94 protein-coding genes, 5 tRNA genes and 2 riboswitches (1 of these 101 cut by a window edge) are annotated in these 99,497 nt (G+C 71.8%); of the genes, 59 read left to right on the forward strand and 40 right to left on the reverse strand.

Annotated features, from left to right (window positions below; all coding sequences use genetic code 11):
* From IE237_RS29960 to IE237_RS29985, 7 genes are all read left to right on the forward strand, one after another.
* Positions 1-353: the 3' portion of a M67 family metallopeptidase gene (locus tag IE237_RS29960; RefSeq protein ID WP_189805260.1), read on the forward strand. Its footprint begins 73 nt before the window's first position; only the last 353 of its 426 coding nucleotides appear in the window; its start codon lies off the left edge, out of view; it ends in the stop codon at positions 351-353.
* A gap of 78 nt (positions 354-431) precedes the next feature.
* A riboswitch (cobalamin riboswitch) is annotated at positions 432-505 on the forward strand.
* Positions 506-564: 59 nt separating this feature from the next.
* Positions 565-1,539, forward strand: coding sequence for an ABC transporter substrate-binding protein (locus tag IE237_RS29965; RefSeq protein WP_189805261.1), 975 nt, complete (start codon positions 565-567; stop codon positions 1,537-1,539).
* Complete coding sequence (locus tag IE237_RS29970) at positions 1,536-2,606, forward strand: FecCD family ABC transporter permease (RefSeq protein ID WP_189805262.1); 1,071 nt, start codon at positions 1,536-1,538, stop codon at positions 2,604-2,606. The genes IE237_RS29965 and IE237_RS29970 overlap by 4 nt, the downstream gene beginning before the upstream one ends.
* A complete protein-coding gene (locus tag IE237_RS29975) occupies positions 2,603-3,388 on the forward strand; it encodes an ABC transporter ATP-binding protein (RefSeq protein ID WP_189805263.1) in 786 nt (261 codons plus the stop codon). The genes IE237_RS29970 and IE237_RS29975 overlap by 4 nt, the downstream gene beginning before the upstream one ends.
* A 44-nt stretch (positions 3,389-3,432) precedes the next feature.
* Positions 3,433-3,549 (forward strand): putative leader peptide, encoded by a 117-nt coding sequence (locus IE237_RS41645; protein ID WP_323809276.1) that lies wholly within the window; start codon positions 3,433-3,435, stop codon positions 3,547-3,549.
* A 91-nt stretch (positions 3,550-3,640) separates the two neighbouring features.
* The gene (locus tag IE237_RS29980; protein ID WP_189805264.1) at positions 3,641-3,919 is read left to right on the forward strand and encodes a MoaD/ThiS family protein; all 279 of its coding nucleotides are present in this window, start codon (positions 3,641-3,643) and stop codon (positions 3,917-3,919) included.
* A 5-nt stretch (positions 3,920-3,924) separates the two neighbouring features.
* Positions 3,925-4,875 (forward strand): PLP-dependent cysteine synthase family protein, encoded by a 951-nt coding sequence (locus IE237_RS29985; RefSeq protein WP_189805265.1) that lies wholly within the window; start codon positions 3,925-3,927, stop codon positions 4,873-4,875.
* Positions 4,876-5,017: 142 nt separating this feature from the next.
* Here IE237_RS29985 and IE237_RS29990 read toward each other — a convergent pair whose 3' ends face one another.
* On the reverse strand, positions 5,018-5,521 hold the full coding sequence (locus IE237_RS29990) for a type II toxin-antitoxin system PemK/MazF family toxin (RefSeq protein ID WP_189805266.1): 504 nt from the start codon (positions 5,519-5,521) through the stop codon (positions 5,018-5,020).
* A gap of 203 nt (positions 5,522-5,724) precedes the next feature.
* Here IE237_RS29990 and IE237_RS29995 point away from each other — a divergent pair, with 203 nt between their 5' ends.
* Positions 5,725-6,477: an MBL fold metallo-hydrolase gene (locus IE237_RS29995; RefSeq protein ID WP_189805267.1), complete on the forward strand. Its 753-nt coding sequence runs from the start codon at positions 5,725-5,727 to the stop codon at positions 6,475-6,477.
* Positions 6,478-6,537: 60 nt separating this feature from the next.
* Here IE237_RS29995 and IE237_RS30000 read toward each other — a convergent pair whose 3' ends face one another.
* Together IE237_RS30000 and IE237_RS30005 are read right to left on the reverse strand one after the other, a co-directional pair.
* Entirely contained in the window at positions 6,538-7,803 is a 1,266-nt protein-coding gene (locus IE237_RS30000; protein WP_189805268.1) for a PTS transporter subunit EIIC, read from the reverse strand.
* Positions 7,804-8,091: 288 nt separating this feature from the next.
* A complete protein-coding gene (locus IE237_RS30005) occupies positions 8,092-9,399 on the reverse strand; it encodes a PTS transporter subunit EIIC (RefSeq protein WP_189805269.1) in 1,308 nt (435 codons plus the stop codon).
* Between the two features lie 213 nt (positions 9,400-9,612).
* On the opposite strand from IE237_RS30005, the gene IE237_RS30010 reads away from it, so the two are divergent.
* The 4 genes from IE237_RS30010 (at position 9,613) to rdgB (ending at position 11,767) form a co-directional block, all read left to right on the forward strand.
* Positions 9,613-9,846 carry a PTS sugar transporter subunit IIB gene (locus IE237_RS30010; RefSeq protein WP_107439586.1) on the forward strand — a complete coding sequence of 78 codons (234 nt, stop codon included), beginning with the start codon at positions 9,613-9,615 and terminating at the stop codon, positions 9,844-9,846.
* A gap of 84 nt (positions 9,847-9,930) precedes the next feature.
* Complete coding sequence (gene rph / locus IE237_RS30015; protein WP_189805270.1) at positions 9,931-10,662, forward strand: ribonuclease PH; 732 nt, start codon at positions 9,931-9,933, stop codon at positions 10,660-10,662.
* Between the two features lie 65 nt (positions 10,663-10,727).
* Positions 10,728-11,135, forward strand: a complete 408-nt coding sequence (locus IE237_RS30020) for a hypothetical protein (protein ID WP_189805271.1) — start codon at positions 10,728-10,730, stop codon at positions 11,133-11,135.
* A 23-nt stretch (positions 11,136-11,158) separates the two neighbouring features.
* Positions 11,159-11,767, forward strand: coding sequence for an RdgB/HAM1 family non-canonical purine NTP pyrophosphatase (rdgB, locus tag IE237_RS30025; RefSeq protein WP_189805272.1), 609 nt, complete (start codon positions 11,159-11,161; stop codon positions 11,765-11,767).
* A 49-nt stretch (positions 11,768-11,816) separates the two neighbouring features.
* On the opposite strand, the gene IE237_RS30030 is transcribed toward rdgB, so the two are convergent.
* The 3 genes from IE237_RS30030 to bcp all read right to left on the reverse strand — a co-directional run bounded on the left by IE237_RS30030 (position 11,817) and on the right by bcp (position 13,535).
* A tRNA-Leu gene (locus IE237_RS30030) sits at positions 11,817-11,900 on the reverse strand.
* 20 nt (positions 11,901-11,920) lie between these two features.
* The gene (locus tag IE237_RS30035) at positions 11,921-12,889 is read right to left on the reverse strand and encodes an HNH endonuclease signature motif containing protein (RefSeq protein WP_229842977.1); all 969 of its coding nucleotides are present in this window, start codon (positions 12,887-12,889) and stop codon (positions 11,921-11,923) included.
* 178 nt (positions 12,890-13,067) lie between these two features.
* Positions 13,068-13,535, reverse strand: a complete 468-nt coding sequence (gene bcp / locus IE237_RS30040) for a thioredoxin-dependent thiol peroxidase (RefSeq protein WP_189805274.1) — start codon at positions 13,533-13,535, stop codon at positions 13,068-13,070.
* A gap of 131 nt (positions 13,536-13,666) precedes the next feature.
* Between bcp and IE237_RS30045 the strand changes: the two genes are divergently transcribed.
* The 3 genes from IE237_RS30045 (at position 13,667) to IE237_RS30055 (ending at position 14,843) form a co-directional block, all read left to right on the forward strand.
* Complete coding sequence (locus IE237_RS30045; protein WP_189805275.1) at positions 13,667-13,987, forward strand: DUF3618 domain-containing protein; 321 nt, start codon at positions 13,667-13,669, stop codon at positions 13,985-13,987.
* A gap of 46 nt (positions 13,988-14,033) precedes the next feature.
* Complete coding sequence (locus tag IE237_RS30050) at positions 14,034-14,372, forward strand: GroES family chaperonin (protein WP_030554720.1); 339 nt, start codon at positions 14,034-14,036, stop codon at positions 14,370-14,372.
* Between the two features lie 56 nt (positions 14,373-14,428).
* Positions 14,429-14,490: riboswitch (guanidine-III (ykkC-III) riboswitch) on the forward strand.
* A gap of 32 nt (positions 14,491-14,522) precedes the next feature.
* Positions 14,523-14,843, forward strand: a complete 321-nt coding sequence (locus IE237_RS30055; protein WP_189805276.1) for a DMT family transporter — start codon at positions 14,523-14,525, stop codon at positions 14,841-14,843.
* On the opposite strand, the gene IE237_RS30060 is transcribed toward IE237_RS30055, so the two are convergent.
* Complete coding sequence (locus IE237_RS30060; RefSeq protein ID WP_189805277.1) at positions 14,837-17,083, reverse strand: transglycosylase domain-containing protein; 2,247 nt, start codon at positions 17,081-17,083, stop codon at positions 14,837-14,839. The two genes, IE237_RS30055 and IE237_RS30060, sit on opposite strands and share 7 nt — an antisense overlap.
* Before the next feature lie 149 nt (positions 17,084-17,232).
* On the opposite strand from IE237_RS30060, the gene IE237_RS30065 reads away from it, so the two are divergent.
* The 4 genes from IE237_RS30065 (at position 17,233) to IE237_RS30080 (ending at position 21,348) form a co-directional block, all read left to right on the forward strand.
* Complete coding sequence (locus IE237_RS30065) at positions 17,233-18,033, forward strand: ABC transporter permease (protein WP_189805346.1); 801 nt, start codon at positions 17,233-17,235, stop codon at positions 18,031-18,033.
* 268 nt (positions 18,034-18,301) lie between these two features.
* Positions 18,302-19,078: an ABC transporter permease gene (locus IE237_RS30070; protein ID WP_189805278.1), complete on the forward strand. Its 777-nt coding sequence runs from the start codon at positions 18,302-18,304 to the stop codon at positions 19,076-19,078.
* Positions 19,079-19,086: 8 nt separating this feature from the next.
* Complete coding sequence (locus IE237_RS30075) at positions 19,087-20,067, forward strand: ABC transporter ATP-binding protein (protein WP_189805279.1); 981 nt, start codon at positions 19,087-19,089, stop codon at positions 20,065-20,067.
* A gap of 12 nt (positions 20,068-20,079) precedes the next feature.
* Positions 20,080-21,348, forward strand: coding sequence for a DUF445 domain-containing protein (locus IE237_RS30080; RefSeq protein WP_189805280.1), 1,269 nt, complete (start codon positions 20,080-20,082; stop codon positions 21,346-21,348).
* 72 nt (positions 21,349-21,420) lie between these two features.
* Here IE237_RS30080 and IE237_RS30085 read toward each other — a convergent pair whose 3' ends face one another.
* Positions 21,421-21,720 (reverse strand): hypothetical protein, encoded by a 300-nt coding sequence (locus IE237_RS30085; protein ID WP_189805281.1) that lies wholly within the window; start codon positions 21,718-21,720, stop codon positions 21,421-21,423.
* Positions 21,721-21,783: 63 nt separating this feature from the next.
* The gene (locus IE237_RS30090) at positions 21,784-23,550 is read right to left on the reverse strand and encodes a DUF262 domain-containing protein (RefSeq protein ID WP_189805282.1); all 1,767 of its coding nucleotides are present in this window, start codon (positions 23,548-23,550) and stop codon (positions 21,784-21,786) included.
* A gap of 504 nt (positions 23,551-24,054) precedes the next feature.
* Between IE237_RS30090 and IE237_RS30095 the strand changes: the two genes are divergently transcribed.
* Complete coding sequence (locus tag IE237_RS30095; protein ID WP_189805283.1) at positions 24,055-24,528, forward strand: hypothetical protein; 474 nt, start codon at positions 24,055-24,057, stop codon at positions 24,526-24,528.
* 26 nt (positions 24,529-24,554) lie between these two features.
* Here the strand turns inward: IE237_RS30095 and IE237_RS30100 are convergent, their stop codons facing one another.
* The gene (locus IE237_RS30100) at positions 24,555-27,692 is read right to left on the reverse strand and encodes a DEAD/DEAH box helicase (protein WP_189805284.1); all 3,138 of its coding nucleotides are present in this window, start codon (positions 27,690-27,692) and stop codon (positions 24,555-24,557) included.
* A 90-nt stretch (positions 27,693-27,782) separates the two neighbouring features.
* Positions 27,783-28,778 (reverse strand): SEC-C domain-containing protein, encoded by a 996-nt coding sequence (locus IE237_RS30105; protein ID WP_189805285.1) that lies wholly within the window; start codon positions 28,776-28,778, stop codon positions 27,783-27,785.
* Positions 28,779-28,841: 63 nt separating this feature from the next.
* On the opposite strand from IE237_RS30105, the gene IE237_RS30110 reads away from it, so the two are divergent.
* From IE237_RS30110 to IE237_RS30120, 3 genes are read left to right on the forward strand one after another with little or no spacing between them, the layout of a single operon-like run.
* Entirely contained in the window at positions 28,842-29,633 is a 792-nt protein-coding gene (locus IE237_RS30110; protein ID WP_189805286.1) for a class E sortase, read from the forward strand.
* Complete coding sequence (locus IE237_RS30115) at positions 29,620-29,790, forward strand: hypothetical protein (RefSeq protein ID WP_189805287.1); 171 nt, start codon at positions 29,620-29,622, stop codon at positions 29,788-29,790. Before IE237_RS30110 ends, IE237_RS30115 begins: the two co-directional genes overlap by 14 nt.
* A 29-nt stretch (positions 29,791-29,819) precedes the next feature.
* Positions 29,820-31,310, forward strand: coding sequence for a sodium:solute symporter family protein (locus IE237_RS30120; protein WP_189805347.1), 1,491 nt, complete (start codon positions 29,820-29,822; stop codon positions 31,308-31,310).
* Here IE237_RS30120 and IE237_RS30125 read toward each other — a convergent pair.
* Positions 31,252-32,646, reverse strand: coding sequence for an MFS transporter (locus tag IE237_RS30125; protein WP_189805288.1), 1,395 nt, complete (start codon positions 32,644-32,646; stop codon positions 31,252-31,254). The genes IE237_RS30120 and IE237_RS30125 overlap by 59 nt on opposite strands.
* A 90-nt stretch (positions 32,647-32,736) precedes the next feature.
* Between IE237_RS30125 and IE237_RS30130 the strand changes: the two genes are divergently transcribed.
* The 5 genes from IE237_RS30130 to IE237_RS30150 all read left to right on the forward strand — a co-directional run bounded on the left by IE237_RS30130 (position 32,737) and on the right by IE237_RS30150 (position 37,191).
* On the forward strand, positions 32,737-33,267 hold the full coding sequence (locus tag IE237_RS30130) for a winged helix-turn-helix transcriptional regulator (RefSeq protein WP_189805289.1): 531 nt from the start codon (positions 32,737-32,739) through the stop codon (positions 33,265-33,267).
* A gap of 197 nt (positions 33,268-33,464) precedes the next feature.
* On the forward strand, positions 33,465-33,761 hold the full coding sequence (locus tag IE237_RS30135) for a DUF6412 domain-containing protein (protein ID WP_189805290.1): 297 nt from the start codon (positions 33,465-33,467) through the stop codon (positions 33,759-33,761).
* A 98-nt stretch (positions 33,762-33,859) separates the two neighbouring features.
* The gene (locus IE237_RS30140; RefSeq protein WP_189805291.1) at positions 33,860-34,582 is read left to right on the forward strand and encodes a YidC/Oxa1 family membrane protein insertase; all 723 of its coding nucleotides are present in this window, start codon (positions 33,860-33,862) and stop codon (positions 34,580-34,582) included.
* A gap of 136 nt (positions 34,583-34,718) precedes the next feature.
* Entirely contained in the window at positions 34,719-35,576 is an 858-nt protein-coding gene (locus tag IE237_RS30145) for a fumarylacetoacetate hydrolase family protein (RefSeq protein ID WP_189805292.1), read from the forward strand.
* A 103-nt stretch (positions 35,577-35,679) separates the two neighbouring features.
* Positions 35,680-37,191 (forward strand): choice-of-anchor A family protein, encoded by a 1,512-nt coding sequence (locus IE237_RS30150; RefSeq protein WP_189805293.1) that lies wholly within the window; start codon positions 35,680-35,682, stop codon positions 37,189-37,191.
* Between the two features lie 7 nt (positions 37,192-37,198).
* On the opposite strand, the gene IE237_RS30155 is transcribed toward IE237_RS30150, so the two are convergent.
* Positions 37,199-38,287 (reverse strand): Gfo/Idh/MocA family oxidoreductase, encoded by a 1,089-nt coding sequence (locus IE237_RS30155; RefSeq protein WP_189805294.1) that lies wholly within the window; start codon positions 38,285-38,287, stop codon positions 37,199-37,201.
* Between the two features lie 76 nt (positions 38,288-38,363).
* On the opposite strand from IE237_RS30155, the gene IE237_RS30160 reads away from it, so the two are divergent.
* The 13 genes from IE237_RS30160 (at position 38,364) to IE237_RS30220 (ending at position 51,077) form a co-directional block, all read left to right on the forward strand.
* On the forward strand, positions 38,364-39,458 hold the full coding sequence (locus IE237_RS30160) for an ROK family transcriptional regulator (RefSeq protein WP_189805348.1): 1,095 nt from the start codon (positions 38,364-38,366) through the stop codon (positions 39,456-39,458).
* Positions 39,459-39,757: 299 nt separating this feature from the next.
* On the forward strand, positions 39,758-40,609 hold the full coding sequence (locus IE237_RS30165) for a hypothetical protein (RefSeq protein WP_189805295.1): 852 nt from the start codon (positions 39,758-39,760) through the stop codon (positions 40,607-40,609).
* A gap of 50 nt (positions 40,610-40,659) precedes the next feature.
* Positions 40,660-41,418, forward strand: coding sequence for a GntR family transcriptional regulator (locus IE237_RS30170; protein WP_189805296.1), 759 nt, complete (start codon positions 40,660-40,662; stop codon positions 41,416-41,418).
* Between the two features lie 134 nt (positions 41,419-41,552).
* The gene (locus IE237_RS30175; RefSeq protein ID WP_189805297.1) at positions 41,553-42,674 is read left to right on the forward strand and encodes a TIGR03364 family FAD-dependent oxidoreductase; all 1,122 of its coding nucleotides are present in this window, start codon (positions 41,553-41,555) and stop codon (positions 42,672-42,674) included.
* Positions 42,675-42,679: 5 nt separating this feature from the next.
* Positions 42,680-43,357 carry a phosphonatase-like hydrolase gene (locus IE237_RS30180; RefSeq protein WP_268253763.1) on the forward strand — a complete coding sequence of 226 codons (678 nt, stop codon included), beginning with the start codon at positions 42,680-42,682 and terminating at the stop codon, positions 43,355-43,357.
* Positions 43,354-44,406 carry an ABC transporter ATP-binding protein gene (locus tag IE237_RS30185; RefSeq protein ID WP_189805298.1) on the forward strand — a complete coding sequence of 351 codons (1,053 nt, stop codon included), beginning with the start codon at positions 43,354-43,356 and terminating at the stop codon, positions 44,404-44,406. Before IE237_RS30180 ends, IE237_RS30185 begins: the two co-directional genes overlap by 4 nt.
* A 91-nt stretch (positions 44,407-44,497) precedes the next feature.
* Complete coding sequence (locus tag IE237_RS30190) at positions 44,498-45,304, forward strand: 2-aminoethylphosphonate ABC transporter permease subunit (RefSeq protein ID WP_229842978.1); 807 nt, start codon at positions 44,498-44,500, stop codon at positions 45,302-45,304.
* Positions 45,291-46,088, forward strand: a complete 798-nt coding sequence (locus tag IE237_RS30195; protein WP_189805300.1) for an ABC transporter permease — start codon at positions 45,291-45,293, stop codon at positions 46,086-46,088. Before IE237_RS30190 ends, IE237_RS30195 begins: the two co-directional genes overlap by 14 nt.
* Positions 46,089-46,122: 34 nt before the next feature.
* Positions 46,123-47,181: a 2-aminoethylphosphonate ABC transporter substrate-binding protein gene (locus tag IE237_RS30200; RefSeq protein ID WP_189805301.1), complete on the forward strand. Its 1,059-nt coding sequence runs from the start codon at positions 46,123-46,125 to the stop codon at positions 47,179-47,181.
* A gap of 131 nt (positions 47,182-47,312) precedes the next feature.
* The gene (locus tag IE237_RS30205; RefSeq protein ID WP_189805302.1) at positions 47,313-48,854 is read left to right on the forward strand and encodes an alkaline phosphatase family protein; all 1,542 of its coding nucleotides are present in this window, start codon (positions 47,313-47,315) and stop codon (positions 48,852-48,854) included.
* Between the two features lie 80 nt (positions 48,855-48,934).
* Positions 48,935-49,714, forward strand: a complete 780-nt coding sequence (locus tag IE237_RS30210; RefSeq protein ID WP_073807786.1) for an HAD-IIA family hydrolase — start codon at positions 48,935-48,937, stop codon at positions 49,712-49,714.
* Positions 49,715-49,788: 74 nt separating this feature from the next.
* Positions 49,789-50,400, forward strand: a complete 612-nt coding sequence (locus tag IE237_RS30215; protein WP_189805303.1) for a hypothetical protein — start codon at positions 49,789-49,791, stop codon at positions 50,398-50,400.
* 2 nt (positions 50,401-50,402) lie between these two features.
* The gene (locus IE237_RS30220; protein ID WP_189805304.1) at positions 50,403-51,077 is read left to right on the forward strand and encodes a class F sortase; all 675 of its coding nucleotides are present in this window, start codon (positions 50,403-50,405) and stop codon (positions 51,075-51,077) included.
* A 317-nt stretch (positions 51,078-51,394) separates the two neighbouring features.
* On the opposite strand, the gene IE237_RS30225 is transcribed toward IE237_RS30220, so the two are convergent.
* A tRNA-Lys gene (locus IE237_RS30225) sits at positions 51,395-51,468 on the reverse strand.
* A gap of 184 nt (positions 51,469-51,652) precedes the next feature.
* Here IE237_RS30225 and IE237_RS30230 point away from each other — a divergent pair.
* The 6 genes from IE237_RS30230 to IE237_RS30255 all read left to right on the forward strand — a co-directional run bounded on the left by IE237_RS30230 (position 51,653) and on the right by IE237_RS30255 (position 59,996).
* Entirely contained in the window at positions 51,653-53,122 is a 1,470-nt protein-coding gene (locus IE237_RS30230; protein WP_189805305.1) for a peptidoglycan-binding protein, read from the forward strand.
* 481 nt (positions 53,123-53,603) lie between these two features.
* The gene (locus tag IE237_RS30235) at positions 53,604-55,346 is read left to right on the forward strand and encodes an SPFH domain-containing protein (protein WP_229842979.1); all 1,743 of its coding nucleotides are present in this window, start codon (positions 53,604-53,606) and stop codon (positions 55,344-55,346) included.
* A gap of 126 nt (positions 55,347-55,472) precedes the next feature.
* Complete coding sequence (locus IE237_RS30240) at positions 55,473-56,066, forward strand: lytic polysaccharide monooxygenase auxiliary activity family 9 protein (RefSeq protein WP_189805306.1); 594 nt, start codon at positions 55,473-55,475, stop codon at positions 56,064-56,066.
* A gap of 39 nt (positions 56,067-56,105) precedes the next feature.
* Positions 56,106-57,767, forward strand: coding sequence for an AMP-binding protein (locus tag IE237_RS30245; protein ID WP_189805307.1), 1,662 nt, complete (start codon positions 56,106-56,108; stop codon positions 57,765-57,767).
* Between the two features lie 328 nt (positions 57,768-58,095).
* Entirely contained in the window at positions 58,096-59,403 is a 1,308-nt protein-coding gene (locus IE237_RS30250; RefSeq protein WP_189805308.1) for a sensor histidine kinase, read from the forward strand.
* Complete coding sequence (locus IE237_RS30255; protein WP_189805309.1) at positions 59,334-59,996, forward strand: response regulator; 663 nt, start codon at positions 59,334-59,336, stop codon at positions 59,994-59,996. The genes IE237_RS30250 and IE237_RS30255 overlap by 70 nt, the downstream gene beginning before the upstream one ends.
* Before the next feature lie 56 nt (positions 59,997-60,052).
* On the opposite strand, the gene IE237_RS30260 is transcribed toward IE237_RS30255, so the two are convergent.
* Positions 60,053-60,126, reverse strand: a tRNA-Lys gene (locus IE237_RS30260).
* A 76-nt stretch (positions 60,127-60,202) separates the two neighbouring features.
* Positions 60,203-60,961, reverse strand: coding sequence for an IclR family transcriptional regulator (locus IE237_RS30265; RefSeq protein WP_189805310.1), 759 nt, complete (start codon positions 60,959-60,961; stop codon positions 60,203-60,205).
* A gap of 327 nt (positions 60,962-61,288) precedes the next feature.
* Here IE237_RS30265 and IE237_RS30270 point away from each other — a divergent pair, with 327 nt between their 5' ends.
* Both IE237_RS30270 and IE237_RS30275 read left to right on the forward strand, forming a co-directional pair.
* Entirely contained in the window at positions 61,289-62,401 is a 1,113-nt protein-coding gene (locus tag IE237_RS30270; RefSeq protein ID WP_189805311.1) for an LLM class flavin-dependent oxidoreductase, read from the forward strand.
* 246 nt (positions 62,402-62,647) lie between these two features.
* On the forward strand, positions 62,648-64,348 hold the full coding sequence (locus IE237_RS30275) for a glycosyl hydrolase family 18 protein (protein ID WP_189805312.1): 1,701 nt from the start codon (positions 62,648-62,650) through the stop codon (positions 64,346-64,348).
* A gap of 90 nt (positions 64,349-64,438) precedes the next feature.
* Here the strand turns inward: IE237_RS30275 and IE237_RS30280 are convergent, their stop codons facing one another.
* Complete coding sequence (locus IE237_RS30280) at positions 64,439-66,316, reverse strand: putative bifunctional diguanylate cyclase/phosphodiesterase (RefSeq protein WP_189805313.1); 1,878 nt, start codon at positions 66,314-66,316, stop codon at positions 64,439-64,441.
* A 354-nt stretch (positions 66,317-66,670) separates the two neighbouring features.
* On the opposite strand from IE237_RS30280, the gene IE237_RS30285 reads away from it, so the two are divergent.
* The gene (locus IE237_RS30285; RefSeq protein WP_189805351.1) at positions 66,671-67,921 is read left to right on the forward strand and encodes a M6 family metalloprotease domain-containing protein; all 1,251 of its coding nucleotides are present in this window, start codon (positions 66,671-66,673) and stop codon (positions 67,919-67,921) included.
* Between the two features lie 50 nt (positions 67,922-67,971).
* Here the strand turns inward: IE237_RS30285 and IE237_RS30290 are convergent.
* The 7 genes from IE237_RS30290 to IE237_RS30320 form a co-directional block, all read right to left on the reverse strand.
* A tRNA-Lys gene (locus IE237_RS30290) sits at positions 67,972-68,045 on the reverse strand.
* A complete protein-coding gene (locus IE237_RS30295; RefSeq protein ID WP_189805314.1) occupies positions 68,036-68,665 on the reverse strand; it encodes a hypothetical protein in 630 nt (209 codons plus the stop codon). The genes IE237_RS30290 and IE237_RS30295 overlap by 10 nt, the downstream gene beginning before the upstream one ends.
* Before the next feature lie 130 nt (positions 68,666-68,795).
* Positions 68,796-69,152 carry a DUF8844 domain-containing protein gene (locus IE237_RS30300; RefSeq protein WP_189805315.1) on the reverse strand — a complete coding sequence of 119 codons (357 nt, stop codon included), beginning with the start codon at positions 69,150-69,152 and terminating at the stop codon, positions 68,796-68,798.
* A gap of 139 nt (positions 69,153-69,291) precedes the next feature.
* Positions 69,292-70,623 carry an AAA domain-containing protein gene (locus IE237_RS30305; protein ID WP_189805316.1) on the reverse strand — a complete coding sequence of 444 codons (1,332 nt, stop codon included), beginning with the start codon at positions 70,621-70,623 and terminating at the stop codon, positions 69,292-69,294.
* 34 nt (positions 70,624-70,657) lie between these two features.
* Entirely contained in the window at positions 70,658-72,247 is a 1,590-nt protein-coding gene (locus tag IE237_RS30310) for a hypothetical protein (protein WP_189805317.1), read from the reverse strand.
* Positions 72,238-73,362 carry a hypothetical protein gene (locus IE237_RS30315; RefSeq protein ID WP_189805318.1) on the reverse strand — a complete coding sequence of 375 codons (1,125 nt, stop codon included), beginning with the start codon at positions 73,360-73,362 and terminating at the stop codon, positions 72,238-72,240. The genes IE237_RS30310 and IE237_RS30315 overlap by 10 nt, the downstream gene beginning before the upstream one ends.
* Entirely contained in the window at positions 73,295-74,134 is an 840-nt protein-coding gene (locus tag IE237_RS30320; RefSeq protein WP_189805319.1) for a phosphatase PAP2 family protein, read from the reverse strand. Before IE237_RS30320 ends, IE237_RS30315 begins: the two co-directional genes overlap by 68 nt.
* A gap of 142 nt (positions 74,135-74,276) precedes the next feature.
* On the opposite strand from IE237_RS30320, the gene IE237_RS30325 reads away from it, so the two are divergent.
* Entirely contained in the window at positions 74,277-74,873 is a 597-nt protein-coding gene (locus tag IE237_RS30325; protein WP_189805320.1) for a histidine phosphatase family protein, read from the forward strand.
* An 18-nt stretch (positions 74,874-74,891) separates the two neighbouring features.
* Here IE237_RS30325 and IE237_RS30330 read toward each other — a convergent pair whose 3' ends face one another.
* Positions 74,892-76,181, reverse strand: a complete 1,290-nt coding sequence (locus IE237_RS30330; protein WP_189805321.1) for an NsdA family TPR-like regulatory protein — start codon at positions 76,179-76,181, stop codon at positions 74,892-74,894.
* A 224-nt stretch (positions 76,182-76,405) separates the two neighbouring features.
* On the opposite strand from IE237_RS30330, the gene IE237_RS30335 reads away from it, so the two are divergent.
* Positions 76,406-76,849 carry a hypothetical protein gene (locus tag IE237_RS30335; RefSeq protein ID WP_189805322.1) on the forward strand — a complete coding sequence of 148 codons (444 nt, stop codon included), beginning with the start codon at positions 76,406-76,408 and terminating at the stop codon, positions 76,847-76,849.
* A gap of 43 nt (positions 76,850-76,892) precedes the next feature.
* Positions 76,893-77,759, forward strand: a complete 867-nt coding sequence (locus tag IE237_RS30340) for a spermidine synthase (RefSeq protein WP_189805323.1) — start codon at positions 76,893-76,895, stop codon at positions 77,757-77,759.
* 42 nt (positions 77,760-77,801) lie between these two features.
* Here IE237_RS30340 and IE237_RS30345 read toward each other — a convergent pair whose 3' ends face one another.
* Positions 77,802-78,377, reverse strand: coding sequence for a hypothetical protein (locus IE237_RS30345; RefSeq protein WP_189805324.1), 576 nt, complete (start codon positions 78,375-78,377; stop codon positions 77,802-77,804).
* Between the two features lie 87 nt (positions 78,378-78,464).
* Between IE237_RS30345 and IE237_RS30350 the strand changes: the two genes are divergently transcribed.
* The 3 genes from IE237_RS30350 to IE237_RS30360 all read left to right on the forward strand — a co-directional run bounded on the left by IE237_RS30350 (position 78,465) and on the right by IE237_RS30360 (position 82,218).
* Positions 78,465-79,166, forward strand: coding sequence for a response regulator transcription factor (locus IE237_RS30350; protein WP_189805325.1), 702 nt, complete (start codon positions 78,465-78,467; stop codon positions 79,164-79,166).
* Positions 79,163-80,536, forward strand: coding sequence for a sensor histidine kinase (locus IE237_RS30355; protein WP_189805326.1), 1,374 nt, complete (start codon positions 79,163-79,165; stop codon positions 80,534-80,536). The genes IE237_RS30350 and IE237_RS30355 overlap by 4 nt, the downstream gene beginning before the upstream one ends.
* 164 nt (positions 80,537-80,700) lie before the next feature.
* Entirely contained in the window at positions 80,701-82,218 is a 1,518-nt protein-coding gene (locus IE237_RS30360) for a glycoside hydrolase family 18 protein (RefSeq protein WP_189805327.1), read from the forward strand.
* A gap of 237 nt (positions 82,219-82,455) precedes the next feature.
* On the opposite strand, the gene IE237_RS30365 is transcribed toward IE237_RS30360, so the two are convergent.
* From IE237_RS30365 to IE237_RS30390, 6 genes are all read right to left on the reverse strand, one after another.
* A tRNA-His gene (locus IE237_RS30365) sits at positions 82,456-82,528 on the reverse strand.
* 116 nt (positions 82,529-82,644) lie between these two features.
* A complete protein-coding gene (gene orn, locus IE237_RS30370) occupies positions 82,645-83,247 on the reverse strand; it encodes an oligoribonuclease (RefSeq protein ID WP_189805328.1) in 603 nt (200 codons plus the stop codon).
* A 66-nt stretch (positions 83,248-83,313) separates the two neighbouring features.
* A complete protein-coding gene (locus IE237_RS30375; RefSeq protein WP_189805329.1) occupies positions 83,314-84,249 on the reverse strand; it encodes a hypothetical protein in 936 nt (311 codons plus the stop codon).
* A gap of 110 nt (positions 84,250-84,359) precedes the next feature.
* On the reverse strand, positions 84,360-84,779 hold the full coding sequence (locus tag IE237_RS30380; protein WP_189805330.1) for a peptidase inhibitor family I36 protein: 420 nt from the start codon (positions 84,777-84,779) through the stop codon (positions 84,360-84,362).
* Positions 84,780-85,033: 254 nt separating this feature from the next.
* Positions 85,034-86,194, reverse strand: coding sequence for a helix-turn-helix domain-containing protein (locus IE237_RS30385; protein ID WP_189805331.1), 1,161 nt, complete (start codon positions 86,192-86,194; stop codon positions 85,034-85,036).
* A 421-nt stretch (positions 86,195-86,615) separates the two neighbouring features.
* Positions 86,616-86,969, reverse strand: a complete 354-nt coding sequence (locus tag IE237_RS30390) for a hypothetical protein (RefSeq protein WP_189805352.1) — start codon at positions 86,967-86,969, stop codon at positions 86,616-86,618.
* Between the two features lie 342 nt (positions 86,970-87,311).
* Between IE237_RS30390 and IE237_RS30395 the strand changes: the two genes are divergently transcribed.
* Both IE237_RS30395 and IE237_RS30400 read left to right on the forward strand, forming a co-directional pair.
* Complete coding sequence (locus IE237_RS30395; RefSeq protein ID WP_015033782.1) at positions 87,312-87,833, forward strand: universal stress protein; 522 nt, start codon at positions 87,312-87,314, stop codon at positions 87,831-87,833.
* 175 nt (positions 87,834-88,008) lie between these two features.
* A complete protein-coding gene (locus IE237_RS30400; RefSeq protein WP_189805332.1) occupies positions 88,009-88,578 on the forward strand; it encodes a GPR1/FUN34/YaaH family transporter in 570 nt (189 codons plus the stop codon).
* A gap of 204 nt (positions 88,579-88,782) precedes the next feature.
* On the opposite strand, the gene glmS is transcribed toward IE237_RS30400, so the two are convergent.
* Together glmS and IE237_RS30410 are read right to left on the reverse strand one after the other, a co-directional pair.
* Positions 88,783-90,600 (reverse strand): glutamine--fructose-6-phosphate transaminase (isomerizing), encoded by a 1,818-nt coding sequence (gene glmS / locus IE237_RS30405; RefSeq protein WP_189805333.1) that lies wholly within the window; start codon positions 90,598-90,600, stop codon positions 88,783-88,785.
* Between the two features lie 58 nt (positions 90,601-90,658).
* Positions 90,659-90,934, reverse strand: coding sequence for a hypothetical protein (locus IE237_RS30410; protein ID WP_030210307.1), 276 nt, complete (start codon positions 90,932-90,934; stop codon positions 90,659-90,661).
* A gap of 193 nt (positions 90,935-91,127) precedes the next feature.
* Between IE237_RS30410 and IE237_RS30415 the strand changes: the two genes are divergently transcribed.
* On the forward strand, positions 91,128-92,753 hold the full coding sequence (locus IE237_RS30415) for a beta-N-acetylhexosaminidase (RefSeq protein ID WP_189805334.1): 1,626 nt from the start codon (positions 91,128-91,130) through the stop codon (positions 92,751-92,753).
* A 65-nt stretch (positions 92,754-92,818) separates the two neighbouring features.
* Here IE237_RS30415 and IE237_RS30420 read toward each other — a convergent pair whose 3' ends face one another.
* The 6 genes from IE237_RS30420 to IE237_RS30445 all read right to left on the reverse strand — a co-directional run.
* Complete coding sequence (locus IE237_RS30420) at positions 92,819-94,588, reverse strand: IucA/IucC family protein (RefSeq protein ID WP_189805335.1); 1,770 nt, start codon at positions 94,586-94,588, stop codon at positions 92,819-92,821.
* Positions 94,585-95,115 (reverse strand): GNAT family N-acetyltransferase, encoded by a 531-nt coding sequence (locus IE237_RS30425; RefSeq protein WP_189805336.1) that lies wholly within the window; start codon positions 95,113-95,115, stop codon positions 94,585-94,587. The genes IE237_RS30420 and IE237_RS30425 overlap by 4 nt, the downstream gene beginning before the upstream one ends.
* The gene (locus IE237_RS30430) at positions 95,112-96,395 is read right to left on the reverse strand and encodes a lysine N(6)-hydroxylase/L-ornithine N(5)-oxygenase family protein (protein WP_189805337.1); all 1,284 of its coding nucleotides are present in this window, start codon (positions 96,393-96,395) and stop codon (positions 95,112-95,114) included. The genes IE237_RS30425 and IE237_RS30430 overlap by 4 nt, the downstream gene beginning before the upstream one ends.
* On the reverse strand, positions 96,382-97,821 hold the full coding sequence (locus tag IE237_RS30435) for a pyridoxal phosphate-dependent decarboxylase family protein (RefSeq protein ID WP_189805338.1): 1,440 nt from the start codon (positions 97,819-97,821) through the stop codon (positions 96,382-96,384). The genes IE237_RS30430 and IE237_RS30435 overlap by 14 nt, the downstream gene beginning before the upstream one ends.
* A 148-nt stretch (positions 97,822-97,969) precedes the next feature.
* Positions 97,970-98,821, reverse strand: a complete 852-nt coding sequence (locus IE237_RS30440) for a siderophore-interacting protein (protein WP_189805339.1) — start codon at positions 98,819-98,821, stop codon at positions 97,970-97,972.
* Between the two features lie 99 nt (positions 98,822-98,920).
* Positions 98,921-99,497 (reverse strand): acyl-CoA dehydrogenase family protein (locus tag IE237_RS30445; protein WP_268253764.1); only part of this gene is annotated, 577 nt, incomplete at its 5' end.

Genomic DNA, 99,497 nt, shown 5'->3' on the forward strand with positions numbered 1-99,497 from the left:
GCGGCGTGGTCGCGGGCCCGGTCGGCAGCGGACGCCCCGAGCGCTTCATCCCGATGCTGAACGCCGCCCGCTCGCCCACCTTCTACGAGTTCGACTCCGCGGACCTGCTCAAGCTCTACCGCGACATGGACGACCGGGACGAGGAGCCCGTCATCGTCTACCACTCGCACACCGCGACCGAGGCCTACCCGTCCCGCACGGACATCTCGTACGCGAACGAGCCGCAGGCCCACTACGTCCTCGTCTCCACCGCCGACACCGACGGCGCCGGCCCCTTCCAGTTCCGCTCCTTCACCATCGTCGAAGGCGTCGTCACCGAGGAAGAGGTCAAGGTCGTCGAGGCCTACGCCTGACCCCCCTCCCTCCGGCACCGTCCGCGAGCCGTCCCGGCCCCAGTGAGACACTGGCCGGGACCAACGGGCGGCAGGACCCAGGAAGCCGGTGCGAATCCGGCACGGTCCCGCCACTGTGACCGCCTCCTCGCGGAGACGGAAGCCAGGAACTGACCTGCCGCCTCCCACCGCCGATCGGGGACGTGGAAATCCCCGGAGGAGGCAACCCGTCATGACCCGGCCCCGCCGTGCCCTGCTGCCCGCCGCCGCCCTCGCCGCCCTGCTCGCCGGCTGCGCCGCCCCCGCGGAGCGCACCCCCGAGGCGAAGCCCGCACCGGGATTCCCGTACACCGTCACCAACTGCGGTGTGACGACCACCTACCAGGCCCCGCCGAAGCGGGCCGTCACCATGAACCAGCACGTCACCGAGGTCATGCTCGCCCTCGGCCTGGAGAAGTCGCTGGTCGGCACCGCCTACCTCGACGACGCGATCCTCCCCGCGTACGAGAAGGCGTACGACACCGTGCCCGTCCTCGCGAAGGAGTACCCCTCCAAGGAGGCCCTGCTCGCCGCGAACCCCGACTTCGTGTACGGCGGTTACGCCTCCGCCTTCGACGCGAAGGACGGCCGCGGCCGGGACGACCTGAAGCGCTCCGGCATCGACACCCGCCTCAACACCGAGTACTGCCCCTCCGGTTCGACCTCCCTCGACGACCTCTACCGCGAAGTCCGCGAGACCGGACGCACCTTCGGCGTCCCCGACCGCGCCGAGACCTGGATCCGCGGCGCGCGCACCACCGTCGCCGCGACCGGGAAGCGCCTCAAGGGGATCACCCCGGTCTCCGTCTTCGTCTACGACAGCGGCGACAAGACCGCGTTCACCGCCGGCGGCAAGGGCATCGGCAACGAACTCATCACCCGCGCCGGCGGCCGCAACGTCTTCGCCGACCTCGACAAGACCTTCGGCGACGCCACCTGGGAACAGGTCCTCGACCGGCGCCCGGACGTGATCGTCATCTACGACTACGGCACCACCACCGTCGCCCAGAAGAAGAAGCGGCTCCTCGACGACCCCGCCCTCAAGGACGTCCCCGCGATCCGGAACCGCCGCTTCGCCGTCCTCCCCCTCTCCGACACCGTCCTCGGCGTCCGGGTCCCCGCGGCCGTCGACAAGCTCGCCGCCCAGCTGCACCCCGCCGCCCGATGACCACCACCGCCGTCCGCCCGGCCCGGACCCCCGTCCGGGCCCAGGGCCCCGCGCACCCCGCCCGGTACGCCCTCGTCGTCGCCGGACTGCTCCTCGCCCTCGCCGCCGCCGTCCTCGCCGCGCTCGCCCTCGGCTCCGTCCGCATCCCGCCCGGCCAGGTGCTCGACGCCCTGACCGGGCGGGCGGGCCCCTCGCCGTACCGGACGATCGTGCTCGACGTACGGCTGCCCCGGGTCCTGCTCGGCATCGTCGTCGGCGCCGGGCTCGCCGTCGTCGGCGCCGTCCTCCAGGCCCTCGTGCGCAACCGGCTCGCCGACCCCTTCCTCCTCGGGATCTCCTCCGGCGCCTCCGCGGGAGCCGTCCTCGTCCTGGTCGTCGGCGTCGGGGGAGGGGTGACCACCACGCTCGCCCTGCCCGCCGGGGCCTTCGCCGGCGCCCTCCTCGCCCTCGTCCTCGTCTACGCGCTCGCGCGCCGCGGCGGGACCATGACCGGCGCCCGGCTCGTCCTCGCCGGAGTCGCCGTCTCCTACATCCTCTCCGCCCTCGCCACCCTGCTCCTCGTCGTCGCCGGACGGCCCGAGCAGTTCCAGGAGGCGCTGTACTGGTCGCTCGGCGGCCTCGGCAGCGCCCGCTGGGACACCCTCGCCCTGCCCGCCGCCGTCCTCACCCTCGGAGTCGGCGTCCTCCTCGCCCTCGCCCGCCCCCTCGACCTGCTCCTCACCGGCGAGGAGGGCGCCACCGTCCTCGGCCTCGACACCGCCCGCTTCCGCGCCGGCGTCTTCGTCCTCGCCTCCCTCGTCACCGCCGTCATGGTCGCGGCGAGCGGAGCCGTCGGCTTCGTCGGCCTCATGGCCCCGCACGCCGCCCGCCTCGCGGTCGGCGCCCCGCACCGCCGCCTCCTCCCGGTCGCCGCTCTCGGCGGGGCGCTCGCCCTCGTCCTCGCCGACCTCGGCGCCCGGACCGTCGCCGCACCACAGGACGTCCCCGTCGGCGTCCTCACCGCGCTCACCGGCGGCCCGTTCCTCCTCTGGCTGATGCGCCGCCGCCCCGAAGGAACAGCCCTGTGACCGAGCTCCGCCTGCACGGACTCTCGTACGAGGAACGCCTCCGCTCCGCCGACCTCACCGTCCACCCCGGCGAGACCGTCGGCCTCATCGGCCCCAACGGCAGCGGCAAGACCACCCTCCTGCGCTGCGTCTACGGCACCCTCACCCCCACCGGGGGCCGCGCCACGCTCGACGGCGACGACCTCCACGCACTCGGCCCCAAGGCCCGCGCCCGCCGCGTCGCCACCGTCCCCCAGGACAGCGCCACCGAGTTCGAGCTCACCGTCCGCGAACTCGTCGCCCTCGGCCGCTCCCCGCACAAACGGTTCTGGGAGGGCGACACCGGCGACGACCTCGCGCGCGTGGACGCCGCCCTCGCCCGCGTCGGCCTCACGGACCTCGCCGACCGCCCGTACCCCACCCTCTCCGGCGGCGAACGCCAACGCGCCCTCGTCGCCCGCGCCCTCGTCCAGGACCCGGCCCTCCTCGTCCTCGACGAGCCGACCAACCACCTCGACATCCGCCACCAGCTCGACGTCCTGGCCCTCGTCCGCACCCTGGGCACCACCAACCTGCTCGCCCTCCACGACCTCAACCTGGCGGGGGCGTACTGCGACCGTCTCTACGTGCTCGAACGCGGCAGGGTCGTCACCGGCGGAACCCCCGCAGAGGTCCTCACCCCCGCCCTCCTGGAGGCCGTCTACGGGGTGGACGCCGAGGTCATCCCGCATCCGAGGACGGGGAGCCCCACCGTCCTCTTCCAGCCCGTTCCGGCAGGCGGTCAGAAATCATCCACCATGTGAGATCACATTCCGAAACCCGGACCGGGAATCGATACGATGAGCCCATGGTTTCCCACGACGTGAGCGAAGAGACGCCGAGCACCACCCTGCTCGTGGCACGCCTGCACGTCGACCTGTGCCGCCTCGCCAGCGCGATCTGTACCTCACGCGCTGCGCTCTGAGCGACCGGCCGAGCGCCCTCACCGTACGACCCCCTCCGCGCGGGGCCACAGAAGCGCGCCCATCACGCCACTTCCGACAGGAGCCCACGCCATGGCCATCGAGGTCCGCATCCCGACCATCCTCCGCACCTACACCGACGGCGAGAAGGCCGTCGAGGGCAGCGGTGAGACCCTCGCCGCGCTCTTCACCGACCTGGAGACGCGCCACCCCGGGATCGAGGCCCGCATCGTGGACGGCGGCAAGCTCCGCCGCTTCGTCAACGTCTACCTCAACGACGAGGACGTCCGCTTCCTCGACGGCATCGACACCAAGCTCACCGACGGCGACAACGTCACGATCCTGCCGGCCGTCGCCGGCGGCATGGTCTGATCCACATGCGTTACGACTCCTCGCTGGCCGCGGTCGGCAACACGCCGCTGGTCCGCCTCCCCCGGCTCTCGCCCTCGGACGACGTCCGCATCTGGGCGAAGCTGGAGGACCGCAACCCGACCGGCTCGGTCAAGGACCGCCCCGCGCTCCACATGATCGAGCAGGCGGAGAAGGACGGCCGCCTCACCCCCGGCTGCACCATCCTGGAGCCGACCAGCGGCAACACCGGCATCTCCCTCGCCATGGCCGCCAAGCTCAAGGGCTACCGCATCGTCTGCGTCATGCCCGAGAACACCAGCGAGGAGCGCCGCCAGCTGCTCGCCATGTGGGGCGCGGAGATCATCTCGTCCCCCGCGGCGGGCGGATCGAACACGGCGGTACGCGTCGCCAAGGAGCTCTCCGCCGAGAACCCGTCCTGGGTGATGCTCTACCAGTACGGCAACCCCGACAACGCCGGCGCGCACTACGCCACCACCGGCCCGGAGATCCTCGCCGACCTCCCCTCCATCACCCACTTCGTGGCCGGCCTCGGCACCACCGGGACCCTGATGGGCGTCGGCCGCTACCTGCGCGAACACAAGCCCGACGTCAAGATCGTCGCCGCCGAACCGCGCTACGACGACCTCGTCTACGGCCTGCGCAACCTCGACGAGGGCTTCGTCCCCGAGCTGTACGACGCCTCCGTCCTCACCACCCGCTTCTCGGTCGGCTCCGCCGACGCGGTCACCCGCACCCGCGAACTCCTCCAGCAGGAGGGCATCTTCGCGGGCGTCTCCACCGGCGCGGCCCTGCACGCGGCCATCGGCGTCGGCAACAAGGCGGTCAAGGCGGGCGAGTCCGCCGACATCGCCTTCGTCGTCGCCGACGGCGGCTGGAAGTACCTCTCGACCGGCCTCTACACGGCCAAGACGACCGAGGAAGCGATCGAAGCGGTCCAGGGCCAGCTCTGGGCGTAGGGCCTCATTGTCGGCCTACGTTCCGCTAGGGCGTGGGGGTCCCCCCCCGGACGAAGTCCGGGGGAGGGTGGGCACAACGGAACGGCGCGCACAGCCGCGCCCAGGCTCTCGCGCCTGAACCCGCACCCGCCGCCCCGCACCGCTACCGCGCGAGGTGGCGGACCTGGTCCCACAGGACCGGGTCCGCCTCTCCCACTCTCCGCCGGAAGTCCTCCACCGGCACCTCCCGCAGCTCGTCCGTCTCCAGGAAGCTCGGCCGCCCCTGCGCGTCGCCCACCGCCCCCGGCGGCAGCGCGATCACCCCGGGCCGCTCGTCGTGGTACTTGCTGGTGATCTTGGCGACGAGCGCGCTGTCCCCCCGTACGACGAGCACCAGACAGGGCCGGTCCTTCGACCCGGGCCCGTCCTCGAAGGGCACGTCGGCCCACCAGATCTCGGCCGCCCGCGGCGCCCGGCCCGGCCGCGCGGGAGCCTGCCGCGGCCCGGCGGGACCTCGTGCCGGCCGCGTCGGCCGCGCCGGCGGCCGGGTCCGCCCCGCCGGCCTCCCCGCAGGGCGCCGCGAGGACCGCTTCCGCCCGTCGGCGATCACCACCACCAGCGCGATCACCACGACCGCGACCAGCGCGGGCCACCACGACGTGTCCATACCTCAAGAAGGTACCGGGGCGCGCCCCACCCCGCCGCCGCGCCCCGCCATCCATCCGAACCGGTGACAGAGCCCGTGAGTTCGCCCACAACGGGCCACCACGAAGGAGCGGCGGGCCCGCGTGCGCCTTACGCTCGACAGACCGCACAGCCTCCCCCTCCCTCAGCGCGCTTTCCGCACCCGTCCACGGAGGTTCACGCTCCATGAAGCTCACCGTCGTCGGCTGCTCCGGGTCGTTCCCGTCCGCGGACTCGGCCTGTTCGAGCTACCTCGTCGAGGCCGACGGCTTCCGGCTGCTCCTCGACATGGGCAACGGCGCCCTGGGCGAGCTGCAGCGACACATCGGTCTGTACGACCTCGACGCGATCTTCCTCAGCCATCTGCACGCGGACCACTGCATCGACATGTGCGGGTACTTCGTCGCCCGCTACTACCGGCACGAGGGCGGGCGCTGCGACGCGATCCCGGTCTACGCCCCGGAGGGTGCCGAGCAGCGGCTGACCACGGCGTACGCCGACACGCCCTCGCCCACGTCGATGAGCGAGGTCTTCGACTTCCGCACGCTGGCGTCCGGCAGCTTCGAGATCGGCCCGTTCTCCGTCCGTACGGAGAAGGTGTGCCACCCCGTCGAGGCGTACGGCATCCGGGTCGAGCACGGCGGCCGTTCGCTGACGTACTCCGGGGACACCGGGGTCTGCGACGCGCTGCACGACCTCGCCGACGGCACCGACCTCTTCCTCTGCGAGGCCTCCTTCACCCACGGCAAGGAGGACGTCCCGGACCTCCACCTCAACGGCCGGGAGGCCGGTGCCCAGGCGACCCGGGCGGGGGTGGGCCGCCTGGTGCTCACCCACATCCCGCCGTGGACGGACGGCGAGCGGAACCTGACGGACGCGCGCGAGGTGTACAAGGGCCCGTCGGAGCTGGCGCGGCCGGGCGCGGTCTACGAAGTCTGAGCACACGGGAAGGCCCCCGGAACCTGAGGGTTCCGGGGGCCTTCCGCGTACGGGCGAGGGTCACGCCTTGGTGAGGTCCTCGATCTCCTCCTCGGGCTCGCGGCCCGGGGTGGGGAGGTTGAACTTGGTGATCGCGAAGCGGAAGACCACGTAGTAGATCGCCGCGAAGACGAGACCGATCGGGATGATCAGCCACGGCTTGGTCGCGAGGTTCCAGTTGAGCAGGTAGTCGATGCCGCCGGCGGAGAAGGTGAAGCCCGCGTGGACTCCGAAGGCCCAGGTGACGGCCATCGAGACGGCGGTCAGGACCGCGTGGATCGCGTACAGGACCGGCGCGATGAACATGAACGTGAACTCGATCGGCTCGGTGATACCGGTGACGAAGGAGGTCAGCGCGAGCGACACCATCATGCCCATGACGGCCTTGCGGCGCTCGGGGCGGGCGGCGTGCGCGATGGCGATGGCGGCGGCCGGGAGGCCGAACATCATGATCGGGAAGAAGCCCGACATGAAGATTCCGGCGCTCGGGTCACCGGCGAAGAAGCGGTTGAGGTCACCGTGGACGACCTCGCCGGCGGCGTTGGTGAAGTCGCCGATCTGGAACCAGGAGACGGTGTTCACGAACTGGTGCATGCCGACCGGGATCAGCGCGCGGTTGATGAGACCGAAGAGGCCGGCGCCACCGGCGCCGAGGCCGGTCATCCACTCGCCGAAGCTGGAGATGCCCTCACCGATCGGCTCCCAGACCAGGCCGAAGACGACGCCGACGGCGGTGCCGACGAAGGCCATGATGATCGGGACGAGACGGCGGCCGTTGAAGAAGCCGAGCCAGTCCACCAGCTTGGTGCGGTGGAACCTCTGCCACAGGACGGCGGAGAGCAGACCCATCAGGATGCCGCCGAGGACACCCGGGTTGTTGTACGTCGCGGCGACGTCGACACCCTTGTTGGCGGTCGTGTTGACGACGGCCTCGGTGATGGGGAAGGCCTTCAGCACGTTGCTGTAGACCAGGAAGCCGACGAGCGCGGCCAGGGCGGTGGAGCCGTCCGCCTTCTTGGCGAAGCCGATGGCGACACCGATGCAGAAGAGCAGGGGCAGGTTGTCGAAGACCGCGCCGCCGGCCGTGGCGAACACGGAGGCGACCTTGTCCCAACCGAGTCCGTCCTTGCCGAAGACGTCGGGCTGGCCGAGACGGAGCAAGATACCCGCGGCCGGCAGAACGGCGATCGGCAGCTGCAGGCTGCGACCGACCTTCTGCAGGCCCTGGAACAGGCCGGATCCGCGCTTCTTCGCGGGAGCGGCGGCCTGGGCGGTGGCCGTACTCATCAACTTCCTCCAGTAAGGCAAGGCGCCGCCAGGGACAGTGAACACGGGGGGAGGCGACGTCTCGTGGAACGCGGTGGTCTGGACCGCGTGGTCTACACCAATGAGTGGTGTAGACCAGTTGTAGCACGTGAGACTTAGATAAGGAACCTGCGAATTCTGTGCGCTCAGCCATAGCTGGAAATGCACGACATAAGGCCCCCGGACGGTCAGGTCCGGGGGCCTTCGACGGGCCTTACGAGGGGGGGCGAAAGCCCCGAAACGGTCACCCTTCGCCGGGTGACCGGAGGGCTACTTGACGTTGTCGCGCTCGATCTCCGCCTCGACGTCGTCCGGCTCGCGGCCGGGGGTCGGGAGGTTGAACTTGGTGATCGCGAATCTGAAGATCGCGTAGTAGACGATCGCGAACCCCAGGCCGATCGGGATGATCAGCCACGGCTTCGTCGCCAGGCCCCAGTTGATCACGTAGTCGATCAGTCCGGCCGAGAAGCTGAAGCCGTCCTTCACACCGAGCGCCCAGGTCAGGGCCATCGAGACACCGGTCAGGACGGCGTGGATCGCGTACAGCACCGGCGCGATGAAGAGGAACGAGTACTCGATCGGCTCGGTGATACCGGTGACGAACGAGGTCAGGGCGACCGAGAGCATCATGCCGCTGACCGCCTTGCGGCGGTGCGGCTTCGCCGTGTGGGCGATCGCGAGCGCCGCCGCGGGCAGCGCGAACATCATGATCGGGAAGAAGCCGGTGGTGAACTGGCCGGCGTTCGGGTCGCCCGCGAGGAACATGGGGATGTCACCGTGCACCACCGTGCCGTCCGGCTTCGTGAACGTGCCGAACTGGAACCAGATGGGCACGTTCAGGAACTGGTGCAGGCCGATGACGAGCAGCGCCCGGTTCGCGACGCCGAAGATGCCCGAACCCCAGGAGCCGAGCCCGACCAGCCAGTCGCTGAAGTTCTCCAGGCCGTCGCCGATCGGCGGCCAGACCCACAGGCACAGCGAGGCGAAGGCGATCGCCACGAAGGTCATGATGATCGGCACGAGCCGGCGGCCGTTGAAGAAGCCCAGCCAGTCGACCAGCTGCTTCCGGTGGTACCGCTGCCAGAACCAGGCCGCCAGCAGGCCCACGACGATGCCGCCGAAGACCCCGGGGTTCTGGTACGTGTACCCGCTGAACGCCTGCTCGGGGGAGATGCAGCCGCCCTGGACGTCCACCGTGCCCTTCGGGCAGGTCTCGGGGAACTGGCGCAGCACGTTGTAGTAGACGAGGAAGCCGACCACCGCGGCGAGCGCCGTCGAGCCGTCCGCCTTCTTCGCCATGCCGATGGCGACGCCGATGCAGAAGAGAAGGGGGAGGCCGAGGTTTCCGTCGAGCAGCGCGCCGCCCGCGCCCGCCATCACCTTCGCGACGTTGTCCCAGCCCAGACCGTCGGCGCCGAAGACGTCCGGCTGCCCGAGCCGGTTGATGATGCCGGCGGCCGGAAGGACGGCGATGGGGAGCTGGAGGCTGCGGCCCATCTTCTGGAGCCCCTGGAAGAGCCCACCCCAGGACAGGGGCTTCTTCGGTCTGGGTGCGGCCGCGGCGCTGTCGGTGGTCATCGGCGTCCTCCCTGCCCGGAACATGCCGGGTCCGCATCTCGTTGCACACTGGTGTAGACCAGTTGCGATAGGCTCCGGGAGCCCGCAGAGGACAGGCCGCCGGTGATCGTCATCATTCGGCAGAACGGCTGCACTCGCTCGCGAAGTTGAGCCAACCGTGGGTTACCGTGACAAAGCGGACCGTCGGTGCGCAGAACGGACAGGGAGAAACACATGGCCAGCAAGGCTGAGAAGATCGTCGCCGGCCTCGGCGGCATCGACAACATCGAAGAGGTCGAGGGCTGCATCACCCGCCTGCGCACCGAGGTCATCGACGCCGGCAAGGTCGACGAGGCCGCTCTCAAGGCCGCCGGCGCCCACGGCGTCGTCAAGATGGGCACCGCCATCCAGGTCGTCATCGGCACCGACGCCGACCCGATCGCCGCGGAGATCGAAGACATGATGTGAGCGTGACCACCCCGCTCGCATCCTGAGGAGGGCCCGTTCCGGCAGGGGAACGGGCCCTCCGCCATGTCCGGCTAGGCTCGACCCATGTCTCGCATCGACGGCCGTACCCCCGAACAGCTCCGCCCCGTCACCATCGAACGCGGCTGGAGCAAGCACGCCGAGGGCTCCGTCCTCATCTCCTTCGGCGACACCAAGGTCTTCTGCACCGCCTCCGTCACCGAAGGCGTCCCGCGCTGGCGCAAGGGCAGCGGCGAGGGCTGGGTCACCGGTGAGTACTCCATGCTCCCCCGGGCCACCAACACCCGCGGCGACCGCGAGTCCGTCCGCGGCAAGATCGGCGGCCGCACCCACGAGATCTCCCGCCTCATCGGCCGCTCCCTGCGCGCCGTCATCGACTACAAGGCCCTCGGCGAGAACACCGTCGTCCTCGACTGCGACGTCCTCCAGGCCGACGGCGGCACCCGCACCGCCGCCATCACCGGCGCGTACGTGGCCCTCGCGGACGCGATCGCCTGGGCCCAGGGCAGGAAGCTCGTCAAGGCCGGCCGCAAGCCGCTCACCGGCACGGTGTCCGCCGTCTCGGTCGGCATCGTCGACGGCATCCCCCTCCTCGACCTCTGCTACGAGGAGGACGTCCGCGCCGACACCGACATGAACGTCGTCTGCACCGGCGACGGCCGCTTTGTCGAGGTCCAGGGCACCGCCGAGGCCGAGCCCTTCGACCGCAAGGAGCTCAACGCCCTCCTCGACCTCGCCTCCGGCGGCTGCGCCGAACTCGCCGAGATCCAGCGCAAGGCCCTCGAAGGAACCCTCTGACCCCTCGCTGCGTCCTGACGGGCGGGCACCCGGATAGGCTCCGAGCGCCCGCCCGTCCGCATGTCATGTACGTATCTGGGGGAGGACCCGCCTTGAAGCGCCGTCTCGCACTCGCCGTGGCCACGGCCGCCGCGCTCACCACCGTCCTGAGCGGCTGCGGAGCCCTCGACACGGCCATGGACTGCGTCAAGACCGCCGACGCGATAGCCACGTCCGTGCAGAACCTCCAGCAGGCCGTCTCGAACGCGTCCAACGACGTGACGCAGATCGAGGAGTCCCTGAACCAGATCTCCACCGAGCTGGGCAACCTCAAGAACACCACGGACAACGCCGACCTCTCCAAGGCGGTCGACGACCTCACCAAGGGCGTGGACTCGGTCCGCACGGCGGTCAAGAACGGCGACACGACCCCGGACATCACGCCGATCACGGACGCGGCCGGCGAGGTGGCCAAGGTCTGCACCCCGGGATGATCCTCCCCGGGATAATCCATGGCATGACCCGAAAGCGCCTGATCCTCGCCACCCGCAACGCGGGCAAGATCACCGAACTCCACGCGATCCTCGCCGACGCGGGCCTCGACCTCGAACTCGTCGGCGCGGACGCGTACCCCGACGTGCCCGACGTCAAGGAAACAGGCGTCACCTTCGCCGAGAACGCCCTCCTGAAGGCCCACGCCCTGGCCCGGGCCACCGGCCTCCCAGCCGTCGCCGACGACTCCGGCCTCTGCGTCGACGTCCTCAACGGCGCCCCCGGCATCTTCTCCGCCCGCTGGGCCGGCACCCACGGCGACGACCGGGCCAACCTGAACCTCCTGCTGGCCCAGCTCTCCGACATCGACGACACCCACCGCGCGGCCCACTTCGCCTGCGCGGCGGCCCTCGCCCTCCCGGACGGCACGGAGCGCGTGGTGGAGGGCCGCATGGAGGGCACCCTCCGCCACACGCCGGCCGGCACGAACGGCTTCGGCTACGACCCGATCCTCCAGCCGGAGGGCCACGAGGTGACCTGCGCGGAACTGACCCCACAGCAGAAGAACGCCATCAGCCACAGGGGCAAGGCCTTCCGGGCCCTGGTCCCGGTGGTCCAGGAACTGCTGGGCTGAGGGGCGCGCCAGCGCGAAGGGCCGCCCGATGAGGACGGCCCTTCGTGTGTGCGGCCGGTGGGACTCGAACCCACACGGGCTTTCGCCCACTGGGACCTAAACCCAGCTCGGCTGCCAGTTACGACACGGCCGCCAGTACGGCCATGGTAGCGGTCACGTGGAATCCGTCTGTGGGGTGCGTCGAAGTTTGCCGCGGCACCAGGTCTCGGTCATCGAGTGGCAGTTGGGGCATAGGTAGCGAAGGTTCTCGCGGCTGTTGTCGAGCCAGTTCCCATTGATGTGGTCGATCTGCAGGGTGATGGTCCGGCCCCGCCATGAGCCCTCGTTCCCGCACTCGACGCAGCGATACGGGACGCCCACCTCGGCGAGCGCCCGATGGAGCCGGTCGCGGTTCTCGCGGGACGACCCCTCTGGCCGCACCCGGAAGACCGTGTCCGCGATGGCCTTCGGCGCGGCGACGTGGACCGAGCCCCACGTGCGCCGCTTGAAGTGCGACGTGTCGAGGTCCAGCTCGGCCACCCGCCGTCGTACCCGGCGGTGATTCTGGTCGGTCACGGGGAGGCCGAGCGCACGCATCACATCGGCGAAGCTGCCGGCGTCCGTCAACGCCGCCCGTAGGCGTTCCTCCGGTACGTCGACGCGCCTGTGAGTGAAGTGGGCGACGTCGATTTCCCGCTCGTGGACCAGGTGCCTGAGCGCGGCGCGGGATCTGCCGTCATCGCCTACGCCCAGCAGGCGAGCCATTTCCCTGACGCTTCGCGTGGCCGCTGCGGCTGCCTTGAGCTCCTCCGTGCTGAACGGCAGGTCCGTGGTCGAGCGGTTCAGGCCGGGGAACCGGCTCACGTCGATTCCGGCTGCCGCGATCCGTCGGCTGATGTGCGAGAGCGTTCCGGTCGCCGGGGGAACGCCCAGCCTCTGCGCGACCTCGCGGAGCGTAGTGGAGGCGGCGACCGCCTCGGCGATGGCGCTGTCCGTGTACTTGCGCCATGGGCTGCGCTGCTTGAAGTGGCTCGTGTCGATGCCGTACTCGGCAACCTTCGACTGCAGCGTGCGGCGTCGGCCTCCGCTCTCCGTGACGCCGAGGCGACGCATCAGATCCGCCCACCCCTTCGACTCCGCCACAACAGCACTGAGCCGTTCCCTCGTGTACGGGCTCGTCCCCATCGATCCCCTCCCCAGTACGGATCTCGTACGGGTTAACGAGTCGAATATCGGACGGTTACGCCATATCGCGTACGGAATGCGGAACGGCCCGCACTCTCCTGTCCGGGGAGTGCGGGCCGTTCGGCGGGACGAGGGCTCAGACGCCCAGGTCTCGCATGATCTTGGCCACGTGGCCCGTCGCCTTGACGTTGTAGAAGGCGTGTTCCACCTTGCCCTGCTCGTCGACCACGACCGTCGAGCGGATCACGCCCGTCACCACCTTGCCGTACAGCTTCTTCTCGCCGAAGGCGCCGTAGGCCTCCAGGGTCTCCTTCGACGGGTCGCCGACCAGCGTGACCTTCAGGTTCTCCTTCTCGCGGAACTTCGCGAGCTTCTCCGGCTTGTCGGGGGAGACGCCGATGACGTCGTAGCCCGCCTCGGCCAGGACGTCCAGGTTGTCGGTGAAGTCGCACGCCTGCTTGGTGCAGCCGGGGGTGAGCGCGGCCGGGTAGAAGTAGACGATCACCTTGCGGCCCTTGTGGTCCGCGAGGGAGACCTCGTTGCCGTCCGCGTCGGGAAGGGTGAAGGCGGGGGCGGTGTCGCCGGGCTGCAGTCGCTCGCTCATGGCTCTCCTCGGATGGTTCGCGTACGCATCCCAGAGCCTAATGGGGGCTAATGGGGGTCTGGGGCGACCCGATCGCGGCAGAGCTGACAGACTGGCCGTCAACGACTGATTACGACTACGGAGGCAGCGCGGTGTCGGAGGCCAGGACCCCTGCGCAGATCGAGGCGGACATCGTCCGCCGGCGCGAGCAGCTCGCCGTCACTCTCGACGAGATCGGCATTCGGATGCACCCGAAGACGATCATCGGGGACGCCAAGGCGAAGGTCGCCTCGACGGTCGACCAGACGGCCGGACGCGCCTTCGTCGCCGTCAACCGGGTGGTCTCGGACGTGAAGGCCCGCTTCACCCACGAGGACGGCGCCCCCCGCCTGGAGCGGGTCGTCCCGGCGGCCGTCGTGGCCCTCGCCGTCGTCGGGCTGATCGTTTCCTCGTCCCGGAGGCACAAGGCGTGATCCCTCCCCGCGTCAGCCGTCACGGCCGGGCAGGTAGGTTCACTCCGTGAGCGAGAACACGCACGACAAGCTGCCCATCCGGATGCTCCACGACCGGGTCCTGGTCCGCACCGACTCCCCGGAGGGGGAGCGGCGTTCCGGCGGCGGCATCCTGATCCCGGCGACGGCCGCCGTAGGCCGTCGCCTCGCCTGGGCCGAGGTGGTGGCGGTCGGCCAGAACGTCCGTACCGTCGAGATCGGCGACCGGGTGCTGTACGACCCCGAGGACCGCGCCGAGGTCGAGGTGCGGGGTGTCGCGTACGTCCTGATGCGGGAGCGCGACCTGCACGCGGTGGCCGCGGACCGGTTCCAGGGCACCTCGGACTCGACCGGGCTGTATCTGTAGGCGGGAAGGCGTCGAGGCCCTGGTGACCGGAGTCACCGGGGCCTTTGCCCGTTCTTTGCTAGCCTGGAGACACCCCGACGAGACGCGCCGTACCGGGTTCACGACAAGACGACGCACCCCTGTTGATCCGTCTCGCGGAGGTGTCTCGTCATGGCCTGGGTTCTGCTGATCGTCGCCGGTCTGCTCGAGGTCGGCTGGTCCATCGGTATGAAGTACACGGACGGCTTCACCCGGCTCTGGCCGAGCGTGTTCACCGGCGCCGGGATCGTCGCCTCCATGCTGCTGCTGTCGCAGGCGGCCAAGACGCTGCCGATCGGTACGGCCTACGGCGTGTGGGTCGGCATCGGTGCGGCCGGTGCGGCGGTGCTCGGCATGGTGGTGCTCGGTGAGCCGGCGACCGCCGCCCGGATCTTCTTCGTCTGTCTGCTGCTGGTCGCCGTGGTGGGACTCAAGGCGACCAGCGGTCACTGACCTCTGACCCGAGTGGAAGCAGCGCCGCGCGGCGCGGCCCCCGGCCCGGCCTCGCGCGGCGCGGCCCCCGGCCCGGCCTCGCGCGGCGCGGCCCCCGGCCCCGCTCCCGGCCCCGCCTCGCGCGGCGCCGCACCCGGTCCCGCCTCGCCCGTCTCGTACCAGTCCTCCGGATCCTCCGGTGCCGGCGGCAGCGGCGGTGCCTCCGCGCCCGGCATCAGCCGGAGGTCGAAGTCGCGGGGCGGCGTCCCGGCCAGTGCCTCCCGGGTGAACCGGCCCCAGATCTCGGCCGGTACGCCGCCGCCGTTGACGCGGGGCAGGCCCAGGGCGCCGTACAGCGGTTCCTGCGATCCGGACTCGGGGTCCTGGCCCATCAGCGCGACGACCGTCGCGAGCTCCGGGGTGTAGCCGGCGAACCAGGCGGCCTTGTCGTCCTCGGCGGTGCCCGTCTTGCCCGCCGCCGGCCGTCCCGCCGCCTGCGCGGCCGTTCCGGTGCCGGTCTCGACGACGCTCCGCAGGATCGACGTGGTCGTGTCGGCGGCCTCGCGGCTCACGGCCTGCCGGGGTTCGACGGTCGGGAGGTCCACCTGCTCGCCGTTCCGGCTGATGTCCTCGACGAGGGTGTACGTGTCGTGCCGGCCGTGCGCGGCGAGCGTGGCGTACGCGGAGGCCATGTCGAGGACGCTGGCGGTGGCGGCGCCGAGGGCGATGGAGGGGGAGGCGGTGAGGTCGGGGGTGGTGCCGGGCACGCCGAGGGCGATCGCGGTGCGCCGTACGTCCGCGGGGCCGACGTCGACGGCCATCTGGGCGTACACGGCGTTCACCGAGAGGTCGGTGGCGGCGCCGACGGCGATCTCGCCGTAGCTCGCTTCGTCCTCGTTGGCGGGGTCGTAGGGGCTGCCGTGCCACCCTTCCACGGGGCGGCGGTTGGTGCCGTCGTAGACGGTGTACGGGGTGATGGGCAGGCCCTGCTGGGTCTGGGCGCCGCTCTGGACGGCGGCCGTGAAGACGAAGGGCTTGAAGGTGGAGCCGACCTGGTAGTCGCGGCGGGTGGCGTTGTTGACGTACTGCTGGGTGTAGTCGACGCCGCCGTACAGGGCGACGACCTCGCCGTTCGCCGGGTCGACGGCCGCGGCCCCGACCCGCACGTACCGGTCGGTGGGGGCCTTCGCCGGGTCGAGCCGGGAGACGACCCGGTCCTCGACGGCCTGGACGAGGGCCTCCTGGGTGGCGGGCTCCAGGGTGGTGGTGATGCGGAAGCCGCCGCCGGCGAGGGTCTTCTCGTCGACGATGCCGTGGTCGGTGAGGTACTCCTCGACGGCCTGGACGACGTAGCCGCGCTGGCCGGAGAGGGCGGTCGCGGCGCGGGCGGTCTGGGGGACGGGGAAGCGGGCGGCGGCGCGGGCCGCGGGGCTGAGCCAGCCCTGGGTGACCATGCCGTCGAGGACGTAGTGCCAGCGGGCGACGGCCTTGGCGCGGTTCTCGGGGTGGGTGGTGACGTCGTAGGCGCTGGGGGCCTTGAGGAGGGAGGCGAGGTAGGCGCCCTCGGCGGTGTCGAGGCGTTCGACGTCCTTGCCGTAGTAGGCGCGGGCGGCGGCCTGGACGCCGTACGCGTTGCGGCCGAAGTAGCTGGTGTTCAGGTAGCCCTGGAGGATCTCCTCCTTGCTCTTCTCGCGGCCCAGCTTGATCGCGATGAAGAACTCCTTGGTCTTGCGGGTGAGGGTCTGCTCCTGGCCCAGGTAGTAGTTCTTGACGTACTGCTGGGTGATGGTGGAGCCGGACTGGCGGCCCTTGCCGGTGACGGTGTTCCAGGCGGCGCGGACCATGGCCTTGGGGTCGACGGCGCGGGAGGTGTGGAAGTCGCGCTCCTCGGCGGCGAGGACGGCCCGGCGGACGGTGAGGGGGACCTGGTCGAGGCGGACGTTCTCGCGGTTGACCTCGCCGTCGCGGGCGAGGGGGGTGCCGTCGCGGTAGAGGTAGACGTTGGACTGGGCGAGGGCGGCGGTGTTGGCGGGCGGGATCTCCACGAGGAGGTAGCCGGCGGCGAAGGCGCCGGCGAGCAGGAGCGCGCCGAACAGGAGGAGTCCGAGGAGGGTCCGCAGGAGGCGGCGGGGGCGGCGGCGGCTTTCCGTCGGGCCCGGCAGGGTGGGGTCCCTCGGTTCCCAGCCGCTCGGGTGGGGGTCGTCGTCGCTCGTACCGTTCGCGTCGGAGCTGGTGCCGCTCGTACCGGAGGAAGGGGACATGGCATCACATACTGCATGGAATGCGCCGAAACTCCCCGGTAATCTCCCAAGCGAGCCGAAGGTGGCGCGAAAACCGCTCGCGGCGCGCCGGACGAAGCCACTAACGTCGTGCGCTTCGCCTTCCACCGCGCCGGAAAGGGACCTTCATGCTGCGGCTGTACGCGACGGTGGCCGCGGGCGGTTTCCGGCGCTTCGCCACCTACCGTGTGGCCACGGCCGCCGGTGTCTTCACCAACAGCGTCTTCGGCTTCGTCCTCTCCTCCACCTACATCGCCCTGTGGGACGAACGGCCGCAGCTCGGCGGCTACTCCGTGGACGACGCCCTCGCCTACGTGTGGATCGGGCAGGCGCTGATCACCGTCTGCGGGCTGATGGGCGGCGGCTTCGAGGACGAGCTGATCGAGCGGATCAGGACCGGCGACATCGCCGTCGACCTCTACCGTCCGGCCGACCTCCAGGCCTGGTGGTTCTCGGCCAACGCGGGCCGTTCCGCCTACCAGCTGCTCGGCCGCGGGGTCGTCCCGATGGCGGTCGGCGCGCTCGTCTTCGACTTCACCCTGCCGTCGGGGCCGGGCACCTGGCTCGCCTTCCTGGTGGCGGTGGCGCTGGGCTCGGTGGTGAGCTTCGCGCTCTGGTACCTGGTGGCGATGAGCGCGTTCTGGCTGCTCGACGGCCAGGGGGTGGTGCAGGTGGCGTGGCTGGGCGGCCTGTTCTTCTCGGGGATGCTGCTCCCGCTCAACGTCTTCCCGGGCGCGCTGGGCGAGCTCGCGCGGATGCTGCCGTGGGCGTCGCTGCTCCAGGTGCCGGCCGACGTGTACCTGGGGAGGTACGAGGGCTGGGGTCTTGCGGGGGCGTACGCCTTCCAGGGCTGCTGGGCGCTGGTCCTCCTCGGGGCGGGCCGGGCGGCGCAGGCGGCGGCGACGCGGAAGGTGGTGGTGCAGGGTGGCTAGGCCTCGGGCGGCCGGGTCACGGGGGGACAGGTCATGGGAGGACGGGCCGACGGTGGCCGGGTCATGGCCGGCCGGCCCTCGGGCGGACGGGTCATGCGGGGGCGGGCCGACGGCGGCCGGGCCATGCGGCGGGGACGGGCCGACGGCGGCCGGGCCATGGGGCGGGGGCGGGCCATGCGGCGGGGGCGGGCCGACGGCGGCCGGGCCATGGGGGGACCGGCCAACGGGCGTCAGGTCATGGCTGGGGGACTCCTGGCGCACGTACCGGATGGTGGCGGGCATGTGGATCCGCTCCACGATGACGTACCGCTCCTCCTTCGCCCTCACCCTCTTCACCAGCTTCTGCGTCACCTTCTTCGACTTCGTCGTCATCCTGCTGATGTTCGGTCAGGTGCGGGGGCTCGGCGGTTTCTCGTTCGCGGAGGTCGCCCTGCTGTACGGGACGGCCGGTACGTCCTTCGGGATCGCCGACCTGACGATGGGCTCGCTCCAGCGGATGGGGAAGCGGGTCAGGGACGGTTCGCTCGACACGTTCCTGATGCGCCCGGCGCCGCTGCTCGCCCAGGTGGCGGCGGACAAGTTCGCGCTGCGGCGGTTCGGCCGGGTCGCGCAGGGCCTGCTCGTCCTGGTCTGGGGCCTGCTGCTGCTCGACGTGGAGTGGACGCCGCTGAAGGTGCTGCTGTTGCCGGTGACGGTGGTGTGCGGGGCGGTGATCTTCAGCGCGGTGATGGTGCTCGGCGCGTCGACCCTCTTCTGGATCCAGGACGCCGCCGAGGTCACGAACTCCTTCACGTACGGAGGGAACACCCTCCTCCAGTACCCGCCGACGATCTTCGCGCAGGAGCTGGTGCGGGGGGTCGTGTACGTCGTGCCGCTGGCGTTCGTGAGCTGGCTGCCCGCGCTGTACGTGCTCGGCCGGCCGGCCCCGGCGGGCGTGCCGGACTGGGCGGCGTTCGCCTCGCCGCTGGTGGCGGCGGCCGCCTGCGGGGTCGCGGGGCTCGCGTGGCGCGCCGGAATCCGCTCGTACCGATCGACAGGAAGCTGAGTCCCTTCATGCCCTTCATCGAACTGGACGGCGTCGAGAAGGTCTTCACGGTCCGCCGCAGGGCGGGTCTGATCCGCCGCGAGAAGCGGGAGGTCCGGGCGGTCGACGGCATCGGCTTCGGCGTGGAGCGCGGGGAGATGGTCGGTTACATCGGCCCGAACGGCGCCGGGAAGTCGACCACCATCAAGATGCTCACCGGCATCCTCACGCCCAGCGGCGGCCGGCTGCGGGTCGCGGGTATCGACCCGGCGCGGGAGCGCACCCGGCTGGCCCAGCGGATAGGAGTCGTCTTCGGTCAGCGGACCACCCTCTGGTGGGACCTGCCGCTGAAGGACTCGTACCGGTTGATGCACCGCATGTACCGCATCCCCGACGCCCGGTACGCGGAGAACCTCGCCCGCTGCGTCGACCTCCTCGACCTGGGCGACCTCCTCGACGTCCCCGTACGGCAGCTCTCCCTCGGCCAGCGGATGCGCGGCGACATCGCGGCGGCGCTGCTGCACGACCCGGAGGTGCTGTACCTGGACGAGCCGACGATCGGCCTGGACGTCGTGTCGAAGGCGAGGGTGAGGGAGTTCCTCCGCGAACTGAACGCCACCCGGGGCACCACGGTCCTCCTGACCACCCACGACCTCACGGACATCGAGCAGCTCTGCTCACGGGTGATGGTCATCGACCACGGGCGGCTGATGTACGACGGGGAGCTCGCCGGTCTGCACGCGGTGGGCGAGAGCGAACGGCTGCTGGTGGTGGACCTGGAGCGGGAGCTGCCGCCGATCACGGACGTGCCGGGAGCCCGCTTCGTACGCGCGGAGGGACCCCGTCAGTGGCTCGCCTTCCCGGCGACGACGTCGGCGGCGCCGCTGGTGGCGGCGGTGGCGGCGAAGCATCCCCTCGTCGACCTCTCGGTGCGGGAGCCGGACATCGAGGCGGTGATCGCGAAGATGTACGGGGGAACTCGGGACGAGCGCCGGGAGTCCCTGATGTAGGAGGTCGAGTCGATGGTGAGTTTCTCGTACACGGCGGCGGACGAGGAGAAGAGCAGAGGCGTCCGCCGCATGAAGACCCTGGCGACGGCGCTGCTGGTGCTGGTGGCCGTGATCTACGCCCTGGCGACGTGGGCGCGCAACGCGGGCTGGGGGGCCTGGGCGGGCTATGTCGCGGCGGCGGCGGAGGCGGGCATGGTCGGCGCGCTGGCGGACTGGTTCGCGGTGACGGCGCTCTTCCGGCGTCCGCTGGGGCTCCCCATCCCGCACACGGCGATCATCCCGACGAAGAAGGACCAGCTGGGCGCGTCGCTGGGCACGTTCGTGGGCGAGAACTTCCTCTCGGCGGATGTCGTACGGGGCCGGCTGCAGGCCCTGGGCATCGGCCGCCGCCTGGGAGCGTGGCTGGCGGACCCGGCCCACGCGGACCGGGTGACGGCGGAACTGTCGACGGCCCTGCGAGGCGCTCTGACCGTCCTCCGTGACGCGGACGTCCAGGCGGTCGTCGGGGAGGCGATCACGCGCCGGGCGGAGGCGGCGGAGATCGCCCCGGGCCTGGGCAAGACCCTGGAGAAGGTGGTCGCCGACGGGGCGCACCACCGGGCGGTCGACCTGATCTGCACGCGGGCGCACGACTGGCTGGTCACCCACGGGGACTCGGTGATGGACGCGGTGCAGGGCGGCGCCCCGGGCTGGACCCCGCGCTTCGTGGACCGCAAGATCGGCGAGCGCGTGTACAAGGAACTGCTCCGCTTCATCACGGAGATGCGGGACATGCCGGGCCACCCGGCGCGCGGCGCGATCGACCGCTTCCTCACGGACTTCGCGGCCGACCTCCAGGCCGACACGGACACGCGGGCACGGGTCGAGCGCCTGAAGTCGGACCTGCTGGCCCGCCCGGAGGTCCAGGACATCATCGCCTCGGCCTGGTCCTCGGTCCGGTCCCTGATCATCGCGGCGGCGGAGGACGACCGCAGCCAGCTGCGCCTGCGCGCCCGCGCCTCCCTGATCTCGCTGGGCAGCCGCCTGGCGACGGACACCCGCCTCCAGGCGAAGGTCGAGGGCTGGGCGGAGGACGCGGCGGCGTACGTGGTGACGACGTACCGCCACGAGATCACGTCCCTGATCACGGACACGGTCGCGGGCTGGGACGCCGACCAGACCTCCCGCAAGATCGAGGCCAACATCGGCCGCGACCTCCAGTTCATCCGCATCAACGGCACGGTGGTCGGCGCCCTGGCGGGCCTCCTGATCTACACGGTGAGCCACGCGGCGGGGGGCTGAGGCCGCTCTCAGGGGCGGGCAGTCGACCCGGGGCGGCGGCTCAGCCCTTCCCGCGGGTGACGGCCCAGGAGGTCACTTCCCTCGCGTCACGGCCCAGGAAGCGGCGGCCATGCCCCCGGCCACGGAGAACACGGCCGGCCAGGCCCCGATCTTCTTGGCGAGGGGGTGGGACCCGGCGAACGCGGCGACGTACCCGGCCGTCAGCCCCACGGCGGCCTTGGCCCCACCCACCTGCTGCCACTCCCTGGCGGCCACCCCACCGGCGACAGCCAGCACCACCCCACCCAGGGGCCGCTTCTTGGTCCACCGGGCGACGGCATACCCACCGACGAGCCCGGCGGCGGCTATGGCGGGGGAGGGGATGCGGGGCATGGTGAGGCCTTTCGAGAGTGGGACGGCTACGGATCGAGCCTACGAGCCTTCCTCCTGGCGGTGTCAGAGAGCCCCATCACTTCGCGCACCCACCGGCCAGACATCAACCGCGATCTTGGCAAGGTCTGCCTGTCGCTCCTCGATTCCGCGGGCGCGCCAGCCACCGCCCTCGAAGTCCCAGAGGCGCTCGATTCCGGTCTCTTGTGTGATTAGAAGGGACGAAGAGCTGTAGGCGTCGACCTTCTCCGGGTACGCCTTGTTGGACGCAATGCGGTTCTTTCGGCCATGCAGCAGGGTCTGGTTGCCCAGCCGGTTGATCCATGTGGAGTGCTCGTCGAGTCGAAATTCGGGTTCGGGGCTTTGCGGATAGATGTGCTCAACGTGCACAGCCGTTGCACCGGCCACCACCACATCATCGACGTCCGCGTTTCGCCTCAGATGCTGCTCGATGACGGTGAGCAGGTAACGCGCCTGCGTGCTGCGCGGGATGGGTGCTTGAGCGAAGTCGGACTGGAAGGTTGCGTCATCCGGGGTCCAGTGGGTGATCTGCTCAAATGCCGCCTCGGTGGAGAGGCCGGAGCTGATCTGCTTAGCCAGGTCGAAGAGCTTCTCTTCCAGCAGGGTCGACTCACGGCGGCCGACCACCGTCCAGCGGACGTAGTAGCTGATCAGGGCTTGCGTCACCCTGACCATCTGGAGGTAGGGAACCTTGTCCGAGATGGCAAGAAGGAGAGGGTAGGCGGCGTCGGCGCTGAGGCTCCGCACCTCGTCCAGCAGGCTGTCGAGTGATTCGACGCCTGTGCTGGATGTGATGAGCTCGATGTACCGGCCCGAGGCGTTCTGGAGCTCTGCCGCGAACGTGCGCACTTCATATCGCGGGGTCGCCGCATCGAATCGGTGCGTGAGCTCTTTCCGGATCGTCGTGTACAGACTGTGCGAGCGCACGTCGCCGTGTCGAGCAACCCAGAAGTGTCGCAAGAACTTCTCTATGTCCTCGCGTCGCTCAAATCCATCGAGAAGGGACCGCCAGGCGTTGTTCACCCTCTCCTTCTCTTCGTCGTTTCGACTCTTTTCCATCAGGAAATTGCGGACAAGGTCGACGGTCGAGAGGTCCTTACCTCGGGAGTTGATGGTCTCGAAGACCTCGTTCGCATCGCTGGACGTGGGCGTCTGAACCTCGACAAATACCAAACCCTTGACAAGGCACTCAGCCAGCTCGTCCAGCCAGTCGAGGCGATCTTCCTCAGATTGGATGGGATCAAGGGCGCTGATGATGTGGTTCTTGAACGAGGTGTACGAGTCCAGGATGAGCTTGTGTGACGGCCGCGAGGGTTGTTCCGTCACGGCCATCCGGCCGGTCGCTTCATTCCAATTCTGGATGTAGTCCTTGAAGAAGTCTCGGTCGAACAGGGAGAGGGTGAGGAAGTATTGGGGGTGCGAGTGCCGGCCGTCGCGGCGCGCTATGTAGTCGCGCTGGATGTTGTTGGCTATCACTCGCGCCTCGGTTGAAGCCATCGTTCCGAGGGTGTCCCTGATGGCTGCGATGAGGATGGTTGACGTGGTGAGTCGCTGCTGGCCGTCAAGGAGGGAACGAGTGGTGATCTTGTCATCGGTGATGGTGACGATGGGGCCGATGAAGTATTCGGAAGAGGCTTGTATCCCCGTCCGGCGTGCCCGCATGAACTTCTGAATGTCAGCCCAGTACGTGTCCACCTCGCGCTTCCCCCATGCGTATTGACGCTGGCTGTCGTCCGGTACCACGACCGGTGGGTTGTTCGCTCCGATGAGCTGGCCGAGCGTCTGGCGGGCGGCGTTCTTGATGATGGCCATACTGTTCCTCCCCAAGTCTCGCCAGAGGCTATCCCGTGGGGTGGCGTCGACATTGTGGGTGGCTGAAAATGCATCAAGAGGTGTGCAGTTTGTAGTGAATTGTTCCCGAAGGGGCTCGCGTGAGGGCAAGACCTCTGCCCTGTTGCGGGGTGTCTGATAGCTTCGTTCTTCTTGCTGTCAATGCTGTGAGGGTGGGGGATGGAGACGCGGATTCCTAGGACGAGTGCCCATGGTTTGCATGAGATTCTCGTGCGGGTGTGGGAGTCGGGGGCGCAGAACTTTCGGAGTGGTTGGGCCGATTCGCTCGGTGCTGCATGGGGATCATCGGAATTCGCCCGTCGACATGCTGAGGTAACTGGCCTTCTCGCGGAAACTATTCAGCAGGTCCATGCGCTGCCCGAGGCGCAGCGGAATCGCTATTCTCGATACTTTCCACAGTGGTGGACGGCCGTTGTCCAGCCCGATCTGAACTGGGCAGACTCGGGGCGCCCGGCCCGTGTGTTGGTGACGCAAGAGACCCTCGATCACCTTGCGTCTGCGGCCGACCTGCTGCAGAGCCTGCTGGGGGGCACTTGCTCGGCTCCCACGGGAACCAATCTGGACGGGCTGAAGGAGAGCTGTGACTCCTGGCTCGAACTCCTTGCGCAGACTCCTGAAGAAGAGCTTGCGCCTGCCTTGCGGGACGAGATCGCCGCGCAGATCAGGCACCTCCTCTGGCTGATCGAGAATGCCTCCCTCTTTGGTACTGCGCGGATCTCGCGCGAGGCCTCCTCAGTCATCGGATCGATCGCGCAGGCATCGACGGGGCTCACCGGTCAGGACTTGCAGACGGGTGGGAGGTGGCGACGCGGATTTGTAGCGTTTGTTGCCGCCTCGGCCCTGCTCGCCACGGGCACGACGCAGCTGCAGACGGCCATCGAGGCAGGCTCCGGCGTGGTCAAGGAGATCACCCAGGTCGTCGAGAGCGTGGCGGGCTAGACAGCCTGTTCGCGGCCGCCGGCGTATCAGCCTGCCGCGATCGTCGAGTACGTCCACACGTCGGCGGGGATCTCGTGGTCCAGTTTCCATGTGATCCCCATCGGCTTGCTGCCCTTGTGCGACACGTACTCAGCCGGCCCGAGCAGGAGCCATGGCTGGGGACCGCCAATGTCCGTCTTCTTGTACCGGCGGACGAAGAGGAGGACGTGAGAGCCGTCTGCCTTGTGGGTCTGGTAGCGGCGGCCCGTCGCCGAGGTGTCCGACGTCCGGTTCTGGGACTCCCAGTGGAACAGGAGCTCGCTCAGGGCATAGTCGTGATACCGCGTCTGGGGGGAGAAGTCCTTCTCGTCCTTCTCGAGCGTGATGAACAGGGCATCGGTCTTGATGGCTTCGCACCACTTCACGCCCTCGCGGAAGTGGCCGGGGACGTCTCGTTCCACGAAGGACTGGCCAAGTGCGGGGAGGATTTCCTCGCGGCTGTAGGAGGCGTGGACGGTCAGGGGGAGGCTGGCGAGCCCGCCCCTCAGGCTGATCGGGACGTGGTCGAGTCGGTCCAAGGCGTAGGCCAGCACCTGGCGGAGTTCGCTTCGGAAGGCATGCTGTTGGCGGAGCGTCTCCAGCCCTTCCTCGTAGCTGGTAAAGCCGCTGAGAGGCCAGAGCGAGAAGTAGAGCATGCGGGCGAAGGCTTGCTCGCGCTCGCTCAGGTCGCTGTAGCGAGGGGCGTCATCCTCAAGGATCGCGGAGTAGCCGGCGATCCGCTGAGGATCGTCGGCATGGTGGAAGGCTGATACGCGCTTCAGGAGCACCTCCTCGCCTTCCGGAGCCTCCTTTGGCAACAACCCGGATCGGCGGAGGAGCCCCGTCCACGAGTTGCCGTTGCCGCGGTATATCTCCTTCAGCTCCCGACCGCTCTCGTGCAGGTAGTCCGAGAGCTGCAGCACGCCGTACCGCCTGACCTCCTGTGCCAGCTGAGTGACGTTGACGCTGATCTGGCTGCGGATGTTCTCGATGATCAGTTCCTTGGCCTTCGACTCAAGGATGATCTGGCAGCCGGACGGCAGCTGGGGGAAGTCGTGCTCGATGTTGGCAAGGAGGCGGTTGCGCGTCAGGTTGGTCAGCGCGCGGAACTGCTCTTCGAAGCGGAACTCCTTGCGGTGCTGCCCGATGAAGTCCAACACCGTGAGGACAGCCTTGGTCTGCGTGCGGCGCAGCCCACGGCCCAACTGCTGCAGGAACACCGTGGCGCTGGAGGTTGGGCGCAGCAAGATGAGGGTGTCGACATCGGGGATGTCCAAGCCTTCGTTGAACAGGTCCACCGAGAAGATCACTTGGATCTCGCCGGCGCGAAGGGCGGCCAAAGCGGTCCTACGCTGCTCCTGGGGTGTCTCGCCGGACAAGGCCACCGCCTTGAGGCCGGCGCGCTGGAAGAAGTCCGCCATGAACGCGGCATGGGCTACGGAGACGCAGAAGCCAAGGGCACGCATGGCGCCTGGGTTGGCCACCTTGTCCCGTACTGCCTGAACGACGAGCCGTGCTCGGGCGTCGTTGCCCGTGAACAGATTACTCAGAGCCGCTGAGTCGTAGGCCCCGCGCTTCCATGCGACAGCGCTCATGTCGGTGGTGTCGGATATTCCGAAGTAGTGGAACGGGCTCAGGAGGTCGTTCTCCAGCGCTTCCCAGAGGCGCATCTCCGCCGCGATGCGTCCGTCGAAGAACTCGTCCTGGACGTTGCGGCCGTCCATGCGCTCCGGAGTCGCGGTGAGTCCCAGAAACTCGACGGGACGGAAGTGGTCGATGATCCGCCGGTAGGTCGAGGAGACACCGTGGTGGAACTCATCGATGACAATGACGTCGAAGTGGTCGGGGGACAGCTGCTCCAGCCTCTGTGCATGCAGCGACTGCACGCTCGCGAAGACGTGCTGCCACCCATCAGGTGCGAGCCCGCTGTGCAACTCCTCTCCGAAGTTGGCGTCGACGAGCACGTCCTGGTAGGTGCGCAGTGACTGGCGCAGAATCTCCTGCCGGTGGGCGATGAACAGCAGGCGCAGATCGCGGCCGTGCTGCTGCCGAAGCTGCTTGTAGTCCAGTGCAGCCATGACGGTCTTGCCCGTGCCGGTGGCTGCCACGAGCAGGTTCCGATGCCGGTCGTGGACCTCGCGCTCCACCTGGAGGCGCTCCAGCATGTCCCGCTGGTGGGGGTACGGCCGTACTTCCAGACCAGACAGCGTGATTCTGTGTTCCGCCGCTGGGCCCTTGCCTTGGTTGGCTATCCGGAGCGCTTCGCTGAGTCGCGCGGCGTCGCGATCGGGGTCGTATGCCTCGAAAGCGGGGTCGCTCCAGTAGGCGTCGAAGGTTGCCGCGAACTTGCGGACGGCATCCGGGGTTGCCACCGACGACAGCCGAACGTTCCACTCCAGTCCGTCGAGAAGCGCCGCCTTCGACAGGTTGGAGCTGCCGACATACGCCGTGTCGTATCCGCTGTCTCGGCGGAAGAGCCAGGCCTTGGCATGGAGGCGGGTTGAGCGGAGCTCGTAGTTGACCTTCACCTCGGCGTTGAAGCGCTGAACGAGACGGTCGAGGGCCTGCCGCTCGGTCGCTCCGATGTAAGTCGTGGTGATGACGCGGATCGGGACGCCCCGCGCATGTGCCGCTTCAAGCGACTGCTCGATGACACGCAGACCGTGCCACTTCACGAAGGCGCAGAGGAGGTCAACCCTGTCAGCCGTGGCCAGCTCGGCCCGCAGCTCGAAGCCAAGGCTGGGGTCTTCCGGGGCATTGGTGAGGAGGGCAGCCTCCGCAAGCGGGGTCGCAGGGCGGATTCGATACGCGCCCTGGGCTTCCTGCTCCGCGACGGCAAGGAGCTGGCGCGGGCCGTCGGCAACGAACTCGACCCATTCACGAGCACCCTCGATGGTGTTCATGGATTCGAGGATGTGATTGGCCGCATGCACGTGTTCGGAGGCAGGCAGCCGCTCCAGGATGCGTCGCACGGTGTCGGATACGTGCTTCGCCAGTACGCGGGGGGAAGATTCGGGGCCGACGACGTCGTCGATCGCATGCCCACCACGACCTGCGAGCTCCTTCAGCTGTGCTTCGAGTCGCAGGGTTATCAACTGCTCGTAGAGCCCCGAAACCGGCCCGCTGGAGTCTGACAGCTCGCTCATCGTTTCCCCTCCCTGATCAACCGCCCCATTGGTATCAGGCGCCACCGACAGACTCTCGGTAATGCGTCAGCCTGGTGAGGGGCGAGCTGATCACTCCGCCCCGTGGCACTCCCCGTAAGTCCGTCCCGACCCGCACCAGCAGTCCGTGCCGCGGGTCGGGGGCCAGGCTGTCGCTCGGGCCCTCGCCGCCAGGGTCGTGGCGTACTGGGGGAGGAGGTCCGCGTTCGATGGTGGGGTGGATTCCGAGGCGGCGAAGGCTTCGTAGGAGGGGACCGTCGCTCGGACGATGCCGAGGTTCGGGGTGCCGGCTGCCGCGAGTTCGCGGAGGGACGCCTCGATGTCCGTCAGGTGGGCCCGGTATGTGGGGTACTCGGCCTCCAGCTCCGGGTAGGCCGCCAGGAGTTCGTCCAGTTCCGGTTCCGGCCAGTGGAGGACCGCGACCGGGAAGGGGCGGGAGAGGGCCGTGCGGTAGGTGCCCAGTTCCGAGCGGAGGCGGGTGATCTCCGCCTGGAGTTCCGCCGGGTCCGAGGAGCCGAGCGACCACAGGCGCTTCGGGTCGTGGAGCTCGTCCAGCCCGACCGTGCCCGTGTGCAGGCGGTCCGCGACGTCGTCCCAGTCGTCGTGCGGAAGCGCCAGCATGCGGCGGATGCGGTGGCGGGTCGTGAGCAGGGACTGGGTGGCGTGGGGGAGGTCCCCGCCGCCGGCCAGGAGGCCCGTCGCCTCCGTCAGGGTCGACTCCGCCGCCTCCAGCTCGTCGTGCGCCTCCAGCGTCTCCGCCGTGATCTGCCAGGGCGCCGCGTCCGACGGCCGCGCGCGGCGGACGCCCTCGATGATCGCCCGCGCCTCGGCCTCGTGGCCGTACTCCCACAGGTTCGCCGCCTTCAGCGCCCTGATCAGGTGCGGGTTCGCGGGGTCTCCGGAGAGGAGGGTGTCGTAGAGGGCCGTCGCGCCCGGGCGGTCTCCCGCCAGTTCCCGGTGGGCCGCGGCCTGGAGGTAGAGGGGTTCGCGGTCTCCGGGGTACTGCTCCGCAGTGCGCAGCAGACGCTCGGCTTCGGTGGTGTGGGCGGCAGGCGTGTCGGGGCGCATGCCCTCCACCGTACTGCTGTACGGGCCTGGAGAGTTGGCGCCTCAGCGCTTATCGTGCCCCGCGTGCGGGCCAGGGTGTGGGAGCGGGTGCCGGTCGTCGTCCAGAGGGGAGGACGATCCCGTACGGGCGCACGCGCGCTGTGGCTGGGCGCCGAGACCGCCGTCACCTGCGGGGTTCTCGTCCTGCTTCTCGTCGTCCATCAGCTCTGGTGGACGAATCGGGAGGCCCGCGCCGAGGCCCTCGGCCAGGTGCGCGTCCTGGAGCGGGAGTGGGACATCTCTCCGTCCCCCGAGTCCGAGTCCGATCCCGTATCCGAGTCCGTGTCCGAGGTCGGTCCCGAGGAGGGCGCGGCGGAGGCCCGGTCCCGTCCGCGCGCGGCCGCGTCTCCCGCTCCTTCTTCCTCCGACGCCTTCGCCGTCCTTCGGATCCCCCGGCTCGGGCTCACCGTCCCGGTCGCCGAGGGCGTGTCCAAGCGGTCCGTTCTCGACAAGGGGTACGCGGGGCACTATCCCGGCACCGCCGGGCCCGGGAGCGTCGGGAACTTCGCCCTCGCCGGGCACCGGAACACGCACGGCGAGCCGTTCCGGTACATCAACCGGCTCCGGGACGGGGACGAGATCTTCGTGCGTACGCGTGCGCGTACCTATCGCTATCGCGTCGATCTTGTTCTGCCTTCGACGTCTCCCCGGGACGTCGGGGTCATCCGGGGCGTTCCCCGGTCCCTCGTCAAGCCCTCGTACGGGTACTCCGCGCCGGGGGCGTATCTCACCCTCACCACCTGCACCCCCGAGTTCAGCAGCGCGTACCGGCTCGTCGTGTGGGCGAAGCTAGTCTCGACCGGTGATCAGACGTAGGCCCCAGTTGTTGTGGCTCCTTCTCCCGTACGTGCTGTTCGTCGCCGCGCTGCCGTTCGTGAACCGGGTGCCGTTGCTCGTCCTGTGGCTGTTCGGCGCCACCCTGCTCACGCCCGTCTTCGTCGGCCTCGCCCGGAGGGGGGACCGCCGGCCGTGACCGTCGCCCTCGTCATCCTCGGCGTCTCCATGGTGCTCACCGTCGCCCTCGGGCTCCTCGCCGTCCGCCGGCAGCAGGGCGGCGGGCTCGACGCCTGGTCGGTCGGCGGGCGTTCCCTCGGGCCCGTCTTCATCTGGGTGCTGATGGCGGGGGAGGGCTATACGAGCTTCAGCTATCTCGGTGCCGCCGGGTGGGGGTACAACTACGGCGCGCCCGTCCTCTACGTCGTCGCCTACATGTCCTGCGGTTACGCCGTGGGGTACGTCGTGGGGCCCATGCTCTGGGGGTACGCCCGCAAGCACGGGCTCGTCGCCCTCAGCGACATCGCCGCCCACCGCTACCGCAGGCCGTGGCTCGGCGCGGCCGTCGCCGTCCTCGCGACCGTCTTCCTCCTGCCGTACATCCAGCTCCAGATCACCGGCATGGGAGTGGTCGTCTCCACCGTCTCGTACGGGAGGATCGGCCTCGACCTCGCCTATTTCCTCGCCTTCGCCGTCACCACCGGGTTCGTGGTGGTGAGCGGGCTGCGCGGGAGCGCCTGGGTGTCCGTGATGAAGGATCTCCTCGTCATCCTCACGCTGGGGTTCCTCGCCTTCTACGTGCCGCAGCACTACTTCGGCGGGGTCGGGGAGTTCTTCTCCCGGCTCGTCGACGAGAAGGGCGAGTGGCTGTCGCTGCCCGGGCACGGGGGCGAGGAGAGCGGGTACGGGGTGGGGTGGTTCGCCTCCACGACCGTGCTCAACTCCCTCACCGTCGTCATCTTCCCGACCACCGTCGCCGGGTACCTCGGGGCTCGTGACGCCGACGTCCTCCGGCGCAACGCCGTCTGGCTCCCCGCCTACAACGTCCTTCTCTTCGTGCCGATGCTCCTCGGTCTCGCCGCCCTCTTCGTCGTTCCCGGGCTCACCGGCGCGGAGACCAACCTCGCCCTCTTCAAGCTGGTCACGGACTCGCTGCCGGGCTGGGCCGTCGGTGTCGTCGGGGTCGCGGCCGCGCTCTCCTCGATCGTGCCCATGGCCGTGTTCATGCTGGTGATCGGCACCATGTGGGGGAGGAGCGTGCTCAGTCTCGTGCCGCGTCTCCGGTCCCGGGAGAAGGGGCTCTCGCAGTCCGTGGTCGTCGTCGCCGGGGCGCTCGCCCTCCTCCTGACCTACACCGCCCCGAACACGCTCGTCCGCCTCTCCCTCATCTCGTACGAGGGGATGGCGCAGCTGCTGCCGATGGTGCTCCTCGGGCTGGTGTGGCGGCGGATGACCCTGGCCGGTGGGGTGTGCGGGCTCGTGGTGGGTGTGGCGATCGTCTGTGCCCTCGTGTTCTCCGGCAACGATCCGCTGTGGGGGGTGAACGCCGGGCTGCTCGCGCTCGTCGTCAATCTCGCCGTCGCCGTCCCCGTCAGTCTCTTCGGGCCGCCGGAGCGCGGCGACGACCGGGCAGACGCCGAGGTCCTCGCCCTGGAGGAGTTCACGGACGCCGCCGTCCGGCCCGTGCGCGCGGAGCCCACCACTCCAGTACGAGGGTGAGGGCCCCGCCCGTGAGCGCCAGGGCCGCCGAGACGAGCAGCGCCGTGTCCGGACCGGCCGGCACCAGGGCCAGGGTGAGGGCCACTCCGGCCGAGGAACCGATGTAGCGGGCGGTGTTGTTGGCGCCCGAGCCCATCGCCGCCCGCTCGGGCGGTACGGAGTCGACCGCGAGCCGGGGCAGCGCCGCGTTCAGGAGGCCGCTGCCCGCGCCCGCCACCAGGAGGCCGGGGAGAAGGCGCGGCCAGGGGCCTTCGAGCCCGCCGAGCAGGGCGAGGACCCCCGCCGCCGACAGGGCGAAGCCCACCGCCAGTTGGTGCGCTGCGGAGAGCCGGCCCGCGAGGCGGCGCGCCTGCAGCGCCGCCACGAAGGCGGTGCCCGACCAGAGGAGGAACAGCACCGCCGCGCCCAGCGGCGACATCCCGGCCCCGCCCTGGAGCAGCGCGGGGACCACGCTGAACAGGCCGATCACCGCCAGGCCCGTGAACAGCGCCCCGAGCGTCGACGCCAGGAACGCGGGCCTCCGCAGCAGGGCCAGGTCGACCATGGGCGCACGGCTCCGGTGCTCCACCGCGACGAAGAGGGCCGTCAGGGCGGCGGACGCGAGCAGCAGGAGTCCCACCGGGACCCGGAGCCAGCCGTCCCGGCCGAGCGTCAGGGCGGTGAGCAGCGCCGCCAGGGCCAGACCGAGGGCGACCGCCCCCGCGATGTCGGGGCGCCCCTCGCCCGCCGGGGTCCTCGCCTCCCGCTCCAGCGTCCGCGCTCCCACCGCCGCGATCACCAGCGCCGCCGCCCCCAGCGTTCCGTACGCCAGGCGCCAGTCGGCCAGGCTCAGCGCGCCCGCGAGGAGGGGGCCGAGGGCGATGCCGCCGCTGACGGACGCGCCCCAGATCCCGGTGGCCCTGATCCGGTCCCGGCCGGTCGGGTACGCGTGGGCGAGGAGGCCGAGGCTGCCCGCGAGGACGGCGGCGCTCGCCGCGCCCTGGGCGATCCGGGCCAGGGTGAAGGTGAGCGTCGAGCCGGCGAGGGCGCCGAGGGCGGTGGTGAGGCCGAGGGCGAGGGTGCCGAGGAGGAAGATCCGCCGCCGTCCGTGGGCGTCGGCGAGGCTGCCGGCCACGAGGAGGAGGACGGCGAGGCCGAGGGGGGTGCCGTTGAGCAGCCAGGCCTGCGCCGAGGCCGGGGTCCCGAAGGCGGCGGCCATGTCCGGGAGGGTGAGCATCGGGGCCGTGTAGTTCATCAGCGCGACGGCGGTGGCGGCGGCCGTGACGGCGAGGGTGGCCCGGGGGCGTCCGGCGCGGGTGGGCGGCGCCGTGCGGGCCGTGGCGGCGAGCTGGGACATGGCAGGGACCTCCACCAGTCGGTTCGGTGAATGAACTCAAGGTACCAGCTCGGTTCGTTCAGTGAACCGGGAATCGGTACGATGGGTCCCATGGCTCTCGGCAAGGACTACGCCCAGCAGCAGTGCTCCATCGCCCGCGCCCTGGAGGTCGTCGGGGAGCGCTGGACCCTGCTCGTCGTCCGCGACGCCTTCTACGGTGTCCGCCGCTACAACGACTTCCTCGTCCACCTCGGCATCCCCCGTGCCGTCCTCGCCGCCCGGCTCCAGGCCCTCGTCGAGGCCGGCGTCCTCGACCGGAGGCGCTACCAGGAGTCGCCCCCGCGCGACGAGTACGTGCTCACCGAGCGCGGTCTCGCCCTCTGGCCCGTCCTGCGCTCGCTCGGCGCCTGGGGGCGGGCCGAGGTCCCCGGAGCCGTACCGCTGCGCCACTTCCACCACGCCGACTGCGGCACCGAGCTCGGCCCGTACGGCGAATGCCCCTCCTGCCGCGTCCCGGTGCCACTGGCCGACGTCGAGATGCGGCCCGGCGCCGGGCTCGACCCGGACCCGGCGGATCCCGTCAGCCGCGCCCTCCTCCGGCCCCGCCGCCTCCTCGTCCCCCTGGAGCACACGAGTTCCTGAGGCGTACGGGACCGTTTCCCTGGGCGCGCGGGAGGGTTTCCGAGGCGCGCGGGAGGGTTTCCGAGGCGTGCGGGGAGGTTTCCCGAGGCGTACGGGAAAGTCGTGCGCGCACGCGGGAACTCCCCGGCCTCCCCGTGCGTCTTCTCCGTGAGGCGGCACCGCCTCGTGAGGCAGCGGCACCGGAAGGAGGTGGCGGGATGACGGTCAGGACCCTGGTCCTGCGCATCGTGGCGCCCCTGTTCTTCCTGCTCGCCCTCGCCGACCTGCTCCTCTCCGACGGCGCGAGCCTCTCCGCCGCCGTCGCCCTGGCCGCGACCGGCGTCGTCTGCGCCCTCTTCGGCGCCCGTACGGCCCCCGCCGTGCCGCCGACCGCCGTCCGCACCGCCATCCGTGACCGTGAGCGGCGCACCGCCTTCCTGCCCCAGCGCGACCCCGACGCCCGAGGGCGCCGCAGACCCCGCGCTCCCGGCCGTCCCCTCCCGACGGCCGCGTAGGGAGCCCGTACCACCCGTACAGCGACAAGCACCTTCCGCGGATCCGTCATGCCGAATTCCCCTGCTCCCGGCACGACGAGACCCCACGGAGGGCTCCCTTGAACGTCTTCGCTTCCCTGGTCGAGCGGCTCGCCGACCTGCTCCAGCCGCTCTTCGCCACCACCGCCACGGCCGCCGCGATCGTCCTCTTCACCGTGCTCGTGCGGCTCGCGGTCCACCCGCTCTCCCGGGCCGCCGCCCGCGGCCAGAAGGCCCGCACCCGCCTCGCCCCGCAGCTCGCAGCGCTCCGCAAGAAGCACGCCAAGAACCCCGAGCGCCTGCAGAAGGCGATCATGGAGCTGCACGCCAAGGAGAAGGTCTCGCCGCTCGCCGGCTGCCTGCCGAGCCTGCTGCAGGCCCCCGCGTTCTTCCTGATGTACCACCTCTTCTCCAGCGGGCGGATGTCCGGACACAGCCTCTTCGCCGCCCCGCTCGGCGACCACTACGCCGACGCGCTCGCCGACGGGGGCGTCCTCGGCCCGGCCGGCCTGGTCTACCTCGTGCTCTTCGCGATCGTCGGCGCCGTCGCCACCTACACCTACCTCCGGGCCAAGCGGCAGCCGATGACCGTCCCGGTCGAGCCCGGCCAGCCGGGGGCGGGGGTGGCCGCGGGCATGGCCAAGTTCCTGCCGCTGCTCTCCTTCGCGACGCTGATCTCGGTCGCCGTCGTGCCGCTGGCCGCCGCGCTCTACATCGTCACCAGCACCACGTGGACCGCCGTCGAGCGGGCCTTCCTCTACCGGGACATGCCCGGGGCGGCCGGCGTGGTTACTCCCGCGTAAGGGTCCAGTCCGTGAACGGGGTCTTGCAGAGTGACCCAACCTCTTGGAGGATCGACCAATCCTCCGATGGCCGCACTCCATCGGCCGGGGCACCTCAGGGCCTTCCCGGGCCCACCTCGACCACAGGGAGAAGACCATGAAGCTGCTGCGTGTCGGCCCGCCGGGAGCCGAGCGTCCCGCCCTGCTCGACCAGGACGGAACGCTTCGCGACCTGTCCGCCCTCGTCGACGACATCGACGGCAGCGTGCTCGCCGACGCCTCCGCCCTCGACCGCATCCGGGCCGCGGCCGGCGCCGGCGTGCTGCCCGCGCTCGACGCCACCGGGCTGCGCGTCGGCCCGCCGGTCGGCCGGATCGGCAAGGTCGTGTGCATCGGGCTGAACTACCACGGGCACGCCGCCGAGACCGGTCAGGCCACCCCCGCCGAGCCCGTCGTCTTCCTCAAGGCCGCCGACACCGTCGTCGGCCCGGACGACACCGTGCTCGTACCGCGCGGCTCGGTGAAGACCGACTGGGAGGTGGAGCTCGCGATCGTCATCGGCCGCACCGCCCGCTACCTGGAGACCGACGAGCAGGCCCTCGCGCACGTCGCCGGATACGCGGTCGCCCACGACGTCTCCGAGCGCGAGTTCCAGATCGAGCGCGGCGGCACCTGGGACAAGGGCAAGAACTGCGAGACCTTCAACCCGCTCGGCCCCTGGCTGGTCACCGCCGACGAGGTGCCCGACCCGCAGGACCTCGGCCTGAAGCTGTGGGTCAACGGCGAGCTCAAGCAGGACGGCCACACCTCGGACCAGATCTTCCCGGTCGCGGAAGTCGTCCGGTACGTCAGCCGGTTCATGACCCTGTACCCGGGCGACATCATCAACACCGGTACGCCCGCGGGCGTCGCCATGGGGCAGCCGGAGCCCAAGCCGTACCTGCGCCCCGGTGACGTGGTCGAGCTGGAGGTCGAGGGCCTCGGCCGGCAGCGCCAGGAGCTCAAAGGCGCCTGACAGCCGGGGGCGGCGGGCGCACGCCTGACCGCACGGGTGCGAAAGCGGCGGCGCTCCGCGTGGGGCGTCGCCATTTTCGTACCCTTTTTGCATATTGCCCGATATGGAACCTCTCTCGTACGAGCGTCGACGCGACCGGCGCCGCCTCGCCCTCATCGCCGCGTCCACGGTCGGGGCCACCGCCCTCGTCGGCGTGCTCGCCGTCACCGGCCACGCCGATCCGCTGCCGGGCGGCCTCGGCCCCTGCAAGCCGGGCAACTGCCCCACGAAGTACCCCGACGACAACGGCAGCGGCGCCGTCACCTACCGGGACAACAACATCAACGTCTTCGTCGGCGGCGACTTCCTCGTCCGCGAGGCCGCGGCGGAGGCCGAGGGCAAGGTCGTCGTCCTCGGTGGCTTCGACCAGAACAAGAGGGCCGGTGTCTCCGCCGTCTACAACGTCGGCGTCGCCGGCGTCGGCTCGCGCGTCCCGCCCGAGAACGGCACGGACTTCCTGACCGTCGGCAAGAACCTGACGGTCGCGAGCGGGCAGCGCCTGCTCGCCGAGGAGGGGACGACCCACGGCGTCGTACGGTACGGGGGCGCCCTCTCCGGCACGGTGAGCCCGGCGCCGGTCCACGACACCGCGGCCGCCGACCCGTACCAGGCGCTCCGGGGGCAGCTCACCGACGCGAGCCGGTGCTACGCGTACGTGAACGGGGCCTCCCGCACCCCCACCGGGACGGCCGTCGACAACGACTGGGAGACGCTCTTCACGGGTGACGGCACGTCGTCGCTCCAGGTCTTCAACGTCGCCTTCGACCTGGAGTCGGCGAGAGGCGGCCAGCAGGGCATCCGCTTCGAGAGGATCCCGGCCGGCGCGACGGTCCTCGTCAACGTCCTCGGCGCCGACCGCACCGTCGACTCGTACATCAACCAGCTGCCGGACGGCCTGCGCGAGCGGGTCCTGTGGAACTTCCCCGACGCCGTGAAGGTGAAGTTCGAAGGCACGGCGCAGTTCGCCGGCAGCGTGCTCATCGGCAACCAGGCCAGCACGACGACGGTGACGATGCCCGGCATGAACGGCCGCTTCTTCACCACCGGCAACCTGACCCATGCCTCGGAGGCCGGCGGCGGCGGCGGTCAGGAGATCCACGCCTACCCGTTCAACGGCGACCTGCCGTCCTGCACGGACCCGACGCCCACGCCGACGGACCCGACGCCCACGCCGACGGACCCGACGCCGACACCGACCGATCCGACGCCCACGCCGACGGACCCGACCCCGACCCCGACGGACCCCACTCCCACGCCGACCGACCCGACCCCGACGCCGACCCGTCCGACCCCGACGCCCACCGACCACACGAGCGGCGGGTGGACGGACGGCGGTTCGACGGACGGTGGCGGGACGACCGGCGGCTGGACCGGCGGCGGATCGTCCACCGGCGGTGACTCCGGCTACGGCGACAACGGCTACGGCGACTCCGGCGGCGACCACGGCCCGCACGGCGAGCTCTCCGAGACCGGAGCCGGCACCGGGAAGATCGTCATGGGCGCCACCGGGGTCGCCCTCGCCGTCGGCGGTGGCGCGCTGGTGTTCGTCAGCCGTCGCCGGAGGCGGGCGGACTGAGCGGTCGTCACAGGGTGACCACACGGCCCTCGCGGGCCGAGAGCCGTGCCGCCTCCAGGACGTCCAGGGCGGCGGCCGCCTCGTGCGCGGTGACCGGGTTCTCACCGGTGCCGCGCACCGCGGCGGCGACGGCCGCGTAGTACGCCGGGTAGTCGCCGGGCAGCGACTCCACCGGGGTGCCGCCGCCCGTCAGCGGTGACTCCCCGGCGCCGATCCGGCCCCACATCTCCTCCGGCTCGGTGCCCCAGACGGCGCCGGGCCCGGGCCGCAGCCCCTCGCGGAGGGTGGCCTCCTGGGGGTCGAGCCCGTACTTCACGAAGCCCGCGTGCTGCCCGAGCACCCGGAAGCGGGGGCCGAGCTGGGCGGTGGTCGCGCTCACGTACAGATGGGAGCGGACCCCGTTCGCGTGGGTGAGCGCGAGGAAGGTGTCGTCGTCGGCCTCGGCGCCCGGCCGGCGCACGTCCGACTCGGCGTACACCGAGACCACCGGGCCGAAGAGCACGAGGGCCTGGTCGACGACGTGGCTGCCGAGGTCGTAGAGCAGGCCGCCGATCTCCTCGGGCGCGCCGGACTCCCGCCAGCCGCCCTTGGGGTGCGGGCGCCACCGCTCGAAGCGGGACTCGAAGCGCTGGACCTCGCCGAGCGCGTCCTCGTCGAGGAGCCGCCGCAGCGTGCGGAAGTCGCTGTCCCAGCGGCGGTTCTGGAAGACCGACAGGAGCAGGCCGCGTTCCTCGGCCAGGGCGGCGAGCGCGCGGGCCTCGGCGGCGGTCCCGGCGAGCGGCTTGTCGACGACGACCGGGAGACCGGCCTCCAGGGCGGCCGTGGCGACGGCGACGTGCGTCTTGTTGGGGGAGGCGACGACGATCAGGTCCAGCTCCTCGGCCCCCCGCTGCCACAGCTCCTCGGGGCGGGCGACGACCCGGACGCCGGGGTGCGCGGCCCGGGCCTCGGCGGCCCGCTCGGGATTGCCGGTGGTGACGGCGGAGAGGACGAGGTCCTCGGAGGCGGCGATCAGCGGGGCGTGGAAGACGGAGCCCGCGAGGCCGTAGCCGACGAGTCCGACGCGGAGCGGGGTGCGGGGGCCGGTGCCAGTCATGGATCCACTTAAGCAACGCTGTTGCCAAAGTGCAAGCGACGGCGACAATGGGGGAGTGAGGAATGACCTGGTGGGAGTGAACGTGCCGGCCCTGCGCAGCCACAACGCGGCGCTCGTGCTCGATCTGCTGCGCACGGCGGGGGAGAGCGGGATCAGCCGCCTGGAGCTGGCCGAGCGGACCGGGCTCACCCCGCAGGCCGTCAGCAAGATCACCGCGCGGCTCCGGGCGGAGGGCCTCGCCGCGGAGGCCGGCCACCGCGCCTCGACCGGCGGCAAGCCCCGCACGGTCCTGCGCCTGGAGCCCTCCGCCGCGTACGCCGTCGGCGTCCACCTCGACCGCGACGAACTCACGGCCCTCCTGACCGACCTCGCGGGCACGGTCCTGGAGGTGCGCCGCCGCCCCGTGGACCTGGGTGCGGGTGCCGGGCCGGTCCTGGACGCGGTGACGGAGGAGGTACGCGCGCTGCTGGGCACGGCCCCGACGGGCGGGAGCGACGCGGTGGCCCCGGGCCGGAGCCGTACGGTTCCGGCCGGCGGCCGTGTGCTCGGGGTCGGGGTCGCCATGCCCGGGCCGCTGGACCACCGGGCCGGGGTGCCGGGCCGGGTGACGGGCTTCCCCGAGTGGGCCGGTCACCCCGTACGGGACGAGCTGGCCGCGCGCCTCGGCCTGCCCGTCGTCCTCGACAAGGACACCAACGCCGCCGCCCTCGGACTCGCCCTGCGCCCCGCCGCCCCCGGCTCCTTCGCCTACGTCCACCTCGGTACGGGGCTCGGCGCCGGCCTCGTCCTCGGCGGCGCGCCGCTGCGCGGGGACAGGACCGGGGCGGGCGAGCTCGGCCACCAGACCGTGCGGCTCGACGGGGAGCCGTGCGGCTGCGGCGGGCGCGGCTGCCTGGAGGCCCTGTGCCTGGCGGCCGTCGCGCGCGGCGAACTCGGCGAGGCCGCGCGGATCCTGGGCACGGGCGCGGCCAACCTCGTCCGGCTCCTCGACATCGACCAGGTCCTCCTGGGCGGTCGGGTGGTGCTCGCCGCGCCGGAGGTCTTCGCGGAGGGGGTCCGGGAGGTGCTGACCGGCCTCGGTCTGACGGCCCCGGTGGGCCTCGCGACCGGGCGGGACGGGGTGGCGGAGGGCGCGGCGTGGCTGACGCTGGCGCCGGTCTTCGGGAAGTGAGCAGGCGCCCCGGTCTTCGGGAAGTGAGCAGGCGCCCCGGTCCCGGGAAGGTGAGCAGGCGCCCCGGTCCTCGGGAAGCAGGCGCCCCGGTCCTCGGGAAGCGGGCGCCCCGGTCCTCCGGACGTGACCGCCCCGGTCCTCCGGACGTGACCGCAGTAATTCCGATCATCGGAAAGTAGGCCGATCGGGCGGATCCTTCGGTCCCGACGGTGGTCTCCCCGGTGTCGCTGCCCCGCCCACCCCCTCCCGCGTGGCAGCGTCACCGCCGTCCCCATGACCTCAGCGAAGGCAGCCGTCCCATGGCACCCGCCCCCCTGCGTCCGAGCGGCGTCCGCGCCGCGACCGTGGCCGCCGCAGCGGCGGCCACGGTCGCGATCGCCGGCCCGTCGTCCGCCGTCCCCGCCCCCGACCCGCCCGCCCCCAGCTGCGGCACCCCGGCCGACGGCGGCTTCCCGCTGGACACCCGGATCCACGGCGGTCCGGCCGACTATCCGGCGGGCGGCCCGTTCCAGGCCTGGAAGCTCGACCTCACCAACGCCACCGACGCCTCCTGCTCGGGCGTCCATCCGGTGCTCGTCCTCACCGACCGGGACCGGGCCCTGCGTCCGGAGCAGATCCGGTTCGAGTTCTACGACGCCGGCTCCTCACGCTGGCGCCCGGTGGCCTTCGAGGCGACCGAGGAGGCCGAGAACGTCGGCGCGTTCACCGGCTTCGGCGGCTTCGCGGTGCCCGCGGGCCGGACCCTCACCGTCCCCGTACGCCTCACGTTCGAGGCGGAGACGGCGCCGGACGAGGTCGTCGTCAACGCGGCGGTCGTGCAGCGCCGGGGTGAGGACGGGGACTGGATCGGAGAGTCCGGCGACTACCGCCTGACCGTGCGCCCCGCCGAGTCCGCCGCACCCACCGCACCTGACACATCCGGCCCGCCCGACCCCTCGGCGCCACCCGCCGAGGCGGCCCGCCCGCCGGCCCCGGCCGTGTCCGGCACGGCGCCCGCCCAGGACCCCGCCGACGTCGCTCAGGGGCCCGAACTGGCCAGCACGGGACGGGAGTCCGAGGGGTACGCGAGGGTCCTCGTCCCGCTCGCCGCCGGCCTGGTCCTGCTCGGCGCCGTCCTCGTCCGGACCGTCCGGCGCGCCCGGCACCGCTGAGCCATGCGCCGTACACCTTCCCGTTCATCCCCGTCTGCGACCATCCCCGGATGAACTACCAGACCAGCCCCGGCGCCCCCGTCCGCTCCGGCATCCCCGAGCACGGCCGCGTCCCCAAGTACTACGCCGTCAAGGCGAAGATCGCCCTGATGGTCGACGAGTTGGGGGAGGGCGGGCTGCTGCCCACCGAGCGCGATCTCGCCGTCCGGTACGAGGTGTCCCGCGAGACCGTCCGGCAGGCGCTGCGCGAACTCCTCCTGGAGGGGCGGCTGCGCCGCCAGGGCCGGGGCACCGTCGTCGCCGGCCCCAAGCTGGAGCAGCCCCTCTCGCTCGCCAGCTACACGGAGGGCGTGCGCCTGCAGGGCCGCCGCCCCGGCCGCAGCCTGATCTCGCTCGACCGCTTCCCCTGCCCGGAGGCGCTGGCGCCCGAGGTCGGCGCCGAACGCGGCGAGCCCGTCTGGCACATGGAGCGCGTGCTGCTCGCCGACGACGAGCGGGTCGGTCTGGAGAGCACGTACGTCTCCGAGGCCCGCGCCCCGCGCCTGGACACCGAGTTCGACCCGGACTCCTCCTTCTACGCCTACCTCCACGACCGGCTCGGCATCTCGTTCGGCGACGCCGACGAGCGCATCGAGACCGTCCTCGCGACCCCCCGCGAGGCCCTGCTCATCGGCACGCCGCCGGCGCTGCCGATGCTGCTGCTCCACCGCGTCTCGCGGGACACCTCGGGGCGGCCCCTGGAGCGGGTCCGCACGCTCTACCGGGGCGACCGGTTCAGCTTCACCACGCATCTGGGGCAGCGGGGCTGAGCGCCCGGCGCCGCGCCGACCTCCCCGTTTGATCGCGGAACGGTAACGGGTCTGGTCCAAGCTTGTCGGTCCGTTCACCGTCCCGTCGTCCGCCGGATCCGTCCGGTCCACCCACCCCCGCGACCGTCGACGTCATGAAGGTGATCGTCGTAGGAGCCGGCGTGGTGGGAACCATGCACGCCTGGCACGCAGTGGAACGCGGCCACGAGGTCGTACACATCGAGCGCGAGGCCGAGGCGCGCGGAGCTTCCCTCCGCAACTTCGGCCAGATCTGGGTGAGCGGACGGGCGGGCGGGGAGGAGCTCGACACCGCCCTGCGCGCCCGCGAACTCTGGGAGGGCATCGGCGCCCGCGTCCCCGGCCTCGGCTTCCGGGCCATCGGCTCCCTCACCCCCGTACGGAACGAGCTGGAACTCGCCGTCGCCGAGGCGGCCCTGGCCCGCCCCGACGCCGCCGCCCGCGGCTACAAGCTGCTGACGGCCGGCGAGGCCCGCGCGGTCAACCCCGCCCTGAGGGGGGCGTTCGAGGCGGCCCTCTGGTGCGAGCGGGACGCGGCCGTCGAACCGCGCCTCGCCCAGCTCGCCCTCCGCGAGGCCCTCCTCGCCACCGGGAAGTACACGTTCCTGCCGAACCGCGAGGTGCGGGACGTCGTCGGAGAGAACGCGGTCCGCGACGACCGCGGCGAGACCCACACCGGCGACGCCGTCGTCCTGTGCACCGGCGCCTGGCTCTCCGGCCTCGTCCGCGAGGTCGCCGGCGAGATACCGGTCCGCCGGGTCCGGCTCCAGATGATGCAGACCGCACCCCTCGGCGAGCCCCTCACCACCTCCGTCGCCGACGCCGACTCCTTCCGCTACTACCCGGCGTACGCGTCCCCCGCCCTGGACGCCCTCAACGCCGGCCAGGCGCAGGACCCCACCGCCGCCGCCCACAAGATGCAGCTGCTCATGGTGCAGCGGCTCGACGGCGGACTGACCATCGGCGACACCCACGAGTACGAGCACCCCTTCGCCTTCGACACCCTCGAAGACCCCTACGAGCACCTCACCCGCGTCGTCGAGTCCTTCCTCGGCCGCCCGCTGCCGAAGATCCGGCGCCGCTGGGCCGGGGTGTACGCGCAGTGCGTCGACACCAGCCGGGTCGTGCACCGCCAGCGGGTGCGCGCCGGCGTCTGGCTGGTGACCGGACCCGGCGGCCGGGGCATGACCTGCTCGCCCGCCATCGCCGAGACGACCGCGAACGAACTGGGCTGGTGAACACCGTGAAGAAGCAGAACCTCGTCGTCCTGGACATGGCAGGCACCACCGTCGCCGACGGCGGCCTCGTCGAGCAGGCCTTCACCGCCGCCGCCCAACGCCTCGGCGAAGACCCGGCCGCGATGATCGACTACGTCCGCGCCACCATGGGCGAGTCCAAGATCTCCGTCTTCCGCCACCTCTTCGGCGGCGACGAGACCCGCGCCCAGGAGGCCAACCTCGCCTTCGAGGCCGCCTACGGAGAGCTGGTCGCCGACGGTCTCATCGCCCCCGTCCCCGGCGCGGCCGAGGCCATCGCGGCCCTCCGCGACCAGGGCCGGACCGTCGTCCTCACCACCGGCTTCGCCCGCGTCACCCAGGACGCCATCCTCGACGCCCTCGGCTGGCGTGACCTCGTCGAGCTGACGCTCTGCCCGGCGGACGCGGGCGGCCGGGGACGCCCGTACCCGGACATGGTCCTCGCCGCCCTCCTCCGTACCGGAGCCGTCGACGACGTCCGCCGGCTGGTCGTCGCGGGCGACACCTCGTACGACATGCTCAGCGGCGTCCGCGCGGGCGCCGGGATCGTCGCGGGCGTCCTGACGGGCGCGCACGACGAGGCCGCCCTCAAGGAGCACGGCGCCACACACGTCCTCGCCTCGGTCGCCGAACTGCCCGGCCTGATACGGGAGTACGAGGCATGACCAGCGGCATCCGCTTCGACGGCGTCACCGTCACGTACGGGAGCAACACCGTCCTCGACTCCCTCGACCTGACCGTCGAGCCCGGCGAGGCCATGGCCCTCCTCGGACCCTCAGGCTCCGGCAAGACGACCGCGCTGCGGGCCGTCGCCGGATTCGTCCGGCCCGCCTCCGGGCGGGTGCTCATCGGCGACCGCGACGTCACCGCGCTCCCGCCGTACAAGCGCGGCATCGGCATGGTCGTCCAGCAGTACGCCCTCTTCCCCCACCTGAAGGTGGAGGCCAACGTCGCCTTCGGCCTGAAGGCCCAGAAGGTGCCGAAGGGCGAGATCCCGGGGCGGGTCGCCGAAGCCCTGGAGATGACCGGGATGGCGGCCTACGCCCAGCGCCACCCCCGCGAGCTCTCCGGCGGCCAGCAGCAGCGCGTCGCCATCGCCCGCGCGCTCGCGATCCGCCCCCGGGTGCTCCTCCTCGACGAACCGCTCTCCGCGCTCGACGCCCAGCTGCGCTCAGGGATGCTGGCCGAACTGGCCCGGCTCCACCGCGAGCTCCCGGACGTGTCGATCCTGTACGTCACCCACGACCAGGTCGAGGCGCTGACCCTCGCCGACCGGATCGCCGTCATGGACCGCGCGCGGCTCCAGGACTGCGGCACCCCGCAGGACCTCTACCGCCGTCCCCGCACCGAGTTCACGGCCTCGTTCGTCGGCAACGCGAACCTGCTGCCGGTGACGGTGGGCGCGGGCGGGGTCTCGTTCGAGGGCGTGTCCCTCGACGTCCCGGTCTCCGAGGCGCTTCCGGGAGCGGGTGCCACGCTCTGCGTCCGGCCGCACCTGGTCGGGCTCGGCCCGGGGCCGAACGCCCTGAGCGGGCGGATCGCCGAGGTGCAGTGGCGGGGGTCCACGCACCGGCTGTACGTGGAGGTGGGCGGGCACCGGGTGAAGGCGGACGTACGGGAGCTGCGGGAGACGCCTCCACTGGGGGCCGAGGTGACGCTCCACTTCGCGCCGGACGATGCGGTGCTGCTGTCCGCAGGGGTCGGCAATGACTGAAGGTCTCATGGAACGGCAGCCCGCACCGGGGGTTGTGCCCACCCTCCCCCAGACTCCGTCCGGGAGGGACTCCCACGCCCCTGGCGGACGCATGCCCACAACGGTCCCGGTCTGGCTCTGGGCGCTCCCTCCCGTCGCCGTGCTCGCCGTCGTCTTCCTCTACCCGCTCGCCCTCGTCGTCCAGGAGTCCCTCGCCCCCGGCGCGTACGCCGAGGTCCTCGCCTCCGTCTCCTTCCGCGAGGCCCTCGTCACCACCATGTGGCTGGCCGTCGCCTCCACCGTCGGCTGCCTGGTCCTCGGCTTCGTCCTCGCGCTCGTCATCGCGTTCGTGCCCTTCCCCGGCGGGAAGGCGGTGTCGAAGTTCATCGACGTCTTCCTCTCCTTCCCCTCCTTCCTGATCACGCTCGCCCTGCTGTTCCTCTACGGCACGGTCGGCATGGCCAACGGGATCTGGACCGACGTCACCGGCGACCCGGCGGGACCCTTCCGGTTCCTCAGCACCCCGTGGGGCGTGCTCCTCGCCGAGATCACGTACTTCACCCCGTTCGTGATGCGTCCGCTCCTGGCCGCCTTCTCCCAGATGGAGACCGCCCAGCTGGAGGTGGCGTCCTCGCTCGGCGCGCGGCCGCTGCGGATCGTCCGGCAGGTGATCCTGCCCGAGGCCCTGCCCGCGCTCGCCGCCGGCGGCAGCCTCGTCCTCGTCATGTGCCTCAACGAGTTCGGGATCGTCCTCTTCACCGGCGCCAAGGGCGTCACGACCCTCCCGATGCTCGTCTACGGCAAGGCGATCCTCGAATCGGACTACGCCGCCGCCTGCGTCGTGGCCGTCGTCAACGTCGCCCTGTCGGTCGGCCTCTACGTCCTCTACCGGGGGGTGAGCCGCCGTGCTGGTGCATAGCCGTACGGGCCGGTGGACCGCATGGGCCCTGTTCGCGGTCCTCTTCGTCCCGCTGTTCGCCCTGCCCCTCCTCGTCATCCTCGCCGCCTCGTTCTCCACGCACTGGTCCGGCGCCTTCCCCTCCGGACCCACCGCCGCCCACTACACGGCGGCCGTGCGCGGGGAGTCCCTCCAGGCGCTCACCACCAGCCTGATCACGGCCGTCACCGCGAGCGTGATCGCGCTGACCGTCGGCACCTGGGCCGCGCTCGCCGCGGCGGCCCTCGGCAAGAAGGGCAGGAGGGTCCTCGACGCCCTGTTCATGCTGCCGGTCGCGGTGCCGTCGGTGGTCGTCGGCCTCGCCGTCCTCGTCGCCTTCTCGCAGCCGCCGATGCTCCTCAACGGCACCCGCTGGATCGTGATCCTCGCGCACACCGTCCTCGTCACGGCGTTCGCCCACCAGTCGGTCTCGGCCGCCATCCGGCGCCTGGACCCGATGTACGAGCAGGCGGCGGCCAGTCTCGGCGCCCGCCCCTCGTACGTGCTGCTCCGGGTGAAGCTCCCGCTGCTGCTGCCGTCCCTGAACGCGGCCGCCGGGCTCTGCTTCGCCCTGTCCATGGGAGAGCTCAGCGCCACGATGATGCTCTACCCGCCGGACTGGACACCGCTGCCGGTGCTCATCTTCACCGCGACCGACCGCGGCTCCCTGTTCACCGGCTCGGCGCTCGCCGTGGTCCTCATGGCCGCGACCCTGCTGGCCCTGCTCGCCGTCTCCCGTATCCGCACCAGAGCCTCGTACCGCTGAATCCCCGCTGAGAGCATCAGGAGAGAACAACGTTATGCGTACGTACGCCAAGCCGGTCGCCGCCGTCACCGGCACCCTCGTCCTCGCCGCCGGTCTCACCGCCTGCGACGGCTCCTCCGCCGCCTCCGACGAGAAGGTCGTCACCGTCTACAGCGCCGACGGCCTCAAGGGCGAGGCGGGCGACGGCTGGTACGACAAGGTCTTCGCCGACTTCGAGAAGCAGACCGGCATCAAGGTCAAGTACGTCGAGGGCGGCTCCGGCGAGATGGTGCAGCGCGCCCTCCGCGAGAAGAGCAACACCCAGGCCGACGTCCTCGTCACCCTGCCGCCCTTCATCCAGCAGGCCGGCTCCAAGGGCCTGCTCCAGTCGTACGAGCCGAAGGGCGCCGACCAGGTGAACGGCGGCGACAAGTCCGGCGACGGCACCTGGACCTCCGTCGTCAACAACTACTTCGGCTTCGTCCACAACAAGAAGGAGCTTCCCGAGGCCCCCAAGACCTGGGAGGAGCTCCTCGACGGGAAGTACAAGGACAAGCTGCAGTACTCCACCCCCGGCGTCGCGGGCGACGGCACGGCCGTCCTCATCAAGGCGATGCACGACTTCGGCGGCAAGGAGCCGGCCATGGAGTACCTGAAGAAGCTCCAGGCCAACAACGTCGGCCCCTCCTCCTCCACCTCCAAGCTCGCCCCCAAGGTGGACAAGGGCGAACTCCTCGTCGCCAACGGCGACGTCCAGATGAACTTCGCCCAGTCCAAGTCCATGCCGAACCTCGGCATCTGGTTCCCGGCGAAGGGCGGCGGCAAGCCCACCACCTTCGCCCTGCCGTACGCGGCCGGCCTGGTGAACAAGGCCCCGCACGGCGAGAACGGCAGGAAGCTCCTCGACTTCATGCTGAGCGAGGGCGCCCAGCGCCAGGTCAGCGCGATCGGCGGCGGCTTCCCGGCCCGCAAGGACGTCAAGGCCACCGACGCCAACGCCATCGAGCTCGCCAAGCTGATGGAGGGCGTCGAGGTCTTCGAGCCGGACTGGGCCGACATCGACAAGAACCTCGCGGCGTACGTCGACGCGTGGAAGTCCGCGACCGGAAGCTAAGAGTTCACCGCACGGCTCTGGAAAGCCTCCGAACATCGCGGAAAGATAACGGGTACGGACCAACGCCCCTGGGAAATCAGGGGCGTTGCCATGCCCAGACACCTTCCACGGACTCCACGGAGGACTCCGACATGCCGATCAACGGCATCTCCCGCCGCACCGTGCTCGCCGCCGCCGGCGCCACCGCGGCCGTCGCCGCCACCGGACTCGCCACCGCCCCCGCGGCCCAGGCGGCCGTCACCGCCCCGACGCTCCCGAACGGCACCAGCAAGGACAAGGTGCTCGTCGTCGGCATGGACGGCCTGCGCCACGACCGGATCGACGCCGCCAAGGCCCCCGCCCTCAAGTCCCTGATGGCGAACGGCACCTACGGCCGCTCCCTGCTCTACGCCGACCCGATGGCCGCGACCTCCTCCGGTCCCGGCTGGTCCACGATCTCCACCGGCGTCTGGCCCGACAAGCACGGCGTGAAGGACAACACCTTCACCGGCAAGAACTACGGCCAGTACCCCGGCTTCCTCGCCCGGCTGCACCAGGTCCGCCCCGCACTCTCGCTCTTCGCCGCCGTCGACTGGCCCGAGCTCGACACCCACGGCACCGTCACCCCCGGCGCCGACGCCAAGCTCGTCTACAACAACGACTACGTCGTCAACGACAAGCTGATCACCGACATCACCGAGGACGTCCTCCGCAACCAGAACCCCGACGTCCTCTTCGTCTACTTCGGCGAGACCGACGAGATCGGCCACAACCACGGCGCCGCCAGCCCCAAGTACCTCGACGCCATCGACGTCCAGGACGGCTACCTCGGACGGCTCCTCGCCGCGATCCAGGCCCGCCCGGCGTACGCCACGGAGCGCTGGACGGTCATCGTCGCCACCGACCACGGCCACACCGACGCCGGCGGCCACGGCGGCTCCACCATCGAGGAGCGCCGCACCTTCGTCCTCGCCCAGGGCCCCGGCATCGCCGCCGGCGCCCGCCCCATCGACACCCGGCTCGTCGACGTCGCCGCCACCGTCTTCCAGCAGCTCGGCATCGCCCCCGACCCGGCCTGGGGCCTCGACGGAAAGCCGATACAGCAGCGCTCCACGGACCCCTTCGACAGCCTCTACGGGACGCTCACCGGCCGCGTCGACGAGACCGGCATCCCCGCCGGGATCCTCGGCTTCACCCACACCGCGCCCAGCGGCTGGTCCGTCGTCAACAACGCCATGGGCACCGGCGGCATGACCGAGTGGCGCGGCTGGTCCTTCGCCACCGACGAGTTCTGGTCCCGCGCCCAGCGCGACCAGTCCCGCGAGCTCAACGTCCGCGCCCGGGGCGTCTTCGCCGTCGCGGACTCCGACGAGTGGGCCGACAAGTCCTTCTCCGGTACGTACGACTCGACCCTGGTCACGCCCGCGTACACCGTCTCCGGCGCGAGCGCCGTGACGCTCGACTTCACGACCCTCTACCGCCAGGAGGGCAGCCAGACCGCCCAGATCCTCGCGAGCTTCAACGGCGGCACGCCGACAGTCGTCAGGAGCTACACCGCCGACGTCCTCTCCAAGCCCCAGTCCGTCACGGTCGCCGTCCCCGCCGGCGCCTCCAGCGTGAGCTTCCGCTTCCGCTACACCGGTTCCAACAACTGGTACTGGACGATCGACGGGGTCAAGATCAGCACATCCTGACTACCCTGGGGGCGTCGCCACAGCGCTGTCGCGGCGCCCCCAGCACACCGCACGTTTTGTACGGCAGGAGTCCCGCACCCATGGCAGAGCGCAAGCCGATCGAATCCTGGCTGACCGACATGGACGGCGTCCTCATCCACGAGGGCGTGCCGATCCCCGGCGCCGACGCGTTCATCAAGAAGCTGCGGGAGACCGGGAAGCCGTTCCTGGTCCTCACCAACAACTCGATCTACACGGCCCGCGACCTGCACGCCCGCCTCGCCCGGATGGGCCTGGAGGTCCCCGTCGAGAACATCTGGACCTCGGCCCTCGCCACCGCCAAGTTCCTCGACGACCAGCGCCCGGGCGGCACCGCGTACGTGATCGGCGAGGCCGGCCTCACCACCGCCCTCCACGACATCGGCTACGTCCTCACCGACCACGACCCGGACTACGTGGTGCTCGGCGAGACCCGTACGTACTCCTTCGAGGCGATGACCAAGGCCGTCCGTCTCATCAACGCCGGCGCCCGCTTCATCTGCACCAACCCCGACGAGACCGGCCCGTCCCTGGAGGGCCCGCTCCCGGCCACCGGCTCCGTCGCCGCGCTCATCACGAAGGCCACCGGCAAGGAGCCGTACTTCGCGGGCAAGCCGAACCCGCTCATGATGCGCACCGGCCTCAACGCGATCGGCGCCCACTCCGAGTCCAGCGCGATGATCGGCGACCGCATGGACACCGACATCCTGGCCGGTCTGGAGGCGGGCATGCAGACCTTCCTGGTCCTGACCGGCCTGACGACGCAGGCGGAGATCGACCGCTTCCCGTTCCGCCCGTCGAAGATCGTCCCGTCGATCGCGGACATCGTCGACCGCGTGTGAGGGGAAGGGCGTCCCTCCCCTGCGGATGCGAGAAGCACGGATCCGGGTGACCCTGCCATTATCAGGAGGTCACGATGCGTTCAGGTCCCATTGCTCTCCGTGCCGCAGGGGCGGCCCTGGTGCTGGTACTGGCACCGGCGGCCGGTGGCGCGTCCGCCCACGACGGGGTGAAGGCCACCGTCACCCCGTCCACCGCCTCGCCCGGCGCCGACGTCGACGTCCGCGTCCAGGGGTGCAAGGGCACGACCGGGGCCGCCACGTCCCACGCGTTCGTCGCCGACGCCGAGCTGACCGGCAGGGACGGCGGAGGTCACCCGCTCTTCGGCGACACCACGATCAGGTCCGGCCTCCAGGACGGTACGTACAAGGTCAGTGTGGTCTGCGACGGACACGAGCACCGGGACGTCGGCACCGTACGGGTCAAGCACCACCAGGAGCCCACCCACCGGCCGACCCACCACCCGAGCCCGGTCGCCCCGGTCCGGGCCGGCGGGGGAGGCACCGCCGCCTTCGCCGCCCCGGCGGCCCCCGGTGTCGCCCAGACGACCTCCGAGAGCGGCCTCGGCACCCCGTACACCCTGCTCGGCCTCGGCATGGCCGCGATCGCCGCCGTGGCGGTCGCCTTCCGCAGCACCCGCCGCCGCGCCGCGGGGCCCGGCACGGGTACCGGTACCGGCGGGGAGTGACCGTGTCGTCCGGAACCCGCCCGGCGGGCACCGGGCGCTTCGTCACCGGCGTGACCTGGGCGGTCCTGCTCTCCGGGCTCTGGCTCTGGGGCCGTGAGGCCACCGACGGCCCCGGGGGCAGCTCCGCGCCGACCACCGGCGACATCGCCGCGGTCGGCCGCCCGCCCGGAGTCGAGCTGCCCCCGGCCCGCGACCCGCTGCCGGGCCTCGCGCCCCGGCGGGTCGACATCCCCTCCCTGGGCATCAGCGCGCCGGTCGTGGCGCGCGGCCTGGACGACACGGGCGCCGTCGATCCGCCGCCGTACGCGATGCCGCACACGGTCGGCTGGTTCGGTTCCGGCACCCGGCCGGGCGCGGCCGGCGCGGCCCTCCTCGTCGGACACGTCGACACCGAGACCCGCCCGGCCGTCTTCTACGGCCTGAGCGCGGCCCGCCCGGGCGCGAAGGTCCGTGTCACCCGGACGGACGGATCGATCGCCGAGTTCACCGTCGACGACGTCCAGGTCTTTCCGCGCGAGGACTTCGACGCGGGCAAGGTCTACGGTGCCCGCGACCCCCACCGCGCCGAGCTCCGCCTGATCACCTGCGGCGGCACCTTCGACCGGGCGGCGGGGACGTACACGGCGAACGTGGTGGTCTCGGCGTACCTGACGGGATCGGGCGCGTCGAGCGGCTGAGCAGCCGAGCGGCTGGGCGGTACGGGGGCGGGGCCGGGTCTCGGCGGGCGGGGGCGACGGCGGACCGGGCCTCGGTCGGCGGGGGCCGCGTCCCGGGCCGCCGCCGACCGGGCCGGTCCTCGACCGCGGGACTCACGGGCCGCGGGAGGAGCCCGGTGCCGCCGCGGGAGGTCGGGGTTCCGCACACTGTAGAGGCCCTGCGCCCGCCCGGCCCAGGGATGTGCCGTAACTGGCCGACGACGCACGGTAGTTGAAGCGAAACGCCCGGAGAAAGACCAAGACCCCCTCACCATCGGTGAGGGGGTCTTGACTCTGCGTGCGCCGCCAGGGACTCGAACCCCGGACCCGCTGATTAAGAGTCAGCTGCTCTAACCAACTGAGCTAGCGGCGCCTGCTGACAGAGAGAACTCTACCTGACGTGAGGGTGTGCTCCTGACCAATACCGGTCGGCTCCGGCCTGTCGGATGGTCGTATGAGGCCTTCGATCCGTCAAAATGCGATTTGTCCAGACAGTTGAGACACTGACGCCCGAAACAAGGGTCAAAAAGATCTTGACGAGTGTGGAGGGGAATCGCATGAGCGTGCCGGTCTTCGAGGAGTTCGAACCCGCGGCCGACTGCGGCTGCCCGGGCTGCGCCCGGCAGCGGCGTGACCTCGCCCTGGGTCTGCCCGTCCGGGCGGGGGGCCACCCGGCTGCGCACGGCGCCCGCCGGGCGCTGGTCCTGGTGACGGCGGCGGGCGTGGTCCTGGGCGGGGGCGGGACCGGAGCGGCGACGGCCCTCACCGGCCCGTCGGGCCCGCTCGCCCCGGCGGACGCGCCGGCAGACACGCCGGGCGCGGCGCCGGAAGCGGACCCGGTGGACGGCGACCCGGTGTTCGCGGCCCCGGCGGTCCTTCTCGAGCCGGCGACGGCCCCGCCCTCCGACTCGGCCGGCGCGGTCGACACCCCCTGGCCGGGGCCCGAGACTCCGCAGGGCGGGCGGGGGCCGCTGCACGGCGCACCGGGACCCGGCCCGGACCCGGGCCCGATCGCGGTTCCGACGACCAGTCAGACCGCGACGGAGGCGCTGCGGCCGACGACCCGCGCGGAGATCATCAACCGGGCCAAGAAGTGGGTCTCCGCACAGGTCCCGTACTCGATGGAGAAGTACTGGTCGGACGGGTACCGCCAGGACTGCTCCGGCTACATCTCCATGGCCTGGAACCTGCGCAGCAACGAGTGGACCGGCAGCCTCGACCGATTCGCCGAACGGATCGACCGCACCGAGCTCCAGCCCGGCGACATCCTCCTCTTCCACAACCCGGCCAACCCGACCCGCGGCTCGCACGTCACGATCTTCGGCGGCTGGACCGACTACACCCACACCTCCTACACCGCCTACGAGCAGACGAAGCCGCGCACGCGGAAGCAGGCGACGCCCATGGCGTACTGGGAGAACTCCGACCGGTACGTGGCCTACCGCTACAAGGGCGTGGTGAGCGGCGCCACCGGCGGCGGCGCGGAGCCCACGGAGGCGGCGCCGTACCCGGGGGCGGGGAGGTTCGGCCCGGGCGCGAACAACGCGTACGTCACCCGGCTCGGACAGCTCCTCGTCGAGCGCGGCGGCAAGAAGTTCTACACCCGCGGGCCCGGCCCGAAGTGGGGCGAGGCGGACCGCCGGGCGACCCAGGCGTTCCAGCTCGCGCAGGGCTGGAAGGGCAGGGAGGCGGACGGCCTGCCCGGCCCGCAGACGTGGAAGCTCCTCGTGACCGGCGGGGGCAAGGACATCGGCGGTTCGAGTGGTTCGGGCGGTCCCAGCACGAATGCGACGGGGTTTCCCGGGCGTGGCTACTTCCGTCCGGGCCAATCCAACGCATATGTGGAGAAGCTGGGCAAACAACTGGTGAAGCGGGGCTTCGGCAAGCACTACCTGTCGGGACCCGGTCCGCGCTGGACGGAGGCGGACCGCCGCAACGTCGAGGCGTTCCAGCGGGCACAGGGCTGGCGCGGCGCAGCGGCCGACGGCTACCCGGGCCCGGAGACCTGGCGGCGTTTGTTCCGATGACCCCGAGAGCATGAGGTGGACCCGAATGACGGCATCGACCCCGAACCCCGCGGACTCCGGCGCGGCGGCCTCGCGTGACGCGGCCCGCACGGCCAGACGCCTGACGGACGGCACTCTCCCCCGCACGTCCCCACCGGAGCCGGACCAGCTCCGGGAGCGGTCGTCCTCGCCGGGCCCGGACTCCGGCCCGCCGACACCGGCGCCCGAGCCCGGACCCGTGAAGGAGACGGCACCGGAGACGCGGCCGGAGTCGGCTCCGGCTCCGGCTCCGGCCGAGACGGGGACGTCCCCGGCGGCGCCTGCGTCCGACACGGTGGGGCGGGCTGCGTCGGGACCTGTGTCCGTGACGGCGGTGTCGGCTGCCGCGGGATCCGCGTCCGGTACGGCGGTGGCGGCTGCGTCGGGGCCTGTGTCCGGTACGGCGGTGTCGGCTGCGTCGGGACCCGAGTCCGGTACGGCGGTGCCGGTTTCCGCGCGATCCGTGTCCGTACCGGAGCCGGTGTCGGTCACGCCGGGGATCGCGCGGGCTGCGGCCACGCCGGCCTCCGCCACGCCGGCCTCCGTCGGGCTCGCGTCCGGCGCGGTGCCGGTGCCCCCGGCGGGGGCTGTTTCCGGCGACACGCAGGGTCCTCCGGCGGGGACCGCCTCCGGCGCGGCGCCGACCGGGCCTGCCCGCGGTACGTCGACGGCGGCCACGGCCAAGGCCCCGGCCGCCGCCGGTTCCGGCGCGCGCCGGGAGGGCAACGGCCCCGGGGCCGTTGCCTCGGCCCCGGGCGGCGACCGCCCCACCGTGAAGACCACCGCCGAGACCGTCGGAAAGGCCACGGACAAGGCCACGGACAAGGCCACGGACAAGACCGCCGACGAGACCGCCGGTAAGGCCACGCCCACGCCCACCGCCACCGTCCCCGCCGACGCGCTCGACTTCGGGCGGATCCGTGGCGCGGGGGTCGGGGCCGTCGCGATGCCCGTCGCCGCCGTGGTCCGGGTCGCGCGGCGCAAGAACGTGATCGGGACCGAGACCACCGGCTCGATCCCGGTGCACCTGCTCTTCCGGGACGAGCCGGAGACCACCCTTCCCGTTCCGGTGGGCGACGACGGGGGGCCCGACACCATCTCCATGGCCGCGCCCACCCCTCCGGCGGTGGGCCGCAGGCCCGCCATCCCGGGCCCCTCGAAGGTCCAGGCCCCGGCCAAGCCGGACCCCGCGTCGAAGGCCGAGGCGCGGTCCAAGGGCCGGCCGAAGGACCGGTCCAAGGTCACGGCCCCGTCCCCATCCCACCCGCAGGGCGTCGCCTCGCGGCCCGCACCGACCGCCGATGCCGCGCTCGTCGAGCGGCCCGGGCCGGTGCTGCCGGGGTGGATGGGCGTGGTCGCCGGGGTGCTGGCGGTCTCCTGGTGCGCGGCGGTCGTGTGGTGGGCCGGGGCGGTGCCCGCCGAGGCGGCGCGGATGCTGCGGCTGCCGGCGCGCCCGTACCACGGCATTCATCTCGGACAGTGGGCCCTGCTGGCCCTGGGCGTGGTGCTCGCCCTGTTCTCGCTGGGCGGTCTCGGCCGCGGCCGGGTCGGCTACGCGTGGGTGCTGACCCTGTTCGGTGACTACCGCGGCACGGTCCGCCGTACGGGCCTGCTGTGGGTCAGCCCGCTGCTGCTGCGCCGCCGGGTGGACGTCCGGCTGCGGCACTGGCGGAGTGAGCCGCTGTCGGCGGTGGACGCGAAGGGCACCGCGCTCGACGTGACCGTCCTGGTGGTGTGGCGGGTGCGGGACACGGTCCGGGCGGAGCTCGGGGTCGACGGGCACGAGGACTACCTGCGGGAGCAGGTGGAGGCCGCGATGGCGCGGGTGCTCTCGCAGCTTCCGGCGGACGCCTTCCACGAGGACGCGCCGACGCTGCGGGACGCGGAGGCGGTCGGTGAGGCCCTGACGCGGATGCTGTCGGCGGAGTGCGCCCCGGTCGGTGTGGACGTGTTCTCGGCGCAGCCGACGCGCATCGAGTACGCGCCGGAGGTGGCGGCGGCGATGCGCCGGCGCCGGATCGCGGCGATCGACGCGAAGCACCGGGACAGCGTGCTGACCTCGGTGGTGGACGCGGTGGACGACGTGGTCCACCGGCTGACCAGTCGTGGTCTGGTGGAGCTGGACGACTATGAGCGCAAGGCGCTGGTCAAGGACCTGACGGTGGCGTTCTACACGGGCAGGACGGGGCCTGTAGAGGGTGCGTGACGGGGATGGACATGTTCAACTTCCCTCCATACCTTGGTACTTGGTCCAGACCAAAGTGCAAGTGAAGCAGTACCGTACGCGCGCACGGCCCACCGGAACTCCCCCACGTTCTCCTGGAGCGACAGCATGCGCAAAAAGTCAGCAGGGGCGGCGGTGGTGGCGCTCGGCGTCGCCGGCGTCACCCTCCTGGGCACCGGCACCGCCGGCAGCCACGGCTACACCGATTCGCCGATCAGCCGCCAGAAGCTCTGCGCCAACGGCACCGTGACCAACTGCGGCTCCATACAGTGGGAGCCGCAGTCGGTCGAGGGTCCGAAGGGCTTCCCCGCCGCCGGACCCGCCGACGGGAAGATCTGCTCGGCCGGGCTCTCGCAGTTCGCGCAGCTCGACGACCCCCGGGGCGGCGCCTGGCCGACGACGCAGCTCACGGCGGGGCAGAGCTACAGCTTCCGCTGGCAGTTCACGGCCAGGCACCGCACCACCGACTTCAAGTACTACATCACCAAGAACGGCTGGGACCCGAGTCAGAAGCTGACCCGGGCCGCGCTCGACCCCCAGCCGTTCCTGACCGTCCCCTACAACAACCAGCAGCCGCCGGCGACGCTCTCGCACTCCGGGACGATCCCGGCGGGCAAGACGGGCCGGCACCTGATCCTGGCGGTGTGGACGATCGCGGACACCGCGAACGCCTTCTACGCCTGCTCGGACGTCAAGTTCTGACCATTCAGTTCTGACGGCACGTCAGCTAAGGTCCGGCCCATGAGGAGCGCGGACACCGTCGCGGAGCTCGTACGGCGCCAATGGGGCGACCACCGGATCGGCCTGAGGGACGAGCACCACACCCTCACCCACCACCAGGTCGCCGCGGGCGCCGCCGCGCGGGCCGCCCTGCTCGTGGACCTGATGCCACCCGTGCCGGGGGGCGAGCCGCACCTCGGCATCCTGCTCGACAACACGCCGGAGTACCCGCTCTGGCTCAGCGCGGCGGCCCTCGCGGGGGCCGCCGTCGCCGGGATCAACCCCACCCGGCGCGGCGCCGAACTCGCCCGGGACATCCGGCACACCGCGTGCCGGGTCCTCGTCACCCAGCGCGCCCACCTGCCGCTCCTCGACGGGCTCGCGCTGCCGGGCCTGCGGATCCTGGTCACGGACACCGAGGCGTACCGGGAGCTCCTCGCCCCGTACGGGGACGCGCGCCCCGGCGACGCACAGCTCGGCCCCGTGCACCCCGACAGCCGCTTCCTGCTCTCCTTCACCTCCGGTTCGACGGGTGCGCCGAAAGCGGCCCTGTGCAGCCAGGGGCGGCTCGCGGCCGCCGGCGCCTCGCTCGTCTCGCACTTCTCCGTCGGCCCGGACGACGTCCACTACATCTGCATGCCGATGTTCCACGGGAACGCCGTGATCGCCGACTGGGCGCCCGCGCTCACCGCCGGGGCCGGGGTCGCGCTGAGGGCCCGCTTCTCGGCCTCCCGCTTCCTGCCGGACGTACGCCGTTTCGGCGCCACGTACTTCACGTACGTGGGCCGGGCCGTCCAGTACCTGCTCGCCACCCCGCCCGGCCCCGACGACCGCGCGCACCCGCTGCGGCTCGGCTTCGGCACGGAGGCGGGCGCGGTGGACGCGGCCCGCTTCCGGGAGCGCTTCGGGGTCCCGCTCGTGGAGGGGTACGGCTCCTCCGAGGGCGGCGCGGCGATCCAGCGGACCCCGGACACGCCGACAGGGGCGATCGGCAGGGCGGCCCCGGGGGACGACCTGGCGGTGATCTCCTCCGACACGGGCGAGGAGTGCCCTCCGGCCCGCTTCTCCCCGGCCGGCGACCTCCTCAACGCCACCGAGGCGGTCGGCGAACTCGTCAACCGGGGCCGCTCGCCCTTCGAGGGCTACTGGCGCAACCCGGAGGCGGAGGCCGCGCGGTTGCGCGGCGGCTGGTACTGGACGGGCGACCTCTTCTACCGGGACACGGACGGCTTCCTCTACTTCGCGGGCCGTACGGACGACCGGCTGCGGGTCGACAGCGAGAACCTGGCCGCGGCGATGATCGAACACATCCTGGCGCGCTGGGAGCGGGTGGCGGGCGTCGCGGTCTACGCGATACCGGACCCGGTGGCCGGGGACCAGGTGATGGCCGCGCTGGCCCTCCGGGACGGGGAGGTCTTCGACCCGGCGGCCTTCGCGGCCTTCCTCGCGGCTCAGCGGGACCTGGGGACGAAGATGCCGCCGCGCTTCGTCCGGGTGATGCGGGAGCTGCCCCTCACGGCCACGAACAAGATCCACCGGGTGGCGCTGCGGCGGGCCGCGTTCCGCTGCGGGGACCCGGTCTGGTGGCGGCCGGCGCAGGGGGCTCCGTACGAACCCATGACTCCGGGGGCGATGTCGGCGCTCCTGGGGGAGTACACGGCCCACGGCCGCCCCCTTCCGTAGCCGGACCCCCGGTCCGTGTGGGCAATCGTCCCGCATGGGGGTCCCCCTGGACGAAGTCCTTGGGGGAGGGACGGGTGGGCACACGGGACGGCGCCCTTCGCGGCGCCTCCGCGTTCCGTGCCTGGACCCGCACCGCCAGTGCGCCGCATGAAGGGGTGCGGGTTCAGGCGCGGGAACCTCTGGCGCCGGCACGGGCGCCGTTCCGTTGTGCCCACCCGTTCCGCCCCAGCGGAACGATTGCCCACAACGGGGGGTAGGCCCAGCCATACCTTCGCTTCGCCCGGCAGGACCATCGTGCTGCGCCCGCCCGCGCCCTAGCGTTGCCCCCATGGACCCCCGTACCCCCTGGCAGGCCCTCACCCGCCCCCGCTTCCCCCTCGGCCCCTGGCCCTGGCGGGCCGTCGGGTATCTCGCGTCCGGCGGGCTCGTCGGGGCCGCCGCCGGGATCGTGTTCCTGGTCCTCGGGGTGTTCTCGCTGTTCCTCCTCGGGCTGCCGCTGCTCCTGTTCTCCGGGATCGCCCTCGGCCGTGCCGAGCGCCTCCGGCTGAGGATCGTCGACCTCGACCCCGCCCCGGACCCGCACCGCCTTCCCTCCGCACCCGGCCTCGCCGCGTGGCTCCGGGTGCGGGCGGGGGAGCAGGCCACGTGGCGGGAGCTGGCGTACGTGCTGCTGCTCGCCACCGTCCTGTGGCCGCTCGACCTCCTCGTGCTCGCGGTCGGCGTCGGCCTGCCGCTCGCGCTGCTCAGTGCCCCCTTCCGGCTGGCCGTGGACGGCCAGGAGACCAAGGTCGTGAAGGCGTACCTGGTCACCTCGTATCCGGAGGCTCTCGGGGCCGCCCTCGTCGGTGCGGTCCTCCTCGTGGCCCTCGCCTACCCGCTCGCCGCCGTCGCCGGCGCCCGTGCCGCCCTCGCCCGGGCCCTGCTCACCCCTCGCGAGACCGAGCGGCAGGGGGTGATCGGCGAGGTCATCGCCTCGCGCGCCCGGCTCGTCGACGCCTTCGAGGCCGAGCGGCGCCGGATCGAGCGCGATCTCCACGACGGGGCCCAGCAGCGCCTGGTGGCCCTCACCATGACCCTGGGCCTGGCCCGGCTCGACGCTCCGCCGGGCGGTCCGCTCGCCGAGCAGCTGGCCAAGGCCCACGCGGAGGCCGGGCAGGTCCTGACGGAGCTGCGGGAGCTGATCCGCGGCATCCATCCGCAGGTCCTCGCCGACTACGGGCTCGGCCCGGCGCTGGCCGACGCCGCCGACCGCTCCGTCACCCCGGTGGACACGGACGTGTCCTCGCTGCCCCGGCTGCCGGCGAGCGTCGAGAGCGCCGCGTACTTCGCGGGCTGCGAGGCGCTCGCGAACATCGGGAAGCACAGCGGCGCCCGCCTGGCGCGGATCACGGCCCGGCACGGGGACGGCGTCCTGCGGCTCGACGTGGAGGACGACGGGCACGGGGGCGCCGACCCGTCCCGCGGCTCCGGGCTCACCGGACTCGCCGACCGGATCGCGGTCCTCGATGGCACACTGACGATCATGAGCCCGCCGGGCGGGCCGACCCTCCTGCGAGTGGAGATCCCGTGTCCCGCACTGTCCGAAAGCTCCGTGTCGTCCTCGCCGAGGACAGCGTCCTCCTCCGGGAGGGGCTGATCGGGCTGCTGGCCCGTTTCGGCCATGAGGTCGTCGCCGCCGTCGGTGACGCCGACGCGCTGCGCGAGGCGGTCGCCGCCCACGAGCCCGACATCGTGGTGACCGACGTCCGGATGCCGCCCGGCTTCCAGGACGAGGGCCTGCGCGCGGCGGTCGCGCTCCGCGCCGAGCGGCCCGCCCTGCCGGTCCTGGTGCTCAGCCAGTACGTGCAGCGCAGCTACGCCGCCGACCTGCTCGACGCGGGGGACGGCACCGGCGTCGGCTATCTCCTGAAGGACCGGGTCGGGCAGGTGGAGGAGTTCGCGGACGCCCTGGCGAGGGTCGCGGACGGCGGCACGGTCGTCGACCCGGAGGTCGTGCGGCAGCTGCTGCGGCGGCACCGGGATCCCCTGGAGGCGCTGACCCCGCGCGAGCGCGAGGTCCTGGGCCTGGTCGCGGAGGGGCATTCCAACGGGGCGATCGCGCGCCGGCTGGTCGTGACCGAGGCCGCCGTCGGCAAGCACATCGGCAACATCCTGGCGAAGCTGGATCTGCCGCCGGCCGAGGACACCCACCGCCGGGTCCTGGCGGTCCTCACCTACCTCCGGGCGTGACAGGAGGGCACGACAAGAAGGCCCCCTCACCGAAGTGAGGGGGCCTTCTCTGTCTGTGCGCCGCCAGGGACTCGAACCCCGGACCCGCTGATTAAGAGTCAGCTGCTCTAACCAACTGAGCTAGCGGCGCCTGCTGACAGAGAAAATACTACCTGGTCCCGAGGGGTGCTTCCGACCACCCCGCGGGACCGGTCCCGTCCGCCGCCTCAGAGGGCCAGTGAGAGGACCACCGGGGCGGCTCGCCGGTTGAGCGTGTCGGCCGCCGCGCGCAGCCGGTGGGCGTGCTCGATCGGCAGGGAGAGCGCCAGGCAGCCCACGGCCGAGCCCGCCGTCAGCGGGACGGCCGCGCAGACCGTGCCCACCGCGTACTCCTGGAGGTCGAGCACGGGGACGGTGGCCGGCTGGCTGTCGAGCTTGGAGAAGAGGATCCGTTCGCTGGTGATCGTCCGGGAGGTCAGCCGGGCGATCTTGTGCCGGGAGAGATGGTCCCGGCGGCCGTTCTGGTCGAGCTGGGTGAGCAGGCACTTGCCGACCGCGCTGGCGTGCGCGGCCGAGCGGAAGTCGACCCATTCGTTGACCTTGGGTGTGCGCGGGCCGTCGGCGAACTGGGTGATCTTCACCTCGCCGTCGATGTACCGGCTGATGTAGACCGCCGCGCCGACGGAGTCGCGGAGCTCGGTCAGGGTCTCCTGGAGCTTGGCCTCCAGGGCTTCGCGGCGGGTCAGGCCGGAGCCGAGGAGGACCAGGGAGTCCCCGATCACGTACGCGCCGTCGGCGACCTGCTCGACGTACCCCTCGCGGCGGAGCATGAGGAGCAGCGAGGTCAGGTGGGCGACGGGCAGGCCGGTCTCGCGCGCGATCTGGACGTCTGTCACTCCGCCACCGTGCCGTGAGACCGTCTCGAGGACGCGCAGGGCGTATTGCACCGAGTGGAACGGCGCGGTGGGCTCGGGCTTCAGCGCCACGGTTTCCCCCTACCAGGTTGTGACCGCAAGCTTTCGTACCACGATAGCCGCCAAGGGCCGTCTACGGGGCGGCTGTTGGCGAGAATGATGCGGAGGATCCGGCCTCTGGGCTGCGGCTCGCCACCCTGGCATATGCCCATGTCATGAGTGGTGCACAGAGTCTCAGGTCAGGGGCGTGCGCCGGGGCGCTCGGGGTCGGTGTTCGGCCACCGGCGAACCGGAGAATTTTCCGCCGCGCGACCGGAGCGGAATAAGCGGAGACACCCTCCTGTTGTTGAACGGTTGTATCTGGACGCATCCGCACGTGTGCCGAGGAGGGTCGCGAAGGTGACCGACGCTATTCGAGGAGAGGCGCGGGGGACCGCGCCCGTACCGCTGTCCGTACTGGACCTGGTGACCGTCGGCAGCGGGCGGACCGCGACCCAGGCGCTCGCCACCAGCGTCGAGCTGAGCCGGCTCGCCGAGCGGCGCGGCTTCCACCGGCACTGGGTGGCCGAGCACCACTCCATGCCCGGGGTCGCCTCCTCCTCCCCGGCCGTGATCCTCGCCCACCTCGCGGCGCACACCAGCCGCATCCGGCTCGGCTCGGGCGGCGTCATGCTGCCCAACCACGCGCCGCTCGTCGTCGCCGAGCAGTTCGGCACCCTGGAGGCCTTCGCCCCGGGCCGGATCGACCTCGGTCTCGGCCGCGCGCCCGGCACCGACGGGGCCACGGCCGCCGCCCTGCGGCGCAGCGCCACCCTCAACGAGGGGGCGGACGACTTTCCGGAGCAGCTGGCCGAGCTGACCCGGTTCCTGGACGACGACTTCCCGGACGGGCACCCGTACGCCCGGATCCACGCGGTGCCGGGGCCGGTGCAGGGCCCGAAGGGGCGGCCGCCGATCTGGCTGCTCGGCTCCTCCGGCTTCAGCGCGCGCCTCGCGGGCGTGCTGGGACTGCCCTTCGCCTTCGCCCATCACTTCTCGGCCAGGAACACGATCCCGGCGCTCGGCCTCTACCGGGAGTCCTTCCGGCCCTCGGAGGTCCTCGACGCCCCGTACGCGATGATCGGCGTCTCCGCGTTCGCCGCCGAGGAGGCGGCGCGGGCCCGCCGCGAGGTCCTCGCCGGCGCGCTGGCGATGCTGCGGCTGCGCACCGGGCGGCCCGGTCTGGTGCCGACGCCGGAGGAGGCCGAGGCGTACGGGTTCAGCCCCGCCGAGCGGGAGTTCGTGGACGGCTGGCTCGCGAACGTCGTGTACGGCGCGCCGGACGAGGTGCGCGACGGCCTGGACGACCTCCGGAAGCGGACCGGCGCGGACGAGCTGATGATCACGGCCAACGGGCACGGCGGTCCGGAGCGGGTGCGGAGCTATGAGCTCATCGCCGACGCGTACGGCCTGCCGGAGCTGCCGGAGCTGCCGGACGACCCGGCGCGGTCTCAGGAGTCCCCGGAGGCGTGAACCGCGAGAATTCGATGGCCGGTTGGTTCACTCCCGAACGAACCACCGTCCTCCCCTAAGTGAACCTTAAACCGCTCGTCACCGATGGTGGCGGGCGGTTCCGTTTTGTGCTGCACGGCTCTGACAAGGCCTTTCTCCGGCCAATTGGTCTAGTCCTCAATCTGGTTCAGACCATTGACGCGCTGTTCATGCGGCGGATATCACTGCTCCAACTTCCGTACCGCCACCCCCTCCCGGAGGCAGCACGTGCACCCCCGTAAGCCCTTGATCGCCGCGCTTCTCAGCTCGGCCCTCGCCGCCGGCGCCCTCGCCGCGACCGTCGGCCTCGGCTCCGCCCAGGCCGCCGACACGTCGACCACTGCCTCTGCGGGCAACGTGCGCATCGCGTACTACGACCAGTGGAGCGTCTACGGCAACGCGTTCTACCCCAAGCACCTCGACACCCGGGGCATCGCGAGCCAGCTGGACGTCATCAACTACTCGTTCGGCAACATCCACCCCACCAACCTCACCTGTTTCGAGGCCAACAAGGCCGCGGGTGACGACAACAACCCCAACGCGGGTGACGGTGCGGGCGACTCGTACGCCGACTACCAGAAGTCCTTCAGTGCGGCCGACTCCGTCGACGGCGTCGCCGACAAGTGGGACCAGCCGATCGTGGGCGTCTTCAACCAGTTCAAGGAACTGAAGGCGAAGTACCCCCACCTGAAGATCAACATCTCGCTCGGCGGCTGGACCTACTCCAAGTACTTCAGCGACGCGGCGAAGACGGACGCGAGCCGCAAGAAGTTCGTCGCCTCCTGCATCGACCAGTACATCAAGGGCAACCTGCCGGTCGAGGGCGGATACGGCGGCGCGGGCACGGCGGCCGGCATCTTCGACGGCATCGACATCGACTGGGAGTACCCCGGCTCCTCCGGCGGCCACCTGGGCAACCACTACGCCCCCGAGGACAAGCAGAACTTCACGCTCCTCCTCGCCGAGTTCCGCAAGCAGCTCGACGAGTACGGCGCGGCCAACGGCGGCAAGAAGTACCTGCTGACCTCGGCCCTCCCGGCCGGCCAGGACAAGATCAAGTACATCGAGACCGACAAGATCGGTCAGTACCTCGACTACGCCAACATCATGACGTACGACATGCACGGCGCCTGGGACGGCGACGGGCCGACGTACCACCAGTCCCCGCTGTACCCCTCGCCGAACGACCCGACCGACGTGATCGCGCCGGGCACGGAGAAGTACAGCATCGACTCGGCCATCGACTCCTGGATCGACGGCAACCCGACGTACGGCATCACCGGCGGCTTCCCCGCCAACAAGCTGACCCTGGGCTACGAGTTCTACTACCGCGGCTGGAAGGGCGTCCCCGCCGGGACCACCAACGGCCTCGCGCAGACCGCGACCGGCGGCTCCAACGTCCGCCCGCTGAGCCAGCAGGCCGGCATCGCGCACTACAAGGAGCTCGGCGGCATCGTCGACAACGCGGCGACCACCTTCTGGGACGACCAGTCGAAGTCCTCGTACTTCTACAAGGACGGCGAGTTCTTCACCGGCCTGAACCAGAAGTCCATCCAGGCCCGCGTGGACTACGCCAAGCAGCGCGGCCTGGCCGGCGCGATGATGTACTCGCTCCTCGGCCTGGACGACAACGCCACCCTGCTGAAGCAGATCAACACCGCGCTCGGCGGCACCACCGCCCCGCCGACCACGACGCCGCCGACCACCCCGCCGACGACGCCCCCGACCACCCCGCCCACCACGCCGCCGACCACCCCGCCCACCTCGGGCTGCGGCTCGGTCCCGGCGTACGTGGCCGGCACCATCTACAACGCGGGCAACGAGGTCTCCCACAACGGCCACAAGTGGAAGGCCAAGTGGTGGACGCAGAACGAGGCCCCCGGCACCACCGGCGAGTGGGGCGTCTGGCAGGACCTCGGCGCCTGCTGAGCGACTGACCCGCTGAACCCCTCATGACCACTGCCCCCGCCCGGAATGTCCCTCCGGCCGGGGGCAGTTCCATGCCCGAAGGGCCCCCGCTCAGACCGGCAGCGGTTCCGTGCCGATGAGTTCGGCGATACGGTCCGGGGCCACCGCCCGTGAGTACAGCCAGCCCTGCCCGGTGTCGCAGCCGATCCGGCGCAGCCTGCTCGCCTGCCCCGCCGTCTCCACGCACTCGGCGGTCACCGTGAGACCCAGCCGGTGCGCGAGGTGCACGAGCGCCTCGACGATCAGCTCGTCCGCCGGGTTGGCGTGCTCCTCGTCCTGGAAGCCGCGGACGAAGGAGCCGTCCAGCTTGAGCACGGAGACCGGCAGCCGGCTCAGATAGGCGAGGTTCGAGTAGCCGGTGCCGAAGTCGTCGATCGCGATCCGCACGCCCATGTCGCTCAGCGCCTGGAGCGCCTGGAGCGGCCGGCCGTTCGAGCCCATCACGGCGGACTCGGTCAGCTCCAGCTGGAGCAGGTGCGGCGCGAGACCGGTCTCCGCGAGGATGCCGGCCACGTCCGCGACCAGGTCCGAGTCCCAGACCTGCCGGACCGCCACGTTGACGCTGACGAAGATCGGGCGCTCGCGCGGATGGTCCTTCTGCCACTGCCGGGCCTGGCGGCAGGCGGTGTTCAGCACCCAGCGCCCCAGCTCCACGATGGAGCCGTCCTCCTCGGCGATACCGATGAACCGATTCGGCGCGAGCGAGCCGAACTGCGGGTGGTTCCAGCGCACCAGCGCCTCCACCCCGCGCACCGCTCCGTCGGCCAGGTCCACCAGGGGCTGGTACTCCAGGGCGAACTCCCCGCGCTCCACCGCCGGCCGCAGGGTGGAGGAGAGCGACTGCCGGGTCATCCGATGGGCGTTGCGCTCGGGGTCGAAGAGCGTCCAGCGGGCCTTGCCGTCCGCCTTCGCCCAGTACAGCGTGGTGTCCGCGGCCTGCATGAGGGCGGTCGCCGTCGTCCCGCTCCCCGCGCGCTCGACCACACCGATCGACGCGGAGACGGAGAGCCGCTGGCCGCCGAGGTCGAAGGGGCGCTGGAGCGCGTCGAGCACCGAGCGGGCCAGGTCCGCCAGTTGCTCCGTGCCGGTGGAGTCCTCGATGAGGATCGCGAACTCGTCGCCGCCGAGCCGCGCCACGAGGTGACTGCCGCTGCGGGTGTAGCCGTCGCGGTCCGCGCACTCCGTCAGACGGGTGGCGACGGCGGCCAGGAGCCGGTCGCCGACACGGTGGCCGAGGGTGTCGTTGACCGCCTTGAAGCCGTCGAGGTCCAGATAGCAGAGACCGATCCGCCCTGTTCTGCCATAGCCGTACGACTCGTATGACTCATGCGACTCATGTGACGGGCCTGCCGGGCCGGTGCTCGCGGCGGCGTCCTGGGCCGCGGTCTCCAGGGCGGCCGAGAGCCGCTCGAAGAACAGCGCGCGGTTGGGCAGCCGGGTCACCGGGTCGTGCATCTGGAGGTGGCGCAGCCGCGCGTGGAGCTCGCGCCGGTCGCTGATGTCCGCGATCGACAGCAGGACGCGCCGGCTGTCGGGCACGGGGGCGACGGTGACCTCGGCCCACAGCGAGCGCCCGTCGGCGTGCTTGAGGCGGCGGGTGCAGCGGAAGCGGGAGCGGCGACCGCCGAGCACCTCCCGGTAGGCGTGCCAGGTGCGTCCGTCGGAGGCGAGGTCGACGAGGTCGGCCGCCGCCTGCTCCCGGAGCGCCGTGGGCTCGGTGCCGAGGAGGGTGCCGAAGGAGTCGTTGGCGACGACCACGACACCGTCCTCGTCCACGACGGCCATGGCGAGCTGGGAGACCCGGAAGGCGGCGCGGTAGTCGCGGAGTTCGGCCGCCCGTCGCGCGAGGTGACGCTCCGTGAGTGCGGGCTCGGCCGCGTGTGTCTCCGCCGGCTCTGGGTGCACCGGTCCTTCGGGGGTTCCGCTCACCGCTCGCTCCCGTGTGCAGTCGGGCCGGTCACATGTGGTCGGGATGGTCGGCCAAGGAAGAGTGAGCCGATCATAGAGCCAGCCGGGGGAGCGTTCCAGCTTCGAGGCGTCGACGAGGGGGCCACGGCGCTGTGAGGCCCCCCACCGGGGCAGGGCGCCCGATCGTTTCTGCGCGGGTCTGACACGGGCCGTCGGGTCCATGACCGAATGTGACTTTCCGTGAGCTGAAGAGCGCTCGTGTCGCGTCGACCCCGTGGTGTCCCCTCACCCGACCGGGGCAGCGGAAACATGCGAAACGCCGCGAATCGTCACAAGGTGGGTGGGGTGTCCCGCATTCCCGATCCGGAGGTCCACGTGAGGGCTCAGCAGCCACCCGGGGGAGTGGAACGCCCACGGCTGCGTGCCGGTGCGGCGGCCTTCACCTCGCTCGCCGCCCTGGCCGCCACCGGGCTCGTCGCGGGCCCCGCCGTCGGCGCGTCCTCGGCGAGTCCCTGCGCCCTGCCCCGTACCGCCGCCCACCACTCCCTCGGCCTCGACACCTGGAACAGCGCCTATCCGCGCCCGAACCAGACCCTCGACGCCGTCATGATCTTCCTGTCCTTCCCGGACTCCGAGCCGCTCACCACACCAGCCGAACTCGCCGCCGATCACTTCCCCGCCACCAGCGAGTACTTCGACCGCGCCTCCTACGGGCGCTTCAGCCTGCGCCCGCACCCCCGGGCCGGCTGGACGCCGATGCCGCGCGACTCGAGCGAGTACGCCATACGGCGGGACTGGGACGCCGGGAAGCGGTCCGCCTACCTCCGTGACGCCATCGCCGCCGCCGACAAGGACGTCGACTTCTCCCGGTACGACATCGTCTACCTGGTCGCCGACCCCGACGCGCCCGGCGTGGACTCCGACGCGACCAAGGTCGTCAACCTGGACCACCCGCTGGAGGCCGACGGCACCGAGATCAAGCGCGTCGTCACCGTCTTCGAGCGCCACCCGCCCGACCGGAACGTCCTCGCCCACGAGACCGGCCACGTCTTCGACCTGCCCGACCTCTACCACCGCCCGGTGGACGGCAAGGGCGACTGGGACACCCACGTGGGCGACTGGGACGTCATGGGCAGCCAGTTCGGGCTCTCCCCGGACCTCTTCGGCTGGCACAAGTGGAAGCTCGGCTGGCTCTCCCGCGCCCAGGTGACCTGCGTGCAGGGCTCCGGCCCCCGGCTGGTCAGCCTGGAGCCGACCGACACCCCGCCCACGGCGGGCGGCATCCTCGGCACCCGGCTCGCCGTCGTCCGCACCGGTCCCGACAGCGTCCTGGCGATCGAGGCCCGGAGCACCGCCGGGAACGACGCCGACACCTGCACCGAGGGCGTGCTCGTCTACCGGGTCCGCAACGACGCGGCCTCCGGCGAGGGTCCCGTCGAGGTCGTGGACGCGCACCCGGACACCGAGGCGTGCGCCGAGCGCTCCGTCTACGCGCCGCTCGCGGACGCCCCCGTCGAGGAGGGCGAGACCCTGACCGTGCCCGGCACCGGCGTGCGGGTGGAGGTCACCGACCGGTCCGGGGCGGGCGTCTGGACGGTGAAGATCACCCCACCCGGCAGGAGATGACCCGGAACACGAAGAAGCCCCCCGCTTCCGCGAGGGGCTTCTTCCGTCTGTGCGCCGCCAGGGACTCGAACCCCGGACCCGCTGATTAAGAGTCAGCTGCTCTAACCAACTGAGCTAGCGGCGCCTGCTGACGTCGTAGACATTAGCATCCGGATCGGCGGGAGGAAAAATCGATACCCGCACGTCGGCGGCGGAGGCCGCCCGGACGGCCCGCACACAGGCCCAGAGCACGACCTCGGGGCCGGGCAGCCACGGGCTCCGGGTGTCCGGGGCCACCAGCCAGCGGGGCCCGGCGTCGCCCGACGGTACGAGCGGCGGCACGGTCACCGCGTCCCCGAGCCCGTGGCAGAGCGGCCGGGGGACCTCCTCCCCCCACTCCTCCCAGTCGAGGAGCGCGGGCAGCCGCTGGGCCGTCCCCGGCGCCGTGAAGAGCATCATCCGGCCCCGGTGCATCGCGACCGGCCCCGAGCCCGGGCCCTCCTCCCAGAGCCGGCCCAGCATCCGGCGCCCGAAGACCGGGTCCACGTTGACGACGTCGAAGACCGTCCCGCAGGGCAGCGCGGCCGGGGAGTCGGGCCGGGACTCCCAGCGCGTGAGCGCGGAGCCGTCGCGCCCCCCGGCGGCCGAGGCGAGCCAGGCGGCCCCGTCGGCGGTCACCCGGGCCGTCTGGTGCCGTCCCTCGTCGCCCTGCCGGAGGAACCGGAAGATGTCGTGCGGGGTCTCGTCGCGCAGCCAGGTCGTCATGGATCCAGGTCTACCGGGCGTGACGATCCGATCGCCGAGGGTTCCCGGAATCCCGGACAGGAGGGGTGGGTGAGGAGTATCGTGCCCCCTCGGCATATGCCAGGGGGGCTTTTTCGGCCAGACGTGCGACTCAGTCCTCCGACGGACGGCCGTTCGTCCGGATCAGGTCGCGGCCGAACTCGATCATCCGCCGCGCGTAGTCCTCGGTCCACTCCGCCCGCTCGGCGACGTCCGCCGCCGTCAGCCGGTCGAAGCGGCGCGGATCCGCCAGCTGCGCGGCCGCGATCGCCTGGAACTCCGTCGCCCGGTCCGTCGCCGCCCGGAAGGCGAGCGTCAGCTCCGTCGCCCGGGACAGCAGCTCGCGGGGGTCCTCTATGGACTCCAGGTCGAAGAAGTGCTCCGGGTCGGCGGTCGCCTCGGCAGGCTCGAAGATCAGCGGTGCCGGCCGAAGCCGCCGCTGTGCGCTCCGCTCCGCGGGTTCCGCCATCGTTCTTCTCCTCCTCGCACAGGCACGGCCCGGAATCCCGGGCCGTCTTCCATTGTCCCGCGCCCCGCAAGAGCGCGAACCTCGCCCCGTACGCCCCCGGTGTCTCCCCGAGCCCCGGTTTGCGCACGGCGGCAGCCGCTCACGGCGCCCAGGCCACCCGGTGTTCCTCCAGGTGGGAGAGGACCGCGTGGTTCGCCTCCCAGCCGTCCGGGAACGACACCGCGACGCCCAGCCGCACCGGATCCGTCGACGGATGCTCGTCGAGGAGCTCCGCCACACCCGCGCGGCACACCACGATGCACGCGTGCCGGTGCCGGGAGGCCAGCACGCACAGCCGGCCCGTCTCCAGATGGAAGGCGGTCGCGTCCGGGCGCCCCGACAGCGGATGGAGGACCACCGTCACGTCGTACTCGCGCCCCTGGAGCCGGTTCGCCGTGTCCACCGTCACGCCCGTCACGCCCAGGTCCGCGAGCGCCGCCCGCACCGCCGCCGCCTGGTCGCGGTGGGCGGTGCCGACGGCGATCCGGTCCGGAGTGAGCGGGACCGGGGTCTCCGAGCGCTCCGAGACCGCCGCGCCGCCCCGGTCCAGGAGCCGGCGCACGACCAGGGCGATCGCGCCGACCGCCTCGGGGTCGGTGCGCGGGGTGTGCCGGGCCGGGAGTTCGAGCAGGCCCCAGCCGGACTCGGCCGCCTCGTCGAGGACCCGGTCGGGGCCCGAACCGTCCGAGGGCACCCCGAAGGAGAGCTTCCGGTCCCCGTGCCCGGTGCCGCTGCGGAACGGCGTGTACGGATAGAAGGCGTCCGACACCAGCGGCGCCGCCGAGGCGGGCAGCCGCCAGGAGACCGGCAGCCGGTGCTGCGGCAGCTCCGGATTGTGCGCGAGCAGCGTGGAGACGGCGCTCGCCGACGGGTCGTACGTGAGCCCCGCCCACTGCTCCGCGCCCACCACCGAGAACGGGTCGAGCTGCCCGGGGTCGCCCACGAACAGCGCCCGCTCGAAGAGGCCCGCCACCGCGAGCAGCGCGTCCGACCGCATCTGGTACGCCTCGTCGACGATCGCGTGCGCCCACGGCTCGACGTTCTTCACGTGCCCCCACTTGGCGGCCGTGGACAGGACGACCGGCACCCCGGCCAGCTCGCCCGCCTTCGCCGACTTCCGTACGTGTTCCAGGTCGTCGAGCGCCTTGTCGTACGGGTCGGAGTCGTTCGAGTGCAGCCGGCCGATCTCCAGCCCCGGCTCCTTCTCCGCGAGCCGCAGCACCAGGTCGTCCACCTGTGCGTTCGTCTGGGCGACCACCATCAGGGGCCGCCCGGCGGCGGCCAGTTCGAGGGCGGCCCGGACCACGAGCGTCGACTTGCCGGCGCCCGGCGGGGAATCGACGACGACGCCCCGCGCGGTGCCGTGCAGGGTGTCCGCCAGGATGGCGGAGGTCGCGCGGGCGGCCTCGGCGGACGGGTCGAACACGGTCACAGCACGTCCTGGGGGGTCGCGGCGTCGAACAGGGTCACAGCACGTCCTCGGGGGTCACGGCGTCGGGCAGTTCCACGGCGTCCGCCCGGGGCGGACCGCCGTGCGTCCAGGGGGTCTCCTCGGGGTCCGGCAGCTTCGGCCCCACCCGCTGGTCGTGCTCGAAGAGCGTCCAGGCGATCCGCTCGCCCTTCTCCGGCACCGAGCCCTCCGCGGGCTCCCTGGAACGCCCCATCCGGTCCAGGATCCGCAGGAGCAGCGAGCCGTCCTCCTCGTACCGCACGAACTCGGCCGCCTGCGGCTTCCCGTCGAGCGAGCGGTACACCTTCACCTTCTCGCCCAGGTGCGGCCGGTCGTCCGTGCGGACCGTGACGAGCGGGCGCGGCGCGGGCCGCTTCGACTCCGTCCACGCCATCGTCACCTCGGCCACCTCGGCCGTGAACGCCTCGCCCGCGAGCCGCCGCCCCGCCAGGACCAGTGGATCGTCGAGGGCCTCCTGCGCCTCCAGCTGGCCCTGCGCCTGCTCGCGGGCGGCGAGCTTCTGCGCCGCCGTCACGGCGTCGTCCCGGCGCGGCTGCGGCGGCTCACCGGCCGCGACCCGGTCCCGGTGGCCGGTGAAGGACCAGCGGTCCCGGGTCCAGCGGTCCTCGACCCTGGCCCCCTCCGGCAGCTCCCGCAGCAGCCCGATCGCCCGCCACACCGCGTCCCAGGTCGGCTTCAGCTGCGAGACGACGAGCCGGCGCAGCTCCCGCTCGGACGCGTGCAGTTCGCCGAGGCCCGTGTCGGCGGCCTCGCCGTCCTCGGCGGCCCCCAGCGCCTGCCGGGCCCGGTCGTACCGCTCGATCGCGGGCGCCAGGAGCTTGTTGTCGAAGGCCGGGTCCGTGGCCGGACCGGCCGGCGGGCACAGGAGCTGCCCCTGGGCGTCCCGGCCGGTCTCGGCCCGCAGCGCCCCCTCCGGGCCCGGCTCCCCGCCGTACGCGTCGATCCAGGCGAGCAGCGCGCCCAGGTGCTGGTCCTCCAGGGAGGACTGGCCGGTCGCCCAGTGCCGGTTGAGCAGGTCGGTCGCCGAGACGAGCAGCGAGGAGCCGGGCACCCGGGCCCGCTCGCCGAAGTGCGTCAGCCAGCGCCCGAGCAGCGGGACGCGCGGCGGCGCGGGGAAGGGCGTCTCCGGGTCCTGCTCGGCCGTCCGCCGGAACCGCGTGGACCGCCCGAGCAGCCGGACGTACTCGATGCCCGCCCGGCTCGGCACGATCAGCTGCGGCGCGTCGGCGCAGAGCTCGACCTCGACCTTCACCTTCTTGCCGGTCTCGGGGTCGACCTCGTTCCTCTCCGCCGCCTCGACGACGTCCGTGAACGAGTCGATGTACGGCAGGACCTCCTCGGCCAGGTCGGCGAGGAACGCGAACCGCAGGTCGCGGTCCCGGGGCTGCGGCACCACGAGCAGCCGCGGCTCCTCGGGATCGGTGCCGACCAGGGCGCCCAGCGGGGCGCCCGCCTCGCCGGCGGTCGTCAGCGGCACCACGACCAGCGGCCGCTCCGACAGCCGACGGTGCCGGACGGTCGCGAGCGGCTGCGCCCGGCCCGACTCGACGGCCTCCATCCGGGCCAGCGTGGAGATCAGCGACATGCCGCCACCCCCGCGAGGGCCTCGTCGCGCAGCGCCCGCGCCCGGCGCAGCGCCGCCACCGCCGGGTCCTCCGGGTCGCCCTCCTCGCCGCGCGCCGCCGCCAGGACCGCGCCGACCGTCGTCAGGCCGCCCAGCTCGCCCCGTACCGAACGGCCCAGGGTCTCCACCGCGCCCGCCTCCCGGGAGCGCGACCGGCAGTGGAAGGCCAGCTCGCAGGCGGCCAGGCACTCCGGCGCGTACTGGTGGGGCACGCACTCCACGGCCGCCGTCAGCTCGGCCGGCGTCCGCTCCACGACGTCGAAGCTGATGCCCTCCGGCAGGGCCCGCGCGATCTCGTCGATCCGGGTCAGCCGGGCCAGCTGCCGCCGGGTGACCGACCGCTGCTTGCGCACGTCGACCACCGAGGCCGCCGGCACGTTCGAGAAGTCCTTCGGGCAGACGAGGAGCACCGACTGCGCGACCCGCGCGCCCTCCGTGCGCGCCGCCACCCGCTCCAGGGCCAGCACGTACACGGCGGCCTGGCGGGCGGCGGCGCCCACCTTCGCCGCGTCGGCCGAGCCGTCGATCATCGGGAACGACTTGATCTCCACGACCGTCCACCCGCCGTCGGGGTGCACGACCACCGCGTCCGGCTCCAGGTACACGGGGGAACCGGCGACCTCCAGGGCGAGCAGCGGATGGTCGAGCAGCGCCCACGCCCCGGCCCCGGTCGCCTCCCGCAGCGCGAGCGCGGTGCGCGCCACGCGCCCCTCGGGCCCGGCCGCCGCCAGGTCGGGCACGGACACCTCGCCCGGCTCCTCGACGCCGATCAGGCGCAGCAGCTCACGGCCGCCGTCCGCCTTGACCTTCGCCTCGAAGGAGTTGCCCCGCACGATCGCGAACTGCGACTGGCCGAACGGGGCCGGCGAGCCGAGCTTCGCGGCGAGCGCCGACTTGTCGACCCCGGCGCCGTCGAGGATGGCCCGCCGCTTGCAGCCCGGGTTGGCCGCGAGCGCCGCGAGCGCCCGGGCGTCCAGCGGACGCGGCACGACGGCCGGTCCGCGCAGCTCAGCGAGCAGGCGCCTTGGTGTCGTCTGCGGTGGTGCGGACAGACCGCTGTCCGGGGATGCGCTCACCCGTGGAAGTCTCGCATCCGCCACTGACAACCGGGGGAGCTTCCGCCCTTCCGCGGATCCGGTCGGCGAGCCGCAGCGCGTGCGGAGTCAGCAGCAGACCGGCGCCCATCACGGCGACCCCGGCGACCGCGTCGAGCAGATAGTGGTTGGCGGTGCCCATCACGACCAGCGCGGTGACCAGCGGATACGCCACCCCGAGGGCCTTCGTGAGCGGCGTCCGCCCGTACCGCCACAGCATCACCCCGCACCACAGAGCCCAGCCGACGTGCAGGCTGGGCATCGCCGCGTACTGGTTGGTCAGACCGCCGAGCCCGCGCGGCGCGCTGGCCTCGCCGCCCCACCAGCCGTACGAGGCGAAGTGCGCCATCGTGTCCGTGAAGCCGTGGGCCGCGTCGAGCAGCCGGGGCGGGCAGGTCGGCAGCAGCGTGAAGCCGACGAGCCCGAGCAGGGTGGAGAGCATCAGCCAGGTGCGGGCGGCCCGGTAGTGCGCGGGGCGGCGGCGGAAGAGCCACACCAGGACCGCCGGGGTCACCAGGTAGTGCAGCGAGGCGTACGCGAAGTCCGCCGGGACTCCGAGCGCGGGGACGTCCGTGAACAGCCGGTTCAGCGGATGCTCGGCGTCGATCCCGAGACGCTCCTCGAACCGCAGGATCGCGAGCCCGTGCTCCACGGCCGAGGCCTCGTCGCCCTTCACCAGGAGCCGCCCGCCCGAGTAGGCCGCGTACACGACGGCGATCAGGGACAGCTCCGCCCACCAGCGTGGCTTGCGCATGAATGAGTCCCCCAGTCGGTGATCGGCCCGGGGGAGGGGACGCGGGACGGCCCCCCGGGGTTGCCCCGACGCCACCCCGAATTCACGTGGGCGATGATGGGAGAGGCACGTCAGCACCGTGAACCCCTGGAGCGTCCTTCCCATGGCACCGCGCATCCTGCTCGCCCGGCACGGCCAGACCGAGTGGTCACTTCTCGGCCGGCACACCGGCAGGACCGACATACCGCTGCTCGACGAGGGGCGGCGCGGCGCGAAGCTCCTCGGCGAGCGCCTGCACCGCGGTCCCTGGCAGGGGCTGCCCGGCGTGGAGGTGCGCACCAGCCCGCTGGTCCGGGCGAGCGAGACCTGCGAGCTCGCCGGCTTCGGCGACCGGGCCGAGCCCTGGGACGCGCTGATGGAGTGGGACTACGGGGCGTACGAGGGGCTCACCCCGGCCCAGATCCAGGACGTCCGCCCCGGCTGGCTGATCTGGCGCGACGCCGTCCCCGAGGGCGAGTCCCTCGCGCAGCTGTCGGCCCGCGCCGACGAGGTCGTGGAATGGGCCCGCTCCGCCGACCGCGACGTCCTGGTCTTCGCCCACGGCCACATCCTGCGCTCGATCGGCGCGCGGTGGCTCGGCGAGGACGTCTCCTTCGCCTCCCGCATCCGCCTCGACCCGACGAGCCTCTCGGTCCTCGGCTGGGCGTACGGCGCCCCGGCACTCGAGCGCTGGAACGACACCGGCCACCTGGAGCAGTAGACGCCGCGGGCGGGCCGGTCAGTAGCTGCCGGCGAGGGCCCGGCCGGTCTCCGAGAGCAGGCCCCGGATGCGGGCCGAGGCGATGCCGTCGAGGGAGTCCGCGACGCGCCGCGCCTCCGCCGCCGCCTCGTCCGGGCGGCCGGCGTGCGCCAGGGCCTTGGCGAGATGGGCCCGGTAGAGCGCGAGGTTCCGGGCGAAGTGCGGGTTCTGCAGGACCACGGCCCGGTGGGCGTGGCGGGCCGCGCGGCCCCAGTCGCCGAGCGCCGCCCAGCAGCCGGCCTCCAGGGCCTCCCGCTCCGGCTCGCCGAAGAAGGACATCCACTCGGGGTCGCCCTCGGCCGGGCCCCGGTCGAAGTGGCCGTGCGCGCGGCCCAGGGCCTGCTCGCAGGCGGACCGGTCGCCGAGCCCCGCCCACGCGCCCGCCTCCCGCAGCGACAGCAGCGAGAGCAGACGGGCCGAGTCCAGCGGCTGCGCGGCCCGCAGGCCCGCCTGCGCCGCCCGCACCGCCTCGCGGTACCGGCCGGTGTCGCGGGCCAGGAACGAGGTGTTGCAGAAGGCGTGTGCCTCCAGGGCCGCGTTCCCCGCCACGCGCGCGGTGGCCAGCGCCTCCGCGTAGTGCGAGCGCGCGTCCTCGTGCCGGCCCGAGTCGTGGGCCAGCCAGCCGACGGAGAGGGAGAGCTCGCCCGCGCCCGCGTGGAGCCGGTCCTCGGTGGAGCGGCGGGTCATGGTGCCGGTGTCGAGGAGTGCGTACGCGGTACGGAGCGGCTGGGCGGCCACCTTGTAGAGCCCGTCGGCGCCGTGCCGGTCGTCGAGCAGACGGATCCGCCGTACGGCGTCCTCGACGGCCCGCACCTCGGTCTCGCCGATCCGGTGGGTGCCGCGGGGGGAGGGGATCGCGACGGCGGGGCCGCCGAGTCCCAGCGAGGCGGCCGCCAGGGTGGCGGAGCCGCTCGTCATGAATGCGCGACGCAGCACGTCGCTCTCCTCATCGTTCCGGGTGGTGATGGCGGCGGGAGGCGCTGCCCCGGCCGCGACGGCCTGCCGCCGGCCGCGCACCGTCTCCCGCGCGGAGAACCCCAGGTCGGAGAGGCCGAGACCGGGGAACATGTGCAGGAACACCCGCTCGTACGCGTAGTTGGGGCAGCGGATCTCGCCCGCCTCCACGCGCCCGATGTAGCGGGCGTCGCACGCGACCTGTTCGCCGATCTCCCGCGCCGCCCGGCGGACCGCCGCGGCGAACTCCGCCGGTGAGTGCTGTCCGCGGAGCCGACGGAAGGCGAGATTGGGAACTGCCCGTGACATCGCCATGGCCGAGCCCTCTCCTGGTGCTGCCGGGTGTCCGGCGGCATGAACGTACCTGCTGTGACCGGATGCCTACGCTGAGTTTGGCTACAAATCGGATATCTCGCCTGCGATCTGCCATGAACTGCCATCCTTTGCGGCGGCATCCCGCCGTAGCCGTTGACGCGCACGGGCGTTGAACCGTAAGGGAGAGACGGAACGTGTCTCCTCAGGAGCGAGGAGGGGTCCCCATGTCGGAGATCGGTTCGCAGTCGGCCACGCGGCACGCATCCACCCCGGACACCGACGGGTCCAGGCCCACCGCCGGACCCTGGGACCTGGTGACCGTCCCGGTCCGCCAGGGCCTGGAGGCCGTCGACATCCTGCGCCGCGCCGCCGCCCCCGCCGTCGGCCCCGTCGTCCACGACGGCACCTGCGACACCCTCGGCTTCCTGGTGCCGCCGGGCACCGCCGCCGCCTGGGACATGCCGGGCAGCGCCTGTACGCGGACCTCGGGGCGCGGCCTGCGCCTCCCCGAGCTGCCGGAGCTCCCCGAACCGGCGGGTGACGCGCCCCGCCCGGCCGGCTGGCTGCTGCCCCCGGGCGACACCGACCGCGTCACCGACCCCGCCGTCCTGCGCGAGGCGCTCGGCGAGGCCGCCCGGCTCATCGAGGCGGCCGACGGCTGCCACTGAGGCCGTCGGGCGGGTCCGCCGCGTATGCACCGATAATGGGCCCGTGGCCAGGAACAAACAGCGGGACCGGGCGGCGACGGCCGTCCCCGTCGTCGAGACCGTCGACGGCGGGCTCGCCGAACTCATACCCGACCGGGAACGCCCGCGCGGCTGGACGCTGCTCATCGACGGCGCCCCGCAGTCGCACGTCGACCTCGACGACCCCGCCCGCCTCACCTTCGAGTACCAGCGGCGCCTCGGTCACATCGCCGACCTCGCCGCCCCGCCGAACCGGCCGCTCCAGGTCGTGCACCTCGGCGGCGGCGCCTTCACCCTCGCCCGGTACGTCGCCGCGACCCGGCCCCGCTCCACCCAGCAGATCGTGGAGCTCGACGGGCCCCTGGTCCAGCTCGTCCGCCGGGAACTGCCCCTCGACGCGGGGGCCCGCATCCGGGTCCGCTCCACCGACGCCCGCGCCGGCCTCGCCAAGGTCCAGGACGGCTGGGCCGACCTCGTCATCGCCGACGTGTTCAGCGGGGCCCGCACCCCGGCCCATCTGACCAGCACCGAGTTCCTCGCCGAGGTGCGGCGGGTGCTGCGGCCCGGCGGCTTCTACGCGGCGAACCTCGCGGACGGCCCGCCCCTGACCCATCTGCGCGGCCAGATCGCCACCGCGGCCGCCGTCTTCCCCGAGCTGGCGCTCACCGCCGACCCGACGGTCCTGCGCGGCCGCCGCTTCGGCAACGCGGTGCTGCTCGCCTCGGACCGTGAGCTGCCGGTGGCCGAACTGACCCGCCGGGTCGCCACCGACCCGCACCCGGGGCGCGTGGAGCACGGCCGGGTGCTCGCCGACTTCGCCGGGGGAGCGTCGCCGGTCACCGACGAGAGCGCCAAGCCCTCACCCGTACCGCCGGCGTCCGTCTTCCGCTGACAGACCCCAGGGCCTGTCCGGCGGATCAGGGTCGGACACCCCCTAGGCCTGCCGGTCCTCGATCTCCACGCGGGGCGCGCTGTCGTGCCACAGGCAGAAGACCGACAGTTCGCGGCCGTCCTTGGTGAAGGTGACCCGGATCCAGGTCGTCTGCTTCCACACCTGCATCTGCCAGCCGGACGCGGGCGTCGCCGAGACCAGTTCGGCCGAGGTCTCGCCCAGGTCGAAGGTGACCCGGCCGCCGTCCACGGTGTAGCTCTTCACGCCCGAGCCGAAGTCCGGGCCCGAGGGCGGGGCGGTGGGCGCCTCGGTCGTGGGGTCCGGGCGCCGCGAGGGCGTCGCGGACGGGGTGGCCGGCGGCGTACGGACCTCGCTCGGCGTGGACTTCGGGGTGGCCGGCGCCGTGGGCGCGGTGCTCTCGGGCCGCCGGGTGGAGGAGGTCTGCGGATCGCCGCCGGTCGTGACCGGCACCTCGGCGGGCCCGGCCGGGAGGGGCAGCGCGCGCGGCGGGTCGTACACGGTGCCGGACAGCACCGTGTGCACTCCCCACCAGGACAGGGTGACCGCCGCCCCGGTGGCGAGCGACCAGGCCAGGGCGTGAACGAGTCCTCTTCGCACCGGGACATAGTGCACCACGGGGCGAACGGCCGTACCGGAGGGTGGACCTTGCCCGGTGCGTCACCCGAATGGCGTACGGTGCGCCCCATGGCAAGTGTGCTCGTGGTCGAGGACGACCAGTTCGTGCGCTCCGCCCTCATCCGGCAGCTGACCGAGGCCTCCCACACCGTACGGAGCGTCGGCACGGCTCTGGAGGCGTTGCGCGAGGTCGCCCATTTCCGTTTCGACGTCGTGATCCTGGACCTCGGTCTGCCCGATCTCGACGGGTCCGAGGCGCTCAAGATGCTGCGCGGGATCACCGACGTCCCGGTGATCATCGCGACCGCCCGGGACGACGAGGCCGAGATCGTACGGCTGCTGCACGCCGGGGCCGACGACTACCTCGTGAAGCCCTTCTCGGTCGACCACCTGACGGCCCGGATGGCCGCCGTCCTGCGCCGCTCCCGCGCCGGCGCGGGCGAGGTGCCGCCCTCCCAGGTCATCCGGGTCGGCGGGCTCACCGTCGATCCGCTGCGCCGTCAGGCGGAGCTCGACGGGGCACCGTTGGACCTGACCCGGCGCGAGTTCGACCTGCTGGCCTTCCTCGCCGGCCGGCCGGGTGTCGTCGTCCCGCGCAAGGAGCTGCTCGCGGAGGTCTGGCAGCAGTCGTACGGGGACGACCAGACCATCGACGTACATTTGTCATGGCTGCGGCGGAAATTGGGTGAAACGGCCGCCCGGCCCCGCTACCTGCACACCCTGCGCGGGGTGGGCGTGAAGCTGGAGCCGCCCCGGGAGCCGCAGCCGTGAGATGGGCGCTCGTCAAGGTGTCGCTGGCCGTCACCGTCATGGTCGTCTTCGCCTTCGCCGTCCCCCTCGGGCTCGTCGTCAAGGAGATGGCCCGCGACCGGGCGTTCTCCAACGCCGAACGGCGTGCCGCCGGGCTCGCGCCCGTCCTCGCGATCACCACCGACCGCGACGAACTCGACAAGGCCGTCGCCACCACCGAGGACGGCGCCGCCGGACGCCTCGCCATCCACGTCCCCGCCGCCGAACCCGGCGGGACCGCGCTGGAGATCGGCACCCGGCGGGCCGACCCGGCGGAGCTCGCCGCGACCCGCACCCTCGGCCGCGCCTCCATCGCCGAGGTGCCCGGCGGCTTCGCCCTGCTCCAGCCCACCGCGCTCAGCAACGCCCAGGTCGCCGTCGTCGAACTCTTCGTCCCCGAGGGCGAGGTCAGCAACGGCGTCGCCACCGCCTGGCTCGTCCTCGCCGGCGTCGGCATCGCCCTGATCGTCGGCTCCGTCGCCGTCGCCGACCGCCTCGGCGTCCGCATGGTCCAGCCCGCCCAGCGGCTCGCGGGCGCCGCCCACGACCTCGGCGAGGGGAAGCTCGGCGCCCGCGTCCCCGAGGAGGGGCCGCCCGAACTCAAGTCGGCCGCCGTCGCCTTCAACTCGATGGCCGACCAGGTCGTGCAGCTCCTCGCCAACGAGCGCGAGCTGGCCGCCGACCTCTCCCACCGGCTCCGCACCCCGCTGACCGTCCTCCGGCTCAACGCGGCCTCGCTCGGCTCCGGCCCCGCCGCCGAGCAGACCCGCGCCGCCGTCGAACAGCTGGAGCGCGAGGTCGACATCATCATCCGCACGGCCCGCGAAGCGAAGCCGCAGACCCAGGCGACCGGGCCCGGCGCCGGCTGCGACGCCGCCGAAGTGGTCCGCGAGCGCATGGAGTTCTGGTCGGCGCTCGCCGAGGACGAGGGCCGCCGGGTGCGGGTCGCGGGCGTCGAGCGCCCGGTCCGCATCCCCGTCGCCCGCCCCGAACTCGTCGCCGCCCTCGACGCCCTGCTCGGCAACGTCTTCCGCCACACCCCCGAGGGCACGGCCTTCTCCATCGACGTCCACAACGGCGACGACGCCGTCATCGTCCTCGTCTCCGACGCGGGCGCCGGCATCGCCGACCCCGCCGCCGCGCTCGCGCGGGGCGCGGGCAGCGGACGCGACGGCTCCACCGGCCTCGGCCTCGACATCGTCCGCCGCATGGCCGAGTCGACGGGCGGCGACGTCCGCATCGGCCACTCGGTCCTCGGCGGCACCGAGGTGCGGATCTGGATCAGCCTCGACGGGCGCGGAACCGGTGCGGGCGGGAGCGGGGGCCGGCGCGGCCGCCGCCGCAAGGCGTGACGCCCCGCTTCCCGGCGCCCAACCTTTCGTGGTCCCGATGCCTTCCTTAAGCGGAGCCTAAGGATCCCGACAGGGTTCCCCGGCACGGCATTTGTCCGCTTCCCGGTCGCTAGCGTGCTGCCGCACCCCACTCCTCACCCCCGGCACGCAGAGGCAGGCACGCGATGGTCAGCAGTTCGCACCGGCGCAGGACGAGCACCCGGACCAAGGTCGTCGGAGCGGTCGTCGCGGCGGCCGTCGTCGGCGGCGGGGCCTTCGTGCTCACCGGCACCGCCCAGGCCGCCGCCGTCGGCGCCGCCTACACCCGGACCAGCTCCTGGACCGGCGGCTACACCGGCCAGTACGTCGTCACCAACGAGACGACCGCCGCCCAGTCCGACTGGACCCTGGAGTTCGACCTCCCGGCCGGCACCGCCATCGGCTCCCTCTGGAACGGCGAGTACACCGTCTCCGGCGGCCACGTCACCGTGAAGCCCGCGAGCTGGAACAGGCAGCTGGCACCGGGCGCCTCGGTCACCGTCGGCTTCGTCACCTCCGCCGCGGGTCAGGCCGGCGACCCCGCCAACTGCCGCATCAACAAGGCCGCCTGCTCCGCCGGCGGCACCGCCCCCACCCCCAGCGGCCGCCCCACCGGGCAGCCCACCGCGACGGCCTCCCCGAAGCCGACGGCCACGGCGACGACCTCCCCGAAGCCGACCGCCACCGCCACGGCCACCGCCACGGCGACCGCGACCGCGAGCCCGAAGCCCACCCCGACCCCCACCGCGACCGCGACGGGCGCTCCGGCCACGGCCGCCAAGTACGCCCCGTACGTCGACACCTCGCTCTACCCGGCGTACGACCTGCTCGCCACCGCCGACGCCACCGGCGTGAAGGAGTTCAACCTCGCCTTCGTCACCTCCGGCGGCTCCTGCGCCCCGCTGTGGGGCGGCGTCACCGACCTGGCGAACGACAAGGTCGCGGCCCAGATCGGCGCCCTGCGCGCCAAGGGCGGTGACGTCCGGGTCTCCTTCGGCGGCGCCGCCGGTCACGAACTGGCCCTGAACTGCTCGACCTCCTCGGCGCTCGCCGCCGCGTACGGCAAGGTCGTCGACCAGTACAAGCTCACCAAGGTCGACTTCGACATCGAGGGCGCGGCCCTCCCGGACACCGCCGCCAACACGCGTCGCGCGCAGGCGATCGCCCAGCTGCAGAAGTCCCACCCGGGCCTGAACGTCTCCTTCACCCTGCCGGTCATGCCCGAGGGCCTCACCCAGCCCGGCGTGGACCTGCTCGCCGACGCGAAGAGGAACGGGGTCCGCGTCGACGCCGTCAACATCATGGCGATGGACTACGGGCCGGCGTACAGCGCCGACATGGGCACGTACGCGATCCAGGCCGCCACCGCGACCCAGGCCCAGATCAAGGGCGTCCTCGGCCTCTCCGACGCCGCCGCCTGGAAGGCCGTCGCCGTCACCCCGATGATCGGCGTCAACGACGTCAGCAGCGAGGTCTTCAAGGTCGACGACGCCACCCAGCTCGTCGACTTCGCGAAGTCCAAGGGCATCGGCTGGCTCTCGATGTGGTCCTCGACCCGTGACAAGCAGTGCGCGGCCGGCGCCGTGACCTACGCCGACCCCACGTGCTCCTCGATCCTCCAGCAGCCGCTGGCCTTCACGAAGGCCTTCGGCGCCTACCGATAAGCCACCGCGCCCCCCACACCGCGCGCCCCGGCCGGCTTCCACCCCCACCACCGGCCGGGGCGCGCCCTCCTGTCTCCCGCGCGGACGCGCGGGAGACCTTCCGCTTCTCCGCGCCGTCGCTCACCGCCTCGCCCGTACGAGTGACGGAGCACACATCCCGGGAGCGCTCCCAGGGTGTCGATGGCGGCAGGAACGACTCAGGCCCCGGTTCTTTCGAACCGGGGCCTGAGCCTTCAGGGTGAGTAACGGGACTCGAACCCGCGACATCCTGGACCACAACCAGGTGCTCTACCAGCTGAGCTATACCCACCATGACCGGCGGTTTTCCCGAAGGTTTCCCCGACCGGCCGAGAAGAAGTCTACAGGGTTCCGAGGGGTGCTCGCGCACGCATTGTTCGGCGGGCGCGAGCGGGCCCGTTCGTACGGCTATTCGGCGGGGACGACGTGCCGGGCCGCGATCCGCTTCGCGGTGTCCGAGTCGGGTCCGGGCTGCGGGACGAAGATCGCCTCGCGGTAGTAGCGCAGCTCGGCGATGGACTCGCGGATGTCGGCGAGGGCCCGGTGGTTGCCGTTCTTCTCCGGACTGTTGAAATACGCCCTCGGGTACCAGCGGCGGGCCAGCTCCTTGACCGAGGAGACATCGACGATCCGGTAGTGCAGGTGGCCCTCCAGGGCGGGCATGTCGCGGGCGAGGAAGCCGCGGTCCGTGGAGACCGAGTTCCCGCACAGCGGCGCCTTGCCGGGCTCCTTGACGTGCTCGCGGATGTACGCGAGGACCTGGGCCTCCGCGTCGGCGAGCGTGGTGCCGTCGGCGAGCGCGTCCAGCAGCCCCGAGGCCGTGTGCATCTGGCGCACGATCTCGGGCATGGTCTCCAGGGCGGCGTCCGGCGGACGGATCACGATGTCCACTCCGTCGCCGAGCACGTTCAGTTCCGAGTCGGTGACCAGTGCGGCCACCTCGATGAGTGCGTCGTCCGTCAGCGAGAGCCCGGTCATCTCGCAGTCGATCCACACCATGCGATCGTTCATGCGTCCTACCCTAAGACGTGATCAGCGTCTCGCCCCAGAGGGCGAGCCGCACCACGGCTCCCGGCCTCAGCCGCCCAGGACCTCGGCGGCGGTCCTCAGCTGCCCCTCGATGTCCTTCTTCACCTGGTCGAGCTCCTCGGCGTGCGCCTCGATCGCCTGCTTCTGGTAGGCGACGTCGACCGCGTACCAGACGCCCGCGACATTGTTCTTGATCTTGCACCGGGCATCCACGGTGGCGACGTTCCGCTCCTCCGCGGAGGCCGTCCCGCCGACCCACTTCTTGTCGTCGGAGGCCTCGATCGGGCTCTTGTAGTGGTATCCGCTCTGCGCCATGCACCGCGACCACTGGGCGAAGACGGCCAGCACCCGCCCGTCCTGGAGCGACTTTCCGAAGCTGTCGAGATTCACGTCATTGGCGACCTGGGCGTCCCCGTAATCGCCCAGCTTCCGCCGCGCCTCGCCGATGCAGCCGCCCTCGGGAACCTTCTGGCCGTCGAGGTCCTGGCCGCCCTTTCCGCTCTTCTGGGAGAGGTCGGCGGTGCCGGTGAGGATCATGCGCTCATTCGCGCTGATCTTCCGGACCTGCTCCTTCGTCGCTTTCGCTCCGGCGTCGGAGGCCGGGTTCCGGGGCGTTCTGTACCCGTGGACGGCGGTCTTCGCGGGATCCAGCTTTCCGTATCGGTACTGGGAGATGGTCTGGCCGGAGGGGTCCGCCGCGAGCAGGGGGTCGCCGTACTCGAAACCGAAGCGCTTCATGCATTGCGTGCGCAAGGCGTATTCGGCCTTCCCGAGCCTGTTCCACTGCGCCTCGGAGAGCAGATAGGCCTCCACGGGGACGGGGTCGGTCACCGCCGTGGTGATTTTCGGGACATCGGCCGTGGCGGGAATTCCCGGCTCCCCCTTCGTCCCGCCGGCGGAAGGGCTGCCGCAGCCGGCGAGCAGGACTGCCGCGAGCGAGACCGGAAGGGCGGCGGTGAGGGTGCGGGGGAGGGAGCTTCCCATGGGGGCGTGGTTCCTTCGAGGTGGTGATCCGGAGCAAGGGGACGCGGGAGGGGCGCTCCGCCGGTGCACACCGGCCGGAGTGCCCCTCTTCAGCCGTGGCGGCGGGGTGATCAGCCCGTTCCGTAGTCGATGAACTTGCCGGAGGCGTTGTTGTTCTTCATCGTCGAGTTGAGATTTCCCTTTCCGTCCGCCGGGATGGTCTGGTAGGCGTAATTGCCGTTGTAGTTCGAGTTGTAGTAGACCCGAATACGGCTCAGTCTGTCCCAGTTGTCCACGGAGGCGGCATTGTTCTTGACCACGACCCCGTTCCCGTTGCTGCCGGCGAGGCTGGTCTCGAAGTAGCGGCCGGAGTAGTCCGGGGTGTCGTACTCCTGCTTGTACATGGCCCCCTTGTAGTCGGAGTTGTAGTACAGGCAGGCATGGAAGTCGGCACACCCGATGACGGCGTTCGCCGGGGCCGCGAGAGCGAGGGACGATCCGACGACGGCCAGAGCGAGGCCTCCGGATACGAAGAGACGCCTGACGTTCATCACATTTCCTTTCGACGCATGACGATCGGGAAAGTAGCAGGCGTCATGTCGGAAAAAGTGACGCATCATCACCACTGTCGGGCGCACTCCGCAAGGTGATCATTTCAATACCGCGCCGAGGGTTGTATTCCGGTCCGGCGGGTAGGAACCGAGGTTCCGGAGGGATGCGTTCCCCGGACGCCGAAGGGCCCCCGGGGGAGGTGTCCCCGAGGGCCCTTCGGTCCTGCGTCGCGCCGCTTGTGGCGGCGGCGGTCCTACGGCGCGCTGCGCTGGCCCGGCAGGGCCGGGCGTCCCGGCGCGTACGCGTCCGACTGCGGCTTGCCCGGCTCCAGCGGCCTGCGGAGTCCCGCCGGGCCCTGGGACGGCACCGCCGCCTCCAGCACCGCGGTGCCCGTCTCGCCCTGCGGCCGCCGGGCGCGGTACGCCGCGCGGTAGGCGGCCGGCGAGGAGCCGAGCTGCCGCCGGAAGTGGCCGCGCAGCGCCACCGGGGAGCGGAAGCCGCACCGGCCCGCGACCTCGTCGACCGAGTAGTCGGAGGTCTCGAGCAGCCGCTGCGCCTGCAGCACCCGCTGGGTGATCAGCCACTGGAGCGGGGCGGAGCCCGTCAGCGAGCGGAACCGGCGGTCGAAGGTCCGCCGTGACATGTAGGCGCGCGCGGCGAGCGTCTCCACGTCGAACTGCTCGTGGAGGTGCTCCAGCGCCCAGGCGACGACCTCGGCCAGCGGGTCGGCGCCGATCTCCTCAGGTAAAGACCTGTCGAGGTAGCGCTCCTGACCGCCGCTGCGCCGCGGCGGGACGACCAGCCGGCGCGCAAGGGCGCCCGCGGCCTCCGTGCCGTGGTCGGTCCGCACGATGTGCAGACACAGATCGATTCCGGCCGCGGTGCCGGCGGAGGTCAGCACGTCCCCGTCGTCGACGAAGAGCTCCCGCGGATCCACGTGGACCGACGGATAGCGCTTGGCGAGCGTCGGCGCGTACATCCAGTGCGTGGTCGCCGGGCGGCCGTCGAGCAGTCCGGCCGCGGCCAGGACGAACGCCCCGGTGCACAGCCCGACGATCCTGGCCCCCTCCTCGTGCGCGCGGCGCAGCGCTTCGAGCGCCTCCGGCGGCGGCGGCGAGGTGATCGACCGCCAGGCCGGGACGACGACGGTGCCCGCCCGGCTGATGGCCTCCAGGCCGTACGGCGCGGTGAGTTCGAGCCCACCGGTGGTCCGCAGCGGGCCCTCCTCGCCGGCGCAGACGAGCAGCCGGTAGCGGGGCACTCCGGCGTCCTGCCGGTCGATGCCGAACACGGAGAGCGGGATGGAGCTCTCGAAGATGGGGCCGCCGCTGAACAGCAGCACCGCGACGACTTCGCGACGGCGGCGCCCGGACAGCTTCCGTGCGACCTCCGGTGCGGCGGAGTCCTGGCTCATGACGCTAAGCCCCCCTCGGTGTTCGCGTCTCCCTGGTCGTGTCGCTCCTGCACGTTTCCCCTCGGTTTTGCACGAGACCCCAGTCTTCGGTACCCATGATCGAATCTACTGTGTCCCGTGGCGCCGGCGTGACAAGTTCTCCATCCGGTGGATTGTCGACAAGGCAACTTGGCGTGAAGCGATCGATCGCCGCGTCGTGCCTCCGACGGCCGCCCGGGGGAGGCGCGGTACGGCGAACGCCCCCGTACGCGGGGGGTGCGGGCCCTTGATACGGGGCTTCCGCGGCCTTCGGTGCCGGGGTTGGCCAACCGTTCCGCCAAGGACTCGCCGGCGGCTGGAAGTTGGCTGAAAACATATGGGGTCGGGTGTGCGAACCTGTCAACTCGAAGAGGGTCGGGGCAGGATTCCGGCCCCCCGGAGGCTAGCTCCGGCGCCGGGGCCGGACCGTCTCCGCGCGTAGCCCGCGCTCCGAGCGGCTCAGCAGCAGCCGGCAGGCGGCGGTCACCGACACGAGACCGAGCGCGGTCCCGGCGGCCCCGCCGAGCGAGGCGCCGTAGACGACGAGGATCACGGGGACCAGGACGCAGCAGAAGACCGCCCAGCGGACGACGTCACCGGCCTGGCCCGCCGCTCCCTGCCCTGCCGCCGTCCCCGGCTCCGTCCCCGGCTCCGGGGCCGGGGGGAGGGCGGGTGCCCGGCGGCGGCCGCGGGGCGCGCCGAGCGCGGGGGAGGGGGCTGCGGAGGTCTGGCCGGCGGCGGTCGATGGTGCGGGCACGGGCGGTCTCCCTGCGACGGTGGGCTGGACCTGTGGCAACGAGGAGCGGAACGTTCCGGTCACTCTCGGCGACGTCCGTTTGGCCCCCGTACGGACGCCTGTAGGGCACATCCGGCATTGCCAGATCCCGAACCCCTCGTGCATGCTCCCTGGGACGCCGCGCGCGAGCGGCGGGCACGCCAGGAGTGGCACAGCGGGCACTGGGCAGGAGAGGAGTGTCGCCGTACCCTTGGGGGTATGGGCTTGGGAAGATGATTCCCGGACACAGCTCCGCCGCCACCCGTCGTTCGTCCCCTCCTTTCCCCGTCCCTTCCCACGAGGACCCTCTTCGCCGAGACACCGATGGCCGGTCACGAATTCCCCGAACCCGCGGACCGCAAGCGCGTCGCCGATTCCACGGTCGACCCCCTCGCGGTGGAACAGCCACGTCATGCCTGCGACCCGGCCTTCCGGCACGGGGTGGTCGTCGGCTTCGACGGCTCCACGTCCAGTGAGCGTGCCCTCGCGTACGCGATCGGCATGGCCCGCCGCTCCGGATCGGGCCTGATCATCGTGCATGTGGCCAACCGGCTGCCCACCACGGTGTGGGCCGGCTGTGAGCCCCCGGTCTTCGTCGACGTGCCGGACCACCGCACCGAGGTCCTCGGTCTGGAGCTGGCCTGCGCCGAGCACCTCTCCGAGGTGCCGTGGATCCTCGTCGAGCGCGGCGGCGACATCTGCCACGAGCTGGAGGAGGTCGGCCGGGAGTACTCGGCCGACGCGATCGTGGTCGGCTCCACCCACGGGATCGTCGGCCGGATCTTCGGCTCGGTCGCCGGACGCCTCGCGCGCCGCGCCCAGCGGCCCGTCATCGTCATCCCGTAAGGCGCGGACGGGCCCCTTCCGTCCCGTACGGCCCGTCAGGTCGCTTCCTCAACTGCCGTCATCCGGCCATAAATTCGGCCTTCCTCAGGTGAATTGTGCGCTTGTGAAGGGTACATAAAGGTCACGGAACTCAGCAGCTCACGCAGGACAACTGCACACCTGAAGGGAGCCCGCCGTGAACAACGAAGTCGCCGCGGGAAACACCACCTCCACGCTCGGCCACCTGGCACTCGGACTGACCCTGCTGGCCTTCGGCCTGGGCGGAACCGGTGTCATCGACAACGTCGCGGCAGGGGATGCCGCGGGCCTCGCCACCTGGGTCGGCGGCGTGACCCTCTTCCTCGTCGGACTGCTCGCCCTGCGCGCGGGCGACAAGGGCGAAGGCACGGCGTACGCGGCGCTCGGCGCCTTCTGGTTCACCTGGGGCACCGGCGCCGGCGGCGCCGACGCCTCGGCCGACGCCATGGGGCTCTTCCTGCTCCTGTGGGCGCTCCTCGCGCTCACGCTGACCATGGCGGCCGCCGGCAGCGGACTCTTCGGACAGGGCGTGTACGGGCTGCTGTTCGTCGCGCTGCTGCTGCTCGGCATCGGCGCCCTCGCCGACAACGGCGGCCTCGGGAAGGCGGGCGGCTGGGTCGCCGCCGTCGCGGGTCTGGTCGCCTGGTACGGCGCCACGGCCGCGGTCGCCGGCTGGCCGACGGCCCTGCGCCGCGCGGCGGGCGGCAGCGCCCCGGCCGCGGGGTGACCCACCCGCCCGACGAGTGAGCCGAAGGGGCGCGCCCGCGCCCCGGAGGCGAACCGAGCGCGAAAAAGCGGTCCCCGTGCACGGGAGGTGTGTGCACGGGGACCGCTGGGTGTCCGGCCGAGGCTCCGGGGGACAGGCCCGGAGGGGCGCGGCGTCCGGGGGACAGGCCCGGGCGCCGCGCCTCGGCCGCGACGGCTGGGGGGCCTACTCGACGGTGACGGACTTCGCCAGGTTGCGCGGCTTGTCGATGTCACGGCCCATGGCGAGCGCCGTGTGGTAGGCGAGGAGCTGGAGCGGGATGCCCATCAGGATCGGGTCCAGCTCGTCCTCGTTCTTCGGGACGACGATGGTGTGGTCGGCCTTCGCCTGCGGCTGGTGCGCGACCGCGAGGATGCGGCCGCTGCGGGCCTTGATCTCCTCCAGGGCGGCGCGGTTCTTCTCCAGCAGGTCGTCGTCGGGGACGATCGCGACGGTCGGCAGGGCCGGCTCGATGAGGGCGAGCGGGCCGTGCTTCAGCTCGGAGGCCGGGTACGCCTCGGCGTGGATGTAGGAGATCTCCTTCAGCTTGAGGGAGGCCTCCAGGGCGACGGGGTAGCCGCGCACACGGCCGATGAACATCATCGACTGGGCGCCGGCGTACTCCGCGGCGATCTTCTTGATCTCGTCCTCGGTCTTGAGGATCTCCTCGATCTGCGAGGGCAGCTTGCGCAGGCCCTCGATGATCCGCTTGCCGTCGGTGACGGAGAGGTCGCGGATGCGGCCCAGGTGCAGGGCGAGCAGCGCGAAGGCGGTGACCGTGTTGGTGAAGCACTTGGTGGAGACGACGCAGACCTCGGGGCCGGCGTGGACGTACACGCCGCCGTCGGCCTCGCGGGCGATGGCGGAGCCGACGACGTTGACGACGCCGAGGACGCGGGCGCCCTTCCGCTTGAGCTCCTGGACGGCGGCGAGCACGTCGTAGGTCTCACCGGACTGGGAGACGGCGATGTAGAGGGTGTCGGGGTCCACGACCGGGTTGCGGTAGCGGAACTCCGAGGCCGGCTCGGCGTCGGCGGGGATGCGGGCCATGGACTCGATGAGCCCGGCGCCGATGAGACCGGCGTGGTACGAGGTGCCGCAGCCGAGGATCTTGATGCGGCGGATGGTGCGGGCCTCGCGCGGGTCCAGGTTCAGGCCGCCCAGGTGCACGGTGGAGAAGCGGTCGTCGATCCGGCCGCGCAGCACGCGGTCGACCGCGTCGGGCTGCTCGGAGATCTCCTTGTGCATGAACGTGTCGTGGCCGCCCATGTCGTAGGAGGCGGCCTCCCACTCGACGGTCTCGGGGGTGGCCGTGGTGGAGGCGCCCGAGGTGGTGTAGGTGCGGAAGTCGTCGGCCTTGAGGGTGGCCATCTCGCCGTCGTCGAGGGTGACGACCTGGCGGGTGTGGGCGATCAGGGCGGCGACGTCGGAGGCGACGAGCATCTCCTTCTCGCCGATGCCGAGGATGACCGGGGAGCCGTTGCGGGCCACCACGATGCGGTCGTTGAAGTCGGCGTGCATCACGGCGATGCCGTAGGTGCCCTCGATGACCTTGAGCGCCTCGCGGACCTTCTCCTCGAGGGTCTCGGCCTGGGAGCGGGCGATGAGGTGGGTGATGACCTCGGTGTCCGTCTCGGAGGCGAAGACGACGCCGTCGGCCTCCAGCTTGGCGCGGAGCTCCTGGGCGTTGTCCACGATGCCGTTGTGGACGACCGCGACCTTGTTCTCGGGGTCGAGGTGCGGGTGAGAGTTGATGTCGCTGGGGGCGCCGTGGGTGGCCCAGCGGGTGTGGGCGATGCCGGTGGTGCCGGTGAAGCGCTTGGGGACCTTGGCCTCCAGGTCGCGGACGCGGCCCTTGGCCTTCACCATCTTCAGGCCGGCGGCCTTCGGGCTGGTGATGACCATGCCGGCCGAGTCGTAGCCGCGGTACTCGAGGCGGGCCAGGCCCTCCAGGAGCAGCGGGGCGACGTCACGCTTACCGATGTAACCGACAATTCCGCACATAAAGGTGAAACCCCTCCAGGTTGGTGGATGTACTCGGACGCCCTCGGGCGTACGGCGCTCAGCCGTAGACGATGCGGCGCAGCTGCCGGAGCGAGAGCTCCGGTGGCGCCACCGCCCGGTGAGGCAGTTCCGCCGCGATCCGTTCGAAGATCTCGGCGTTCACGGCGCCGCCGGACTGCAGTTCCCGGTGGCGGCGGCGGACGAACTCCTCGGTCGTCTCGTCGAAGTACGCCAGCACGTCGAGCACCACCCGGGCGGCCTCACCGCGCTGGAGCGCGGTGCTGCGGACCAGGTGGTCGATGAGATCGTCGTGCGACGGGCGGCGTTCGAGCACCCGTGAATACTGAGGGGTCACCCGCGCCCTTTGCAAGAATCCTGCCCGATTTCGGGCAGAGAGGCCCTGTTCCACGGGCGGGGTCACCTCCTTGGTCCAGACCTTGACCCCGAGTAGGGCGAGCGGTACGCATGGTGGCCGAGGGGATATACAGACATGTGGACGTGTCGATCACCCGAAGGGGAGCCCGCCTGTGAGACAGCGCCGAACGATCCCGCGCCTGATCGGATCCCTGCTCCTGTTCGCGACCGCCGGCGTCGGCTGCGGCGAGGCCGCGGCCGACGCCAAGGCACCCGGCAGGGCGGCCGCCGAGCCCGAGGTCCGCCCGCTCGGCCGGATCGTGCCCGTACCCGCCTCCGTCACCCCGGAGGGCGAGCCCTTCGCCCTCACCGCCGCCACCCGCATCGGCGTCGACGAGACCTCCGTCGAGTCCCAGGCCATCGGCCGCTACCTCGCCGGACTCCTCCGCCCCGCCACCGGCTTCCCGCTGCCCGTCGTCGACGACAGCGCCGCCGGCCGCGGCATCCGGCTCCGCCTCGACCCCGACGAGACCGGCCTCGGCGACGAGGGCTACCGGCTCAGCTCCGGACCCGCGGGCGTCACCCTCACCGCCCGCGAGCCCGCAGGCCTCTTCCGCGGCGTCCAGACCCTGCGCCAGCAGCTCCCGTCCGCCGTCGAGCGCAAGAGCGTCCAGCCGGGCCCCTGGAAGATCGCCGGCGGCACCGTCGTCGACACCCCGCGCTACGCCTACCGGGGCGCCATGCTCGACGTCGCCCGCCACTTCTTCACCGTCGACGAGGTGAAGCGGTACATCGACCAGCTCGCCCTCTACAAGGTGAACACCCTCCACCTGCACCTCTCCGACGACCAGGGCTGGCGCATCGCCATCGACTCCTGGCCCCGCCTCACCACCTACGGCGGCTCCACCGAGGTCGGCGGCGGCCCCGGCGGCTTCTACACCAAGGCGCAGTACCGGGAGATCGTGGAGTACGCCGCCTCCCGCTACCAGGAGGTGGTCCCCGAGATCGACATGCCCGGCCACACCAACGCCGCGCTCGCCTCCTACGCCGACCTCACCTGCGACGGCGTCGCCCCGCCCCTCTACACCGGCACCAAGGTCGGCTTCAGCTCCCTGTGCGTGCCCAAGCCCGTCACGTACGACTTCGTCGACGACGTCGTCCGGGAGATCGCCGCCCTCACTCCCGGCCGCTACCTCCACATCGGCGGCGACGAGGCCCACTCCACCAGCCACGCCGACTACGTGGCCTTCATGGACAAGGTGCAGCCGGTCGTCGCCAAGTACGGCAAGACCGTCGTCGGCTGGCACCAGCTGACCGGCGCCACCCCGGCGAAGGGCGCCCTCGTCCAGTACTGGGGCCTCGACCGCACCCCCGCCGCCGAGAAGGAGCGGGTCGCCGCGGCCGCGCAGAACGGCACCGGGCTGATCCTCTCGCCCGCCGACCGGACCTACCTCGACATGAAGTACACGAAGGACACCCCGCTCGGCCTCGCCTGGGCCGGCTACGTCGAGGTCCGCAGGTCGTACGACTGGAATCCGGCGACCTACCTCCCCGGGGCCCCGGAGAGCGCCGTCAAGGGCGTCGAGGCGCCGCTGTGGACCGAGACCCTCGCCTCCACCGGGGACCTCGACGTCATGGCCTTCCCGCGCCTCCCCGGCGTCGCCGAGCTGGGCTGGTCCACGGCGGCGAGCCACGACTGGGAGACGTACAAGGTGCGGCTCGCCGAGCAGGCGCCGCGCTTCGACGCGCTGGGCATCCCCTACTACCGCTCGCCGGAGGTCCCCTGGCCGGCGGAGTAGGGGCATGACGACGGGCCCCGGCGGAGGACCGTACTCCGCCGGGGCCCGTGTCGGTCCCGGAAACGTCAGGCGAACCGCGCGATCGGGTTCACCAGGTCGCCGACGAGCTGGAGGGCCGCCGACGGGTCCGCCAGGTCGACCATCTGCCTGTTGTTGCGGAGCTGCAGGCGGTTGAGGGCCGACAGGGCGAAGGTCTCCGCGAACATGTCGTACTGCGCGAAGCGGTCCGCCAGCTCCGGCTTCGCCTCCTGGTAGCCGCGCACGCACTCCGCGACCGTCCGCCAGAAGCCGTCCTCGTCGAGGACGCCCTCCGCCGCCAGGGTCGCGCCCAGGAAGCGGAAGAAGCAGTCGAAGACGTCCGTGAAGACCGAGAGGAGCTTCATGTCCTCCGGGACCTCGGCGCGGACGCGCTCCACCGCCGGCGGGAGGACCGCCGCCGGGTCCATGACGCAGATCTCCTCGGCGATGTCCTTGAAGATCGCCCGGTCGACCGCGCCCCGCTCGTCGAGGACGAGGATCACGTTCTCGCCGTGCGGCATGAAGACCAGGTCGTAGGCGTAGAAGCAGTGCAGGACCGGGAGGAGGTAGGCGTCCAGGTACTGGCGGAGCCACACCCTCGGCTCCAGACCCGACTCCTTGATCAGCGCACCCGCGAAGGACGCGCCCGCGTGGTCCAGGTGGAGCAGCGAGGCCATCGTCGCCAGACGCTCGCCCTCGGCGAGCGAGGGCACCGGGGACTCGCGCCAGAGCGCGGCCAGCATCTTGCGGTAGGGGGAGTAGCGGTCGGTGGCGGCCTCGTACTCCAGATGGCGGTAACCGACCGCCGCGCGCTCGCGGATGATCGAGAAGCGCGCCGCCTTGAGCGTGGAGTCCGAGTCGATCAGACCGTGCAGCCAGTCGTTGATCGCCGGGGTGGCCTCCATGTACGCGGCCGACAGGCCCCGCATGAAGCCCATGTTGAGGACGGACAGCGCCGTCTTCACGTAGTGCTTGGCCGGGTCCGAGGTGTTGAAGAAGGTACGGATCGACTGCTGCGCCAGATAGGCGTCGTCGCCCTCGCCCAGGTACACCAGGCGCTCCTGGGCGACCTCGGCGGCGAAGGTGACGGACAGCTTGTTCCACCACTGCCAGGGGTGCGCCGGCATGAGGAGGTAGTCGGCGAGGTCGAGACCGCGCTCGGCGAGGGTGGCGGCGAAGCCGTCGACCGTCGCGTCGCCGAGCTCGGCGCGGACGAAGGCCTCGTAGTCGAGGTCGGCGCCGGCGGTGAAGGTGGTGCGGTCGCGGTGCGCGGCCAGCCAGATCAGCCGGATCTCCGCGGCGGCCTCGGGGGCGTACGCCCGGTACTCGTCGACGCCGAAGCCGAGCCGGCCGTTGTTGGCGACGAAGCAGGGGTGGCCCTCGGTCATCCCGGTCTCGATCGCCTGGAAGCCGGCGTGGGCCAGCTCGGCGGAGGTGACGGGCGGCTTGGTCGCCTTGTAGGCCGTGCCGGCCAGGGTGGAGGAGATCTCCTCCAGGTAGACCGGGAGGATCTCGTCGCTCAGGCCGAGGGAGCCGCGCAGCTCGGTGATGAACTGGAGCGCGTCGAGCGGGAGCTGCTCGTCGCCGCGGTGGCGGCTGATCGACTCGGGGTAGACCTGCCAGTGGTCGAGCGCGAAGCGGTCGGCGGTGAAGCGGTACTCGGTGCCGCCGTCGTCGCTGAGGACCTGGTAGCGGCTCTCGCCCAGCTCCTTCGGGTCGAGCAGCCGCTCGTGGGCGAACTCGGCGATGCCCTTGCGGATCAGCGCGCGGTTGGCGGCGGCCCAGCGCTCGGGGGTGAGGTGTGCGACGGGGTTCATATCGTGGCTCCGACGGCGGTCTCGAACTGCGCGCGGGTGCAGAAGCTCAGCAGGGCCTTCTTCTCCGGCTTCTGGATCTCGCGCTCGGGCACGAAGCCGACGGCCTCGTTGAGCGCGTGCACGGCCTTGTTGTCGACGTCGGGCTCGACGACCACGCGGGCGGTCGCCGGGTCGGCGAACAGCTCGGCCATCACGGCGGTGATCACCTTGCGGGTGAAGCCGTGCACGGGGGTGTCGGTCGGGGCGACGAGGAAGTGCATGCCGACGTCACCCGGCTGCGGATCGTAGAGCCCGACCAGCTCCAGGTGGGCCGGGTCGTAGCGCTCCATGAGGATCGCGGGGACCTCGTCGACCAGGCCGATGAAGGCCTCGTGGTGCGGGTGGGCGGCGAAGGCCGTGTACTCGCGCACGACGTCCTCCAGGCTCGCGTCCTGCATCATCCAGAAGGCGGCCTTGGGGTGGGTGACCCAGGAGTGGAGCAGCTCCGCGTCCTTGAGGGGGTCGAGCGGGCGGAAGCGGACGGTCATACGGCGAACTCCTGGAAGGCGATGGTCTTCTCGACGGGGTAGTACTCGGAACCCAGCATCGCCCCGATGATGTACGCGTTGCGATACGCCCCCATGCCGAGGTCGGGCGAGGTGATGGAGTGCGTGTGCACGGCCGAGTTCTGCAGGAAGATCCCGCGGCCGGTCGTGTCGATCGCGTAGTTGCGGGCCACGTCGAAGCGGCCCTGGCCGTCCCAGCACAGCCGGTCGCGGACCGGCTCCAGGAAGGCGGGGACGGCGTACTTGTACCCGGTGGCGAGGATCAGGCCCTCGGTCTCCAGGGTGAAGTCCTTCTCCTGCTCCTCCTGGCGGAAGCCGAGGGTGTACGTGCCGGTCGTGTCGTCGTACGCGGCGGCGTGCAGGGCGGAGTTGGTGAGGAGCCGGGTCGGCACGGGGCCGTCGAGGTTCTTCTGGTAGAGCAGGTCGAAGATGGCGTCGATCAGCTCGCCGTCGATGCCCTTGAAGAGGCCCTTCTGCTGGGTCTCCAGGCGGGAGCGGGTCTGCTCGGGCAGCGCGTGGAAGTAGTCCACGTACTCCGGGGAGGTCATCTCCAGGGTGAGCTTGGTGTACTCCAGCGGGAAGAAGCGCGGGGAGCGGGTCACCCAGTTCAGCCGGTAGCCGTGGACGTCGATCTCGCTCAGGAGGTCGTGGTAGATCTCGGCGGCGCTCTGGCCGCTGCCGACCAGGGTGATCGACTTCTTCTTCTGCAGCTCCTCCTTGTTCGGGAGGTAGCGCGAGTTGTGGATCAGGTCGCCGCCGAGGCCCTGGCAGGTCTCGGGGACGTACGGCGGGGTGCCGGTGCCGAGGACGATCCGGCGCGCCCGGAACGTCTCTCCGGCCTCGGTGGAGACCACGTACACCTCGGCGGCCTCGTCGAAGGTCACCGAGGCGACCGTGGTCGAGAAGCGGATGGAGGAGAGGCGCGCGGCCGCCCAGCGGCAGTAGTCGTTGTACTCCGTCCGCAGCGGGTAGAAGTTCTCGCGGATGTAGAACGAGTACAGCCGGCCCTTGTCCTTCAGGTAGTTGAGGAAGGAGTACGGCGAGGTCGGGTCGGCCATCGCGACCAGGTCCGACATGAACGGGGTCTGGAGGTGGGCGCCCTCGAGGAACATTCCCGAGTGCCACTCGAAGTCCGGCTTGGACTCCAGGAAGAGGCCGTTCAGCTCGTCGATCGGCTCCGTCAGGCAGGCGAGTCCGAGGTTGAACGGACCGAGTCCGATGCCGATGAAGTCGTGGATCTCGGTCGTCTCAGGCGTGGACAAGGGTCTCTCCCAGGTACTGCTCGGCGTGGCCGGCTATCAGATCGAGGACGGCGGCGATGTCGGCCGCGGTGGTCTCGGGGTTGAGCAGGGTGAACTTGAGGTACTGGCGGCCGTCGACCTTGGTACCGGCGACGACGGCCTCGCCCGAGGCGAACAGCGCCTTGCGGGCATGCAGGTTGGCCCGGTCGATCTCCTCCGGAGAGGCGGCGGCGGCCGGGATGTAGCGGTAGACGAGGGTGGAGAGCTGCGGCTCGACCACCACGTCGTAGCGCGGGTCGCCGGCGAGCAGCGCGAAGCCCTCGGCGGCCAGGTCGCAGACCTCGTCGAAGAGCTGTCCGACACCGTCGGCGCCCATCACGCGCAGGGTCATCCAGAGCTTGAGCGCGTCGAAGCGGCGGGTCGTCTGGAGGGACTTGTCGACCTGGTTGGGGATCCGCTCGGCGACCGTCCGGGCCGGGTTGAGGTAGTCGGCGTGGTAGGTCGCGTGGCGCAGGGTCGCCCCGTCGCGGACCAGGATCGCCGAGGAACTCACCGGCTGGAAGAAGGACTTGTGGAAGTCGACGGTGACCGAGTCGGCCCGCTCGATGCCGTCCAGGAGGTGGCGGCGGGTCGGCGAGGCGAGCAGCCCGCAGCCGTACGCGGCGTCCACGTGCATCCAGGCGCCGTACTCCTCGGCCAGGGCGGCGATCTCCGGCAGCGGGTCGATGGACCCGAAGTCGGTGGTGCCGGCGGTGGCGACGATCGCCATCGGGACCAGGCCCTCGGCGCGGCAGGCCTCCAGCTGGGCGGCGAGGACGACGGACTGCATCCGCTTGTTCCGGTCGACCGGGATGGAGACGACGGCGTCCCGGCCGAGGCCGAGGAGCTGCGCCGACTTCTGGACGCTGAAGTGGCTGCACTCGGACGAGAAGATCCGCAGCTTCGACAGGTCGTCCGTCTTGGCCTCCTCGCGGGCGAGGAGCAGGGACTGGAGGTTGGACTGCGAACCGCCGCTGGTGAACACGCCGTCGGCGGACGGGCCGAAGCCGATGCGGCCGTTGGTCCAGTCGATGAGCTTGCGCTCGATGAGGGTGCCGCCCGCGCTCTGGTCCCAGGTGTCCAGGGAGGAGTTGACCGCCGAGAGGACGGCCTCGCCGAGGACGGCGGGGATGACCACCGGGCAGTTGAGGTGCCCGAGGTAGCGGGGGTGGTGGAAGTAGACGGCGTCCCGGAGGTAGACGCTCTCCAGCTCGTCGAGGGCGGCGGAGGAGTCGCCGAGCGGGCGGTCGAGGTCGACGGCGTCGATCACGGGAGCCAGTTCGGCGGGCGTGACACCGGTGAACGGACCTCGCGTCGCGGCGAGTCGGCTCGCCACCCGCTCGACTCCTTCGGTGACGGAGCGCCGATAGCTCTCCGCCGTCGCGTCATTGAGCAGGTGCGAGCGCATGTGGGGGGCCTCCGGACAGCAGGAAGGGGCGAAGGGGTGATGCGTAAGTGAGGTTAGCCTAACCTAACTTTCACTCGCAATGTCCCTCGCCCCCCGCGAAGCGCTTCGGCCGGGGCGCAGTTGACGCCGTATCGGCCTCTCGGCCGGGTTACGCCTCTTCCTGGGTCTCGTCCGGGACCTCGCGCAGGGCGTCCTCGGACAGGCCCTTGCGCCAGTAGCCGACGAACGTGACCCGGCGGCGGTCGAGCCCCCGCTCCCGCACGAAGTGGCGGCGCAGCGCCTTCACGGCCCCCGACTCGCCCGCGATCCAGACGTACGGGGCCCGGCCGGGCGGCTCGACGCCGGACACCGCGTCCACGGCGGACGGCGCGCCCTCCTCCCGTACGAGCCAGGTGACCGTGGCGTCCGCCTCGGTCGCGAGCTCCATCCGGTCGCCGGAGTACGGCACTTCCAGGAACACCTGGGCGCGGGTCTCGGCCGGGAGCCACTCCAGGATCGCGGAGGCGGCGGGGAGGGCCGTCTCATCGGCCCAGATCAGCACGGAGTCGGCGTCCTCGGGAAGCTGGAAGCGGACGCCCGTGTTCGCGGCGACCGCCGGGCCCAGGACCACCACACGGTCGCCGGCCTCGGCGCGGCCGGCCCAGCGGCAGGCGGGCCCCCCGTCCTCGTGGAGGGCGAAGTCGATGTCCACCTCGTTCACCGGCTCGGTGCGCTGCTCGCGGACGGTGTAGGAGCGCATCACGGCCCGCTCGTCGTCGGGCATCGCGCGCCAGGCGCCGAGGATCGCGTACATGTCCGGGTTGTCCAACGGCGGCAGGACCGGCGCCTCCTGGCCGGGGTGCGGCAGGAAGAGGGAGAGCGACTGGTCGCGGCCCCCCGCGGCGAAGTTCTTGAGGTCGTCCCCGGTGAAGGTGATCCGGACCAGGGACGGGCCGAGTCGCCGTGTCCGGTCGACCTGGAGGGAGAAGAACTGGAAGGGGGCGGTCTCGGCTTGCGTCATGAGAATGTAGGTTAGCCTAACCTCATAAAAGTCTGTAGGGGCAGGGGAGAGCCCGCCGCCCCGAGGGGACGACGGGCTCGTCGCGCGGAAGGGGGAGGCTCAGGCCGGAAGGCCCAACTCCCTTGCGATCAGCATCCGCTGGACCTCGCTGGTGCCCTCGCCGATCTCCAGGATCTTCGAGTCGCGCCACATCCGGGCCACCGGGTACTCGTTCATGAAGCCGTAGCCGCCGTGGATCTGGGTCGCCTCACGGGCGTTGTCCACCGCCACCGTGGAGGAGTACAGCTTCGCGATCGCCGCCTCCTTCTTGAACGGCTCGCCGAGCACGAGCCGCGAGGCCGCGTCCCGCCAGCCGATCCGGGCCATGTGCGCCCGCGTCTCCATGTCGGCGATCTTGAACTGGATGGCCTGGTTGTCGGCGATCGGCCGCCCGAAGGCCTGCCGCTCGTGCGCGTACTTCACCGACTCGTCGACACAGCCCTGCGCGAGGCCCGTCGCGAGCGCCGCGATCGCGACCCGGCCCTCGTCCAGGATCCGCAGGAACTGCGCGTACCCGCGGCCCTCTTCGCCGAGGAGGTTCTCCACCGGGACGCGGACGTCGTCGAAGGACAGCTCACGGGTGTCGGAGGCGTTCCAGCCGACCTTGGAGTAGGGGGCGGCGACGGTGAAGCCCGGG

Source organism: Streptomyces tanashiensis (assembly GCF_014648895.1).
In the GTDB taxonomy this organism is placed as follows: Bacteria; Actinomycetota; Actinomycetes; order Streptomycetales; family Streptomycetaceae; genus Streptomyces; species Streptomyces tanashiensis.

Excerpts from the sequence above, each read along its gene's own strand:
- IE237_RS29965 (WP_189805261.1), top strand. The coding sequence starts at position 565 with ATGACCCGGCCCCGCCGTGCCCTGCTGCCCGCCGCCGCCCTCGCCGCC.
- IE237_RS29970 (WP_189805262.1), top strand. The coding sequence starts at position 1,536 with ATGACCACCACCGCCGTCCGCCCGGCCCGGACCCCCGTCCGGGCCCAG.
- IE237_RS41645 (WP_323809276.1), top strand. The coding sequence starts at position 3,433 with ATGGTTTCCCACGACGTGAGCGAAGAGACGCCGAGCACCACCCTGCTC.
- IE237_RS29980 (WP_189805264.1), top strand. The coding sequence starts at position 3,641 with ATGGCCATCGAGGTCCGCATCCCGACCATCCTCCGCACCTACACCGAC.
- IE237_RS29985 (WP_189805265.1), top strand. The coding sequence starts at position 3,925 with ATGCGTTACGACTCCTCGCTGGCCGCGGTCGGCAACACGCCGCTGGTC.
- IE237_RS29990 (WP_189805266.1), bottom strand. The coding sequence starts at position 5,521 with ATGGACACGTCGTGGTGGCCCGCGCTGGTCGCGGTCGTGGTGATCGCG.
- IE237_RS29995 (WP_189805267.1), top strand. The coding sequence starts at position 5,725 with ATGAAGCTCACCGTCGTCGGCTGCTCCGGGTCGTTCCCGTCCGCGGAC.
- IE237_RS30000 (WP_189805268.1), bottom strand. The coding sequence starts at position 7,803 with ATGAGTACGGCCACCGCCCAGGCCGCCGCTCCCGCGAAGAAGCGCGGA.
- IE237_RS30005 (WP_189805269.1), bottom strand. The coding sequence starts at position 9,399 with ATGACCACCGACAGCGCCGCGGCCGCACCCAGACCGAAGAAGCCCCTG.
- IE237_RS30010 (WP_107439586.1), top strand. The coding sequence starts at position 9,613 with ATGGCCAGCAAGGCTGAGAAGATCGTCGCCGGCCTCGGCGGCATCGAC.
- rph (WP_189805270.1), top strand. The coding sequence starts at position 9,931 with ATGTCTCGCATCGACGGCCGTACCCCCGAACAGCTCCGCCCCGTCACC.
- IE237_RS30020 (WP_189805271.1), top strand. The coding sequence starts at position 10,728 with ATGTACGTATCTGGGGGAGGACCCGCCTTGAAGCGCCGTCTCGCACTC.
- rdgB (WP_189805272.1), top strand. The coding sequence starts at position 11,159 with ATGACCCGAAAGCGCCTGATCCTCGCCACCCGCAACGCGGGCAAGATC.
- bcp (WP_189805274.1), bottom strand. The coding sequence starts at position 13,535 with ATGAGCGAGCGACTGCAGCCCGGCGACACCGCCCCCGCCTTCACCCTT.
- IE237_RS30055 (WP_189805276.1), top strand. The coding sequence starts at position 14,523 with ATGGCCTGGGTTCTGCTGATCGTCGCCGGTCTGCTCGAGGTCGGCTGG.
- IE237_RS30060 (WP_189805277.1), bottom strand. The coding sequence starts at position 17,083 with ATGTCCCCTTCCTCCGGTACGAGCGGCACCAGCTCCGACGCGAACGGT.
- IE237_RS30070 (WP_189805278.1), top strand. The coding sequence starts at position 18,302 with ATGGTGGCGGGCATGTGGATCCGCTCCACGATGACGTACCGCTCCTCC.
- IE237_RS30075 (WP_189805279.1), top strand. The coding sequence starts at position 19,087 with ATGCCCTTCATCGAACTGGACGGCGTCGAGAAGGTCTTCACGGTCCGC.
- IE237_RS30080 (WP_189805280.1), top strand. The coding sequence starts at position 20,080 with ATGGTGAGTTTCTCGTACACGGCGGCGGACGAGGAGAAGAGCAGAGGC.
- IE237_RS30085 (WP_189805281.1), bottom strand. The coding sequence starts at position 21,720 with ATGCCCCGCATCCCCTCCCCCGCCATAGCCGCCGCCGGGCTCGTCGGT.
- IE237_RS30090 (WP_189805282.1), bottom strand. The coding sequence starts at position 23,550 with ATGGCCATCATCAAGAACGCCGCCCGCCAGACGCTCGGCCAGCTCATC.
- IE237_RS30100 (WP_189805284.1), bottom strand. The coding sequence starts at position 27,692 with ATGAGCGAGCTGTCAGACTCCAGCGGGCCGGTTTCGGGGCTCTACGAG.
- IE237_RS30105 (WP_189805285.1), bottom strand. The coding sequence starts at position 28,778 with ATGCGCCCCGACACGCCTGCCGCCCACACCACCGAAGCCGAGCGTCTG.
- IE237_RS30120 (WP_189805347.1), top strand. The coding sequence starts at position 29,820 with ATGGTGCTCACCGTCGCCCTCGGGCTCCTCGCCGTCCGCCGGCAGCAG.
- IE237_RS30125 (WP_189805288.1), bottom strand. The coding sequence starts at position 32,646 with ATGTCCCAGCTCGCCGCCACGGCCCGCACGGCGCCGCCCACCCGCGCC.
- IE237_RS30130 (WP_189805289.1), top strand. The coding sequence starts at position 32,737 with ATGGCTCTCGGCAAGGACTACGCCCAGCAGCAGTGCTCCATCGCCCGC.
- IE237_RS30135 (WP_189805290.1), top strand. The coding sequence starts at position 33,465 with ATGACGGTCAGGACCCTGGTCCTGCGCATCGTGGCGCCCCTGTTCTTC.
- IE237_RS30145 (WP_189805292.1), top strand. The coding sequence starts at position 34,719 with ATGAAGCTGCTGCGTGTCGGCCCGCCGGGAGCCGAGCGTCCCGCCCTG.
- IE237_RS30150 (WP_189805293.1), top strand. The coding sequence starts at position 35,680 with ATGGAACCTCTCTCGTACGAGCGTCGACGCGACCGGCGCCGCCTCGCC.
- IE237_RS30155 (WP_189805294.1), bottom strand. The coding sequence starts at position 38,287 with ATGACTGGCACCGGCCCCCGCACCCCGCTCCGCGTCGGACTCGTCGGC.
- IE237_RS30165 (WP_189805295.1), top strand. The coding sequence starts at position 39,758 with ATGGCACCCGCCCCCCTGCGTCCGAGCGGCGTCCGCGCCGCGACCGTG.
- IE237_RS30170 (WP_189805296.1), top strand. The coding sequence starts at position 40,660 with ATGAACTACCAGACCAGCCCCGGCGCCCCCGTCCGCTCCGGCATCCCC.
- IE237_RS30175 (WP_189805297.1), top strand. The coding sequence starts at position 41,553 with ATGAAGGTGATCGTCGTAGGAGCCGGCGTGGTGGGAACCATGCACGCC.
- IE237_RS30185 (WP_189805298.1), top strand. The coding sequence starts at position 43,354 with ATGACCAGCGGCATCCGCTTCGACGGCGTCACCGTCACGTACGGGAGC.
- IE237_RS30190 (WP_229842978.1), top strand. The coding sequence starts at position 44,498 with ATGCCCACAACGGTCCCGGTCTGGCTCTGGGCGCTCCCTCCCGTCGCC.
- IE237_RS30200 (WP_189805301.1), top strand. The coding sequence starts at position 46,123 with ATGCGTACGTACGCCAAGCCGGTCGCCGCCGTCACCGGCACCCTCGTC.
- IE237_RS30205 (WP_189805302.1), top strand. The coding sequence starts at position 47,313 with ATGCCGATCAACGGCATCTCCCGCCGCACCGTGCTCGCCGCCGCCGGC.
- IE237_RS30210 (WP_073807786.1), top strand. The coding sequence starts at position 48,935 with ATGGCAGAGCGCAAGCCGATCGAATCCTGGCTGACCGACATGGACGGC.
- IE237_RS30215 (WP_189805303.1), top strand. The coding sequence starts at position 49,789 with ATGCGTTCAGGTCCCATTGCTCTCCGTGCCGCAGGGGCGGCCCTGGTG.
- IE237_RS30230 (WP_189805305.1), top strand. The coding sequence starts at position 51,653 with ATGAGCGTGCCGGTCTTCGAGGAGTTCGAACCCGCGGCCGACTGCGGC.
- IE237_RS30240 (WP_189805306.1), top strand. The coding sequence starts at position 55,473 with ATGCGCAAAAAGTCAGCAGGGGCGGCGGTGGTGGCGCTCGGCGTCGCC.
- IE237_RS30245 (WP_189805307.1), top strand. The coding sequence starts at position 56,106 with ATGAGGAGCGCGGACACCGTCGCGGAGCTCGTACGGCGCCAATGGGGC.
- IE237_RS30250 (WP_189805308.1), top strand. The coding sequence starts at position 58,096 with ATGGACCCCCGTACCCCCTGGCAGGCCCTCACCCGCCCCCGCTTCCCC.
- IE237_RS30295 (WP_189805314.1), bottom strand. The coding sequence starts at position 68,665 with ATGACGACCTGGCTGCGCGACGAGACCCCGCACGACATCTTCCGGTTC.
- IE237_RS30300 (WP_189805315.1), bottom strand. The coding sequence starts at position 69,152 with ATGGCGGAACCCGCGGAGCGGAGCGCACAGCGGCGGCTTCGGCCGGCA.
- IE237_RS30310 (WP_189805317.1), bottom strand. The coding sequence starts at position 72,247 with ATGTCGCTGATCTCCACGCTGGCCCGGATGGAGGCCGTCGAGTCGGGC.
- IE237_RS30320 (WP_189805319.1), bottom strand. The coding sequence starts at position 74,134 with ATGCGCAAGCCACGCTGGTGGGCGGAGCTGTCCCTGATCGCCGTCGTG.
- IE237_RS30325 (WP_189805320.1), top strand. The coding sequence starts at position 74,277 with ATGGCACCGCGCATCCTGCTCGCCCGGCACGGCCAGACCGAGTGGTCA.
- IE237_RS30330 (WP_189805321.1), bottom strand. The coding sequence starts at position 76,181 with ATGGCGATGTCACGGGCAGTTCCCAATCTCGCCTTCCGTCGGCTCCGC.
- IE237_RS30335 (WP_189805322.1), top strand. The coding sequence starts at position 76,406 with ATGTCGGAGATCGGTTCGCAGTCGGCCACGCGGCACGCATCCACCCCG.
- IE237_RS30350 (WP_189805325.1), top strand. The coding sequence starts at position 78,465 with ATGGCAAGTGTGCTCGTGGTCGAGGACGACCAGTTCGTGCGCTCCGCC.
- IE237_RS30360 (WP_189805327.1), top strand. The coding sequence starts at position 80,701 with ATGGTCAGCAGTTCGCACCGGCGCAGGACGAGCACCCGGACCAAGGTC.
- orn (WP_189805328.1), bottom strand. The coding sequence starts at position 83,247 with ATGAACGATCGCATGGTGTGGATCGACTGCGAGATGACCGGGCTCTCG.
- IE237_RS30375 (WP_189805329.1), bottom strand. The coding sequence starts at position 84,249 with ATGGGAAGCTCCCTCCCCCGCACCCTCACCGCCGCCCTTCCGGTCTCG.
- IE237_RS30380 (WP_189805330.1), bottom strand. The coding sequence starts at position 84,779 with ATGAACGTCAGGCGTCTCTTCGTATCCGGAGGCCTCGCTCTGGCCGTC.
- IE237_RS30385 (WP_189805331.1), bottom strand. The coding sequence starts at position 86,194 with ATGAGCCAGGACTCCGCCGCACCGGAGGTCGCACGGAAGCTGTCCGGG.
- IE237_RS30395 (WP_015033782.1), top strand. The coding sequence starts at position 87,312 with ATGGCCGGTCACGAATTCCCCGAACCCGCGGACCGCAAGCGCGTCGCC.
- glmS (WP_189805333.1), bottom strand. The coding sequence starts at position 90,600 with ATGTGCGGAATTGTCGGTTACATCGGTAAGCGTGACGTCGCCCCGCTG.
- IE237_RS30420 (WP_189805335.1), bottom strand. The coding sequence starts at position 94,588 with ATGAACCCCGTCGCACACCTCACCCCCGAGCGCTGGGCCGCCGCCAAC.
- IE237_RS30425 (WP_189805336.1), bottom strand. The coding sequence starts at position 95,115 with ATGACCGTCCGCTTCCGCCCGCTCGACCCCCTCAAGGACGCGGAGCTG.
- IE237_RS30435 (WP_189805338.1), bottom strand. The coding sequence starts at position 97,821 with ATGCGCTCGCACCTGCTCAATGACGCGACGGCGGAGAGCTATCGGCGC.
- IE237_RS30440 (WP_189805339.1), bottom strand. The coding sequence starts at position 98,821 with ATGACGCAAGCCGAGACCGCCCCCTTCCAGTTCTTCTCCCTCCAGGTC.